The sequence below is a fragment of the Streptomyces sp. NPDC058086 genome, assembly GCF_042885015.1.
In the GTDB taxonomy this organism is placed as follows: Bacteria; Actinomycetota; Actinomycetes; order Streptomycetales; family Streptomycetaceae; genus Streptomyces.
In genome coordinates this window covers 113603-196292 of the sequence record NZ_JBHVST010000008.1, presented here as the reverse complement: position 1 = coordinate 196292, position 82690 = coordinate 113603, and the positions used below count along the sequence as shown (strand labels likewise).

General features: G+C 70.4%; 82 protein-coding genes and 2 pseudogenes (1 of these 84 only partly in view). 48 read left to right on the top strand and 36 right to left on the bottom strand.

Features of this window, described 5'->3' with window-relative positions; all coding sequences use genetic code 11:
* Positions 1–716: 716 nt before the first annotated feature.
* The gene (locus tag ACFVWD_RS09320) at positions 717–2330 is read right to left on the bottom strand and encodes a multicopper oxidase family protein (RefSeq protein ID WP_389594688.1); all 1614 of its coding nucleotides are present in this window, start codon (positions 2328–2330) and stop codon (positions 717–719) included.
* Positions 2331–2405: 75 nt separating this feature from the next.
* A complete protein-coding gene (locus tag ACFVWD_RS09315) occupies positions 2406–2834 on the bottom strand; it encodes a DUF6153 family protein (RefSeq protein ID WP_389594687.1) in 429 nt (142 codons plus the stop codon).
* 181 nt (positions 2835–3015) lie between these two features.
* On the opposite strand from ACFVWD_RS09315, the gene ACFVWD_RS09310 reads away from it, so the two are divergent.
* Positions 3016–3648 carry an Ig-like domain-containing protein gene (locus ACFVWD_RS09310; protein WP_389594686.1) on the top strand — a complete coding sequence of 211 codons (633 nt, stop codon included), beginning with the start codon at positions 3016–3018 and terminating at the stop codon, positions 3646–3648.
* A 73-nt stretch (positions 3649–3721) separates the two neighbouring features.
* Here the strand turns inward: ACFVWD_RS09310 and ACFVWD_RS09305 are convergent, their stop codons facing one another.
* The 3 genes from ACFVWD_RS09305 to ACFVWD_RS09295 form a co-directional block, all read right to left on the bottom strand.
* Complete coding sequence (locus ACFVWD_RS09305; RefSeq protein ID WP_389594685.1) at positions 3722–4477, bottom strand: tRNA-dependent cyclodipeptide synthase; 756 nt, start codon at positions 4475–4477, stop codon at positions 3722–3724.
* A 147-nt stretch (positions 4478–4624) separates the two neighbouring features.
* On the bottom strand, positions 4625–4993 hold the full coding sequence (locus ACFVWD_RS09300) for a hypothetical protein (RefSeq protein WP_389594684.1): 369 nt from the start codon (positions 4991–4993) through the stop codon (positions 4625–4627).
* A 195-nt stretch (positions 4994–5188) separates the two neighbouring features.
* Complete coding sequence (locus ACFVWD_RS09295) at positions 5189–5902, bottom strand: cytochrome c biogenesis CcdA family protein (protein ID WP_389594683.1); 714 nt, start codon at positions 5900–5902, stop codon at positions 5189–5191.
* Between the two features lie 85 nt (positions 5903–5987).
* Between ACFVWD_RS09295 and ACFVWD_RS09290 the strand changes: the two genes are divergently transcribed.
* The 7 genes from ACFVWD_RS09290 to ACFVWD_RS09260 all read left to right on the top strand — a co-directional run bounded on the left by ACFVWD_RS09290 (position 5988) and on the right by ACFVWD_RS09260 (position 11063).
* Positions 5988–6626 carry a class I SAM-dependent methyltransferase gene (locus ACFVWD_RS09290; protein WP_389594682.1) on the top strand — a complete coding sequence of 213 codons (639 nt, stop codon included), beginning with the start codon at positions 5988–5990 and terminating at the stop codon, positions 6624–6626.
* Positions 6627–6674: 48 nt separating this feature from the next.
* Positions 6675–7055: a BlaI/MecI/CopY family transcriptional regulator gene (locus ACFVWD_RS09285; protein ID WP_389594681.1), complete on the top strand. Its 381-nt coding sequence runs from the start codon at positions 6675–6677 to the stop codon at positions 7053–7055.
* The gene (locus tag ACFVWD_RS09280; protein WP_389594680.1) at positions 7052–8029 is read left to right on the top strand and encodes a M56 family metallopeptidase; all 978 of its coding nucleotides are present in this window, start codon (positions 7052–7054) and stop codon (positions 8027–8029) included. Before ACFVWD_RS09285 ends, ACFVWD_RS09280 begins: the two co-directional genes overlap by 4 nt.
* An 89-nt stretch (positions 8030–8118) precedes the next feature.
* A complete protein-coding gene (locus ACFVWD_RS09275) occupies positions 8119–9102 on the top strand; it encodes a cytochrome c biogenesis CcdA family protein (protein WP_389594679.1) in 984 nt (327 codons plus the stop codon).
* A 54-nt stretch (positions 9103–9156) separates the two neighbouring features.
* Positions 9157–9600, top strand: a complete 444-nt coding sequence (locus ACFVWD_RS09270) for a hypothetical protein (protein ID WP_389594678.1) — start codon at positions 9157–9159, stop codon at positions 9598–9600.
* 117 nt (positions 9601–9717) lie between these two features.
* A complete protein-coding gene (locus ACFVWD_RS09265; RefSeq protein WP_389594677.1) occupies positions 9718–10374 on the top strand; it encodes a DUF3105 domain-containing protein in 657 nt (218 codons plus the stop codon).
* Positions 10371–11063 carry a DUF305 domain-containing protein gene (locus ACFVWD_RS09260; protein WP_389594676.1) on the top strand — a complete coding sequence of 231 codons (693 nt, stop codon included), beginning with the start codon at positions 10371–10373 and terminating at the stop codon, positions 11061–11063. The genes ACFVWD_RS09265 and ACFVWD_RS09260 overlap by 4 nt, the downstream gene beginning before the upstream one ends.
* A 380-nt stretch (positions 11064–11443) precedes the next feature.
* Here ACFVWD_RS09260 and ACFVWD_RS09255 read toward each other — a convergent pair whose 3' ends face one another.
* Positions 11444–11635 (bottom strand): PmrA, encoded by a 192-nt coding sequence (locus ACFVWD_RS09255; RefSeq protein ID WP_389594675.1) that lies wholly within the window; start codon positions 11633–11635, stop codon positions 11444–11446.
* Between the two features lie 10 nt (positions 11636–11645).
* Between ACFVWD_RS09255 and ACFVWD_RS09250 the strand changes: the two genes are divergently transcribed.
* The 5 genes and pseudogenes from ACFVWD_RS09250 to ACFVWD_RS09230 form a co-directional block, all read left to right on the top strand.
* Positions 11646–11801 (top strand): hypothetical protein, encoded by a 156-nt coding sequence (locus ACFVWD_RS09250; RefSeq protein ID WP_389594674.1) that lies wholly within the window; start codon positions 11646–11648, stop codon positions 11799–11801.
* Positions 11802–12048: 247 nt separating this feature from the next.
* Positions 12049–12333 carry an SHOCT domain-containing protein gene (locus ACFVWD_RS09245; protein WP_389594673.1) on the top strand — a complete coding sequence of 95 codons (285 nt, stop codon included), beginning with the start codon at positions 12049–12051 and terminating at the stop codon, positions 12331–12333.
* Positions 12330–12548, top strand: coding sequence for a hypothetical protein (locus tag ACFVWD_RS09240; protein ID WP_389594672.1), 219 nt, complete (start codon positions 12330–12332; stop codon positions 12546–12548). Before ACFVWD_RS09245 ends, ACFVWD_RS09240 begins: the two co-directional genes overlap by 4 nt.
* 106 nt (positions 12549–12654) lie before the next feature.
* A complete protein-coding gene (locus tag ACFVWD_RS09235; RefSeq protein WP_389594671.1) occupies positions 12655–13110 on the top strand; it encodes a hypothetical protein in 456 nt (151 codons plus the stop codon).
* Positions 13111–13581: 471 nt separating this feature from the next.
* Positions 13582–13734 (top strand): annotated as a pseudogene (locus ACFVWD_RS09230) (transporter); the annotation flags it as partial.
* Positions 13735–13773: 39 nt separating this feature from the next.
* On the opposite strand, the gene ACFVWD_RS09225 reads toward ACFVWD_RS09230, so the two are convergent.
* Genes ACFVWD_RS09225 through ACFVWD_RS09210 form a run of 4 tightly spaced genes read right to left on the bottom strand, consistent with a single transcriptional unit; the run spans position 13774 to position 16133 of the window.
* Positions 13774–14136 (bottom strand): glutamate ligase domain-containing protein, encoded by a 363-nt coding sequence (locus tag ACFVWD_RS09225; RefSeq protein ID WP_389594670.1) that lies wholly within the window; start codon positions 14134–14136, stop codon positions 13774–13776.
* The gene (locus ACFVWD_RS09220) at positions 14136–14657 is read right to left on the bottom strand and encodes a C39 family peptidase (protein ID WP_389594669.1); all 522 of its coding nucleotides are present in this window, start codon (positions 14655–14657) and stop codon (positions 14136–14138) included. The genes ACFVWD_RS09225 and ACFVWD_RS09220 overlap by 1 nt, the downstream gene beginning before the upstream one ends.
* A 37-nt stretch (positions 14658–14694) precedes the next feature.
* Positions 14695–15786, bottom strand: coding sequence for an ATP-grasp domain-containing protein (locus ACFVWD_RS09215; protein WP_389594668.1), 1092 nt, complete (start codon positions 15784–15786; stop codon positions 14695–14697).
* Positions 15783–16133 carry a hypothetical protein gene (locus ACFVWD_RS09210; RefSeq protein ID WP_389594667.1) on the bottom strand — a complete coding sequence of 117 codons (351 nt, stop codon included), beginning with the start codon at positions 16131–16133 and terminating at the stop codon, positions 15783–15785. Before ACFVWD_RS09210 ends, ACFVWD_RS09215 begins: the two co-directional genes overlap by 4 nt.
* A 285-nt stretch (positions 16134–16418) precedes the next feature.
* Between ACFVWD_RS09210 and ACFVWD_RS09205 the strand changes: the two genes are divergently transcribed.
* The gene (locus ACFVWD_RS09205; protein ID WP_389594666.1) at positions 16419–16961 is read left to right on the top strand and encodes a tyrosine-type recombinase/integrase; all 543 of its coding nucleotides are present in this window, start codon (positions 16419–16421) and stop codon (positions 16959–16961) included.
* 287 nt (positions 16962–17248) lie between these two features.
* Here the strand turns inward: ACFVWD_RS09205 and ACFVWD_RS09200 are convergent, their stop codons facing one another.
* Positions 17249–18406, bottom strand: a complete 1158-nt coding sequence (locus ACFVWD_RS09200; protein ID WP_389594665.1) for a magnesium and cobalt transport protein CorA — start codon at positions 18404–18406, stop codon at positions 17249–17251.
* A gap of 166 nt (positions 18407–18572) precedes the next feature.
* Here ACFVWD_RS09200 and ACFVWD_RS09195 point away from each other — a divergent pair, with 166 nt between their 5' ends.
* Positions 18573–19790 carry a winged helix DNA-binding domain-containing protein gene (locus ACFVWD_RS09195; RefSeq protein WP_389594664.1) on the top strand — a complete coding sequence of 406 codons (1218 nt, stop codon included), beginning with the start codon at positions 18573–18575 and terminating at the stop codon, positions 19788–19790.
* A 9-nt stretch (positions 19791–19799) separates the two neighbouring features.
* On the opposite strand, the gene ACFVWD_RS09190 is transcribed toward ACFVWD_RS09195, so the two are convergent.
* Positions 19800–20447: a LysE family translocator gene (locus ACFVWD_RS09190; protein WP_389594663.1), complete on the bottom strand. Its 648-nt coding sequence runs from the start codon at positions 20445–20447 to the stop codon at positions 19800–19802.
* A 53-nt stretch (positions 20448–20500) separates the two neighbouring features.
* On the opposite strand from ACFVWD_RS09190, the gene ACFVWD_RS09185 reads away from it, so the two are divergent.
* Entirely contained in the window at positions 20501–21367 is an 867-nt protein-coding gene (locus tag ACFVWD_RS09185) for a LysR substrate-binding domain-containing protein (protein ID WP_389594662.1), read from the top strand.
* A 101-nt stretch (positions 21368–21468) separates the two neighbouring features.
* Positions 21469–21654: pseudogene (dmpI, locus tag ACFVWD_RS09180) on the top strand (4-oxalocrotonate tautomerase DmpI); the annotation flags it as partial.
* A gap of 173 nt (positions 21655–21827) precedes the next feature.
* On the opposite strand, the gene ACFVWD_RS09175 reads toward dmpI, so the two are convergent.
* From ACFVWD_RS09175 to ACFVWD_RS09165, 3 genes are all read right to left on the bottom strand, one after another.
* A complete protein-coding gene (locus tag ACFVWD_RS09175; protein WP_389594661.1) occupies positions 21828–22619 on the bottom strand; it encodes a S1 family peptidase in 792 nt (263 codons plus the stop codon).
* Positions 22620–22924: 305 nt separating this feature from the next.
* Positions 22925–25747, bottom strand: a complete 2823-nt coding sequence (locus ACFVWD_RS09170; RefSeq protein WP_389594660.1) for an AAA family ATPase — start codon at positions 25745–25747, stop codon at positions 22925–22927.
* Positions 25748–26012: 265 nt separating this feature from the next.
* The gene (locus ACFVWD_RS09165; RefSeq protein ID WP_168512550.1) at positions 26013–26852 is read right to left on the bottom strand and encodes a response regulator transcription factor; all 840 of its coding nucleotides are present in this window, start codon (positions 26850–26852) and stop codon (positions 26013–26015) included.
* A 101-nt stretch (positions 26853–26953) separates the two neighbouring features.
* Here ACFVWD_RS09165 and ACFVWD_RS09160 point away from each other — a divergent pair, with 101 nt between their 5' ends.
* Entirely contained in the window at positions 26954–28633 is a 1680-nt protein-coding gene (locus ACFVWD_RS09160; RefSeq protein WP_389594659.1) for an AMP-binding protein, read from the top strand.
* On the top strand, positions 28630–30237 hold the full coding sequence (locus ACFVWD_RS09155; protein ID WP_389594658.1) for an AMP-binding protein: 1608 nt from the start codon (positions 28630–28632) through the stop codon (positions 30235–30237). The genes ACFVWD_RS09160 and ACFVWD_RS09155 overlap by 4 nt, the downstream gene beginning before the upstream one ends.
* A 41-nt stretch (positions 30238–30278) precedes the next feature.
* On the opposite strand, the gene ACFVWD_RS09150 is transcribed toward ACFVWD_RS09155, so the two are convergent.
* Positions 30279–31166 (bottom strand): hypothetical protein, encoded by an 888-nt coding sequence (locus ACFVWD_RS09150; protein WP_389594699.1) that lies wholly within the window; start codon positions 31164–31166, stop codon positions 30279–30281.
* A 280-nt stretch (positions 31167–31446) separates the two neighbouring features.
* On the opposite strand from ACFVWD_RS09150, the gene gcl reads away from it, so the two are divergent.
* The gene (gcl, locus tag ACFVWD_RS09145; protein ID WP_389594657.1) at positions 31447–33231 is read left to right on the top strand and encodes a glyoxylate carboligase; all 1785 of its coding nucleotides are present in this window, start codon (positions 31447–31449) and stop codon (positions 33229–33231) included.
* 258 nt (positions 33232–33489) lie between these two features.
* Here gcl and ACFVWD_RS09140 read toward each other — a convergent pair whose 3' ends face one another.
* The 4 genes from ACFVWD_RS09140 to ACFVWD_RS09125 all read right to left on the bottom strand — a co-directional run bounded on the left by ACFVWD_RS09140 (position 33490) and on the right by ACFVWD_RS09125 (position 37631).
* Positions 33490–33726 carry a hypothetical protein gene (locus ACFVWD_RS09140; RefSeq protein ID WP_389594656.1) on the bottom strand — a complete coding sequence of 79 codons (237 nt, stop codon included), beginning with the start codon at positions 33724–33726 and terminating at the stop codon, positions 33490–33492.
* Positions 33727–34041: 315 nt separating this feature from the next.
* A complete protein-coding gene (locus ACFVWD_RS09135) occupies positions 34042–35499 on the bottom strand; it encodes a catalase (RefSeq protein ID WP_382082664.1) in 1458 nt (485 codons plus the stop codon).
* 294 nt (positions 35500–35793) lie between these two features.
* A complete protein-coding gene (locus ACFVWD_RS09130) occupies positions 35794–36729 on the bottom strand; it encodes a 2-hydroxy-3-oxopropionate reductase (RefSeq protein WP_389594655.1) in 936 nt (311 codons plus the stop codon).
* Positions 36730–36773: 44 nt separating this feature from the next.
* A complete protein-coding gene (locus ACFVWD_RS09125) occupies positions 36774–37631 on the bottom strand; it encodes a TIM barrel protein (protein WP_389594654.1) in 858 nt (285 codons plus the stop codon).
* A gap of 170 nt (positions 37632–37801) precedes the next feature.
* On the opposite strand from ACFVWD_RS09125, the gene ACFVWD_RS09120 reads away from it, so the two are divergent.
* The 9 genes from ACFVWD_RS09120 to ACFVWD_RS09080 all read left to right on the top strand — a co-directional run bounded on the left by ACFVWD_RS09120 (position 37802) and on the right by ACFVWD_RS09080 (position 46702).
* A complete protein-coding gene (locus ACFVWD_RS09120; RefSeq protein ID WP_097286782.1) occupies positions 37802–38053 on the top strand; it encodes a hypothetical protein in 252 nt (83 codons plus the stop codon).
* On the top strand, positions 38050–38418 hold the full coding sequence (locus ACFVWD_RS09115) for a helix-turn-helix domain-containing protein (RefSeq protein WP_389594653.1): 369 nt from the start codon (positions 38050–38052) through the stop codon (positions 38416–38418). Before ACFVWD_RS09120 ends, ACFVWD_RS09115 begins: the two co-directional genes overlap by 4 nt.
* 133 nt (positions 38419–38551) lie before the next feature.
* Positions 38552–39067 (top strand): 2-oxo-4-hydroxy-4-carboxy-5-ureidoimidazoline decarboxylase, encoded by a 516-nt coding sequence (gene uraD, locus ACFVWD_RS09110; protein ID WP_389594652.1) that lies wholly within the window; start codon positions 38552–38554, stop codon positions 39065–39067.
* On the top strand, positions 39064–39462 hold the full coding sequence (gene uraH / locus ACFVWD_RS09105) for a hydroxyisourate hydrolase (protein WP_389594651.1): 399 nt from the start codon (positions 39064–39066) through the stop codon (positions 39460–39462). The genes uraD and uraH overlap by 4 nt, the downstream gene beginning before the upstream one ends.
* Before the next feature lie 5 nt (positions 39463–39467).
* Positions 39468–40415 (top strand): factor-independent urate hydroxylase, encoded by a 948-nt coding sequence (gene pucL / locus ACFVWD_RS09100; protein WP_389594650.1) that lies wholly within the window; start codon positions 39468–39470, stop codon positions 40413–40415.
* Positions 40416–40547: 132 nt separating this feature from the next.
* Positions 40548–41936 carry an 8-oxoguanine deaminase gene (locus ACFVWD_RS09095; RefSeq protein ID WP_360276323.1) on the top strand — a complete coding sequence of 463 codons (1389 nt, stop codon included), beginning with the start codon at positions 40548–40550 and terminating at the stop codon, positions 41934–41936.
* Positions 41937–42202: 266 nt separating this feature from the next.
* Positions 42203–43603: a nucleobase:cation symporter-2 family protein gene (locus ACFVWD_RS09090; RefSeq protein WP_389594649.1), complete on the top strand. Its 1401-nt coding sequence runs from the start codon at positions 42203–42205 to the stop codon at positions 43601–43603.
* 178 nt (positions 43604–43781) lie between these two features.
* Positions 43782–44162, top strand: coding sequence for a hypothetical protein (locus tag ACFVWD_RS09085; protein ID WP_389594648.1), 381 nt, complete (start codon positions 43782–43784; stop codon positions 44160–44162).
* A 5-nt stretch (positions 44163–44167) separates the two neighbouring features.
* Positions 44168–46702, top strand: a complete 2535-nt coding sequence (locus tag ACFVWD_RS09080) for a DUF6185 family protein (RefSeq protein ID WP_389594647.1) — start codon at positions 44168–44170, stop codon at positions 46700–46702.
* A 140-nt stretch (positions 46703–46842) separates the two neighbouring features.
* On the opposite strand, the gene ACFVWD_RS09075 is transcribed toward ACFVWD_RS09080, so the two are convergent.
* The gene (locus ACFVWD_RS09075; RefSeq protein ID WP_389594646.1) at positions 46843–47670 is read right to left on the bottom strand and encodes a chitosanase; all 828 of its coding nucleotides are present in this window, start codon (positions 47668–47670) and stop codon (positions 46843–46845) included.
* A 188-nt stretch (positions 47671–47858) separates the two neighbouring features.
* On the opposite strand from ACFVWD_RS09075, the gene ACFVWD_RS09070 reads away from it, so the two are divergent.
* Positions 47859–48467, top strand: a complete 609-nt coding sequence (locus ACFVWD_RS09070) for a TMEM175 family protein (protein ID WP_389594645.1) — start codon at positions 47859–47861, stop codon at positions 48465–48467.
* On the opposite strand, the gene ACFVWD_RS09065 is transcribed toward ACFVWD_RS09070, so the two are convergent.
* Complete coding sequence (locus ACFVWD_RS09065) at positions 48425–49294, bottom strand: helix-turn-helix domain-containing protein (RefSeq protein WP_389594644.1); 870 nt, start codon at positions 49292–49294, stop codon at positions 48425–48427. The genes ACFVWD_RS09070 and ACFVWD_RS09065 overlap by 43 nt on opposite strands.
* Before the next feature lie 95 nt (positions 49295–49389).
* Here ACFVWD_RS09065 and ACFVWD_RS09060 point away from each other — a divergent pair, with 95 nt between their 5' ends.
* On the top strand, positions 49390–50244 hold the full coding sequence (locus ACFVWD_RS09060; RefSeq protein WP_389594643.1) for an SDR family oxidoreductase: 855 nt from the start codon (positions 49390–49392) through the stop codon (positions 50242–50244).
* Here the strand turns inward: ACFVWD_RS09060 and ACFVWD_RS09055 are convergent.
* Positions 50217–51797 (bottom strand): MFS transporter, encoded by a 1581-nt coding sequence (locus ACFVWD_RS09055; protein ID WP_389594642.1) that lies wholly within the window; start codon positions 51795–51797, stop codon positions 50217–50219. The two genes, ACFVWD_RS09060 and ACFVWD_RS09055, sit on opposite strands and share 28 nt — an antisense overlap.
* Before the next feature lie 112 nt (positions 51798–51909).
* Between ACFVWD_RS09055 and ACFVWD_RS09050 the strand changes: the two genes are divergently transcribed.
* Entirely contained in the window at positions 51910–52311 is a 402-nt protein-coding gene (locus tag ACFVWD_RS09050) for a winged helix-turn-helix transcriptional regulator (protein ID WP_389594641.1), read from the top strand.
* A 21-nt stretch (positions 52312–52332) separates the two neighbouring features.
* On the opposite strand, the gene ACFVWD_RS09045 is transcribed toward ACFVWD_RS09050, so the two are convergent.
* The 4 genes from ACFVWD_RS09045 to ACFVWD_RS09030 all read right to left on the bottom strand — a co-directional run bounded on the left by ACFVWD_RS09045 (position 52333) and on the right by ACFVWD_RS09030 (position 55436).
* Positions 52333–52755: a thioesterase family protein gene (locus ACFVWD_RS09045; RefSeq protein WP_212726698.1), complete on the bottom strand. Its 423-nt coding sequence runs from the start codon at positions 52753–52755 to the stop codon at positions 52333–52335.
* An 80-nt stretch (positions 52756–52835) separates the two neighbouring features.
* Complete coding sequence (locus ACFVWD_RS09040) at positions 52836–53465, bottom strand: hypothetical protein (RefSeq protein ID WP_389594640.1); 630 nt, start codon at positions 53463–53465, stop codon at positions 52836–52838.
* A gap of 72 nt (positions 53466–53537) precedes the next feature.
* On the bottom strand, positions 53538–54137 hold the full coding sequence (locus tag ACFVWD_RS09035) for a histidine phosphatase family protein (RefSeq protein ID WP_389594639.1): 600 nt from the start codon (positions 54135–54137) through the stop codon (positions 53538–53540).
* A gap of 90 nt (positions 54138–54227) precedes the next feature.
* On the bottom strand, positions 54228–55436 hold the full coding sequence (locus tag ACFVWD_RS09030; protein WP_067380663.1) for a pyridoxal phosphate-dependent aminotransferase: 1209 nt from the start codon (positions 55434–55436) through the stop codon (positions 54228–54230).
* A gap of 85 nt (positions 55437–55521) precedes the next feature.
* Here ACFVWD_RS09030 and ACFVWD_RS09025 point away from each other — a divergent pair, with 85 nt between their 5' ends.
* Positions 55522–56157, top strand: coding sequence for a winged helix-turn-helix transcriptional regulator (locus ACFVWD_RS09025; RefSeq protein ID WP_389594638.1), 636 nt, complete (start codon positions 55522–55524; stop codon positions 56155–56157).
* A gap of 105 nt (positions 56158–56262) precedes the next feature.
* The gene (locus ACFVWD_RS09020) at positions 56263–56649 is read left to right on the top strand and encodes a hypothetical protein (RefSeq protein ID WP_389594637.1); all 387 of its coding nucleotides are present in this window, start codon (positions 56263–56265) and stop codon (positions 56647–56649) included.
* Positions 56650–56788: 139 nt separating this feature from the next.
* On the opposite strand, the gene ACFVWD_RS09015 is transcribed toward ACFVWD_RS09020, so the two are convergent.
* From ACFVWD_RS09015 to ACFVWD_RS09005, 3 genes are read right to left on the bottom strand one after another with little or no spacing between them, the layout of a single operon-like run.
* Positions 56789–57604, bottom strand: coding sequence for a hypothetical protein (locus ACFVWD_RS09015; protein ID WP_168497116.1), 816 nt, complete (start codon positions 57602–57604; stop codon positions 56789–56791).
* Complete coding sequence (locus ACFVWD_RS09010; protein ID WP_389594636.1) at positions 57604–58869, bottom strand: VWA domain-containing protein; 1266 nt, start codon at positions 58867–58869, stop codon at positions 57604–57606. The genes ACFVWD_RS09015 and ACFVWD_RS09010 overlap by 1 nt, the downstream gene beginning before the upstream one ends.
* Positions 58870–58918: 49 nt before the next feature.
* The gene (locus ACFVWD_RS09005) at positions 58919–60472 is read right to left on the bottom strand and encodes an IucA/IucC family protein (protein ID WP_389594698.1); all 1554 of its coding nucleotides are present in this window, start codon (positions 60470–60472) and stop codon (positions 58919–58921) included.
* A gap of 29 nt (positions 60473–60501) precedes the next feature.
* Here ACFVWD_RS09005 and ACFVWD_RS09000 point away from each other — a divergent pair, with 29 nt between their 5' ends.
* The 5 genes from ACFVWD_RS09000 to ACFVWD_RS08980 all read left to right on the top strand — a co-directional run bounded on the left by ACFVWD_RS09000 (position 60502) and on the right by ACFVWD_RS08980 (position 67778).
* The gene (locus ACFVWD_RS09000; protein WP_389594635.1) at positions 60502–62043 is read left to right on the top strand and encodes an IucA/IucC family protein; all 1542 of its coding nucleotides are present in this window, start codon (positions 60502–60504) and stop codon (positions 62041–62043) included.
* Between the two features lie 398 nt (positions 62044–62441).
* Complete coding sequence (locus ACFVWD_RS08995) at positions 62442–64190, top strand: protein kinase (RefSeq protein ID WP_389594634.1); 1749 nt, start codon at positions 62442–62444, stop codon at positions 64188–64190.
* A gap of 270 nt (positions 64191–64460) precedes the next feature.
* A complete protein-coding gene (locus ACFVWD_RS08990; RefSeq protein ID WP_389594633.1) occupies positions 64461–66401 on the top strand; it encodes an FHA domain-containing protein in 1941 nt (646 codons plus the stop codon).
* Between the two features lie 190 nt (positions 66402–66591).
* Positions 66592–67506: a HipA family kinase gene (locus tag ACFVWD_RS08985; protein WP_389594632.1), complete on the top strand. Its 915-nt coding sequence runs from the start codon at positions 66592–66594 to the stop codon at positions 67504–67506.
* The gene (locus ACFVWD_RS08980) at positions 67503–67778 is read left to right on the top strand and encodes a SelT/SelW/SelH family protein (protein ID WP_054237070.1); all 276 of its coding nucleotides are present in this window, start codon (positions 67503–67505) and stop codon (positions 67776–67778) included. Before ACFVWD_RS08985 ends, ACFVWD_RS08980 begins: the two co-directional genes overlap by 4 nt.
* Before the next feature lie 13 nt (positions 67779–67791).
* On the opposite strand, the gene aceB is transcribed toward ACFVWD_RS08980, so the two are convergent.
* Positions 67792–69426 carry a malate synthase A gene (gene aceB / locus ACFVWD_RS08975; protein ID WP_389594631.1) on the bottom strand — a complete coding sequence of 545 codons (1635 nt, stop codon included), beginning with the start codon at positions 69424–69426 and terminating at the stop codon, positions 67792–67794.
* 187 nt (positions 69427–69613) lie between these two features.
* Positions 69614–70213, bottom strand: a complete 600-nt coding sequence (locus tag ACFVWD_RS08970) for an NTP transferase domain-containing protein (protein WP_389594630.1) — start codon at positions 70211–70213, stop codon at positions 69614–69616.
* A 209-nt stretch (positions 70214–70422) separates the two neighbouring features.
* Between ACFVWD_RS08970 and ACFVWD_RS08965 the strand changes: the two genes are divergently transcribed.
* Positions 70423–70740, top strand: coding sequence for a DUF5955 family protein (locus ACFVWD_RS08965; protein WP_389594629.1), 318 nt, complete (start codon positions 70423–70425; stop codon positions 70738–70740).
* Between the two features lie 42 nt (positions 70741–70782).
* Here the strand turns inward: ACFVWD_RS08965 and ACFVWD_RS08960 are convergent, their stop codons facing one another.
* A complete protein-coding gene (locus ACFVWD_RS08960; protein ID WP_389594628.1) occupies positions 70783–72258 on the bottom strand; it encodes a PLP-dependent aminotransferase family protein in 1476 nt (491 codons plus the stop codon).
* Positions 72259–72361: 103 nt separating this feature from the next.
* Here ACFVWD_RS08960 and ACFVWD_RS08955 point away from each other — a divergent pair, with 103 nt between their 5' ends.
* Positions 72362–72610: a hypothetical protein gene (locus ACFVWD_RS08955; RefSeq protein ID WP_389594627.1), complete on the top strand. Its 249-nt coding sequence runs from the start codon at positions 72362–72364 to the stop codon at positions 72608–72610.
* The gene (locus ACFVWD_RS08950) at positions 72610–73017 is read left to right on the top strand and encodes a universal stress protein (protein ID WP_389594626.1); all 408 of its coding nucleotides are present in this window, start codon (positions 72610–72612) and stop codon (positions 73015–73017) included. The genes ACFVWD_RS08955 and ACFVWD_RS08950 overlap by 1 nt, the downstream gene beginning before the upstream one ends.
* A 362-nt stretch (positions 73018–73379) precedes the next feature.
* Here ACFVWD_RS08950 and ACFVWD_RS08945 read toward each other — a convergent pair whose 3' ends face one another.
* Positions 73380–74183, bottom strand: coding sequence for an IclR family transcriptional regulator (locus ACFVWD_RS08945; protein WP_389594625.1), 804 nt, complete (start codon positions 74181–74183; stop codon positions 73380–73382).
* A 352-nt stretch (positions 74184–74535) separates the two neighbouring features.
* On the opposite strand from ACFVWD_RS08945, the gene allB reads away from it, so the two are divergent.
* Positions 74536–75858, top strand: coding sequence for an allantoinase AllB (allB, locus tag ACFVWD_RS08940; RefSeq protein ID WP_389594697.1), 1323 nt, complete (start codon positions 74536–74538; stop codon positions 75856–75858).
* Positions 75859–75926: 68 nt separating this feature from the next.
* Positions 75927–77042, top strand: a complete 1116-nt coding sequence (gene alc, locus ACFVWD_RS08935) for an allantoicase (protein ID WP_389594624.1) — start codon at positions 75927–75929, stop codon at positions 77040–77042.
* 35 nt (positions 77043–77077) lie between these two features.
* Here the strand turns inward: alc and ACFVWD_RS08930 are convergent, their stop codons facing one another.
* Positions 77078–78085 carry a CorA family divalent cation transporter gene (locus tag ACFVWD_RS08930; protein WP_389594623.1) on the bottom strand — a complete coding sequence of 336 codons (1008 nt, stop codon included), beginning with the start codon at positions 78083–78085 and terminating at the stop codon, positions 77078–77080.
* 198 nt (positions 78086–78283) lie between these two features.
* Here ACFVWD_RS08930 and ACFVWD_RS08925 point away from each other — a divergent pair, with 198 nt between their 5' ends.
* Both ACFVWD_RS08925 and ACFVWD_RS08920 read left to right on the top strand, forming a co-directional pair.
* Positions 78284–78676: a ribonuclease domain-containing protein gene (locus tag ACFVWD_RS08925; RefSeq protein ID WP_389594622.1), complete on the top strand. Its 393-nt coding sequence runs from the start codon at positions 78284–78286 to the stop codon at positions 78674–78676.
* 246 nt (positions 78677–78922) lie between these two features.
* Complete coding sequence (locus tag ACFVWD_RS08920; RefSeq protein ID WP_389594621.1) at positions 78923–80152, top strand: sensor histidine kinase; 1230 nt, start codon at positions 78923–78925, stop codon at positions 80150–80152.
* A gap of 237 nt (positions 80153–80389) precedes the next feature.
* Here ACFVWD_RS08920 and ACFVWD_RS08915 read toward each other — a convergent pair whose 3' ends face one another.
* Entirely contained in the window at positions 80390–81418 is a 1029-nt protein-coding gene (locus tag ACFVWD_RS08915; protein ID WP_389594620.1) for an aldo/keto reductase, read from the bottom strand.
* A 115-nt stretch (positions 81419–81533) separates the two neighbouring features.
* Between ACFVWD_RS08915 and ACFVWD_RS08910 the strand changes: the two genes are divergently transcribed.
* Together ACFVWD_RS08910 and ACFVWD_RS08905 are read left to right on the top strand one after the other, a co-directional pair.
* Positions 81534–82208, top strand: coding sequence for a response regulator (locus tag ACFVWD_RS08910; RefSeq protein ID WP_389594619.1), 675 nt, complete (start codon positions 81534–81536; stop codon positions 82206–82208).
* 41 nt (positions 82209–82249) lie between these two features.
* Positions 82250–82690: the start of a cytochrome P450 gene (locus tag ACFVWD_RS08905; protein ID WP_389594618.1), read on the top strand. It continues 732 nt past the right edge of the window; 441 of the gene's 1173 nt are visible here — the first part of the coding sequence; its start codon is at positions 82250–82252; its stop codon lies off the right edge, out of view.

The window sequence follows — 82690 nt, the reverse complement described above, 5'->3', positions numbered from 1 at the left end:
CCTCGTGGGCGCTCCCGTGCTCTGGGTTCTTCGCTGACATGTACCACACCTCCGTAAGCCTGCCCGGAATGGACGATCTTGCGTCGGCCACCGCATTCCGGACCGGTGTACCGACCCACTCGTTCGGCGGTGACCAAGTTCGCCGGTTCCCGGCTCACACAACTCGCTTCGCGATGAGGACATGCCACAGCCCGCATCCGTGACAGGCCGTGTGCCTTCTGCCTCGCCCAAACGGTCTCGACACCACCCTGCCTCCCGTCGGCGGCAGCCACAATCCGGGAGCCGGCGGCATCGAGACCGCATCGCGCCCTGTCATCGACGGGCATCTAGCGCCGTATCAAGCAGCGTCTGCCCTGTTGTGATCTGACGCGCCGCTCGGGTGCTGGCGCAGGCGGTACGTCACCATGAGTCTGTCCGGGTGGCAGAACGTGTACGGGTTCGTGAGATCGATGACGATGAAGGCCAGAGGTTGCTGCGGATCATCCGCAGAGGCGCCGGCTCGGTCGAGACGTGGCGGCGGGCCATCAGCAACCCGGCGGTGAATGCGAACAGCACGGTCGACCACGTCACCACCGACTCCCTCCGGGGACTCGGCGTCCCAGTATCGGGACCGGGCCCGGCGGCCAGCGGCACGGCCAACCCGTTCCTCGGCAATGCCGAGGAACGGCGGCAGCGACGCGGAACCGGTTGGCCGTCCAGGTGGCACGAGGAGAACGTCAGGCGGTGTAGGCCACGTTCGCCATCATCCCGGCCTCGCCGTGGTAGGCGTTGTGGCAGTGCATCATCCACTGGCCCGGGTTGTCGGCGTCGAGGAACACGGACACCGTCCTCTTGGGCAGCACGATCGCGGTGTCCTTGCGCGGCCCGGAGGTTCCGAGCTGGTACGTGTGGCCGTGCAGGTGCATCGGGTGCCACATCTCGGTCGTGTTGACGAAGTCGAGCCGTACCCGCTGGCCCTCCTCGATGACGATCGGGTGCGCCTCGGGATTCTGCATGTCGAACGGCGTGCCGTTGATGGCCCAGTTGTACTTCATCATGTTGCCGGTCAGCCTGATCTGGTGCGTGACGTCGGTCTTCGAGGACTTGAGACGCACATCGTCGGCGGCCCGCAGCTGGGACGCCGTCATGATCATGCCGTCGAGTTCCTTCGGATGGACGGTCGCTGACGGCTTGTTCCCCGAGCCCGTGCGCATCAGGGCCAGGCCGTTGGCGTTCTTGCCCTCGGCCAGGGCGACGAGCGGGAAGACACCGTCGCCGAGGGTGACGAGGACGTCGTAGCGTTCGCCCATGCCGACCAGCAGGGCGTCCACTTCCTGGTGCTGGACGGGGAAGCCGTCGGTGTGGGTGATGGTCAGTTTGTGGCCGCCGAGGGCGACCCGGTAGGCGGTGTCCGAGCCGGCGTTGATGATGCGCAGTCGTACCTTCTTGCCGGGCTTGCCGGTGTAGACGTCCGGGTCGGTGGCCACGCGGCCGTTGATCAGGTGGTGCGGGTATTTCACGTCACCGGCGTCGCCGCCGAGCAGGCTGCTGGTGGCGCCCATGAGCATGAACTTCTTGGACATGCCGCCGGAGGAGGCGGAGGTCGAGGCGGGGCCGCCCATGTCCATCCCGCCCATGTCACCCATGCTGTCCGAGCTGCTGGGACTCGGGCTGCTGCTCATGTCCATGCCGCTCATGTCGCCCATGCCCAGTTTGAGCTCGGAGAAGACCTCGTTGGGGGTGCCGGTGACGCCATCGACCCAGTCGTCGAGGAGGACGACCCACTCGTCGTCGTACGACAGGGGCTCCTTGGGGTCCTCGACGATCAGCGGGGCGTACAGGCCACGGTCGAGCTGGACGCCGACATGGGGGTGGAAGAAGTACGTGCCCGGGGCGTCGGCGATGAACCTGTAGGTGAAGGTGGATCCGGCCCGGACCGCGGTCTGCGTGGCCGGGGGCACGCCGTCCATGTCGTTGCGCAGGGCGATGCCGTGCCAGTGGATCGACGTGGCCGTCTTGTTCGGGAGCTGGTTGGACAGCTCGGCTATCAGAGTGTCGCCGACGGAGAGGCGTACCTCCTTGCCCGGCGTACGGCCGTCGAAGGCCCAGGTCTTGGGCATGACGCCGCCGCCCAGGTCGATCATCGCGGGTGACGCGGTCAGGGTGAGCTTCCGCTGCCGTCCACTGCTCGTGCGCTTCTTCTCGGCGGCAGCGACCGCCGAGGCGGTCGGGCTGACCAGGGCGCTGCCGGATCCGGTGTTGCCGGAGCCGCCGCTGCAGGCGGCGAGGGCGCCGGTTCCGGCGGCTCCGAGCCCGGCGAGCAGGACGGAGCGGCGGTTGATGCTGTTCATGACGTGGTGTCCTCTGTGTCGTAACTGCCGATGTGGTCGCGGAGGGACGGCACATCGCGCGCCGTCCGGCGCGGCCTAAATGCGCAGTTGAGAGAGGACGGACAGATCGGGCGGAGCTCTGCTCGCCACGGAGCCCGGTGCGCGTCCGGACAAGGCCCTCAGGAGATCGGCCGAGGCGTCGAACGCGCTCTGCCCCGGTATGGCGAGATGCACGGTGGTGATGCTCGCCGAGCTGCAGTGCTGCATGCCTGGCGTGGCGCATCCGCTGTCGTTGAGATTGTGTGTGGATGCGTCCGAGACGGACGACGCCGTGCCGTCCGGCAGCACGTGAGCGTCATGGGCTGCGCCCGGCATGGCCGCGTGGACCGTGGCCGGCATCGGAGCGTCGGTCATCCCGGATATCTCATGGTGGACAAGCACGGCCAGCGCGACGCACAGGGTGAGGAGCACCCCGTACACACAGCGAACGACTGAACCGCCGCTGCGCGCTGTCCGTATCCCCATGAGCTCCACCTTCACCATGCGCATCGGACGCCGGAGTCACCATATTACCCCCCGGGGGTACCTGTCTTCGCGCCGCAGGTGCGGCGTGGACTCGCCCGTAGGGGGCATGTGAAGCAGGGAACCATGAAGGGCCGCCGATCGTCTACGAATGACCTTAGGTCATTAGGAAATGAAGAGTCCCATGCGACAGCGCCCGACACCACGGCCCGGCCGCCGGATTGCGCAGCCGCTCGCGCTCGCCGCGTCCGCCGTCGTCGTCATCGCCGCGTGCAGTACCGGCGGCAAGACGAACGGCGGCACGAACGCGTCAGCAGACGACGGCAAGAACGCCGGACCGGCCGCGATAGCCGTGGACCACGGCGACGAGAACGCCAAGGTGCCGGTCACTCAGAAAGTGACGGTTCGCGCCCGGGGCGGCTTGCTGTCGTCCGTCGAGGTCGGCTCGCCCGGCCCGGGCACACTCTCCGGCACTTGGTCGAAGGACAAGTCCGTGCGGACCTCCACGACCCCGCTCGCCCCCGGAGCCACGTACACAGTGAAGGTCAATGGCAAGACGTCCGGCGGGGCGGCCCTCGACAAGACCGCCTCCTTCACCACCGAGGCGGCGAAGGACACCTTCGTCGGCGAGTACTACCCCGACAAGGGCGCGAAGGTCGGCGTCGCGATGCCGGTGTCGATCACCTTCAACAAGCCGATCCGTGACAAGGCGGCGGTGGAGCGGAAGCTCAAGGTCACCGCTTCACCCGCGGTCGCGATGGCCTTCTCCTCGGTCTTCGTCGTGACCAACAGTCTGCGGCTGCGGTCCTTCAAGTAGGTGTGCAGACACAGAAGTTGATCGAGGCGCCCGGGCGGACAGACCGGGCGCCTCGTACACGCACTACTCCAGGTCATCGTCGCTGCACGGTATCCGGCACATGGACGCCTGGGCGCTGGATTTCCACGGCGCTGTGCAGATGACAGAAGCCCTGTTCGGGGGCCGGGTGCAGGGACAGCCGGTGGTGGTACAGGTCGGCCAGCACCTGCGGGACCTCGTGGTAGCAGAACACCGAGGCGGCCGTGCCTGCGATGCGCGGAGTGTCCAGGAACAGCGGCAGTTCGGCCAGGAAGTACCGCACCGCGCCCCGCAGCTGTTCTTGCGTGGGCTGCCGGCCGGGCGGCAGCCGGCGTTCCAGCACCCAGGCCGAGGCGCTCAGGCACGCCTGGGCAAAGCCTGTGTCCTTGCGGAAGCGCTGCTCCACATGAGCCGTGAGTTCCTCGTAGGCGGGGTTCGAGGCGAGCGCCTGGCCGTCGAGGAGGTAGGGGCCAGGGTCGAGTACGCCGTTGTCGGCCAGGGCTTTGGTGATCTTGTTGCGGACGTATTGGCCCTGGCGGCGGGCCTTCCAGGCGGCCCTCTCCGGCGGATAGCCGAGTGCTTCCAGGGTGTGGGCGGCCGCGGTGTCGGGGACGAAGAAGTGCACGTCCGTGAAGGTGGCCAGCCCCCAGCGGACCAGGCAGGCGATCCGTTGGGCGGAGAAGTGGCTGTTGAACGGGCTGATGCCTAGGCACGCGTGGACGCGGCCCAGGAAGGCGGTCCGACATCGGGCGGTGAGGGGCTCTGCGCGGATCAGGTCGACAGGCTCGGTGGACACGGACTCGGAGGGCATGGCGGACTCCGGTTGGACGATGAGAGGGGCGTGTCGGTGTACGGCCCCGCACTGTGCCGGGCGGGCGTGCCGGCTCGGCTCAGCGGCCGAACTCAGGCACGTGGACGGCGGTGCGCGGGGTGGTGAGACTGAGGCGTGTGCCTCGCTCTACGTACGGATCACGCACAACTCATGGGAGCCCTCGGAGCCCAGGGCACGCTCCCAGCCCGGAGCGGCAGCGGGCGACACGGTCGTGGGCGGCGTCCACAGCGGCAGGTCACAGTCGACGCCAGGCGCAGGGGTGCGCGGGGCGGGCTCGGTGCGGGAGGCAGAGCACCGGTCGAGGTCCGACATGCACGAGTGCTCGCCGGTGGAGGACGTTCCCCCGGGGGACGCGACCATCACTGTGGCCTCGGTCGAACGGCCCGCGCACGGCTCCGTCATGGCTGTTCCGGCGGCGGATCCGACGCCGGAGGCGCAGCCCAGGAGTGCGAGTACCAGCAGCAGTGCGCCGACCGCGCGGGGGGGCGCCCACACGTGCACGGCCGTAGGGAAGTCGCTGCTGGCACATGAGGAAGTGATGCCCCCACTTCGTGGCCCAGCGCCAGAGGCACCGCCGAGAGGTCACCCAGATGGCGGACAGTGCGGCGCGCGGAGGCGCGCAACGTCTCCTTGCCGCGGGATGCCGACTCCGACCCGCGCCGAGGCCCTCCGGCGTCTGCGTTGCGGGGCTCACAGCGCCAGTTGGTAGCCGGCGACCCAGTAGCGCAGCAGCCCGGTCAGGTACGTCCACGTGCCACTCACCTGCAGAACGCCGACGACCACCAGCATCGCGCCGCCGAAGCGCATCACGCCCCGCGCGTTGCGGCGGGCGAAACCGAAGGCACGCAGGGCACGGCGGAAGCCGAGGGCGGCTACGAGAAAGGGCAGGCCCAGGCCGACGCTGTAGACGAAGGCCGGCAGGGCGCCGCGGCCCGCGCTGCCGGTGGTGAAGGACAGGCTCATCACGGCGGCGAGCGTGGGGCCGATGCACGGGGTCCAGCCGAGGCCGAACATCACCCCGAGAAGCGGGGCCCCGGCCAGGCCCGCCCGTGGGTGGTAGCTGATGCGGAAGGTGCGTCCGGCGAAAGGGATGCGCTCGAAGGTGCCCAGGAAGAGCAGGCCCAGCAGGATCGTCAGCGCGCCCATGATCCGAGTGATCAGGTCCTGGTGTGCGAACAGCGTGTTGCCGACATAGCCGAGCGCGGCACCGTAGCTCGCGAAGAGGGCGGAGAAGCCGAGGATGAACAGCGCCGTCCCGGCGACCATCCGACCCCGGCTTTCGCGCCCCGCCTGCACGTCGGCCGCCGACATGCAGGTGGCGTACGAGACGTAGCCGGGCACCAGTGGCAGGCAGCAGGGCGAGAAGAACGAGACCGCGCCCGCGAGGAGCGCGAGCGGCGCCATGTCGGGCTGCCCGAGCGAGCATATTCCTAACCTACTAAGGTGAATCATTGAGGGTGTCCGCTCCGCCATCACCGAGGAGGACATCATGGTCAAGGCGGTGTCTCATCCATTCTTCGCCCGCATCTACCCGCGCATCATCGCCTTCACCGAGGCGCACGGCTCGATCGAGCACCGCCAGGAGCTGCTGGCGGGTGTGCACGGCCGGGTGGTCGAGATCGGGGCCGGGACGGGGGCGAACTTCCGGCACTATCCGCCCGAGGTGACGCAGGTGGTGGCGGTGGAGCCGGAGCCGAGACTCCGGGCTCTCGCGGAGAAAGCCGCGACGGAGGCGCCCGTGCCGGTGGAGGTGGCGGCGGGCCGGGCGGAGAAGCTGCCGTTGGAGGACGACGGTTTCGACGTGGCGGTGTTCTCGCTGGTGCTGTGCACCATCGCGGACGTGCCGGGCGCGCTCGCCGAGGTGAGGCGGGTGCTGAAACCGGGCGGGGAGCTGCGCTTCTACGAGCACGTCGTCTCCGAGCGGTCCGGCTTCCGCCGGGTGCAGAAGGTGCTGGCCCTGCCGTGGCGGCTCATCGGTGGCGGCTGCCACCTCACCCGCGACACCGCACGCGCCATCCAGGAGGCGGGCTTCACCGTCGAGGACATCCGCCGCTTCTACTTCCTGATCAACGGCCGGGCCAACCCGGCCTCCCCGTCGATCATCGGTACCGCCCGCCCGACTACCTAGGCCGCTTAGGATGTCCGGAGAATCTGTTCCGATCGGGGAGGAGGGCCCGTGACGCAGTTCGGCGAGCTGGAAGCCGCGATCATGGACGCGGTGTGGGCCGCGGGCAGACCGTTGCGCGTCCGCGAGGTCCTCGAGCGCCTGGACCGGGACCCGGAGCCCGCGTACAACACCGTCCACACGGTCACCGAGATCCTCTACCGCAAGGGCTGGCTGGCGAAGGAGAAGGACGGCCGGGCCTACCGGTACGGAGCCACCCAGAGTCGCGAGGAGTACGTCGCCGGGCTGATGGGAGAGGCGCTGTCCGTGGCCGACGACCGCACCGCGACGCTGGCCCGTTTCGTGCAGCAGATGCAGCCCGGCGAGGCTGAGGAACTGCACCGGCTGCTCGGGCAGGCCGTGGCACGGGAAGCGGGGGAGACGTCCTCGTGATCGTCGCCGCCGTCCTCTTCGTGTACGCCGTGCTGCTGTGCACCCTGGCACCCCGGCTGCTGCGCGGGGCCGGCTGGGCCGAGCGGGCGCCCCGACTGGGCATCGTGGTCTGGCAGGTGCTGGGCGCCTCGGCGCTCACGTCCGCCGTCCTGGCCGGGCTCGCGCTGACCGTGCCGACCGTCAGGGTCAGCGCCGACCTCGCGGAGCTACTCCAGGCGTGCGTGATGGCGCTGACCGCGCAGTACGCCTCGCCGGGCGGCGCCGCCGCCGGGGCCGCGGGGGCCGTGCTCGCACTCGCGGTGCTGGGGCGGGTGACCTGGTGTGCGGGCACGGCTCTCGTGCGCATCGGCCGGGAGCGTCGGGAGCACCGCGAGGTCCTCGACATGGTCGGTCGCGCCGATCCCGTACGCGGGGTCGTCGTCCTCGACCATGACGAACCCGCCGCCTACTGCCTGCCCGGCCGCCATCGCCGGACCGTGATCACCACCAGCGCTCTGCACACCCTGGACGATGAACAGCTCACCGCCGTCCTGGCCCACGAAGGCGCCCACCAGGCCGAGCGCCACGACGCCGTGCTGGCCTGGACGCAGGCCCTGGCCCGCGCCTTTCCCCGGGTTCCGCTGTTCCGTACCGCCGAGGCGGAGATCGCACGGCTGGTGGAGATGCGCGCCGACGACGTGGCCGCCGCCCGCTCCGGACGGCTGACCACCGCTGCGGCACTGCTCGCGGTCGCGGGCGGCCCCACTCCGGCCGTGGCGCTCGCTGCCGGCGGTTCCACCGCGGCGCGCCGGGTGCGCCGCCTCATCGAAGCGCACCCCCCACTGAGCCGCCTCCGTATCGCGGCGGGTTCGCTGACCGCGGCAGTGGCGCTTGCCGTGCCGCTGCTGATCGTCGGCGGCCCGGCGGCGGCCGCCACGCAGCTCAACTACTGCCCGAACGGCACCCCGGCCGCCCAGGTCACCTCCATGCGCTGACCATCACTGTGCCCCCGGCTGGACACCCCACAACCAATCACCTAATCTCCTAAGGAGTTCAGGTTTCTGGTTGAGGAGGCGTCGTCCACATGGGAGACCTGCTGTTCGGTACGACGCTGCTGGCATCGTTCCTCGGCGGCGTGGTGGCACTGCTCGCGCCCTGCTGTGTGTCCGTGATGCTGCCCGCGTACCTGGCCACCGGCTTCCGGCGCCGCACCGGGATCCTGGCCGCGACGCTGATCTTCGCCGCCGGGGTGGCCACTGTGATCGTGTCGATCGGTCTCGGCGCCACCGTGCTGGTCGCGCTGATCTCCGGCCACCACCTACTGGTGTTCTCGATCGGCGGCGCGGCGATGGCGCTCGGCGGGCTGGCACTGCTGGCCGGGTGGAAGCCGCAGCTGCCGATGATCGCGGGCCGGGCGCCGACCGGGCACGGCTTCGGCTCCGTGTACGGGCTCGGTGTGTTCTCCGGAGCGGCCAGCTCCTGTTGCGCACCGGTGCTCGACGACCAGTCGTACGGCCTGTCCGCCACCCTCGCCGACCCGCGCGGCACCCGCCGAGCCCTGAAGCTCCGTGGCTGCGGCACCGGCTGCTTCTACACCCCGCTCACCTGGCGCAAGGGCACCAGCCACCTCACCCTGACCGCCTCGGCGGGCGAGGAATGGGCGGGCGGCCGTGCGGGCCTGGCCATCACCTGGCCCGCCCGCCCCGACGCCGCCCTGCTCCGCGAGACGGTCGCCGCGATGAAGAGGGCCCCCCGCCTCACCCTGCACGAACTGGTCACCAGCAACACCACGCTCGGCCTCGGCGACCTCAAGCAACTCCCCATCACGGGGAAGGAGTTCCTGGCCGCCGAGCCGTACGGCAGCGGCACCGCACCCGTGATCACCCGGCTGCCGGACGACATCGGCCACCGCCGTCTCGCCCTCGCCTACCCGGCCGAGCACACCCAACTCGACCTCACCCTCGACGAGACCGGCCGCATCTTCCACGAGACCCTGACCGCCCCCAACCACCTGGTCACCCGCACCTTCGTCCACCCGGAGACGGGGGAGGAGGGCCATGAGCACTGAGCACCCGGGCCCGATCGAAAGCGCGTTCACAAGTACCGCTTAACATTCAGCGTGATGAGCAGCCGGACGCAGCACACGGCCCGCGGCGCGTGGCGGACCACGCGTACCGCGGCGCTCTGTCCTGCCCTGGCCGTACTGCTCGCGGCTCTGGTGATATGCCTGGGAGTCGCGGCACATGCCGACAGCGGCGACCACGCCACTTCCACGACCGCTGCCATGACCGGTGTTTCACACGCGCAGATGCAGACAGGCGGCCCGGCCGAGCACCACACAATGCCGGCCGCGCACCCGGGTGGCTGCCCCTCCGGAGACGTGTGCTGCTCACCCGCCGTCCACGGTGCGGCAGCGGTGCTCGCCGCACCCGTGCACCCCCTGCCGGTGCTCCTGCCCCGCATGCCGAGCCTCCCCAGGCGGCAGGCCGATCCCACGCTTCTCGCCAAGCCTCCGCCGGCTTTCAGTGCTCCCGATCTCCACGTCCTCCAGGTGCAGCGGACCTAGACGGATGGCATGGCGCAGTGGCGCTCACGCGTGCCCATGCGCCGAACGACATCCGTCCACCCCCTGCACCCACCGTCGCGGACGACGACACCGCGGCGGGGACAAGGACACCCAGGCATGCCCAACACGAGCAAGAAGCAGGCCGCCGCCGACCGCAAGGCCCGCATAGAGGCGATGCGCCGCGCCGAAAAGGCCCGCGAGCGCCGCAACCGCATCATCACCATCACGCTCAGTACGGTCATCGTCGCCGGACTCATCGGCTGGGGCGCGTACGCCATCAACAACGCCAACGAGAAGAACGACCAGAAGGCCGCCGCCGCAGCGAAGCCGATAAGCGGCGAGAAGACTTGGGATGCGAAGAAGCTCACCCGCAACCACGTCCAGACCAAGGTCAACTACCCGATGAACCCACCCGTCGGCGGCAACCACGCCCCGGTGTGGATGACCTGCAACGGCAACGTCTACACCAAGGCCGTCGCCAACGAGAACGCCGTCCATTCCCTCGAACACGGCGCGGTCTGGGTCACGTACAACGACAAGGCCAGCGCGGCCGACATCAAGACCCTCGCCGGCAAGGTCACCAAGACCCCGTACACGCTGATGAGCCCGGACAAGACCGAGTCCGGGACGATCATGCTGTCGGCCTGGGGCCACCAGCTCAGCGTGAACACGGCCTCCGATCCGCGAGTCGAGCAGTTCCTCACCAAGTACGTCCAGGGCGCGCAGACCCCCGAACCGGGTGCCGCCTGCACGAATGGACTGACCGCCTCATGACGGACCTGACCGCCACCGCACCGGACGAGACCGACCTGGGCGACGTACCCGACCGCAAGCCCGCTCTCACTTGCTGGCTGATCATCGGCGCGGCGGCGCTGGTCGCCGTCGTCCTGGCCCTCTCGTTGCTCGCCCTCACCGACAACGGCAACAACAAGTCAGCCGCCGTCCCCACGACCGACTCCGCCGACGCCGGCTTCGCCCGCGACATGGCCGTCCACCACCAGCAAGCCGTCGAGATGGCCTATATCGTCCGCGACCGCACCACCAACGAGGACGTCCGCCGCCTCGCGTACGACATCGCGCAGACCCAGGCCAACCAGCGGGGCATACTGCTCGGCTGGCTCTCCCTGTGGAACCTGCCAGTGACATCCCCCGAGGGCTATATGACCTGGATGCCCATGGGCCCCATGGGCCACCAGATGAAGGACGGCTCCCTCATGCCGGGCATGGCCACCAACACCGAGTTGAACCAACTCGGCAAGCTCAACGGCAAACAGGCGGAGATCCTCTACCTTCAGCTCATGTACGACCACCACATGGGCGGCATCGACATGGCCCGCGCCTGCGCCCGGCAGTGCACGGTTCCCCAGGAGAAGAAACTCGCCCAGGGCATGGTCGACGCCCAGCAGTCGGAGATGAAGGTCATGGCCGACCTGCTGCGGGAACGCGGATCTGCACCGCGCTGACGTGTACGCCGCCACGGAGGGCCCGGATCGCTTGGTGATCCGGGCTCATCCCATACACCCGGCCACGCCGCAGCAGCCACCGGCGCAGACGCGAGGACGAGGAGAAGCCGGCACGGGGAGGCGGAATAGCAGGCGCAGCGGTGCGGCGAGCCATCAGGCGACACGGGGCGTGGCGCATTCGCCGTACGCAAGCCACAGGCCGGCAGCACTGCGGCCAGCAGGTGAGCGACGAACATGCCGGCGGGGACATGCGGCCCATGTCATGCCCCATGGACTCCGATTCCTCGTCGGCGCCGCCCGAAGTATGAGCACTTCTCGTTGTGCGTGTGCTCCTAGCTCGGACACCAGGGAGTAAGCGATCCGTCGGTAGGTTCCGGGGTTCACCGACGGCGGCGGGCGGCCGGGTCGCGCTCGGCGACATGCTGGGCGACTGCGTCGACACCGGGCCGTGCGTAGCGTTCCAGGGACCGTACCGACGCGTGGCGGGAGCGGGCCAGCAGCATCGGCGTGGACGTGGCGTCCTCCGTGTCGTGTGTCAGCGCACTGTGCCGGAGCCGGTGAAGGGAGGGCACCCAGAACCTGTTGTGCGCCTACCTGGCCACCGCCGTCTTGGCCGGTCTGCTCGCCAACGCGCTGCTCGGCCTGTGGTTGCTCGACCCGGTCGTGGGCCTGTTCGTCGCCGGCCCCGCGGTACGCGAGGGCGGCGAGTCCCGGCGCGGCGAGGAATGCGGCTGCTGACGGTGCCCAGGCAGGCCGGTCACTCCCGCGCCCAAGGCCCCGGCCTGCTCGACAACGGCGGCCGGGGCTGACCTGTATCCCGACCGCGGTCAAAGATTGTGGGCCGGTCGTCGGCGGGGGCGGCCCGAACGGCCCCTTCTCCGGCCCTCTGCCCTGCGGGAGGGTGGTGAGCAGGCAAGGCGCGGCGGCCTCCGGTGAAGCATTCTGGAGGTGAGGCTTTGCCCACCAGTCGAAGAAGGCGATCGGCATGATGTGGTACGACGGTGGCTGGGGCTGGGGCTGGGGCGGCTGGTTCTTCATGGCTATCTTCATGGTGCTGTTCTGGGCACTGGTGATCGCCGGTATCGTCGCGCTCGTCCGCTACCTCACGGGCAGCCGTCACGGCCACCAGGCCGGCCCGCCCTCCTCCTCCGGGGAGCCCGGCTGGGGAAGCAGGCGAGCGGAGGAATTGCTCGCCGAGCGGTTCGCCCGCGGGGAGATCGACGAGGACGAGTACAAACGCCGCCTCGCGCTGCTGCGGGAGCACCGGTGACCGCCAAGCGCCGCCGCAGGGTGTGGCAGACCAACGCCGGGGCGCTGGCAGCCCTGGTCCTGGGCAACGTGACGACGGCAACGCTCGCCGCCACAGGCGCCTTCCACCACACCGCACCAGCGGGCTGGACGACGTCGGGCGACGCCCGCCCTGGAGCAGCTTGCGTCACCTGCGCGCAGGTCGCCCGAATCATCGGTATGCGCATAGAGGTTTGATTCTCCCTGCCCCTCGGGGGCGAATATATCCTGTTTAAGGTGAAATTGGGTGTGTCGTTGGCCATCCAGGAGATCTGTCCGGGTGAACGCCTTGGGGAGGTCTCGCATGTGCAGCGCCGTCAACGCCGGCCGCCACGCGGCCCGCAGTGGCGTGCGCGCTGCGCTTCTGATGGCCTTACTGGCATTCTTGATCACGGCATTCACCCCCAGCTTCGTCAATGCGCCGCCATCCGCTGCCGTCGACTGCGTGGTTGTACACGTTTCGCATGCGTCGCCGCCGACCGACGACGATGACGACGTCTGCGAGACCCTGCAGGCATTCGCGGTGCCGCGTGACGACCTCGGTGTGCGCCGCGACGCACCTCATCACGGCGGAGGCCACCGGGCGGGCATCGTCTCGGCCTGCCACCACCGGTCCCGCCTGGCGGTAGTCGGCTCGCACCAGATCGTGGGCGACGCCCTCGTCTCGATCACCTCCCTTGGTGCCCAAGGACGAGCGCCCGCCTCCGCTCGAGACGCGTCCGGATTCCAACTTCCGCAGAACGTCATCCTGCGCTGCTGACCGGCCCAGCCGCGTCGCTGCGCCGTGCCCGGCTCGGGCGCGGCGCAGCGACGCGACCGTGCTTTCAGCAACCGGCCCACACCGCAGGAGACTCGCCATGCCCTTCGACATCCATGCCGCCATCGCCGCCTTGGTTCGCGCCGAAGCCAGCCGGCGGCCAGTCCCCCCGACGTCCCCGGTCCAGCCGGTCTCTCCGGCCGGCGACGACACCCCAAGCGTGATTGAACCGACCCCCGTAGCAGGCCGGCCGACGCGTCGCTGGCGACCGGTCCGCGTGCTCTACGGCGTGGCATCCGCCTTCCGCCGAAGCGCCGCAGCCGTCGCCGCGGCACGACGCCGGAAGCGCTGACGGCCATTCGCCGGTGTTCGCTCTGGTCACCTGCGGCCGCGACAACTTTCCTGCCCGCAAGGTGATCGAGGCATGCGGTGGCGCCCTCGTAGAGCAGCGGTGCGGCAAGCTGAGTGACTGCCGATCCGAAGGACGTCGACCTTGTGCCCGGCTTCACTCGGAAAGTGACGGGACCCGGCCACCACGGCACGGGGGACCTGGAGGTACAGCTCCGCGTGGAGCAGGACTTGGAGCGTGTCCATGACCTGTTCCGGCTCAGCTACGCCGCCGCGTAGAGGTGAGCGCGGCGGCCGCTTCTCCGGGTCGGCGGCGGCTCACAGCCCGGTGACGGGCTGCCCGGTGAGTGCTTGGGCGATCTGCCAGAGCTGGCCGCCGCGGGACGCCTTCATGAGGACGACGTCGCCGGGGCGGAGGATGGAGGCCAGGTAGGCGGCGGCGGTGTCGTTGTCGCCTACCATCGCGATGTCCGGTACGCCTGCCGCGCCCGCCGCGAGGGCGAGTTGCTTGGCGAGTGTGTCGCCGACCGCCACGATGAGATCGACGCCGTTCTCGGCTGCCATGCGGCCGACCTCGCGGTGAGCTTCCACGGCTTCGTGGCCCAGCTCCAGCATCTCTCCGAGTACGGCGATCCTTCGGCTGCTTGTGGCCTCGGTCGTGTCGCCGTCTGCCTCGGGCATCAAGACTCTCCGTTGTTCAGGGGCGCGAAGGTGACCGCGCGGCCGGCGTAGGAAGGGGACAGGCGACTCAAAGGGACTTGATCGTGCGTTTGGCCCCAGGCCGATGGGTCCCGGATGAAGATTGTCGGGTCGGGACCGTCCTCGAAACCGTGAAGGATGACGAGGTGGCCCCCGGAACGGCCGTCGTCGGGAAACCGCTCGGTGACGGACGCGATGACCGATGCGTCATCGAGGCGGGCGAGCAGGTCTTCCACCCGCACGGGCTCCGCGGTCGCAGGGACGCCGAAGTCGGTAGCCAGGCTCGCGATCCCCGCGTGGAGCGCCCCACGCGGGGTCAGAACCTCGTGCTTGACCGCGAGTTTCAGCAGTTCCGTGACCGTGGGTGCCTCGTGCCCGTAGGCGAGCAGGATCATTCTCAGCGACGCCAGGCCGCACGCCCGGTTGGACCATTCCACCCTGTCCCCGAGTGCCCAGCCTCCGTGCAGATCCCACTCGGCGGGGGCGATGAGCTGTCGGAACATGGGGACATCGTGGACGCGCGACACAGCAGGCGGGCTCCTACGGTGAGACGGCAGCCTCCCGAGGCAGTGTGGTGCTGGAGAACGCGGGAGTGGTCAGGGGAACATCGTATGGCGGGCGGGCCAACGCCTCGTGCACCATCGCCACTACGACATCCGTGCGCGTGAGTCCGACCATCGCGGCGCCCACCACGAAGTTGCTGTCACGGGACATGCCCGGCGTGCTGTTGACCTCCAGCACGTACGGCTCGTCGTCCTCGGAGAGGATGAAGTCGACGCGCGCCGAACCACGCAGCCCGAGCCCGTCCCACAACGTCGTGGCGCACTCGGTGACCCTGGCCGGCACCTCGGGCGACAGCTCGGCGGCCCGTACTGCTACGGCGCCCCTGGAATCCACGTCGAGCTTCGTGTCGGCGTTGTAGAACTCCGCCTCGGTGGCCTCGGTGACCAGCGGGGGGAGCACGACGACGGCTCCTCCGGGCAGCTCCAGCAACCCGACGGTCAGCGGCACGCCAGTCAGGTAGTCCTCGATCAACACGTCCGCGCCCACTTCGCCGGCAGCGTCCGCCAGTGCCCTGGGAAGATCGGCCCTTTCGCGGACCAGGCTCATGCCTACGCTGGAGCCGCCGAAGGGCGGCTTGACCATCGCGGCCCGACCGTTCCAGTGCATCGGGCCCCCGGACCACACCCACCATCCGGGCGTGGGGACGCCGAGACTCAGCATCACCCGCTTGCACAGGATCTTGTCGGCGGCCACCGCGGACGCTGCGACTCCGCTGCCGCAGTACGGCACGCGCAGATAGTCGAGCAGACCCTGCAACCTCCCGTCCCCCCCGTACGGACCGTGAAGGTTCGAGAGAGCCACGTCGTACCCGGCCAACTCCGTGATGAAGTCCGGTTCGTATGGGTTCAGCACTTTCCAATGGGCCCCGATGTCGTCGAGGGCCTCGGATAGGGCCGTCACGGAACGCTGGTTCACGGGGCACTTGGAGTGGTAAAGCCGGTCCTCTGCTGACACCGGCCCGTAGACGAGAGCGACACCGAGCCCCTCGCGGTCACGCTGCCAGTCGCGAAGTGCTTGGACGGCCTCCGGCACCGCGAGGTCAGAGCTGGAACTGAGGAACTGAGTCATGTGAGCACCCCTTCGAAGGTGTTGGTGACCGGCCTGCCGACCCAGTGAATGCGCTTCGGTCGGTCGGGATGTGGCCGAACCGTGAGCGGCTCCCCGGCGCGGTTGTGGACGGTGACGGCACGCGGCGTCACGAGGCCGCGCAGGGTGGCGATGACGACGGCCGCGACGGCTCCGCTCCCGCACGACAGGGTTTCTGCCTCGACGCCGCGCTCGTAGGTGCGGATCTTCAGCGCCTGGCTGCCGGCGGCTTGTACGAAGTTGACGTTCGTCCCGAGCGGGGCAAGGTCCGAGTGGCGGCGGATGAGGCGTCCGACGAGTACCGCGTCGATGGCGTCTACGTCGTCCACGATGGCGACGACGTGTTCGGTGCCGGTGTGGCCTCGGCTCGCTCTCGAACATCTTCGAGACCGCCATCGACGACAAGCGCTTGGCACGCAATCCGATGCGGGCCAAGTCCGTGCGGTGGCCCAAGGCGCCGGAGGACCAGAGGGAAGCCTGGCCCCTGGAGACCGCGCAGCGCGTACGGAACGCGATCAACGTGCGCTACCGCATCGCCGTCGTGCTCGCGCTGGGCTGTGGGCTACGGCAGGGTGAGGTCTTCGGGCTGTCGCCGGAGGACGTCGACTTCGCTCGTGGAGTGCTGCGCATCCGTCGGCAGGTTCAACTCCTTGGCGGGCGCCCTGTACTTCACCCTGCCGAAGGGCGGCAAGACCCGCCTCGTCGACATGCCGCCGTCCGTCGCGGCAGCCTTGGCGCAGTACTTCATGGAGTACCCCGCGGTCGAGGTCGAGCTGCCGTGGGGCGGCCCGGAGCCCGAACGGGAGACGAGGAAGGTCCCGCTCGTCATCACCACGACGTACGGCAACGCCCTTCGCGCGAACATCTTCAACGTCGAGGTGTGGAAGCCTGCCCTGGCCGCCGCTGGCGTCGTCCCCCTGCGGGAGAAGGGCGAGCGGTGGATGGCGTCGCGCAAGGATGGCTTCCATGTGCTCCGGCACACGTACGCCTCGGTCATCCTCGAAGCGGGCGAGTCCGTCGTCACCCTGGCCCGCTGGCTCGGCCATTCGAGCCCGACCGTCACCCTGGACTACTACGCCCACTTCATGCCGGAGGCCGGCGGCAAGGGGCGTGGGGCCATTGACGCTCTGCTCGGCCAGCCTGCACTGGCCGCGTAGGCGTCCGCTCCACATGATTCACGAAACGGATGGGCACAGCGATCTGCTGTGCCCATCCGTTTCGGCGTTCTACAAGGGAAGTTCGCTACTCTCCGTGCTGATCAGTGCTTCCAGGAGGTGCCTGAGGAGCGGGGGCTCCCACAGGTCAACCCACTCGATCGCAGGAGACCGCCCGCATTGGAGCGCGGCTCATTCTCCCCAGATTCTCCCCAGCGGCCTCGGGAGCGTCGTCGGAGCCTGTGATCCGGTCCGCGCCCACTCACGGGAGTGCCTCCCGGGACGGTTACTCAGAGCCAGTCTTTCCGTTTGAAGATGACGTACAAACTGGTGCAGACAACCGCCATCAGGATGATCGCGAAGGGGTACCCGAGCACCCAGTGCAACTCCGGCATGCGGTCGAAGTTCATGCCGTAGATCGTCCCGACGAGCGTCGGAGCGAACAGGATCGCCGCCCATGACGAGATCTTCTTGATCTCCTCGTTCTGTTCGAAGCCCGCCTCCGCCAGTGCGCGCATCTCGGCGTTCTGCTGCTGGGTGACGAGGGTGGCGTTGACGGTGAGGATGTCGGTGAGGGCCTGGCGGAAGCCGTCGACGCGTTCGCTGGTGTGGGTGACGTGGTCGGCGACGTCGCGGAGGTAGCGCTGGAGTTCCTCTTCGGTGCCGTACTTGGCGAAACCCGCCATCAGGCCGTGCAGCATGCCGACCAGGGGGCGGGTGGCGCGCTGGAACTCGACCATTTCGCGGGAGAGTTCGTAGATGCGGCGGGACACCTCGGGGTCGCCGCGGAAGACCTCGGTCTCGATCTCGTCGATGTCGTTCTGGACGCCGGAGACGACGGGGACGTAGCCGTCGACCACGGAGTCGAGGATCGCGTAGAGGACGGCCTCGGGGCCGAGTTTCAGCAGCTCCGGGGAGTCCTCCATGCGGCGGCGCACCGCCGACAGGTCCGGCGCCGCCCCGTGCCGGACGGTGATCACGAAGTCGGGGCCCACGAAGACGTGCAGCTCGCCGAAGTAGACCTCCTCGGCCGCGTCCAGATAGCGGGCCGCGCTCAGGACGACGAAGAGCGTCTCGCCGTAGCGCTCCAGCTTCGGACGCTGGTGTGCCTCCATCGCGTCCTCGACGGCGAGCGGATGCAGGTCGAACTCGGCCGCCAGGGACAGGAGTTCGGCCTCCGTGGGGCGGGCCAGGCCGATCCATGCCATGCCGGACGGCTGTTCGCGCAGCTCTCGGAAGGTGTCGGCGAGGGAGGCGGGGGTCGAGACCCGTACGCCGTCGCGGTACAGGGCCGCCTGTACGACGCTGTCGGTGGCGGGTTCCGGCTCCGGCGGGTCGGCGCGCGGCGCCGGGGGTGTCGCGCCGGTCGCGGCCGGTGGGTTCAGGGCGCGTCGCCAGACGGGCTTTCTGCCGTTCTTGGCGGCCGGACGGGGGCGTCGCTCGGACATTGCGGCTGCCTCCCATGTCGCAGGTACGTCGCTGTGATCACGGAGAAGGATATACGGGTCAAATGTCGCGGGCGGTGGTGGGCGTACTGCCCGGGCGGGCGCTCCGGTGGAGGGCCCCACTGATTGCGGACAGAAGGTGTCCGCAAGCCCCGTTAACGTGCACGGCATGACGACGAAGACGAGCGGCGTGGACGGGAACCAGAACGGGAACCAGAACGTGAACGGGAACGGTGGCGGGAAGTCGGTCGGTGGCGGGAACAGGGCGCGCGCCGTCGGCGGCCACCCCGCACCCGTGCTCGACCCCCGCGCCCTCAACCGCGCGACCCTCGCCCGCCAGCTCCTCCTGCGCCGGCCGGCCGGCCGTAGCGCCGCGGACGCCGTCCGGCACCTCGTGGGTCTTCAGGCGCAGAACGTGAAACCGCCGTACTACGCCCTCGCCGCCCGGCTGGAAGGGTTCCGGCCCGAGGAGCTGTCGACGGCCATGGAGGACCGTGCCGTCGTCCGCATCGTGACCCTGCGCTCCACCATCCACACCCACACCGCCGACGACGCCCTCACCCTGCGACCGCTCGTGCAGGGGGCCCGCGACCGGGAGCTGAACAACTTCCGCAAGGGGCTCGCCGGTGTCGACCTGGACCGGCTCGCCGTGATCGCCCGGGAGCTGGTGGAGGCCGAGCCGCGCACGATGAAACAGCTGCGTGAGGAACTGCTCGTCCACTGGCCGGACGCCGACCCGTTCGCGCTCTCGGTCGCCGCCCGCTGCCGGCTGCCGCTCGTCCAGGTCACCCCACGCGGACTGTGGGGCCGCAGCGGCCAGGTCGCGCTGACCACCGCCGAACACTGGCTGGGCCGTCCCACCGAGCCGTCCCCGGGCCCCGACGCGGCCGTCCTGCGCTACCTCGCCGCGTTCGGGCCCGCCTCCGTCAGGGACATGCAGACCTGGGCGGGGCTGACCAGGCTGCGCGAGGCCTTCGAACGGCTCCGCCCGGGACTGTTCACCTTCCGTGACGAGAACGGCGTCGAACTCTTCGACCTCCCCGACGCGCCCCGCCCCGCCTCCGACACCCCGGCCCCGCCCCGTTTCCTGCCCGAGTTCGACAACCTGCTCCTCTCGCACGCCGACCGCTCCCGGGTGGTGCCCGCCGGTCTCAAAGGGCGTACCTGGGCGGGCAACCAGGCGTACTGCACGCTGCTCGTCGACGGATTCCTGGGGGGCCTGTGGCGACAGGAGGGGGACGTGCTCACCATCGAACCCTTCGGCCGGCTCACGAAGGTCCAGCGGGAGGAGGTGGTGGCGGAGGCCGAGGGGTTGCTCCGGACGCTGTCCGGCGCGTCGGCGTCGTACGACATCCGCTTCGGGACCGTGGCCGTGTACGACACGTAACCGGAGGACTCAGTCCGCGCGACCCGTCACCGCCACCGTCACCCCGAGCCCGATCAGAGTGCAGCCGCCCGCGCCCCCGATCAGCGACAGCCGACGGTCCGAGCCGGCGAACCAGGAGCGGGCCGCGGACGCCGTCAGTCCCCACAGGGTGTCGGTGACCAGCCCGATGGAGATCGGGATCAGACCGAGCACCAGCATCTGTACGGGCACCCGCCCCGCCGAGTGGTCCACGAACTGCGGCAGCACGGCCGCGAAGAAGACCAGACCCTTGGGGTTGGTGAGGCCGACGAGGGCGCCGTCCAGGACGGTCCGCAGATCGCCGCGCGCCGCGGCCACGGGCTCCTGACGCAACGCCGAGGCCTTCATCTCCTTGCGGTGCCGGAACGCCCGCACCCCCAGCAGGACCAGATACGCGGCGCCCGCCAGCTTCACCACCAGGAAGACGGTCAGCGAGCGCTCGACCAGTGAGCCGATCCCGAAGGCGACCGCGACCACCAGCAGATACGAGCCGACGACATTGCCCAGCGCCGTCATCACCGCCGTGCGCCGGCCGTGCGCGAGCGCCCGTCCGATCACGAACAGCACACTCGGCCCGGGAATCACGATCACCAGCAGCGACATCGCCGCGAAGGCCAGGAACCGGTCCGTGGACACCATGCCCATCACCCCCCAACGGCCGCCATTCAAACAGGGGCCCTACAGTCCCGGACATGGAACTGCGGCAACTCGTCTACTTCGTCACGGTCGCCGAGGAACTGCACTTCGGGCGGGCGGCGGAGCACCTGCACATCGTGCAGTCGGCCGTCAGCCAGCAGATACGGCGGCTGGAGCGGGAGCTGGGCGCCGAGCTGTTCGACCGTTCACCGCGGCACGTACGGCTGACGGGGGCGGGGGAGCGGCTGCTGCCCGAGGCGCGGGCGGTGCTCGCCGCCGTGGACCGGGCCCGCGCTGCGGTCGCCGCGGCCGAGGTACTGCGCCTGGGCACCAGTACCGGACTCGGCGCTCACCTGGACCGGGTGCTCGCGGGCTTCGCCGAGCGGAAGCCCGCGGTCCAGGTCGAGCTGGTCTCGCTGCCCGCGCAGGAGCGGCTCGCGCGGGTCCTGGACGGTCGCCTCGACGCCGCGTTCGTACGAGGCGCGGAGCCCCTGCCGGGCGTACGCGTGCTGCCGCTGTGGCCTGATCCGCTGGTGGCCGCGCTGCCCGCCGGGCACCCCTTGGCCGCCCGCGACGGGATCGACCTCGCCGAACTGGCCGCACTTCCGCTGAGCATCACCGCGCGCCGGACCAACCCCACCCTGGTCGACCTGGTCGTCGGGGCCTGTCACGACGCCGGCTTCGAACCACTGCCAGGACCGGTGAGCGGCTCCCTGCAGGACACCCTCGCCAGCATCGGTAGCCGGCCGCTGTGGACGGTCGTCTACGCCTCGCACGCCCGCGTCCTGCACAGCCCACGGGTCGCCTTCGTGCCCTTCCGGGCGCCGGGGCTAGCGCTCACCACGGGACTCGCCGTGCACGGCACGACGCCGACGCCTCACCTGGACGCCCTGCTCGCGGCCTGCGGCGATCACGAGAACTGATCGCTGCGGTCGCGGTCCGCTTCTTGGTCGACGAGCGCCCGCGCGATGAACTGAACCCGTAGCCGGAAGGCGGCCGGAGCCGCCCCAGGAGAAGGAGTTCAGCCATGCCCATCGTCACCATTCAGCAGGGTCCGCGCGAGGTCGAGCTCAAGCGGGACCTCGTCAAGCGCGTCACCGACGCCTTCGTCGACGCGTACAAGATCCCCGCCGAGAGCGTGCACGTCTGGATCCACGAGGTGCCGGCGGACAGTTGGGGCAGCGCGGGGAAGCTGACCGCCGACAAGTAGAGGGGGAGAGCGGGGGAGAGTGGGGGGAGAATGCGGGGGAGGAATGGATAGGGGGCGTTGCGGGCCGCTCGTGGAGGCTCGCAACGCCCCCTGGCTTCACCTGAGGGGTGCTCAGGAGTCTGGGGAGCTGGTCGGCCGTCTGTGACTGACGAACTGTCACCGGCGACTGATGGCTACGAGTTGATCTGCGTCTTCACCAGGTTCGAGAAGGTCGTCAGGCGGGTGTAGACGCCCGGGTAGCCGGCCTCGGCGCAGCCGTTGCCCCAGGAGGTGATGCCCGCGAGGACGCCGCCGATGAGCAGCGGGCCGCCGCTGTCTCCCTGGCAGGTGTCGGTACCGCCGCTGGTGTAACCGGCGCAGACCATGTCGCTGGCCACGAAGTCGGAGCCGTAGGAGCCGGAGCAGCTGGAGTTGGACACGATCGGGACGGTCGCGGTGCGCAGCTGGTTGGCGGAGCTGCCGGTCTCCGAGGTGGTGCCCCAGCCGATGATGCGGGCGGTGGCGCCGGTGGCGTACACGCCGGTGTCCGTGGAGGCGACGTACGACGCCGGGGTGTACGACATCGACGTCGACAGGGTCAGTACGGCCACGTCGTCGCCGTTGGTGGCGTCGGTGTAGTCGGGGTTGATCCAGATCTTGCTGACCTTGCTGACCGTGCCGTTCGTGCCGTTGAGGTACGTTCTGCCGCCGACGACGCGGACGCTGCTCGTGGTCTCGCCGACCATGCAGTGAGCGGCGGTGACGACCTTGTTGGCGGCGACCAGGGTGCCACCGCAGAACTGGTTCTGCGAGGCGTCCGTGATCTGCATCATGAACGGGTACGCGGTGGTGGTCGTCGTCGTGCCGCCGACGATCGGCTGGGGGGCGGCGACGGCGCCGGGTGCGCAAAGGAGAGCGGTCGCGGCGGCGGCAGCCGTCGCCGTACAGAGAGCGGCGGTCTTCTTGGCGCGGTTGAGCCCGAACATGGATCTCCTCAGAAGTTGCCGGTGGGGGGACGCGCGGGTGTGGGGGGTGAGGCACGGCGCCTGTGGGCTGACGCCGTGTGCCCGAGCGAGCGGCACGACGCTCACGCTAGAAGGCGGAACGTTCCGCATCCAAGAGGGGAAGCCCCTAGGCGAGTTGCGGGAGGGAAAACCCTTGCTTGAGAGACACGGGGTTTAGCCACCGTTCTGTCGACTGCGGGTGGGTGGGGGTTGCTCGCGCAGTTCCCCGCGCCCCTTCAGGCGCGTAGCCCCCAAGGACGGGTAGGGGCGGCGGGGGCGAGCAAACTTCACCCGCTCCGGCGCCCCGCAGCCAGCCGAACGATGTCCACCCGCGATCGGATCCCCAGCTTCCGGTACACCCGCGTCAGTGTCGCCTCGACGGTCTTCACGCTGATGAACAGCCGCGCGGCTATCTCCCGATTGGTGGCGCCCTCCATGACCAGCGCCGCGACCTGACGCTCCGTCGCGGCGAGGCTGTCGAGCGCGGCGGGAGCGAGCGGCGTCGTGGCCGAGACCACCGCCGGCCCGGCCGCACTCGCGGACTCCACCTGCCGCAGCCACGGCAGCGCCCGGCAGCGACGGAACAGCCGCGTCGCCTCGTCGTACGAGGTCGGCCCCGGCCGGTGGGTGCGCAGCCCGGCGAGGGCGTACGCCGCCCGGGCCTCCTCCAGGCCGTAGCCCAGCTTGCCCAGCCGATCCTGAGCGGCCGTCAGCTGACGTACCGCGGGCCCCTGTTCACCGCGTGAGGCCCGCACCAACGCCTCCGCCCGGTCGAGCACGGCGAGCACGCTCTCCCGCCCGAGCCGCAGCGCCCGCGCCCGCGTGGCGTCGATGACGTCCTGCGCCTCGACCGGCTCACCGATCCGCACCAGCGCCTCGGCGAGGTCGCCGTGCCAGCGCCCCCGGGCCGGGTCCGTGACCCCGAGCCGCTCCTCCAGCTCCCGTACCCGCCGCAGGGACTGCACCACCGCGAGCGAGTCCCCGGCCACCAGCTGGGCGTGCCCGAGGGCGCCCAGGGCGCGCGAGAGGTACACCAGGTCGCCGTCCTCCTCGGCGCGGTCCACGGCCTCCCGGGCCAGCGCCAGCGCCCGGTCGACGTCGCCGCCCGCGGCCTCGGCGAGCGAGGTGAACATGGCGGTGGCCGCCTCGCCGATCCCCGTGTCGCGGGCCAGCCGCAGGCTCTCCCGGGCCAGGTCGAGCGCCCGCCCGCAGTGCCCGGAGCGCAGCTCGGTCTCGGCGAGCCCGCGCAGGAAGTGCACCTCGCTCTCGACCATCCCGCGCCGCCGCACCTCGCGCAGCAGAGCGGTGATCGTGGTGCGGGCCTCGGCGAGCTGGTCGCCCATGATCAGCCAGCGGAAGCGGGCGGCGCCGGCGCCGTTGTGGTCGCACGCCACCCGGGGGTCCTGCGGTTCGCGCATCGCCCGCTGGATGGTGGCGGGTGCGCCCGGGTGGCCCATCAGGGTCTCCATCTGGGCCTGGAAGCCGAGCGCGAGGAGTTCGGTGGGCCGGTCCCCGGCGCGGGCGGCGAGCTGGGCGGCGATCGCGGCCTCCTCGCGGCCCTTGGCCATCTCACCCTCCACCAGCAGGGCCCGCCAGGCGAGTTGATAGCGCACGAGCGCGAGCAGCCGGGGGTCCTCGCCCGCGTCGGCGAGGGCCTGCGGGAAGACCGCGTCGACCTCGGCCATGGCCTGCCCCGCCGCGTCGATGACGACCATCCAGGCGCGGACGCGCTCCGCCGGCGCGGTGACCCGGCGGAGCGCGTCGCGGGCGATGTCCCGCGCGAGGTCCGACTCCCCGGCGGTCAGCGCGTCCTCGGCGGCCTGCAACCGCCGCTCGTCCGGGCCGGGAACGGTCTCCGGGGGAGTGTGCCGGGCCGCGAGCAGCCCCAGCCCGGCCGCGACCGAGGGCGCGCCCCGGTCCCTGGCCACGGCCGCCGCCTCCCCGAGTCGGGCGGCGACCTGCGGATCGGTACCGGTGGTGGCCAGGGCGAGGTGCCGGGCCCGTTCGATGGGGTCGGAGGCGGCCGTGGAGAGCGCGGCATGGGCGGCGCGGCGTTCCTGGGCGCTCGCCTCCGCGTACAGGGCGGCCGAGATCATCGGATGCGCGAACCGGATGCCCGGTGTCTCGCGCTCGGTAGCCAACAGCCCGAGCGAGGCGGCGTGCGCGGTCTCGGCCTCGGCGTTCTCGCGCCCGGCGGCGTGCAGCAGCGCCAGCGTGGGGCGGGCGCCCGCGCTCGCGACGAGCAGGGTGTGGCGGGCCTCGGCGGAGAGCATCTCCAGACGGCTGAGGACGAGCGCGCGCAACGAGGTCGGCACGGGAAGCGGTTCGCCGGGGCTCGGCCGGGCGGGATTCTCGGCGAGCGCGCGGCCGAGTTCCAGCGCGAAGAGCGGGTTGCCGCCGCTGGTGCGGTGGATGTCGCGGACGGTCGTGCGGGGCAGCCCGGTGTAGCCGCGGTGGCCGAGGAGTTCGGTGACCTGTGCCCGGGAGAGCGGGTTGAGCCGCACGGCGAGGGTGTCCGGCGGGGACGCGCGTAGATGGCGGTCGTGCTCTTGGTCCCGTGGCTCGGTGTCGGTGCGCACCGCGGACAGCATCCGTACGGGCATCTCGCCGAGCCTGCGGGCGGCGAAGCCGAGCAGTTCGGCGCTGGCCGGATCCAGCCACTGGAGGTCGTCGGCGACGATCAGGACCGGACCCTGGGCGGCCAGCGCGCGGAACACGGAGAGGACCGCGAGGCGCAGGGCGAGGCCGTCCCGTTGCAGGGTCGATTCTCCGCGGCCGGTGAGGGCCGATTCGAGGGCGGTGCGCTGCGGGGCGGGCAGCCGGTCGGAGACCTCGTCCACCACCAGACCGAGGAGGTCGGCCAGGGCGAGGAAGGGCAGATGGGATTCGGACTCGGTCGCCGAGCAGCGCAACACGGTGTGTGCCGATTCGGCGCATTCCGCGGCCAGCGCACGCAGGACGGTGGACTTTCCTATTCCCGCGGGGCCGTGCACCAGCACGCTGCCTCCGTCGGAGAGCTGCTGGCGCGCCCCCGCGAAGAGCTCCTCCCGGCCGATGACCAGGTCGGGGCGGGGTCTCGCAGGCTCCTTGAAGTCCCCTCGCACGGTCACCGCTCCCCTCGCATGTCGTGTCCGAGCCAATATTAGGCAACGACTGTTTGAATTTCGGAGTCTCGGGGTGGTGAGGGAAATAACAAGAGTGTTGGCATAACGTATTTCAGGGCGTCGCCGTCTGAATGAAAAGCGCCAGTCGGGGGCCGCGGAGCGGCCGGTGGTGGGGGGTCCGAAGCGGTTATAAGGGGCGGATGGGTGGGAAACCGTCGCGGAGCGGCGGAGAAGAGGCCGCGGAGCGGCCAAGGCCGAGGCAGTCGGAGAGCTACGGCAGCAATCCGGCTCGCCGCGCGGCGACCACCGCCTCCAGCCGGGTGCGCGCACCGAGCTTCCGCATGGCCGAGCGCAGATACCCCTTGACCGTCTCCGGCCGCACCCCCAACCGCTCGGCGGCACCCCCGTTGGTGGCTCCCGCCGCGACGCAGGCGAGGACGTCCACCTCGCGCGGAGCGAGGTCGACGCGAGGCGTCCGGGCGTCGGACGCCGCCGCACCGGCCAGCCGCCCGCACACGTCGAGCAGTTCGGCCCGCAGCGCCGGGTCGACGATGCGCGGCGCCAGTGCGCGCAGCGCCCCGTGCGCCTCGCGGACCTCCTCCCACGCGGGGCTCCCGGCCGCCGGTTCGGGCTCCCGGGCGACGGTCAGCAGTCCCTGCGCCTCGTCCCGTACGACCAGCGCCTGCTCCACGTCCCGGGCCGCCGCCACCGCCGCGCCGAGCGTGCGGTCACCCAGGGGCTGAGCCGTGCGCAGGGCGCCGTACAGCACCCCGCGCACCCGGCGGCGTACGACGACGGGTACGGCGATCACGGAACACAGGCCCTCCGTGGCGACCGCCACGTCGTACTCGTGGCTGATCTGCCGGGAGGCGGAGTAGTCCGTCACCGCGCAGGGCCGGGCCAGCGCGACCGCCTTGCCGCCCAGGCCGTTGCCCGAGGACACGGCGAGGGCGCTGAGCGCGGGCGTCGCCGTACCGCTGAGTTCGCTGATACGTACCTGGGCGCGACCGGGTTCGACGAGGCCGCCGAAGGCGACCGGCAGTCCCGTGGCGCGCCGCAGTCGTACCAGCGCGCCACGCATCTCCACCGCCTCGGCCGTGTCTGCTGCCACGTGTTCGCCCCTTCTTCGCGGCGTACCCCCGTTCGGGGGTGGTGAGACCTCCATCACGGAATACACGATGGTAAGCGGCTGTGCGGCAACGAGGAGGACACATGACGGTGACGAACGGTGCGACGGACGAGTTCCGCGCCGCGCGGGACTTCCTGCTGGCGCACCGCGCGGACTACGCCACGGCGTACGAGGGCTTCGACTGGCCCCGCCCGGAGTCCTTCAACTGGGCGCTCGACTGGTTCGACGTCATCGCACGGGGCAACGACCGCACCGCCCTGCACATCGTCGAGGAGGACGGCGAGCGCGCCCAGTTCTCCTTCGCCGCCCTCTCCGAGCGTTCGAACCGGGTGGCCAACTGGCTGCGCGCGCGGGGTGTACGCGCCGAGGACCGCGTCCTGGTCATGCTCGGCAACCAGGTGGAGCTGTGGGAGACGGCCCTCGCCGCGATGAAGCTGCGCGCCGTCGTCATCCCCGCGACCACCCTGCTGGGCCCCGCCGACCTGCGCGACCGGGTCGAGCGCGGCCACGTCCGGCACGTGATCGCGCGCGCCGAAGAAGCGGAGAAGTTCGACGAAGTGCCCGGCCGCCAGACCCGGATCACGGTGGGTGGAGCGCGGCCCGGCTGGCAGTCCTACGAGGAGGCGTACGCCGCCGACCCGGGCTTCGAGTCCGAGGGGGTCACCCACTCGGACGATCCGCTGATGCTCTACTTCACTTCCGGCACCACCGCCCGCCCCAAGCTCGTCGAGCACACCCACGCCTCCTACCCGATCGGTCATCTGTCGACGATGTACTGGATCGGGCTCAAGCCCGGCGACGTGCATCTGAACATCTCCTCGCCCGGCTGGGCCAAGCACGCCTGGTCCAACCTCTTCGCGCCCTGGAACGCGGAGGCGACCGTCTTCATCCACAACTACACGCGCTTCGACGCGGGCCGGCTGATGGCGGAGATGGACCGGGCGGGCGTCACCACCTTCTGCGCCCCGCCCACGGTGTGGCGGATGCTCATCCAGGCCGACCTGACGCAACTGCGCACCCCGCCGCGTGAGGCCGTCGCCGCCGGTGAGCCGCTGAACCCGGAGGTTATCGAGCAGGTACGGCGCGCCTGGGGCGTCACCATCCGGGATGGCTTCGGGCAGACCGAGACGGCCGTCCAGGTCTCCAACAGCCCCGGGCAGCAGCTCAAGACGGGCTCCATGGGACGGCCGAGTCCCGGCTTCCGCGTCGAACTCCTCGACCCGGTCTCGGGTGCGCCCGGGGCCGAGGAGGGGGAGATCGCGCTCGATCTGTCGGCGCGGCCGGTGGGCGTGATGACCGGCTACCACGGCGCCGCCGACCGTACGGCGGAGGCGATGGCGGGCGGCTACTACCGCACCGGTGACATCGGCGCCCGGGACGCGGACGGATACATCACCTACGTCGGCCGTGCCGACGACGTGTTCAAGGCCTCCGACTACAAGATCTCGCCCTTCGAGCTGGAGAGCGCCCTGCTGGAGCATGAGGCGGTGGCGGAGGCGGCCGTCGTCCCGGCCCCCGACGAGCTGCGGCTCGCCGTCCCGAAGGCGTACATCGTCCTCGCCGCGGGCCATGAACCCGGCCCCGACCTGGCGAAGGTGCTCTTCGAACACTCGCGGACGGTGCTGGCGCCGTACAAGCGCATCCGCCGCCTGGAGTTCGGCGCACTCCCCAAGACCATCTCCGGCAAGATCCGCCGGATCGAGCTGCGCGAGGCCACGGCAGCGGGCTCGGACGCCGAGTACCGCGAGGAGGACTTCCGGTGAGCACACTCTCCTACGCGCACGGGACCAGTGCGACGCCCCTGCTCGGCGACACCATCGGGGCCAACCTGGACCGGGCGGTCACGGCCTGGCCGGACCGGGAGGCGCTCGTCGACGTGCCGTCCGGGCGGCGCTGGACGTACGCCCAGTTCTCCGTGGACGTCGACGAGTTGGCGTACGCGCTGCTGGCCACCGGCATCGCCCGGGGCGACCGGGTGGGCATCTGGGCGGTCAACTGCCCGGAGTGGGTGCTCGTCCAGTACGCCACCGCCCGCATCGGCGCGGTCATGGTGAACATCAACCCGGCCTACCGCACCCACGAGGTCGAGTACGTCCTCCAGCAGGCCGGCATCTCGCTGCTCTTCGCCTCCCTCAGCCACAAGACCAGCGACTACCGGGCGATGGTCGGGCAAGTGCGCGACAGATGCCCGCAGTTGAGGGAGGCCGTCTACATCGGCGACCCGAGCTGGGACGCCCTGATCGGGCGCGGGACCCCCGGTCGGTCCGAGGAACTCCGTTCGCGTACGGGGGAGTTGTCCTGTGACGACCCCATCAACATCCAGTACACCTCGGGCACGACGGGCTTCCCCAAGGGGGCGACCCTCTCCCACCACAACATCCTCAACAACGGCTATTTCGTGGGCGAGTCGATCGCCTACAGCGAGCAGGACCGGATCTGCATCCCCGTGCCCTTCTACCACTGCTTCGGCATGGTGATGGGCAACCTCGCAGCGACCTCGCACGGCGCCTGCATGGTGATCCCCGCGCCCTCCTTCGACCCGGCGGCGACCCTCCGCACGGTCCAGGACGAGCGCTGCACCTCGCTGTACGGCGTACCGACCATGTTCATCGCGGAGTTGAACCTCCCCGGCTTCGCGACGTACGACCGGTCCTCGCTGCGCACCGGCATCATGGCGGGCTCGCCGTGCCCGGTCGAGGTGATGAAGCGGGTGGTCGCCGAGATGCACATGGCGGAGGTCTCCATCTGCTACGGCATGACCGAGACCTCGCCCGTGTCCCTGCAGACCCGTAGGGACGACGACCTGGAGCACCGCACCGGCACCGTCGGCCGGGTGCTCCCGCATCTGGAGGTGAAGGTCGTCGACCCGGCGGAGGGGGTGACGCAGCCGCGCGGCACCGCAGGAGAGCTGTGCACCCGCGGCTACAGCGTGATGCTCGGCTACTGGAACGAGCCCGAGAAGACCGCCGAAGCCGTCGACGCGGGCCGCTGGATGCACACGGGCGACCTCGCGGTGATGCGTGAGGACGGGTACGTCGAGATCGTCGGCCGCATCAAGGACATGATCATCCGCGGTGGCGAGAACATCTACCCGCGCGAGATCGAGGAGTTCCTCTACGCCCATCCGAAGATCGCCGATGTCCAGGTGGTCGGGGTGCCCCACGAGCGCTACGGCGAGGAGGTGCTCGCCTGCGTCATCCCGCTGGACTCGGCCGACCCGTTGACGCTGGAGGAACTGCGCGCCTTCTGTGAGGACCGGTTGGCCCACTACAAGATCCCCAGCCGCCTGGAGGTCCTGGAGTCCTTCCCGATGACGGTGTCGGGGAAGGTCCGCAAGATCGAACTGCGGCAGACGTACGCCGACTAGGGCGCGTTCCCCTGCCGGGGTTCAGACCCGCGTGCCGGGGGTCAGGCGCCGGTGGCGAGGAGTTCGTCGGCGTGGGTGTTCACCGGCTGGGGGGTGCCCGTGAGGTCGAGGACGAAGAGGGGGATCCCGAGGGCGTCGGCGCGACGGTGGGCGTCGTCCGCGTACCCGGCCAGGGAGAAGTAGACGCATCCCGTGGACTCCGACATGGCCGTCAGCCACAGGCACTCCACGTCGCGCAGTGTGGCCGGGCGGACGGTGGGGTCCACCTGCGCCAGGATGCCGCGGGCGGCGAGTCCGATGCCCGTGGGCGGGCGCTGGTCCGCCCTGCGGATGTCGCGGTAGCCGAGCCACCGCAGATACAGCGCGGTCGCCGTCACGGCGTCCCGGGCGGTACGGATGGTCACCGGCTGGAACACCGGGCGTGGTGTCGGGGTGGTGCGGGGCAGCGGGATGTGGTCGGGGATGAGAGGGCTTCCCGGCGTGGCGGGGGCGGGTGACGCCCCTGCGGTACTGGGGGGCGGCGACTCGGCGGTACGGAGAGGCGGCGACCCGGCGGCACCCGGGGGCGGCGACTCGGGAGTGTGCGGTGCCGCCTCCGGTTCCGGTTCCGTCTCCAGGTCCGCGGGGGCGCCGGTGCCCGGCACGACCTCCGCGCGCAGGGGGCGCCGTACCCCTCGTACCGGAATCCGCAGCATGGTTCCGCAGGGGCAGCCCAGTTCCGGCTGGGGCCACTGGTCCGCGCGCCCGCAGGTGTCGCAGGGGACCGTGACCCAGTCCTCGTCCCACGTGCGGTGGGTGACCGGCGCGGGATCGGCGAGGCGGTCGAGCGGGGGCGTGACGGGGGCGCCGCACACGCACGGGTACGACGGCGCGGCAAAGAGATGCTCGCGACGGCAGGCCGGACACCGCACCGGCACGCTCTCGGCCATGGCCCACTCCAGGACGTCACGTCGGGACAGCGTGTCCATCGTCCTCCAGGCGGGGGGCCCGCGGCAGCGAAACGCGTCGACAACCCCCGCCCTTGCCCCCTGCGGATCCAGCCGCGTGCGCGCCCTTGACGCTCTTCGGTACGGCACCTACATTAATTCCAGATAGCAGAAGTTAATTTCCGCAATGTGGAATTTCCGCACTGTGGAATCACCAGGAATCACCAGCTCTCCGCGGGGCGCGACGGGAGCGCGAATCCGACAGCCGAAGCAGGAGTACTCCATGGCTCGTATGACCGCTGCCCGCGCGGCAGTCGAGATCCTCAAGCGCGAGGGCGTCAGTGACGCGTTCGGCGTCCCGGGCGCGGCGATCAACCCCTTCTATGCGGCCCTCAAGGCCTCCGGGGGGATCAGCCACACCCTTGCCCGCCATGTCGAGGGCGCCTCGCACATGGCGGAGGGCTACACCCGCACCCACCCGGGCAACATCGGCGTCTGCATCGGTACGTCGGGACCCGCGGGCACCGACATGATCACCGGCCTCTACTCCGCCATCGGCGACTCGATCCCGATTCTGTGCATCACGGGCCAGGCGCCGACCGCCGTGATCCACAAAGAGGACTTCCAGGCCGTCGACATCGCCTCGATCGCGAAGCCGGTGACCAAGATGGCGGTCACCGTGCTGGAGGCGGCCCAGGTCCCCGGCGTCTTCCAGCAGGCCTTCCACCTCATGCGCTCCGGCCGTCCGGGCCCGGTCCTCATCGACCTGCCCGTCGACGTCCAGCTCACCGAGATCGAGTTCGACCCGGAGACGTACGAGCCTCTCCAGGCGTACAAGCCCGCCGCCAGCCGTGCCCAGATCGAGAAGGCGATCGGGCTGCTGAACGAGTCCGAGCGGCCGCTGATCGTCGCAGGCGGCGGTGTCATCAACGCCGACGCCTGTGAACTCCTCGTGGAATTCGCCGAGTTGACGGGCATCCCGGTCGTCCCGACCCTGATGGGCTGGGGCGTCCTGCCCGACGACCACGAGCTGAACGCCGGCATGGTGGGCCTGCAGACCTCGCACCGCTACGGCAACGCGACCTTCCTGGAGTCCGACTTCGTCCTCGGCATCGGCAACCGCTGGGCCAACCGTCACACCGGCAAGCTGGACGTCTACACGGCGGGCCGCACCTTCGTCCACGTCGACATCGAACCCACGCAGATCGGCAAGATCTTCGCCCCGGACTACGGCATCGCCTCCGACGCGAAGGCCGCGCTCGGACTGTTCGTCCAGGTGGCGAAGGAACTCAGGGCCGAGGGCCGGCTGCCGGACCGCTCCGCGTGGGCCGCCTCCGCCCAGGAGCGCAGGGCGACCCTCCAGCGCCGTACGCACTTCGACGACATCCCGATCAAGCCGCAGCGTGTCTACGAGGAGATGAACAAGGCCTTCGGCCCGGAGACCCGGTACGTCTCCACCATCGGCCTCTCGCAGATCGCCGGCGCCCAGATGCTGCACGTCTACCGGCCACGGCACTGGATCAACTGCGGCCAGGCCGGACCGCTCGGCTGGACGATCCCGGCCGCGCTCGGCGTCGCCAAGGCCGACCCCGAGGCCTCCGTCGTCGCCCTCTCCGGCGATTACGACTTCCAGTTCATGATCGAGGAACTGGCCGTCGGTGCCCAGCACCGGATCCCGTACGTCCATGTCCTGGTCAACAATTCCTACCTGGGCCTGATCCGCCAGGCGCAGCGGGCCTTCGACATCGACTTCCAGGTCAAGCTGGAGTTCGAGAACATCAACTCGCCCGAACTCGGCGTCTACGGCGTCGACCACGTCAAGGTCGTCGAGGGCCTCGGCTGCAAGGCGATCCGCGTCACCGACCCGGCCGAGCTGGGTGCCGCCTTCGAGCAGGCCAAGAAGCTCGCCGCCGAGTACCGGGTGCCGGTCGTCGTCGAGGCGATCCTGGAGCGCGTCACCAACATCTCGATGTCCACGACGAACGACATCGGAAACGTTGTGGAGTTCGAGGAGATCGCGACCGAGCCGGGCCACGCGCCCACGTCCATCAGGACGCTGAAGGTCTGAGGTACGCGTTCCTCGCGTACCGGTCGCGCACGTACCAGGGGCGGTTCACCGTTTGGGTGAGCCGCCCCTCGTGTTGTTCCCCCGTGTTCCCCCGTACCCCCGTTACGAGGCCCGCCGCCCCCGTGTCGGCGGGCCCCGTGTGCCGAGAATGTGCCCATCACCGGGGTGAGTTGAAGCCCCTGGGGTCGTGTTCAGAGCTTGATTTGAGGGTTGCGTAGCCGGCGTACGTCCACTGGCGTACGTGTCCGAGGCGTGTTCTCAGTCGTCCGGGAGCTCGAGCTCCTCGAATCCCGGCCAGTGGTCGGGGCCGCCGCCCTGCCAGTCGATGATGTCGCTCTTGTCGACCTCGATCTCGTCCAGGTCGACCTCGGCCCGCCGCAGGATCTCGATGACGTCGTCGAGGTGGTAGGCGACACCGAGCGTCTCGTCCCCCGTGGTGACCCGTCGCGAGCCGTCCAGTGCCGGGGCGTGCACGACGATGCTGGGATAGTCCATGCTTTCAGGCTGCTGTGCTCCGGCCGACTCCGCACCCCGGGAGCACGCCGAGGCGCCGGGTACGGAGTCCGTACCCGGCGCCTCGCTCGGTGTGTGACGGGGACCGCGGTGGCCGCGACGGAACCGGAGCCTGCCTTCCCTCAGGTCGAGAAGAGGGTCCCGGGACCTTCACCACCGCACTGGCTCGCATCCGCCGCGGTCCTCGTCGTGCCCGCGTGCCGCCGGCGACCACCCCTCATCCGGGTCGCTCGGGTCCTCGCGGGCCGCGCGTCACCGGGCCGACCTCCCGTCTGGCCCGGTGACGCGGTCAGGGGGTCAGTCCTCGCGCAGGGCGTGGACCGCTTCCGCCACGCGCCGGCCGTACTCCGGGTCGGCGGCGTGGAAGTGGGCGAGGTTCTTCTCGACGACGTCGTCGCGGGAGACCTGTGCGAGGCCGCCGGCGATGTTCGCGATCAGCCGGGACCGCTCCTCGGCCGACATCAGGCGGTAGAGCTCGCCCGCCTGGAAGAAGTCGTCGTCCTTGGTGTGGAGGGGAGCCTCGTGGGCGCCGGTCCAGCCGGCGACGGCCAGCGGGGCCGACAGCGGGCGGCCGGTCTCGGCCGGGCCGCCGTAGGAGTTCGGCTCGTAGTTCTTGGCGGCGCGGCCCTGCGCGTTGGACGCCATGAAGCCGTCGCGGCCGTAGTTGTCCGCGGTCGTGGCCTTCGGCGCGTTCACCGCGAGCTGGGTGTGGTTGACACCGAGGCGGTAGCGGTGGGCGTCCGCGTAGGCGAACAGCCGGCCCTGGAGCATCTTGTCGGGGGAGGGGCCGATGCCCGGAACGAAGTTGTTCGGGGAGAACGCGGCCTGCTCGACCTCGGCGAAGACGTTGTCGGGGTTGCGGTCCAGGACCAGCCGGCCCACGCGCTGGAGCGGGAAGTCCTTGTGCGGCCACACCTTGGTGAGGTCGAAGGGGTTGAAGCGGTAGTCCGCCGCCTCGGCCGCGGGCATGATCTGGACGTGGAGAGTCCAGGACGGGCGCACGCCCCGCTCGATCGCCTGGAGCAGGTCCGTCTGGTGGGAGTTCGGGTCCTTGCCCGCGATCTCCTGCGCCTGCTCGGTGGAGAGGCTGCGCACGCCCTGGTTCGTCTTGAAGTGGTACTTGACGAAGAAGGCCTCGCCCTCGGCGTTCGTCCACTGGTAGGTGTGCGAGCCGTAGCCGTTCATGTGCCGGTACGAGGCGGGGATGCCGCGGTCGCCCATCAGCCAGGTCACCTGGTGCGTGGCCTCGGGGGCGTGCGCCCAGAAGTCCCAGACGTTGTCCGGCTCCTGCTTGCCCGTGAACGGGTCGCGCTTCTGGGAGTGGATGAAGTCGGGGAACTTGAGCGGGTCCTTGATGAAGAAGACCGGGGTGTTGTTCCCGACGAGGTCGTAATTCCCCTCCTCCGTGTAGAACTTGACCGCGAAGCCGCGCGGGTCGCGGACCGCGTCCGCGCCGCCCAGGTTGTCGGCGACGGTGGAGAAGCGCAGGAAGACCTCGGTGCGCTTGCCGACCGTGTTCAGGAAGTCGGCGTGGGTGAAGCCGGTGACGTCGTCCGTGACCTCGAAGTGGCCGTACGCGCCGGAGCCGCGGGCGTGCACCACGCGCTCCGGGATGCGCTCGCGGTTGAACCGGGCGAGCTTCTCCAGGAGGTGCTGGTCCTGGAGGAGGAGCGGGCCGCCTGCGCCGGCGGTGGCTGAGTTCTGGTTGTCGGCGACCGGAGCGCCGGACTCGGTCGTAAGCACGCGCTTCGACATCGTGGACCTTCCATGCGAGGGGCAGCGGAAACCGACTTCCGCTTTGTGGAGCCTAGGTTTGGGGCGTTCTGAACGTCAACAGTTTGTTGAAATGGGTTGGGTTCCGGGTGGCGCCGCCGCTTGGGCGCGACAGGACAGGTGTCAGCGACGACACCACCCGGAAGTCTCGGTACCGCCCCGGAGTTCTCGGGGCTGCGCCCGGCATGTCAGGCCGCGCCCGGCGCGTCTGGTCGTGCTCGACGCATCCGGTCGTGCCCGAGGCGCAAGGGCCGCGCCCGGCGTGACCGGGCCGTGTCAGAGTTGTGCGCCCGAGAGGCGCTCCACGGATCGCAGGAGGGCCGAGTGGTCGAGGCCGCCGTCGCCCTGGGCGCGCAGGGAGGCGACGAGCTGGGCGACCACGGAGCCCACCGGCAGCGCGGCGCCGACCGTGCGGGCGGCGTCCGTGACGATGCCCATGTCCTTGTGGTGCAGGTCGATGCGGAAGCCCGGCTTGAAGTCGCGGTTCAGGAAGTTGTCCTTCTTCCGCGTCAGTACGGTGGAGCCGGCGAGCCCGCCGCCCAGGACGTCGAGCGCGGCCTTCAGGTCCACGCCGGACTTCTCCAGGAAGACCACGGCCTCGGCGCACGCCTGGATGTTCACGGCCACGATCAGCTGGTTCGCGGCCTTCACGGTCTGGCCGGAGCCGTGCGGACCGCAGAGCACGATGGTCTTGCCGAGCGCCTCGAAGATCGGCTCGGCCTCGTCGAAGTCGGCCTGCTCGCCGCCGACCATGATCGACAGCACGGCCTCGATCGCCCCGGCCTCGCCACCGGACACGGGAGCGTCCAGAACCCGGATCCCCTTCGCGCCGGCGGCGTTCGCGAGGTTCACGGAGGTCTGCGGGGTGATCGACGACATGTCGATCAGCAGCGCGCCGGACCTCGCGTTCTCCAGGATGCCGTCGGGGCCGTACGCGATGGCCTCGACCTGCGGTGAGGCGGGCACCATCGTGATCACCACGTCGGCGTCCCGCACGGCCTCGGCGATCGAACCGGCGACCGTACCGCCCGCGGCGGCGAGGCGCTCCAGCTTGTCCTGCTCCAGCGTGAACCCGGTGACGTCGTACCCGGCCTTGACCAGGTTCTCCGACATGGGGGAGCCCATGATGCCGAGACCGATCCAGGCGACCGCCGGGCGGGTCGGACGGTTCGGGCGGTTCGGGCGGGAGGAATCTGCAAGGGTGCTGCTCATGAAGGTGCCTCTCTGACTGCTGTGATACGTCGATGAGTTGCCGCTCAGCGGGCGGCTCGGGCCTCGGCCGGCAGCCAGTCGAAGGCCGCCGCGCTCGGAAGGTCGCCCGGCTTGTACTCCAGGCCGACCCAGCCCTCGTAACCCGCCTTCCGCAGCCGGCCGAGCAGGTCCTCCAGGGGCAGGGTCCCGGTGCCCGGGGCGCCGCGGCCGGGGTTGTCGGCGATCTGCACGTGGCCGGTCTTCGCGGCGTACCGCTCGATCACCGACGGCAGGTCCTCGCCGTTCATGGACAGGTGGTACAGGTCCATGAGGAACCTGGCGTTGCCGAGACCGGTCGCCTCGTTGACCCTGTCGACGACGGCGACTCCCGCCGGGGCGCTCACGAGGGGATAGAGCGGTGACTCGGGCTGGTTGAGGGTCTCGATCAGGAGGATCGCGCCGATCCGGTCTGCGGCCCGTGCCGCGAGGACCAGGTTCTCCAGCGCGAGCGCGTCCTGCTCGGCCGCCTCCACGCCCTCGACGCGGTTGCCGTAGAGCGCGTTGAGGGCCTTGCAGTCCAGCGACCGCGCGAAGTCGGCCGCCACGTCGATGTTGGCGCGGAACCTCTCCGACTCCGCGCCGGGGATCGACAGCGCGCCGCGGTCGGGACCGGGCAGCTGTCCGGCGTAGAAGTTCAGCCCCGTGAGCTGGACGCCCGCGTCCTCGATCGCCTTCTTCAGGGCGTCGAGTTCGGACCGCTCGGGGGTGGGGGAGTCGACCCAGGGCCACCACAGCTCGACCGCGGTGAAGCCCGCCGCGGCGGCGGCCGCGGGGCGCTCCAGGAGCGGGAGTTCGGCGAAGAGGATCGACAGGTTGACGTTGAAGCGTTGCTCGGTGGCTGTGCCCCATTCGGAACCCGGCATGTGGCTCGGCGCTCCCTTCCGTGTCGAGACGTTCGGCGGCGAGAGTCGAGACGTCATTGAATTCCGTATTACGGAAGTTAGTTTCTGCTTAATGGAAGACTGCCGTCGGGCGTCGAGGCTTGTCAAGAGGGGGCTGCCGGAAAATCGGCACCGCGCAGTAGGTTGAGCGCGTGCGATTGAGAGTGGAGTTCACGACCGAGCCCTTCGACCTCGACGAGGCGCCCCCGCACGCGCTGGTCGCCCGCGAGGTCATCGAGGCGGCCGAGCTGGACGCCGTGGACGTCGGCCCGTTCGGCAACACCGCCGAGGGGGAGGCGGACGCGGTGCTCACCGCGGTCGACGCGCTGCTGCGCCGGGCTCTGGCGGCCGGCGCCACCAGGGTCTCGCTGCAGGTGAACGCCGTCGGGGAGGGCGATAAGTGACCGGCATCGGAGACGACCCCTTCGTCGCGGCGGTCAAACCGCTGGTCGATGCCATGGGGGGCGAGATGGTGGCGCCCGACGAGGCCGGCCCCGACGATGTCGTGCTCTCCTGGGAGGGTGCGGACGTGGTCGCTGTACGGCTGCCGCAGCTGGCCGACTCGCTCGATCACATCCTGGCCGCCCTGGAGCGCAAACAGGGCAGGCCGCTGGCCGACCTCGACCGCAAGTCCAAGCAGGAGGTCGTACGGGTGCTCGAGGCCCGCGGGGCCTTCTCGGTGCGGCACGGCGTGGAGACGGTGGCGAGCGCGCTGGGTGTCAGCCGCTTCACCGTCTACAACTACCTGAACCGCGAGAAGGAGGCCTGAGCGTCGGGCGTCGGTGGTTGCCTCGCACCGGGCATCGGTTGTTACCTCGATTTTTCAACAAAGTGTTGACGTGGTGTTTCCGAGGGCGTTAGCTAGCCGCAGCCCGTCCAGCACAAGGCCACGGAGGCTTCCCGTGACTTCGAGTACGACACCCGGCGGCCTCGCCCGGTTCAATGCCCTGGAGGAGCACGCGGCCCACACCGCCCTCCAGGAGGCGTGCGCCTCGACGGCCTGGGTGCGCACCCTGCTCGCCCGCCGCCCGTACACCACCCCCGACGACCTCTTCGCCGCGAGCGACGCCGCCACGGCCGAGCTGACCGCCGAGGACCTGGCGGAGGCGATGGCGGGGCATCCGCCGATCGGGCGGCCGAAGCCCGGGGACCCCACCTCCTCCCGGGAGCAGCGCGGTATGGCCGGCGCCTCCGCGGAGCTCAAGGAGGAGATGCTCGAACTGAACCTGGCGTACCAGGAGAGGTTCGGCCATGTCTTCCTGATCTGCGCCACCGGCCGGACCGGCGAGCAGATGCGCGACGCGGTCAAGGAACGGATCGACAACTCGCCCGAGCGGGAGCGCGAGATCGTCCGCTCCGAACTGGGCAAGATCAACCGCATCCGGCTGGCCCGTCTCGTGGAGGAGGAGAACGCATGAGCACCGACACCACCGCATCCGTGTCCACACACATCCTGGACACCAGCGTCGGACGCCCCGCCGAGGGTGTCGCCGTCCGGCTCGCGGCCCGCGTCGGCCGTACGGCGGACTGGCGGGAGCTCGGCGGCTCCGCGACCGACGCGGACGGGCGGTGCAAGGACCTCCCGGCGCTGCCGGAGGGGACGACCCACGTACGGCTCGACTTCGAGGTCGAGGCGTACTTCGAGAAGAAGCAAGCCGATGCGCAGCAGGACGCCCCCGCGAATCGGGACAGCGGTGCGAGCGCAGTGTTCTTCCCCGAGGTGACGATCACCTTCGCCGTCAGGCCGGGCGAGCATTACCACGTACCGCTGCTGCTCAACCCGTTCGGCTACTCCGTTTACCGAGGGAGCTAGCAGAAATGACTGACAATTCCCGCCGCGGCCGCCCTGTGATGCTGGGACAGAACCAGTACGGCAAGGCCGAGAACCGCGTCGTGAAGATCACCCGCGACGGCGCGACGCACCACATCAAGGACCTGAACGTGTCCGTGGCGCTGAGCGGCGACATGGAAGAGGTCCACTACTCGGGCTCCAACGCCAACGTCCTGCCGACGGACACCACCAAGAACACGGTGTACGCCTTCGCCAAGGAGTACGGCATCGAGTCCGCCGAACAGTTCGGCATCCACCTGGCCCGGCACTTCGTGACCTCGCAGGAGCCGATCAAGACGGCGCGCATCCGCATCGAGGAATACGCCTGGGAGCGCATCGAGACCTCCGACGCCAACTCCAGGTTCATCGGCGCCGACGACGTCAAGCACTCGTTCGTACGCAAGGGTCAGGAGACCCGGGTCGCCCAGATCACCTATGACGGCTCGTCGTGGGAAGTCATCTCGGGGCTGAAGGACCTCGTCGTGATGAACTCGACGAACTCCGAGTTCTGGGGCTACGTCAAGGACAAGTACACGACGCTCCCCGAGGCGTACGACCGCATCCTGGCCACCCAGGTCTCCGGCCGCTGGCGCTTCAACTGGACCGGCGACGAGCAGAAGATGCCCAACTGGGAGAAGTCCTACGACCAGGTCAGGAAGCACATGCTCCAGGCCTTCGCGGAGACCTACTCCCTGTCGCTGCAGCAGACCCTGTACCAGATGGGCTCGCGGATCATCGAGAACCGCAGCGAGATCGACGAGGTCCGTTTCTCCCTTCCCAACAAGCACCATTTCCTTGTTGACCTCAAGCCGTTCGGGCTCGAGAACGACAACGAGGTGTACTTCGCGGCCGACCGGCCCTACGGACTGATCGAGGCCACCATCCTGCGCGACGGCTGCGAGCCGCACATCCCGGTGGACCTCACCAACCTCTGAGCCCACTTCTGCACCAACCTCCGAGGCCTTGGCGAAGGCCCCTCCTTCGGCACCCGTGGCGTCGACAGCCGCGGCACTCAAACCTCCTAGGGTCCTGCCGTGCCCACCCCTCGAAACGAAGAAGGACGCACCATGGCAGCATCGGCGGAAGACCGGCGCATCGTCATCGAGAACTGTGCGATCGCGACGGTGGACGCGGGCGACACCGAGTACGCATCGGGCCATGTCGTCGTCGCGGACAACCGCATCGAGTCGCTCGGCGCGGGCAGGGCTCCGGAGGGCCTGGAGAACGTCGTACGCCGTATCGACGCCACGGGCCACCTCGTGACCCCCGGCCTGGTCAACACCCACCACCACTTCTACCAGTGGATCACCCGCGGCCTGGCCACCGACCACAACCTCTTCAACTGGCTCGTCGCGCTCTACCCGACCTGGGCGCGCATCGACGAGCGGATGGTCTCCGCCGCCGCGCAGGGCTCCCTCGCCATGATGGCCCGCGGCGGCGTCACCACCGCCATGGACCACCACTACGTCTTCCCGCAGGGCTCCGGCGACCTGTCCGGCGCCATCATCCGGGCCGCCCGCGAGATGGGCGTCCGCTTCACCCTTGCCCGCGGCTCCATGGACCGCAGCGAGAAGGACGGCGGGCTGCCCCCTGACTTCGCCGTCGAGACCCTCGAAGGCGCCCTCGCCGCCACCGAGGCGACCGTCGACGAGCACCACGACCCCTCCTTCGGCGCCATGACCCAGGTGGCCGTCGCGCCCTGCTCGCCCTTCTCCGTCTCCACCGAACTCATGCGTCAGGGCGCCGAGCTGGCCCGCCGCAAGGGCGTACGACTGCACACGCACGGCTCGGAGACCGTGGAGGAGGAGCAGTTCTGCAAGGAACTGTTCGGCATGGGCCCGACCGAGTACTTCGAGTCCACCGGCTGGCTCGGCGAGGACGTGTGGATGGCGCACTGCGTCCACATGAACGACTCCGACATCGCCGCCTTCGCCCGTACGAAGACCGGTGTCGCCCACTGTCCCTCGTCCAACGCCCGTCTCGCGGCAGGCATCGCCCGCGTCCCCGACATGCTCGCGGCCGGCGTCCCGGTCGGCCTCGGCGTCGACGGCACCGCCTCCAACGAGTCCGGCGAGCTCCACACCGAACTGCGCAACGCCCTCCTCATCAACCGCCTCGGCGCCCATCGGGAAGCCGCCCTGAACGCCCGTCAGGCGCTGCGTCTGGGCACCTACGGCGGCGCCCAGGTCCTGGGCAGGGCGGCGGAGATCGGCTCCCTGGAGCCGGGCAAGCTCGCCGACCTCGTGCTGTGGAAGCTGGACACCCTCGCGCACGCCTCGATCGCCGACCCGGTGACCGCGCTGGTCTTCGGCGCGGCGGCCCCGGTGACGCTCTCGCTGGTGGGCGGCGAGCCGGTGGTGGAGAACGGCCGGCTGCTGCACGTCGACGAGGACGCCATCGCCCGCGCCACGCGGGAGGAGGCGCAGCGCCTCGCGCGGATCGCCGCGGAGGCCTGACCGCCGTACGCAATCTCCTTGGGCCGTAAGGCACTTGGACCCGTCCGGCACTTGATCTCCGGCCGAGGGGGACGGCCCTCGGCCGGTAGCCGTGGACCCGAGCGGGGTCCATGGTGGCCGTCTCCGGGGCGTGCATGGACATGCGCGCCCCGGAACGGTCCCTCTCGCCCTTTTTGAGGCGTTCCGTCCCCCGGTCCCGCACGACCGCGCACCACCTCCTGAAACCCACGTCAGAGCCGACGTGTCACCCGCCCGGAGGAGCCGCCGTGACCGCCCACCCCGTCGACGAGAAACTGCCCGCACTCAAGATGGCCACCACGGGTCTGCAACACGTGGCCGCCATGTACGCCGGAGTCGTCGCCCCACCCCTGATCGTCGGCGCCGCCGTCGGTCTGTCCCCCACCGAGCTGACCTTCCTCACCGGCGCCTGCCTGTTCACCGCGGGCCTCGCCACCTTCCTCCAGACCCTCGGCTTCTGGAAGATCGGAGCGCGGCTGCCGTTCGTCAACGGCGTCACCTTCGCGGGCGTCGCCCCCATGACCGCCGTCGTCGCCTCCACCAAGGACAAGTCGGACGCCCTGCCGGTCATCTTCGGCGCGGTGATGGTCGCGGGCGTCCTGGGCTTCGTGGCGGCCCCCTTCTTCAGCAAGGCCGTCCGCTTCTTCCCGCCCGTCGTCACCGGCACCGTCATCACCCTCATAGGTGTCTCGCTGCTGCCGGTCGCCTTCGGCTGGGCGCAGGGACCCGATCCCGCGGCGCACGACTACGGTTCGCCGACCTACCTGGGCCTCGCGGCGGCCACGCTCGTACTCGTGCTGCTGCTGCGCCGCTTCACCCGCGGTTTCGTCAAGCAGGTCGCCGTGCTGCTCGGCCTGGTCATCGGCACGCTCGTGGCGATCCCGTTCGGTGTCACGGACTTCGGTCCGGTGACCGAAGCGGACGTGGTCGGCTTCCCGACGCCGTTCCACTTCGGCGCCCCGCAGTTCCAGCTCGCCGCGATCCTCTCGCTGTGCGTGGTCATGGTGGTCTCCATGACCGAATCGACCGCGGACATGCTCGCGTTGGGCGAGATCGTCGAGCGTCCCGCCGACGAGCGGACCATCGCGGCGGGCCTGCGTGCGGACACCCTCGGCTCGGCCCTCAGCCCGCTCTTCAACGGCTTCATGTGCAGCGCCTTCGCTCAGAACATCGGGCTGGTCGCGATGACGCGGATCCGCAGCCGGTACGTCGTCGCCACCGGCGGCGGTTTCCTGGTGCTGATGGGCCTGTGCCCGATGGCCGCGTCGCTGATCGCCGTCGTACCGCGCCCGGTCCTCGGCGGGGCAGGCGTCGTCCTGTTCGGCTCGGTCGCGGCCAGCGGCATCCAGACCCTGGTCAGGGCCGGCCTGGAGAAGGACAACAACGTTCTGATCGTCGCCGTGTCGCTGGCCGTCGGGATCATCCCGATCACCGCGCCGGACTTCTACCACGCGTTTCCCCAGACCGCGCGGATCGTCCTGGACTCGGGGATCTCCACGGGGTGCGTGGCGGCCGTCGTGCTCAACCTCGTCTTCAACCACCTGGGCCGAAACCGGGACGACGACGAGGTCACGGCCCCGATGGAGCCGGGCGAGGAGATCGTGGGACAGCGCACGGGCCCCGTCGGCGCCCACGGGGCCAGGCCCTAGGCGCGAGGAGCGCGGGGCGGATCCGGGGATCACGGCATGCAGGTCGAAGATCGCGGTTGGGTCCGTCCGGTGCGGGTCTGCGGGTTCTTCATGTCGGATCCACCTCCGAATTGCGGACGCATGTTCGGTAACTTACGGTGATCGTGATGTTGTGCACCGTGACGTGGAGGAAGTGGTCATGGCCGATCGAGCGAGCATCCGCAAGCAGTCGCTTCCCCGGTTCGAGGACGCCGAGGAGCTCGGACCTCAGGACGCGCAGTTCGTGCAGGACCTGGTTTCCGTGCTGGAGAAGCACGGAAACCTTGACCGCTTCGGACTGTGCCTGTTGCACGAGCACTTCCCGCTGGCGGCGGGCGAGGTCATGGTGGAGAGCTGCGACCCGCGGGCCCGTACCTTGCGGACCCAGGTGGAGAAGGCGGATCGGACCGGGCACGTCAAGGCCTCGCAGTGGCGGTTCCTCGCGGGCGTCGACCCTTCGCGTGCCGCGGAGTTCGAGGGGGGTCCTTACCAGGTGATCATGCTGTGCACCCCTTTCACGGGATGTCCCGCGGGGGAGTGATGCGGATGTCCCGGCCGGCTGTGCGTCCGGAGCGTGGCCGACCGGCCCGGTGGGCGCGGTGTGCCGCACTGGTGCTGCTGGCGCTCATCTGGTGGGGATCATGGCTGACACCGGAGGCGGTGGCCGCGGCCGACGACTGCCATCCGGAGCAGCTCACCCGCGCCACTGTCGACGCCTCGACCCGACTCGACTACCACAAACGGGCCTTGGCCGTCGTGCACGGGACCGTGACGGTCAAGGTTCCGAGGGACTGGAGCCATGCGGATGACCTGCTGTTGAGCGAGAACTCCGAGCCGTACCGGCGGGCGCTGCGCTGCCTCCTGCGTGATCAGGGGAACCGCCTCTACCACCGCAACGACGAATGGCGGGAGAAGCGTCCGCGCACGGCCGCGGAAGGTCCCTGGGTCACTGCGCAGTACGAGACCCTGACCTGGGTCCAGCATCGGGGGCGCGTGCAAACGGGGCCATGGGTCATCGATGTCGGCGCACACGAGTGGACGCTGACCCTCGAACGGCCGCCCGCGCTGGAAAACGCCCAGTGGCAGGGGATCGAGGCGGACGTGGGCGGTCTTGATGTCCTCCAGTTCTCGCCCGTGCCGGAGTCCGTCAGCAACGGGAAGTTGGTGTGGGGGGATCCCGCCGGGCGGCACCCGCCGATCACGATGCGGATCAAGGTGCCGTGGCAGCGAGCCTGGGCGGCGAGCGCGGCGAACGAACCATGGAAGATCGTCAGCGACGTGGGTCTGGCCAGCCTGTGGTTGGGTGCCTCCTTGGTGGTCGTAGTGGCCGCGCTGCGTGCCCGCGGTCACCCGACGGGTGACACGGTCACCGAACTGGAGAAGGGCGCCGCGCGTTGGCTGTTGCGGTGGGGCCTGCTCAGTGGGGCCATCGGCCTGGTCGTGCTGCTGCTCTTCCCGCATTGGGACGGGGGGCGTTGGAAGGGAGTCATCGGGGTGCTTTGCGGCTGGGCGCTGGTATTTTTCGCCCGTCCTCGGCGTTCCGTGGTGCTGGCCGCGTCAGTGGTGGCGGTGGTAGGTGTGCTCCTGGAATCCGTGCCCGCGCTCGTCGGCCTGCCTTGGCGACTTCCCCTGGTGAATCCGCCGTCCGGCTATGGCTTCACCGCGCTCGTACTGGTGGCGGTGGCCGTGCTGTGGCTGTGGCTGGCCGGGCTTGTCGCATGGGCCTGGCGGCTGGCCAGGGAGGGCGGAATGCGCTGGGCTTCCGTGACCCCGTGGCGACTGAGTCGTACAGGAGCGGTGCTGGGCCTGATCGTGGTACTCGTGGTCGGCTGGTACGTGTGGGCCGGCGAACAAGCCTGGAAGCGAGTCACCTGGCTCAGTGACCAGACGTCAGCCGAGTACGAACTGCGGCATCTTTCGGACGTCGGTAGTGGCCTCATCGGATTCCCGCTCCAAATTCCCCTGTGGAGCTACACCCACACTTCGGTGTTGACCGGAATCGGGATCGCGGCACTGCTGCGGGCCAGAGCTCTGGCCCGGCCGGAGCCCTGGATGGGGCCGGTCGGGGTGGGACAGCTGCTGCTCGCCACCTTCTTCGCCGTCGTCGTGATGGCGAGGCAGGTCTCGATCTCGTACGCGGGCAACAACGCGCTGGCCGGCCTATGGCTGGTGCTGGGCATCGTGGCGTTGTACGCCCTGCTGGCGGTGGGGCGGCGGTTGTCGGTGCTGACCCAGCCCCTGGAGGGCGTACCCGTCAGTCCTGCGGTCGGCGAGACCATCACCGAAGCACGTCACAGCGAACTGACGGACCGTGCGCGCCGCTACCGCGAACTGCACACCCAGCTACGCCAACTGGACCAGGGGAAGAATGAGAACGGGCTGACGCGGCACGCCGTGGAGCAGGAGCTCGACCTGCTCCACCGCTGGCGGCCTCCTCGCGGGGCGCCCGGCGTGGAGCGGCCCTGGCTTCCCAGCCAGGTGACCGTTGTGGACGTCGCCCTCAGCTGGGGCCCGCACACCAACTGGTGGGACAACGCCCGGCGCGCCGCGTTCCTGGCGTTCTGCTTCGGCGTTCCCCTCAGCCTGGTCCTCGTCTGGGCGACGGACGTGAATCGGCAGTACTGGTCGATGACGGTGCCGAAAAATCCCACGGGCATGCCGGACCTGCTGTGGGCGTTCATCGGCTGGCAGATCACCTGGGCCGGTGCGGGGCTGGTGCTGGGGGCGCTCTGGCGCCTGCTCCCCGGACGCCGGGGCCCGGTGCGCGCCCTGAGCCTGGTGATCACCTATGGCGTGCTCATCGGTCTCGCCACGTTGGGCAACCACCTCACCGACCAGGAACTCGGCAACGCGGCCACCTACATCCTGACGATGATGCTGGTGCTGACTCTGACGAGTCTGGCGATGGACGCGGACACTTTCCGATGCGAGCGGCACTTCTGGACGAGCCGGGCCAGTCTGCTGCTTTCGATCTATCAATTGCGCGGCTTCTCGACCGTCATCGCCTGGGTGCTTGTGCAGGCGATCGCCGTCGCTACGCTCCTGAACACCTTCCGCAACATCAATCCCAGAGGCCATTGACCGCGGCCCCGCCGGATCGGGCGACCTCGCCGGCCTCCCGTGGTGGAAGGCGGAGCGCGACCACGGTTCGACGATGTGCGTGGGGCCGGCGGCGGCAGCGCCGACGGCCCCCGGGGTATGCCTGGCGAGGGGTCTCGACCTCAGCCGATGTGGTAGCTGTCCCCGTACACCTTCCAGCTCAGTGGCGGATCGAGATTCAGGTTCCGCTTCTGCAGGAACACCCGCTGTTCGGTGTCGACGCGGGTCGTGTCGGAGTGGGCCTCCTCCTGCTTCATCGCCCAGACGCGCGCGTCGAGGAAGGCGTTCAGATACGTCACCTCGTCGCCGCCCTGGGCCGGCGGCTTGGCCTTGGCCAGGGCACGCCTGCGGATGTTGCTGAAGCTGGTGCTGTCGCCGCCGTCGCCGTGCATCACGATGGCGTCGTAGTAGGTGAACTGGCCGAGGACGCCGATGCCGTCGGTCTTGCCCTGGGCGACGGCGGGGTTGAAGTAGACCCGGTCCCGTTCGTCGTTCTGGGCCTGCTGGAACGCGGTGTCCTGGGCGGCCTTGCGCCAGTCGGCGGGGAAGCCGGGGTCCAGGCCCTGGTGCGAGTCGCCGCCGTTCACCTTGCGCAGGGCGGGCAGGTACTTGGCGAGGACGTTGCCCGGCTTGCGCCGGGTGTACAGCTCGACCAGGTCCAGCATGTCGCCGGTGCCCGAACAGAAGCCGATGATGCCGGCCGTGTAGCCGCGCCCGTCACCGATGTCCTCGATGTACTTGTACTGCGCCTTCCAGTCCAGCGAGGAGTTCTCCGCGCTGGAGACCAGCTTCATCGCGATCTCCTTCTTCGCCGGGTCGTCCAGACCGCCGGAGGCGGCGGCCTGGGACCGGGTCGCGAGGAGGGGGCCTGCCACGAGCGAGGCTCCGATCAGGGTGAGCAGTGTGCGCCGTGAGGTGTGGAGCTGGGGATGTATGTGGGGGGTGTGCACGGTACCTCCGATGAGGGGAGTGTTGTGTCCACGTACTGTTAGGAAAGTTTCCTACCAGAGATTCCGGGAGACGTACACCCGCCCGGCGAGGGCGAGTTGACGCTTCCGCCCCGGCTGCCGGGCGCGGCTGGGCTACCGTCTGAGCGCACAGCCCTGGTCGGGGCCGGTCACAAGGGGGAAGGCACGTCATGAACGAGTCGGGCCGGGTGGAGGCGTTCAGTGACGGTGTCTTCGCCATCGCCATCACGCTGCTGATCCTGGAGATCAAGGTCCCCGAGGTCGGCGAGCACGGCGGCCTGTGGCACGCGCTCGGCGCCCAGTGGCCCTCGTACGCCGCCTATGTCGTGAGCTTCCTGGTCATCGGCATCATGTGGATCAACCACCACCAGGTCTTCAGCTACGTCGCCCGGGTCGACCGCACGCTGATGTTCCTGAACCTGCTGGTGCTGATGGTGGTGGCCGCCGTGCCCTGGCCGACCGCGATGCTCGCGGAGTATCTGCGCGAGGACAAGGCGTCGCATGTCGCGGCCGCCGTCTACAGCCTGGTCATGGTCGCGATGGCGCTGACCTTCCAGGCCCTGTGGTGGCACCTCACCCGCACCGGCCATCTCTTCGACGCCCGCGTCGACATCGACGGTGCCCGCCGCACCCGCGTCCGGTTCGCCCTCGGCTCGCTGGCCTACCCCGCCACGGTCGGCCTCGCCTTTGTCTCGGCCCCGCTGACGCTGGCCGCCCACGGCCTGATAGCGGTCTACTACGGCTTCAACCAGGTCCCGGTACCGACCCGCAGCGCCTGACACGGCCGCGCGGCCGGCAGTCGGCCGGTGAAGAACGACGTGGGCGGCACACCCATCAGCGCCCGGAAGTCGGCGGTCATGTGCGACTGGTCGTAGTAGCCGCTGGCGGCAGCCAGTTGGGCCCACGACGTGTGCGGCGCCTGCCGGGCACGGGTGAGGACGTGGCGAACGCGGGCGATACGGGCGTAGTGCTTGGGGGAGAGACCGACACCGTCCGCGAAGAGCTTGCGCAACTGCCGTTCGCTGACCGCCAGCCGCCGCGCCAACTCACCCACCCCCGCAGGCGGTCGACCCGCGTCCGTCGACATCGCCGCCACCGCCGCCCGCAGCAGCCCGGTGCGCGCCCGGTCGGCCGGTGCCAGCCGCCCAGGCAGCGTCTCGGCAAGCCGGGCCACCACCTCGTCCGGCTCCAACGGCAGTAGTTCTACGGCCAATTCCCGCGCGGTGGCCGTCGGGAAGTCCGCGAGCCGCGCCACCCCGCCCACCAGATCGAGCGCCGGCACGCCGAGCAGCGGGCGCGCCGCCCCCGGTCCCAGCCGCAGCTGTACGCAGGACGCCAGCCGCTTGGTCGCGTGGTAGGAGGCACGGGCGCGCGGGCCGACGACCAGCACATCACGGCGGCCGTTCTCCTCGACGCGCACCACCACCTTCGTCGCCGCGTCCGGGACATGCGCGAAGGGCTCGCGCAGATCACCGTCGACGGACGTGAGCCCGATGTCGGCGAACCAGGGGCGCAGTGCGTCGGGGACCGGCACGGCCTCCTCGTGGAGAGCGTTCGCATCGCCGGGCTTCGCCTGCCACGGGCCGTCGTACGAGGTGGTGGTCACGCTCCCACGGTAGACGCGCCGGCGCGCCGACCGGGCCCGGGAACCGTGCCGGAATTTCCTAGAGCCGGGCGGTACCGGCTCGGCACGGTGAGGACATGATCCTAGTGACCGGTGCCACCGGCACCATCGGCAGTGAACTCCTGAGCCAGCTCGCGGCCCGCGGCGCGAAGGTCCGCGCCCTGACCAGGGATCCGTCCCGCGCGCAGCTGCCGCCCGGCGTGGAAGCGGTTCGCGGCGACTTCCGGGAGCCCGCCTCCGTGGCGGCCGCGCTGTCCGGCGCGACCGCCCTCTTCACGGTGGCCGTCCTGGGCCCCGACGACACGGAACGGGACGCGGCGCTGGTCGACTCGGCGCGCGCGGCGGGCGTACGCAGGGTCGTCAAGCTCTCGGCCATCGGCACCGGTGACCCGGCCGTGGGCCCCGCCGGCACCTGGCACCTCGGCGGTGAACAAGCCCTCAGGACAAGCGGGTTGGAGTGGACGATCCTGCGCCCCTCGTCGTTCGCCTCCAACACCCTGAGCTGGGCGGAGGCGATCCGCTCCGGCACCCCGGTGCCCGATACGACCGGCACCGGCGCGCAAGGTGTCGTCGACCCGCGCGATGTCTCCGAGGTCGCGGCCGAGGCCCTGCTCGCGCCCGGTCACACGGGCCGCGTCCACACCCTGACCGGACCCGAACTCCTCACCACCGCCGACCAGGCCGCCATCCTCGCCCAGGTGCTCGGCCGCCCGGTCACCACCGAGGACGTTCCTCCGGCGGAGCTCCGCGAGCGGTTCATCGAGGCGGGGATGTCCGAGGTCTACGCCGACGGTGTGCTGGCGGGCACCGCGTACGTCCGTACCGGCGGGAACGCGGTGGTGACGGACGATGTGCGGGCGGTGCTGGGCCGTGCGCCGCGTACCTTCGAGCAGTGGGCGCGTGATCACGGGGAGGCCTTCGCGCGGACCTGACGACCGGCTTCGGACGCCGGCTTCGCGTCGGCCGCGTGCGCCGCACCGGCAGCCTCCTCCGCGGAGGTCCGCACCGGCTCGGGTGTCTCCTCGGGGGCGGGGGCGGTGGAGACGTGCGGGACGTGTCCCCGTCCCGGTCGCAGGATCGCCGCCGCCAGGACCAGGGCCGCCAGCGTGATCCCCGTGGCCACCGTGAACGCAAGCCGGTATCCGTCCGCCATGGCCGCCACGGCCCCCTCGCCCTCGCCGGTCAGACGCTCCGTACGACTCGCCGCCAACGTGGTCAGCGCGGCCAGCCCCAGCGAACCGCCCACCACCTGCGTGGTGTTGAAGAGCCCGGAGGCCAGTCCCGCGTCCTCCTCCCGGGCGCCCGTCATGGCGAGCCCCGTCACCGCGGGCATCGCGGCCGCGAAACCGGCGGCGAGCAGCAGCATCGCCGGCAGCACGTCGGCGACGTACGAGCCGTCGGCCGGGGCCCGGCTCAGCAGGGCCATGCCCCCGGTGATGAGGACGAGCCCGGCGAGCAGCACCCGGTACGGTCCGAACCGGGCGAGCGTCCGCGCGGACAGGGTCAGCATCAGCACCCCGATCGCGATCGGCGCCGGGAGGAACGCGGTGCCGGTGGCCAACTCGCTGTATCCGAGTACGCGTTGGAGGTAGAGCGCACCGATGTACTGGAAGCCGAACATCCCCGCGACCATCAGGATCTGCACCCCGTTGGCGCCGCTCAGGGCGCGGGAGCGGAAGAGCCGCAGCCGCAGCAGTGGACGGGCGGCCCGCGCCTGACGCAGGACGAAGCCGACGTAGAGACCGAGCGTGACCACGGCCAGGGTGAGCGTGGTCCCCGGATTCCGGTCGCCGGTGCCGACGATCGTGTACACCGTCAGCATCAGCGCGCCCGTGACCAGCGCCGCCCCGGGGTAGTCGGCGCCCTTGCCGAGCCCGACTCCCTGGTCCGGGGCGAGGATCCGGATCGCGGCGAGCCACGCGACCACTCCGATCGGCAGGTTGATCAGAAAGATCCAGTGCCAGCCGACCGTCTGGGTCAGCGCCCCGCCGAGGAACGTGCCGAGTGCCCCGCCCGCCGCGCCGACCGCGCTGAACACCGCGATGGCGCGGGCCTGTTCGCGCGGTTCGGGGAAGAGCGCGACCAGCATGCCGAGGACGACGGCCGAGGTCATCGCCCCGCCGACACCCTGCAGAGCGCGGGCCGCGACCAGCAGGCCCCGGCCGGTGGCGACCCCGCACAGCACGGACGCCGCCGTGAACAGCACGAGCCCGGCGGCGAACATCCGCCTGCGCCCCACGAGGTCACCGAGCCGGCCCACGAGCAGCAACAGCCCGCCGAACGGGATCAGATACGCGTTCACCACCCAGGCGAGCCCCGGCCCCGAGAACCCCAGATCACTCTGGATCGCGGGCATCGCGACGGTGACGATGTTCCCGTCCAGGATCGTCATCAGGGTGCCCGCGCACAGGACCACGAGCGAGGCCCAGCGGGAGTAGGTTCGGGGTACCGGCGGCTCGGACGGTGACTCGGTCCGGAACGGCATGACGACGACCTCCATGTACGCGATCGCGTATGCGACGCGTTTCCATAGGTGCACGACTTGTAACGGGGTACATCGTGAGTGACCATGGAGATCGGTATAAGGAGGCACCTCAATGTCCCAAGGGAACACCGGTGTTACCCCGCAGGTCGTGCACGCGCAGGCGTGCCCGGTCCGCGAGGTTCTTGACAGGGTCGCCGGGAAATGGAGCGTTCAGATCATCGTGGCCGCCGCGCACGGCCCGATCCGCTTCACCGAACTGGAGCGCAGCATCGAGGGCATCAGCCGCCGCATGCTGACCCTCACGCTGCGCAATCTGGAGCGCGACGGACTCCTCACCCGGACCGTCCACCCGACGGTCCCGCCCAAGGTCGAGTACGAACTCACGCCGGTGGCCGCTGAGTTGCACGTCACTCTGCTGTCCCTGACGGACTGGGCGGAGCGGCACCGGGTCACGATCGCCGAGTCGCGCGCCGCCTACGACGCTCAGCACAGCCCGGAGCTGCTGGACGCGTAGACCGCGCGCCGCGGGGTGGGCTCAGAGACCGAAGACGCCCGGATCTGCGGCCAGCGCGCGGAAGTAGACGCGGGGGTCCGCGACGAGCCTGCGCTCCTTGAGGTCCAGCAGCCCACCCACCGCGGTGAATTCGGCGGCCACCGTGCCGTCCGCCTTCCGTATCGTCTGCCCGATCCGGTAGGTCTTGCCCTCACCCCAGGTGAACGCGCAGGTCACTTCGGTCCGGTCCCCCGCACGCAACTCGCGCAGATAGCGGATCGTCGTCTCCAGGGTCACCGGTCCCACACCCTTGGAGATCAGATCGGTCTGGCCTATCCCGGCCGCATCGAGTAAGCACCAGCGGGCGTGTTCGGCGTACTGCAGATACACGCTCTGATTCAGATGACCCTGGACGTCGGTCTCGTACCCGCGGACGGTCACGGGCACGGAAAACGGCTCAGCCACGGCATTCCCTTCTCCGACCGTGCGCACGACGGCCGGAACGGACGCCACTCTACTGAGGGGCGGAAGGGGATCGAGGGACCTCATGCCCGCCGGGGTGAGGCAAGCACATACCGCGCTCCCGTACGCGGCTCCGTGTGCTCGCCGACCTGCCAGCCCGCCTTCTCCAGCGTCGCCGCGCAGGCCCGCAGCGCCTCGACGTCCGGCTCGCGCACGGCGACGGCCTCCGGCTGCGGAGTCGCCCGCACCCGATAGCCGGGGCCTTCCCCCGCCGCCGGGTCGTGCCCGGCGGCCTCCAGGGCGAGCGCGGCGGCCTGCACCAGATGCGTACGCTCCCACCCGCACGGACGGTCCACCGCCCCGTCCCGACTGGTCATCCGCCGCAGCTCCAGCAGCCCCTGCCAGGCACTGTGCACCTCACGTGTGCGCGAGGAACCGCCAACGGCGTTCTCCTCGCCGCCGATCCGCGCGGTGAACACGCCCGAGTCGGAGGTGGCGGCGGGAGGCTCAGGGGCCGCTGCCGGCTCGGGCGTCTCGCGTATCCGGTGCCCGGCGGGCGTCAGAAAGCAGGCGTGCGGCGGCCGCGGATGCCGGAAGGCGAGCCCCCGCTTCACCAACGCGGCGAGCTGCGCGTCCGTCCCCTTCAGCCGCCCGGTCACCGGGTCCGCCGCATCGATGACACGCCGCTGCGCGACGGTCGGCGGTCGTGTCATGACGGCACCCCTTTCCGCAGCCGAAGGATGACGCCCCCGATGGGCCGACCCCGTTCCCGGCCCACTCGAAGACTACGACGGGGGTCTGACATTCCAGCCGGCGACGACATGCCGCCGATGCTCGGTGCTCAGCCGGCTCACCGTCCCGGTGGCGAGCTGGAACAACGCGCCGTCCGAAGCTCGCAGCCCCAGCCGCCGCGCGGTCAGCACCCGCAGAAAGTGCCCGTGCGAGAAGAGGACGACACTGCCCTCCGCCTCGGCGAGTGCCGCGTCCACCTTGGCGAGCATCCGCTCCGCCCGCGCCCCGACCTGCTCCGGGCTCTCCCCGGGATGCTCCGGCGGCCCCGGTGCGACGCCGTCGTCGAACAGGAACCAGTCGGGCCGGGTCCGGTGGATCTCCACGGTCGTGACCCCTTCGTACCCGCCGTAGTCCCACTCGCACAGGTCCGCGTCCACCCGCGCCCCCTCGACCCCGGCCAGCCGCGCCGTCTCCAGGGCCCGCTGCATCGGGCTCACGAACGCCGCCGCGATGTGGTGCGAGGCGACCAGCGGGGCCAGCCGCTTGGCCTGCTCGCGGCCGTTCTCCGTCAGCGGGATGTCGGTCGATCCGGTGTGCCGCCCGGACAGGGACCACTCGGTCTCGCCGTGCCGCACGAGGATCAGGTCACCCATGGCCGACACCCTTCTCCGGTCCTGTCACTCCCTCCGCACGGTGTCATCGCCCCCGGCGGTCCGCAGGTCGGAGTGCGCCATACGGCGGCCCTACTGCCGATACCCGCCCAGGAACCGGCCGATCCGGCTGATCGCCGCGTCGAGGTCGTCGGCGTGCGGCAGGGTGAGGATGCGGAAGTGGTCGGGGCGGGGCCAGTTGAAGCCGGTGCCCTGGACGACCTGGATCTTCTCGCGGAGGAGGAGGTCCAGGACGAACTTCTCGTCGTCGTGGATCTTGTGTACCTCGGGGTCGATGCGCGGGAAGGCGTACAGCGCGCCCTTGGGCTTGACGCAGGAGACGCCCGGGATCTCGTTGAGCTTCTCCCAGACCCGGTTGCGCTGTTCGTGGAGGCGGCCGCCGGGCGCGGTCAGCTCGTGGATGGACTGGCGGCCGCCGAGCGCGGCCTGGATGGCGTACTGGGCGGGCGCGTTGGGGCACAGCCGCATGGAGGCCAGCATGGTCAGGCCTTCCAGATAGTTGCGGGCGTGCTGCTTGGGGCCTGTCACCACCAGCCAGCCCGAGCGGAAGCCCGCCACCCGGTACGTCTTGGACAGGCCGCAGAAGGTGAGGACCACCAGGTCGGGGGCGAGCGCCGCGGCCGAGTGGTGGACGGCGTCGTCGTACAGGATCTGGTCGTAGATCTCGTCCGCGAAGACCATCAGGCCGTGCCGGCGGGCGAGGTCGAGGATGCCCTCGATGATCTCCTGGGGGTAGACCGCACCGGTCGGGTTGTTGGGGTTGATGATGACGACCGCGCGGGTGCGGTCGGTGATCTTCGACTCCATGTCGGCCAGGTCCGGGTACCAGTCCGACTGTTCGTCGCAGAGGTAGTGGACCGCCTTGCCGCCCGCGAGGGTCGTGACGGCCGTCCAGAGGGGGAAGTCCGGCGCGGGGATGAGGACTTCGTCGCCGTCCTCCACCAGCGCCTGGACCGCCATGGAGACCAGTTCGGAGACGCCGTTGCCGAGGAAGACGTCGTCCACGCCGACCTCCAGACCCCGTTCCTGGTAGCGCTGGGCGACCGCGCGGCGGGCGGAGAGGATGCCGCGTGAGTCGGTGTAGCCGTGCGCCTGCGGCAGCATCCGGATCATGTCCTGGAGGATCTCCTCCGGCGCCTCGAAACCGAAGAGCGCGGGGTTTCCGGTGTTGAGGCGCAGCACGCTGTGGCCTGCCGCCTCCAGTGCGTCGGCCTGCTCGATCACCGGGCCGCGGATCTCGTAACAGACCTCGCTGAGCTTGCTCGACTGCCGGAACTCCATGCGCTGTGTCCTCCGGTTCGTGGTGTTGCTTGGTTTTACCAAGTGAGTGCTTGGAAAGTCCAACAACATGTCTAGACTGCGTCGCATGTCACCTCGCCGAAGCTACGACCAGTACTGTTCCGCGGCCCGCGCGCTCGACGCCGTCGGTGACCGCTGGACCCTCCTGATCGTCCGCGAGCTGCTCGGCGGCCCGCGCCGCTACACCGATCTGCACGCGGATCTGCCGGGCGTGAGCACGGACGTGCTCGCCTCCCGGCTCAAGGACATGGAGCGCGACGGACTGACGACCCGGCGCCGACTGCCGCCGCCGGGCGCCGCGTACGTCTACGAACTCACCGGCCGAGGGCGGGAGTTGCTGCCCGTGCTGCAGGCGCTCGGCGAGTGGGGCGCGCCCTCGCTGGGCGAGCGCGGAGCCACGGACGCCGTGCGGGCGCACTGGTTCGCGCTGCCGCTGCTGCGGGGCCTGGCGGGGGAGGGCGCTTCAGGGCTGGTCGAAGTCCGCCTGGAGGAGGGTGAGTTCCATGTGTGGCTGGGCGCCGAGGAGGGGCCCGTGTACGGGGACGGGCCCGCCCCGGAGGAGCCGGACGTCCGGCTCAGCCTCGACACCGGAACCTGCACGGATGTGAGCCGCGGGACCTCGACCGTGGTGGACGCGGTGCGTGACGGACGTATCGAGGTCACAGGGGAGGGCACCCTCGCCAAGGTGCTGCGCGGGGACTGACGCCGGTTCGGGGTCCCGTAGCCGTCCCGTGCCGCTCGCGCCAGACACTTCCAGCGCGTTCGAAATCATTGCGGGCGGCGGGGCGGCGACCACAGGGTGGCTCGCATGCGTATCAAGAAGTCCCTGGCGGTGGTGTTCAGCGCCGCGGCGCTCGCCGTCGGCCTCGGCACCACTGCCGCGCCTTCCGCGTCCGCCGCGAGCAGTTGCTGGTACAGCGGGAGCCACTGGTGGTGCAACAACCGCTCCGGCGCGCCGGTATACGGCTACAAGGACCTGGCACGGTTCTACCCGGACTCCAGCCGTGTCGTCGGCCACATGTACTCGAACCCCAGCTGGTTCGAGTGCCGTTACGACGGCGGCAACCCGGACGAGTACGTGGGCGGCCCGCATCCCTACCGCTGGGAGTGGACCGAGGCCGACAACGGGGAGTACGGCTGGATGAAGGACACCGCCATCGGCAGCGAGACCAACACGCTTCCGGCCTGCTGGTAACGCACCACGCACCACGCACCACGCACAACGCCCCAGCACCTCACCGGACCGGAACCCGGGCGGGGGACGAGGCCCGCCGTGCCGAGGGGGCACGGCGGGCCTTCGCCGTCACGCAGCCGTCACGGACGCCTCCGTGTGCCTAGGCGCCCGGCGGCACCCGGGAAGGCCGCCCGGACCCCCGGGTCAGCGCGTACCCGCCGATGCCCGCGAGCGCCGCGAGGATGCCGCCGATCGCGGTCCACACCCAGCGGTCGGACCACCAACCGGAGGCCCAGCCGTCGTCGGGCTCGATGGACGACAGCGCGGCCGTCGACGAACCGGAGCCGGAGTCGGACTTCTCGGCGCTCGTCGCGATGCCCGGCACCAGCGGCTTCGCCAGCGAACCGTCCACCGCCGCCGACCCGCCGATGTCCTTGGAGTCGACCTTGACCTCGGCCCCGATCGGCAGACCCAGGTCGGAGGCCTGGAGCCCGGTGACGGTCAGCCGGACGTAGTACGTGCCCGGCAGCGGGTCGTTGGCCCAGGTCTCCGACCAGGAACGGACCGTGCGCAGGGTGCAGGCCAGTTCCACGGTGGCCGCGTCCTGTGCCGCAGTGCGTGTCTGTGCCCCGTACTGGCAGGCCTGGCGGCGTCGCAGCCCGTCGTAGACGTCGAGCTGCCAGGTCTGGCCGGCGTGCCGCGTGGAGGCCTCCGGGAGCTTCACCGTCGCCTTCACGGTGGGCCGCTGCCCGGCGTCCGCGGGGAACGACCAGTACAGGTAGTCGCCCGTGGACCCGCTGGCGGTGGCTTGCTGGCCCTGCTTGATCTCGGTCGCCGTACGGAACGACGTGCCGGCCTGGGTCGGCGCGGCGCTGTCGCCCGAGGGGCTCGCGGAGGGCGAGGAGTCGGCCGCGGCGGGCGCCGCGGCGATCCCGAGCAGCAGCAGGGCGGTGCTCAACACTCTTCTGACACGCATCAGTTGGTCCTCCAGACCGCGATCCGCAGGCGCGAGACCCAGCCCCACAGCACACCCGCGAGGAAGCCGGTGAGCACGAGGGCTCCGAGCAGCCACCAGCCGCGGCCGAGGCCGAAGGAGGCCACGTCGCTCGCCTGGTCCGGCCCGTCCACTACGTCGACCGTCAGCTCCACCGGCATGCCCGGCGCGGTCTTCACGCCGCTCGCCGCCGAGAAGGAGTTGGACACCTGAAGACACACGGTCTCGGCGGGGGCGTTCTCGTCGTCGCTCTCGGCCTTGGGATAACGCAGACCGGTGGAGATGGCGTCGGTACGGCCGTTGCCCGCCGCCTCGCCGCGCACGATCTCACGTCCGTGCACGGTGACCGCGCGCAGCAACACCCCGTAGTCCGGGTTGACCTCTCGGTCGGCCGCGACGCTCACCGAGGCGCGCAGCTCCTGGCCCGGCTTGACGTCCACGCGGTAGTAGCGGTGCTGCCCGAACTCCTCGCGGTCCGTGTACAGCCCGGACTTCAGCGTCGGGGCACTCGTGCAGGCGGCGGCGCCCTCCACGGCGACCGGCGTCACCACCGGGTCGGCGGCACGCTTCACCAACTGACCGACGCGGTCGGTGAGTTCTTCCTTGTGCTGGACCGAGGTGTACGTGCCGCCGGTCGCGTCCGCGATGCAGCTGAGCTGGTCGCGGGTCTTGGCATCGGGCACGAGCCCGAGGGTGTCGATGGTGAGCCCGATGCCCTTGGCGGCGATCTCTCGGGCCACCTCGCACGGGTCGAGCGGCTGGCAGGTGTCCTCGCCGTCGCTGATCAGCACGATCCGCCGGGTGCCGTTGCCGCCGTCGAGGTCGTCGGCCGCCTTGAGCAGCGCGGGACCGATCGGCGTCCAGCCGGTGGGCGTGAGGGTCGCGACGGCGGTCTTCGCCTCCGTGCGGTCCAGGGTGCCCACCGGGTACAGCTGGGCGGTGTCCTTGCAGCCCGTCTTGCGGTCGTTGCCGCGGTAGTTGGCGCCGAGGGTCCGTATACCGAGCTGGACCTCCGCGGGTGTCGCGTCGAGCACCTCGTTGAACGCCTGCTTCGCCGCGGACATGCGCGACCCGCCGTCGATGTCGCGCGCCCGCATCGAACCGCTGACGTCCAGCACGAGTTCGACCTTGGGAGCGGCCTGCTCCGCCGTTTCGTCGGCGACCGCTCCGGTCGGGAAGGCGATCCCGGCCGTCAGGGCGGCGAGCAGGGCGCAGACGCCTGCCGCCAGCCGTTGTCTTGTGATCATCGCCGGATCCTATTGATCAAAGGTGCCGGGCTTCAAAACGATCTACGAACTATTGGGTGGCGAACGGGTTGGGAAGCTGCGCCCAACTGTCCCCGGGCGTCTCGGGAGACAGCCGCATCAAGGTCAACGCCTTGGTCGGCAACGGCTCTTCGAGCAGCGCCGTCAGGTCCGGGGTGCGCGGCAGATCCCGTACGACCGTCTCCAGGGCCTCCCGCAGCACCGCCGCGGATCCCGCGGTCGCCCCCAGCGTGCCGCCGATCAGCGAGCCGAACATCTTGCGGCGCAGGGTGGTCACGTCGTCCGTGACGATCCGTCCGGACATCGCCGGCGCCGGGATGCCGTGCCGGGCCAGCCGGGCCGGGCTCACGCGGATGTCGGCCAGATCGCGGTAGACGAGCCGGACCGGGGCGCCGGTGGCGGACAGTACGACCAGGAGGTTCTGGCCGTGCGCCTCCAGGGCCACCCCCAGATCGAGCAGCCGCAGACAGACGGTGAGCGCGAGGCGGGTGAAGTCGGCCAGCCAGGCGGCGGACCGGGGCAGCTCGGTGGTCGCGAGGGCGGCCACCGGCAGGACGCGCTCGCCCGGGTGCGCGTACACGTCCGGGGACTCGCGCAGCACCGCCGCCAGGTCGGGGGAGTGGGCCGTGACGGCGCCCAGGGTCCGGGTGACGTGCAGCAGGCCGTCCGTGCGGGCCGCCATGTCCTCCGCGAACGCCGACACCGTCGCCGACGTCTCGATCGAGTAGACCGAGATGTCCCGCACGGAGGAGGTCAGCCGGGCGCTCAGCGCGGTCTTGATGTGCGGCCCGTCGGGGAGGGCGAGGGTGCGCAGCGACATCAACGGGTGCGCGGGGACGACCTCCTGGGGCACGGTACGCACGACATGCGCCGTCTGCCAGGGATGGACCGGGATCAGGAATCGGTCCTCGTCCCGCAGCCACTTGGGCCACTCGCCCCGGACCAGACAGTCGTCGACGGCCACCAGGCCCAGTTCCACCACCGGCCGGTGCTCCGGACCGTACGCGAGCTGCTCGGCCACGGAGAAGCCGGGACGCGAACGGCAGTTGGGGTGGTACGGGTGTCCGTCGACCACCCGCTGCTCCCACTCCCAGCCGGTCGCGGGCTCCCGGCCAGCGGCGGCCTGGTCGGCGCGCGAGAGGGCCAACGAGGCGGCGCTGTGGTCGAGTTCGGCCGCGAAGGCGGCGGCGTGGGGGACGGCGAGGGCCGTCATGAGCCGCGCCGGGCGGTCGTACGCCGTGTCGTCCAGCCGGACCTCGGTGACGTATGTGGTGGTCGCGTACGGATCCGGGCGCGGGCCGTACAGTCGCCGGCCGTCGGCGAGGTGGAGCGTGAGCCCGTCGGCTCCCGGTTCGCGGCGCGCGATCCACGGCATGGGCTCATACGCCAGCGCACGCCACAGACGGCTCAGCACGGCCGCCCGGGCGCCGGGGAGCCCGGCCGCGTACGGCGCCGAGAGGGCGGGGCGTACGGCGCTCAGCTCGTCGGCGAGCGCTGCCTCGGCGTCGGGCGTGGGGGGACGGTGCACGGTCGGGCTCCTCGGGTACGGGGACTGTGCGTCGCGGTCGCCCGCGCCGACAGACATACTGATCACCAGTGCACCGTATGGAATGAATGGATCGCGTGGATTCCATGCCCCCCAGGTACCGCAGGGACGAGATGGAAGAGGCCGCCGACGCGTACGCCGCCGCGCCGCTGCTCAATTGTCTGCTGCGGGAGGTGGGGGAGCCCGCCGCGGACCCCGGCCGGGTCGCCGGGGGCTCCGGTGTGTTCCGGCTCCGCTCCAGTGGGCGGCTGCTGCGGGTGCGGGGGACGCGCAGGCCCGTGGCGCCCGAGGTGTACGCCGACGGGGCCTGGCACCGGCTCACCCACGCCGAACTGGTCAAACTCACCACCGAGGAACTGCGCGGATTCACCGGTCTGTCCAACCCCGAGCTGCCCGCCGAGATGATCGACAGCCGGGACACGGTGGCCGCGCTGCTCGTCGCCCGCCTGCACGCGACGCCGCCCGCGGACCCGTACATCCGCTCCGAGCAGTCCCTGATCACCGGGCACCCGTACCACCCCGCGCCCAAGGCCCGCGGCGGCGGCCCCGTCACCGGCTGGCTGCCCTACGCGCCCGAGGCGTACGCCCGCTTCCCGCTGGAGCTGCTCGGTGTGCGGGAGGACGCGGTCGTCGAGGAGGGCGACACCTCGGCGCTCGACGGCTTCGGGCCGGCTCCGGAGGGTTACCGGCTGCTTCCGGCCCACCCCTGGCAGCTCGACCTGGTCGGCGCCCGCCCGGAGATCCGGGAGGCCTTCGCGGACGGCCGGCTGATCCGCCTGGGCCGCACCGCGCGCCCGCTGTGGCCGACGGCCGCCATCCGCACGCTCTACGCCCCCGAGGACGACGTCTTCGTCAAGTTCAGCCTCGACGTGCGCATCACCAACGACATCCGCCGGTTGTGGCGCCACGACCTGCTGAAACTGCGCCGCACCGACGAGGCGACAGCCGCCGCGTTCGCGACCACTGGCGCGAGCGCCGCCTGGCTGAGCGACCGCGGCTACCGCACCGCCGACTTCGCCTTCGAAGAACTCGCGGTCCTCGTCCGCGACGGGCTGCGCGAGCACGTCGTCCCAGGCGCGACCCCGCTCCTCGCCGCCGCCCTCGTCGAGCGCTTCGAGGGCAGTCCCCTCGACGGTCTCACCGACCCGTCCGCCTGGTGGACGGCGTACCTGCGCCAGGTCGTACCGCCGGCGCTCGAGGCCTTCGCGCTGCACGGCGTCGTCATCGAGGCGCACCTCCAGAACACGGTGGTGGCCGTGGACGCCGACGGCATCCCCGTGCAGGCGCTGTTCCGGGACGCGGAGGGCGTGAAGCTGCTCACGGACGTGGACCGGGCCGCCGGATGGGAGCGGCTGGTCTACTGCCTGATCGTCAACAACGTGTCGGAACTCGCCGCCCTGCTCGCGGAGGACCACCCGGGCTGGGACCCGTGGCCCGCCGTACGGACCGAGCTGGCCCGGCACGGCCTGCCCGGTATCGCGCACGAGATCGCGGAGCTGCTCGCCGCCCCCACGCTCCCCGGCAAGACGAATCTGCTGCTCCGCTGGACGGGCGCGGACGGCGCGGACGCCCGCTACCTCCCGCTGCCGAATCCGCTGGCGCGCGCCTAGTGCCGGGTTCCCCCTCGGTTGGGTACATGTCCTGGTGGCGGGGGCAGTGACCGGCTCAACTCCCGTACCGGCCAACGGATCTGGGGCAGACCCCACCCAGCACCAACGGGGTCGCCGCCGTCGGCACGCCGACAAGGCGAGACGAACAACAGGGGGACGGCAGATGAACGTGATGACGGAGTGATCCGACCCGGGGGGCGCCGCGCACACGTCGGCACCCGCGTCCGGTGAACGACGGTACGATCACCGTCGGATTAGCCCGTTGGGTCGCCGCGGGTTCCTCCGCCATGGGGGCACTCCGTCCGTGCCCTGCTTTCCGGGCAGGCCAGGTGCATGGTCCAAGTGCGAAGTCCGCGCTCTGACGAGCAGCTTGCGTAGGGAAAGGGAGAATCGCTCCGATGGCCAATGAGGACGCCGAGTCCGAAGAGTCGGGCAGCGAGCGTGTGATTGCCGGCCGCTACAGTCTGCTCTCGCCCCTCGGCGCGGGCGGCATGGGCACCGTGTGGCGCGCCTACGACAAGGTGTTGCAGCGCGAGGTTGCCATCAAGGAGGTCCGGGCGCCTGCCGGACTGGCGGCACCCGACATCGAGCGGATGTACACGCGGCTGGAGCGTGAGGCGTGGGCCGCGGCCCGGGTGGCGCACCGGAACGTGGTGACCGTCTACGACGTGGCCATGGAGGAGGGCCGCCCGTGGATCGTCATGGAGTTGGTCCGGGGGCAGTCGCTGGCCGACCTGCTCAAGGCCGAGGGTCGGCTCTCCCCGCAGCGTGCCGCGTCCATCGGCCTCGAGGTGCTCGCCGCGCTCCACGCCGCCCACGAGACCGGCGTGCTGCACCGCGACGTGAAACCGGCCAACGTGCTGATGGCCAAGGACGGCCGGGTGGTGCTCACCGATTTCGGCATCGCCATGATCGAGGGGGATTCCGCGCTCACCATGACCGGTGAAGTCGTCGGATCGCCCGAATTCCTGGCTCCGGAGCGGGCGCTGGGCCGGCGGTCCGGGCCCGCGTCGGACCTGTGGTCGCTCGGCGTGCTGCTGTACGCGGCCGTCGAGGCACGCTCCCCCTTCCGCCAGAACACCCCGCTCAGCACCCTGCGGGCCATCGTGGACGCGGAGTTGCCGCAGGTCCGCCGGGCCGGCGCCCTCACTCCGGTCATCGAGGGGCTGCTGCGCAAGGATCCGGACGAACGTCTCACTGCCGAGCAGGCGGAACAGGACCTGCGGATCATCTGCCAGGGCGGCGTCCCCGACGCGGGAATCGTGCAGCCGCCTTCTGACTCCCCGACCGTTTCGACGCAGCCCACGACGCGCACGTCTCCCGCGGATCCTGGGGAACAGCCCACGGTCACGCATTCCTTGGCGCAGCCCACGGTCGTTGATCCCTTGACGCAGCCCACGGTCGTTGATTCCCTGGCGCAGGCGACGGTCGCGGATCCCTCGGCGCAGCCCACGGTCACGCATTCCCTGGCGCAGGCGGCGGACGCGGGTCCTGTGGCACAGCCCCCGGTTGCGGATCCCGCAGTGCCGGATCCGCGCGCCGCGGGAACACCCGCCTCCCCCGTCCCCCCGGTTGACGCGCGGCGCAGCCGGCGCAGCATCGCGCTCGTCGCCGCGGGCGTGTCCCTGTGCGTGCTGGCGCTGGCCGGGGTGGGCTATGCGCTCATGAACGACGGAAACGGAAACGGAGATCGGCAGAGCGCCGGCAACGCCACCACAGGCGCGGGTTCGGCCTCGAAAAACGCCGAGAACGCCACCGCCTCGAGCACACAGGGCGACGGCCAAGGCGCCTCCGCCACCCTGGGGGTGCGGGTGACGGTGACGGGTTCGCACACGACGTACTCGGGACAGTGCCCGCCGCCGAGCGAGCAGGCGCCCACCTTTACCGCGACGTTCTCGGTGGACCGGCTCCCGGCCCAGTTCTCCTACCGGTGGGTGTCCAAGGACGGCTCGGTGACCGATCCGCACTGGAGGACGCTGGTGTTCTCGGATGACGGAGGGCTCAGCAAGCAGGACACGGTGAGCCTGAGCACGTGGGCGGAAGCCGGAAAGCTCGAGAGCGAAATCGGCGTGGAGCTCAAGGCGCCCTTGCACGGCAAGTCCAACATGGTGCCTCTGTCGCTGACTTGCGAGGCCGGAACGGGCTGAGGCACGCCGTCCGGGCACCGGCCGACGGCTCGGACCGCGTTGCGGAGCGGGGCGGACCTCGGTCCCGGCCGTCCCGTGCCCGGAGTTCTCCCGCAGCGCGGCGAGGTGTCCGGATCGCGGCCCCGCAACGAGGCGCGGAACGAATTTGTCGCAAGAATCGAACTAAACCAGGTCACGTTCACGTTTGAGTGAAGGCTCCGGTCTCGTGTCGGGTCAGCCGCGTCAAGCGGCCTCTCTTTCGCAGTTGGATGTCGTTCATAAGGAGTATGAGTGCCATCGGTCATCTTGGGGCAAACGGGCCCCTTCACTGGTCAAAGCGTGGTCCTGAGCGCTGCTCCACTGACCTTCGGTCGCAAGAGTGACAACGACGTCGTGATCGTCAGCGTCAACGCCTCCCGTCTGCACGCCGAAATCATCGAAGAGGACGCCGGCTTCGTGGTCTACGACCGCAACAGCCGCAACGGCACCTTCGTCAACGACCAGCGCATCACACGGCACGTACTGCGCTCCGGCGACCGCATCCGAATCGGTGAGGAGACCTTCCTCTTCGAGTCGCAGGACGCCATGGAGACGGTGATGGATCTCTCCCACCTGGACGCACCCCGGGTGAGCGCCTCCGCGGACCCCGGCATCCTCAGGGTCACCATCACCGGCGGTGGCCCGGTGGGCCTCGCCTTCGCGCTGACGCTGGAGAACATGCTGCGCGGGCGGGTCTCGATCACGGTCTACGAAGGGCGGTGGACCAAGAACGGCTCCACCGTCGTCTGGAAGGACGAGACCCAGGGAAACGTCCGTCGCCAGCAGGTCGTGACCATCCAGAGCAGGCAGTACCTCGCTCTGCCCGAGGAGATACGGTCGGCGCTGTTCGAGGACACGGGCGACTATTCGGAGATGTGGCCCGTCGGACCGGACTCCGTGGACGGTCTGCCTCCCCGCAACATCCGGATCGCCTACGTCGAGGACCGCCTGCTGGAACTGGCGAACAAGAACGCCGCGATCCGGCTGGTGGCGGAGCGGTTCGACTCGTCGGAGCATCAGAGCCGGCTCTCGCAGGAACACGTCCTGGCGATCTGCGAAGGCGGACGATCCCGCACGCGGGAGCACTACGCCGACCGCTTCGGCGCGGCCGACGCCTCGATCTACTCCCTCGACGGCGACCATCTGCAGGACGTGGTGCTGGGACTCCGGGTGAAGTCCCCGCTCTCGGACCGGATGAGCGTCCTGCTGACCGTGTCGCAGAACAGGTTTCTTCTCAACTCGCTGCGCGGCGAAGGCTTCTTGAACATGCGGCTCACCCGCGAAGAGGCCCGGAACGTGATCGGCATCGACCCGGTCCGTCAGGTCTTCGAGGAGTGCATCGCCGCTCGCCCCTGCGTCATGAGCCGCGAAGAGGACCACGAGTTCCGCTGTCCCACGCACGGAACCCTCTTCCTGCCCGCCCTGCTGCGCAGTTCGCCCTTGTGGAAGCGGATCCGGGAAGGACTGAAGCTGTTCGGCGTGCCCGAGAACGACCTCACCGCGATCACGTCGTTCCGACTGGACATGGTGCAGCGCCCACGGTTCACGGCGCAGCTGAGCCGCCCGACCTCGACGGGCCCCGGCACGTACGGCTTCCTGCTGGGCGACGCGGCCAACGCCATCCACTTCTGGCCGGGTCGCGGTCTCAACAGCGGTCTCGCCTCCGCCACTTCGCTCGCTCGCTCCCTCAGCCGCACCTGGCAGGGCAAGCCGCTGCGCGACGCCGACTTCATCCGGCACGAGGCGGCCATGTCCATGCTTCAGTACCGGCACAAGAGCCGGGCCTGGAACGCCATGGTCACCACCGACGAACAGGGCGTCACCCGCGCCATCAAGGACATCATCGCCCGCAGCATGGAACCGGAACCCGGCGACGGCTCCGAACCCGAGCACGGGTCCCTCGACGCCCTGCTGGAGCGCATGAGCGCGATACGCGAGCGCCTCGAACCCCGTCTCCCCGGTATGCCCACTGACGAGGAACTGCGCGACCACCTCCTGACGCTGGACCCGGCCACGCTCCGCACGCTCCAGGAAAGCGGTGCGTGGGACACCCTGATCGTCGGCGGGGAGGAAGCCGACATCGACCTCTTCTACCAATCGGACTCCCCCGTCTACGTCCCTCGCCCCACCGACCCGCGAATCGGCCCTCCGGCCCTGGTGCCGCAGGATTCCGTGCCCTCCAACCCGGTCTGAGGCCGGGCGGGACACTCCGCGGCGAGGAGAGCGCGGCTCCTCTTCTTCCCGAAGAAGAGGAGCCGTGCTCTTCGAAGTCGTACAGGGCATGATCATGATGGAGGCGAGCGGTACACGTCGATTACCTTGGTTGCATATGTCCGAGGTTGGTCACGGATTGTAAGGTCAGGAAAATGTACGGCCTGAGAAAATGCTGAACGAGGTCACTGCAACCCGCTATATCGCACCCCTGCGGTCCGGAGGGTCCGTGCCCGGAGTCGTCGAGGCCGACGACCTCGGGACGTACGTCGTGAAGTTCACGGCCTCCGCCCAGGGCCGCAAGGCGCTGGTCGCCGAGGTGATCGTCGGTGAGCTGGCGCGCGCCCTCGGGCTGCGCTTCCCCGAGCTGGTCCTCGTCCACTTCGACCCCGCCGTCGCCGAGCACGAGCCGCACCAGGAGGTCCAGGACCTGCTGCGCGCCAGCGCCGGCCTCAACCTCGGCATGGACTATCTGCCGGGCGCGAAGGACTTCACCCCGGAGATCGCCAAGACATTCCCCGTCGACCCGCTGGAGGCGGGCAAGGTCATCTGGCTGGACGCCCTCACGGTCAATGTGGACCGTACGATGCACAGCTCGAACCTGATGGTCTGGCCGACGTTCGGCATCGCGCCCCCGCGGCTGTGGCTGATCGACCACGGCGCCGCCCTCGTCTTCCACCACCGCTGGGACGCCTCGGCCCCGGAGAAGTCGTACGACTTCCGCAGCCACGCCCTCGGCGGTTACGCCCCGGACACCCGCGCCGCCGACGCGGAACTGGCGCCCAAGGTGACGGAGGAGCTGCTGCGCGAGGTCACCGCCGAGGTGCCGGACGCCTGGCTCGCGGAAGAACCCGGTTTCGCGACCCCGGACGAGGCGCGCGAGGCCTACGTCCGCTATCTCCTCGCCCGCGTGAAGGCCTCCGCGGACTGGCTCCCCACGGACTTCCCGAGCCGCGAACAGCTCGCCGCCGAGGACGCGGACCGCGCGGCGAAAACCCAGCAGGGCCGCCCTAACTGGCTCAAGCGGGTCCCCGACCTGCACGGCAAACCGGCGGCTGAACAGGATTGGTCGGTGCACCTCGGATGACAGACGTCCAGCGCGTCCAGATCGAATACTGCACCCAGTGCCGCTGGCTGCCCCGCGCGGCCTGGCTGGCCCAGGAACTGCTCACCACCTTCGAGACGGAACTCACCGAGCTGTCCCTGAAGCCCGGCACCGGCGGCGTGTTCGTCGTCCGCGTGAACGACGAGGTGGTCTGGGACCGGCGCGAGCAGGGTTTCCCGGAACCGACGGCCGTGAAGAAGCTCGTACGCGACCGAGTGGCCCCGGGAAGGTCCCTGGGCCACTCGGACAAGTGAGCCGCCTCGGAGGTCAGCCCTTGAGCTGCTCGTACGCCGGCAGCGTCAGGAAGTCGGTGTAGTTCTCGTCGAGCGCGACCTCCAGGAGCAGGTCGTGGGCCTGCTGCCAGTGACCGGCGGCGAAGGCCTCCTCGCCGATCTCGGCGCGGATGTTCGCCAGCTCCCGTGCGGCGACCTCGCGGGCCAGCTCCGGGGTGGCCTTCACGCTGTTCCCCGCGTGCTCGAACTCGACGCCCGCGTTGATCCACTGCCAGATCTGCGAGCGGGAGATCTCGGCGGTGGCCGCGTCCTCCATGAGGTTGAAGATGGCGACCGCGCCGAGCCCGCGCAGCCAGGCCTCGATGTAACGGATGCCGACCTGGACGGCGTTGACCAGACCGTCGTACGTCGGCCTGGCGTCGAGGGAGTCGACGGCGATCAGGTCCCCGGCGGCGACGGACACGTCCTCGCGCAGCCGGTCCTTCTGGTTCGGCTTCTCGCCGAGGACGGCGTCGAAGGAGGCCATCGCGATCGGGACCAGGTCCGGGTGGGCCACCCACGAGCCGTCGAAACCGTCGCCCGCCTCGCGGTCCTTGTCGGCCTTGACCTTCTCGAAGGCGACCTTGTTGACCTCCTCGTCGCGCCGGGAGGGGATGAACGCCGCCATGCCGCCGATCGCGTGCGCGCCGCGCTTGTGGCAGGTGCGGACGAGGAGTTCGGTGTAGGCGCGCATGAACGGGGCCGTCATCGTCACCGCGTTGCGGTCCGGCAGCACGAACTTCTGGCCGCCGTCACGGAAGTTCTTGACGATGGAGAAGAGGTAGTCCCAGCGGCCCGCGTTCAACCCGGAGGCGTGGTCGCGGAGTTCGTAGAGGATCTCCTCCATCTCGTACGCCGCCGTGATCGTCTCGATCAGGACGGTCGCGCGGACGGTGCCCTGCGGGATGCCGACATAGTCCTGTGCGAAGACGAAGACGTCGTTCCACAGGCGGGCCTCGAGGTGCGACTCCGTCTTCGGGAGGTAGAAGTAGGGGCCCTTGCCGAGGTCGAGCAGGCGCTGCGCGTTGTGGAAGAAGTAGAGGCCGAAGTCGACGAGCGCGCCCGGGACGGGTGTGCCGTCCGCGTCGACGAGGTGACGCTCGTTCAGGTGCCAGCCGCGCGGACGCATGACGACCGTCGCGAGCTCGTCGTTCGCCTTCAGGGCGTACGACTTCCCGGACTTCGGGTCCGTGAAGTCGATGCCGCGGGTGTACGCGTCGATCAGGTTGAGCTGACCGGTGACCACATTCTCCCAGGTGGGTGCCGAGGCGTCCTCGAAGTCCGCGAGCCACACCTTCGCGCCCGAGTTGAGGGCGTTGATGGTCATCTTGCGGTCGGTGGGGCCGGTGATCTCGACACGGCGGTCGTTCAGGGCGGCCGGGGCGGGGGCCACCTTCCAGGAGTCGTCCGCGCGGATGGCGGCGGTCTCGGGGAGGAAGTCGAGCGTGGAGGTGCGGGCGATCTCGGCGCGGCGCTCCGCGCGGCGGGCGAGGAGCTCGTCACGCCGGGGCGTGAACAGCCGGTGCAGCTCGGCCACGAAGGCGAGGGCCGCGTCCGTGAGGACCTCTTCCTGCCGGGGCAGGGGCTCGGCGTCGACGATGGCCAGCGGGGACGGCGCTGGTGCGGACATGAGCTGTCACTTCCTTCAGCGAGCGTGGCACCGGGTGCCAGGCGACCCGGGTAGGGAGATCAGCGCCTGGAGAGCAGCCCGGCGCTTCTGAACAGTGGATAATAGTTTCCTCATGGTGGAAGTTCAATGGTTTGTTGATGTCGAGATTCTCCAGGTCGAGGCAACGTGGCGCTCAGTGCCACGCCGTTCACTCAAGGTGTCCTAGATCGTCCTCCGTGTCGATGTCGTACGGCTCCGCCACGTCACCGCACTCGACGAGCGTGATCGCCGCCTCGTGCTCCTTCAGATAGGCGCGTGCCCCCCGGTCACCGGTGGCACTCGCCGCGACACCGGCCCAGTGGGCGGCGCCGAAGAGGACGGGGTGGCCGCGCACTCCGTCGTACGCCGCGGAAACCAGCGAGGTGTCGTCCTGGTAGGCGGCGAGCACCCGCGCGACCGCCCGCGGCCCGATGCCGGGCTGGTCGACCAGTGAGACCAGTGCCGCCCGCGCGCCCGTGCCGGCGAGCGAGCCGAGCCCGGCCCGTAGCGACGAACCCATGCCGTGCTCCCACCCCGGGTTGTCCACGAGCACACACCCGTCGAGCCGCGCCCGCTCCCGTACGGCGTCGGCCCGCGCCCCCAGCACCACGTGGACGCGCGTGCACCCGGCCGCGCGCAGCACCCCCACCGCGTACTCCACGAGGGGTCGCCCCCGGTGTTCGAGCAGCGCCTTGGGCCGCCCGCCGAGCCGTCGCCCCCCGCCCGCCGCGAGGAGCAGCCCGGCCACCTGGTCTTCTCTGTGTGTCATACGCCGTCTTCCCTGTGCGTCATACCTCCTGCATACCTGACCCGGCGCCGAGGGCACGGTCTCGCGGGGCTGAATTTCGGTCCGCGCGGTGGCGCCACCGCATCGGGTGGCGTTTACTGGCCCGCGTCCCCCGGCGCCCGACCATCGCCATGGGGTGTGGGACAGACCGGCGAAGGGCGTGCGCACAAGGACGTGCGAGGGGGCGAGCTGTGTTGCGGAGCTTGGGACAGAGGCCAGTGACCGGCAGTGACGAGGATCCGAGGGTGGCGGAACTGCGGACCGCCGTCTCCCGGCTGCGCCGTGAACTCGCCACGCACCCGGCCGAGTTCCCCGACCGGGGCATCGCCGAGGACGAGCTCGCGGCGCTCGCCGCGATGGCCCTCAGCGGTCTGCCCGAGATACCCAGGCTGCGCCGCTCCTTACTGCTGATCGCGGGCGCGATCGGCTCGGTCAGCGCGCTGTCGACCGGCCTCGCGGGAGTACGCAGCGCGGTGGAGCTGTTCGGGGAACCGCCCCGGCGCCCTTGAGGGGGCCGGGGTCCTTCTCCGGGTGCGCTTTCGGCGTACCGCTCACGCCACCCAGTGCGGGCGGCCCGCCTCCGCCCCGGCCGCGGTGAGCCCGCTGTCCAGAGCGGTCGTGAGCCGGCGTACGGCCTCGTCGAGCATGTCGGACGGCAGGGTGTAGGGGAAGCGCAGCCGGTGCTCATGGGTGCCCGGGTCGGCGCCGAAGCGGGAACCGCCCTCGATGCGCAGGCCCTGGGCCAGGGCCGCGCGGGCCAGCGACGAGGCGATCGGGCGGCCCAGGTCGATCCACAAGGTCAGTCCGCCGGGCGGCAACTGCCAGCGCCAGTCCGGGAGATGGCGGGTCAGCGAGTCGGCGAGCGCGTCCCGCTGGGCGCGCAGCCGGGGCAGCCGCTCGCGCAGCACCTCGTCCGTGCGCGCCAGCAGTCCGAGCGCGACCAGCTGGTCCAGGACCGAGCCGCCCATGTCCGTGGGCACCCGTGCGGTCGCCAGCTCCGTGATCAGCCGGGATCCCGCCCGCACCCAACCGAGGCGCAGCCCGCCCCAGTGCGTCTTGCTCAACGACCCCACCGTCACGACCTGTTCGCCCGTCCCGCGCGGCGCGAGCGAGGCGAACGGCGCCGCTCCGGGCACATCCAGCGCGATGTCCGTCATCGTCTCGTCGATCACCAGCCAGGTGCCGGTCGCGCGCACCGACTCCAGTACGGCCAGGCGCTGTTCGAGCGGCATCAGATGCCCGGTCGGATTGTGGAAGTCGGGGATCAGATACGCGAGCCGGGGCGCCGCCTGCCGCAGCGCGCAGTCGATCAGCCCCGGGTCCCAGCCCTCCGCCGTGACAGGCACGGGAGTGGTGCGCAGTCCGGCGCGGCGCATCGCGTCGAGCGCGTTCGGATACGAGGGGTTCTCGACCAGGATCCGGTCACCGGGCCGCCCGAGCAGCCCGAGCGTCAGTGAGAGGGCCTGCTGCGCGCCGTTCGTGATGAGGATCTGGTCCGGCAGCGTAGGCAGCCCGCGCCGGGTGAACCGCTCGGCGACGGCGGCCCTCAACTCCGGGATCCCGTAGGGGTGGTAGCCGGGTGTCGAGGCGCGCCGGGCCAGCAGGACGCCCGCCTCCGCGAAGGCCTCCGCGAGCTCCGCCTCGGGCGCGCCGGGCGCCGCGATGGCCAGGTCGATCACCCCGTCGTCGGCCGGGAAGGAGGCCACATTGGCCGGTCGGTGGCCGTCGGGCAGCTCCGTCCACGTCCCCGCGCCCCGCCGGCTCCGCGCGAACCCGTCCTCCCGCAGCAGGTCGTACGCCGCCGTCACCGTGGCCCGGCTGACCGTGAGCGCGGAGGCCAGCTCGCGCTCGGCGGGCAGCCGGACGTGCAGCGCGATCCGGCCGTCCAAGAGCAGCCTGCGTACACCGTCGGCCAGCGCGCGATACCCGAGGCGGCCGTCGGCGTGGGGCACGGCGGACAGCAGCGCGGCGAGCTGTCGGCTTCCCAGCGTCCTGTCCATTCCGTGGACCACCGGTCCGTTCACCATGCCAACTCCCTTGCATTGGCCCTGTAGGGCAGGCCAATCAGCGTACAGACTTCGGGGACCAGGGGAAATCGTCCCACCGCATTGGCCTGGAAAGGGGAGTGGAGTGACGTCGATCGACGCCGGACACGTCTACGAGAAGGGGAGCATCAGCGCCAAGGGAAGCGTCAGCGCCAAGGGAAGCGACCACTGCCTCACCGATCGCGGGGAGCGGGAGATGCAGCGGCGCCAGGAGGAGCGGATGCCGGGGGTGCCAGTGCGGGAGTGGGCGCGCAGGCTGGTCGCGGGGCGCCGCTTCACGGCCCGTGCCGGTGGGGGGCTCGGGCTGCCGCGGCTGCGCCGGGGTGAGTCCTGATGGCGGCCGCCGGACAGGTGGTCGTCGGCGTCAGCGGCTCGCTCGCCAGTCTCGCCGCGCTGCGGGTCGCCGCCCGTGCCGCCCGCGACAGCGGCCGCGTGCTCGTGGCCGTACTCGCGTGGGAGCCGCCCGAGGGGGAGGTCCTCTACGTCCGCAACCCCGACAGCGCCTGGGCCGCCCGCTGCGCCCGCGATGCCTCTTCGCGGCTCGACCGCGCCTTCGAGGAGGCCTTCGGCGGTACGCCGCCCGAGGTCACCGTCGTCCGCAGGGTGGTCCGGTCCCGTCCCGACCCCTGTGCCAGCTGGCCGCGCACCCGGACGACCTCCTGGTCCTCGGCGCCCGCACGGGGGCTCGTAGGGCCGCGGTCCGCCGCCAGGTGCCGGCGCACGCCCGCTGCCCGGTCCTGACGGTGCCCGCGTCGGCCCTAGTGGCCTGTCCGGCGGATCATGCCGCAGACGCGGGGCTTGGCACGCCCTTCCCCAAGCTCTTCGAGCAGGGGGTGTCCCCAGCGGCGTTGTCGTCGGTTGCCGACTCCCCCGAGCTCTCGGCTTCGCTCGCGCAGGGGGGACCCCCATCGCGTCGACGCCCTCCTCCGCTTTGCAGCTGGACGCACCAAGCCCCGCTCACCAGCGTCGATGAGACCCCGCCCGTTCCCTGCGGCCTGATCCGCCGGACAGGCCCCGGCACGGCGCGAACGCCGAGCTCCGCGCCGGGCCATGGCGCGGGACTTCGCCGACCTCGCCGCCGGGTGATCCCCGGGGCGCGCCGGTCAGGCCCCCGGGCCCGAGCTCGCCAGCGCCTCCGACAGCTCCACCGCGACCTGCTGGAGCACGGGCACGATCATCTCCGTGGCCGCGTCCGTGACCCGGCCCGCGGGACCGGAGATGGAGATGGCGGCGGCCGTGGGGGAGTCGGGGACCGAGACGGCCAGGCAGCGCACGCCGATCTCCTGCTCGTTGTCGTCGACCGCGTAGCCGAGCCGGCGCACCTCCTCCAGCGCGGTGAGGAAGCCGTCCGGGGTGGTGATCGTCTTCTCCGTCGCGGCAGGCATGCCGGTACGGGCGAGCAGTGCGCGCACCTCGTCCGCCGGGGTGTGCGCGAGCAGGGCCTTGCCCACGCCCGTGGAGTGCGGCAGCACCCGGCGTCCCACTTCGGTGAACATGCGCATCGAGTGCTTGGAGGGCACCTGGGCCACGTACACGATCTCGTCCCCGTCGAGCAGCGCCATGTTCGCGGTCTCGCCGGTCTCCTCGACCAGACGGGCGAGGTAGGGGCGTGCCCAGGTGCCGAGCAGCCGGGAGGCGGACTCGCCCAGGCGGATCAGGCGGGGGCCGAGCGCGTAGCGGCGGTTCGGCTGCTGGCGTACGTAACCGCAGGCCACGAGCGTGCGCATGAGGCGGTGGATGGTGGGCAGCGGCAGCCCGCTGCTCACGGAGAGCTCGCTCAGGCCGACCTCCCCGCCGGCGTCGGCCATGCGCTCGAGCAGGTCGAAGGCGCGCTCGAGGGACTGGACACCACCGCTCGGGGCGGATGACTTGGCGTCGTCGGTGGTGCTGGCGCTGGACGCAGGCACGGCGCGGTCCTTTCAAGGCTCAGAATCGAGAGGGGCGGCCCGCAGGGCCTCGAACACGGCGGTGGCGGGTGACGGGCGGGCAGTGATGCAGCCTACCCGGCTGTTGGTTGACTCCTTGGTGGTGCGTAGCTACGTTCTGCCTTGTGGAATTCTAATTCCATTCTGTGGAAACATCCAGAGGGGCGCATTCGGGGGCAGGGTGGAGGGGTGAGCCCTTGACGGCGTGAGGGCTTGAGTGAAGACTCCTTCAACAGAACGTTGAATTCCGTTACGTGGAAGTTAACTGCGGCAGCGGGAGTCGACAGCGGCAGAGAGAGGGGTCCGGGTGTCCGACGTCGGATGGGTCGAACTGATGCTGCGCTCGACGCGCGTCATCACTCCCGAAGGGACGCGCGCCGCCACGGTCGCGGTCGCCGCGGGCAGGATCACGGCCGTGCTCGCGTACGACGCCGAGGTGCCGCCCGGCGTCCGCCTGGAGGACTTCGGCGACGACGTCCTCCTGCCGGGCCTGGTCGACACCCACGTGCACGTCAACGACCCCGGCCGCACGGAGTGGGAGGGCTTCTGGACCGCGACGCGCGCCGCCGCGGCCGGCGGCATCACCACCCTGGTCGACATGCCGCTCAACTCCCTCCCGCCGACGACCACGGTCGACCACCTCCGTACGAAGCAGGACGTCGCCCGCTCCAAGGCGCACATCGACGTCGGCTTCTGGGGCGGTGCCCTCCCCGACAACGTCAAGCACCTGCGCCCGCTGCACGACGCGGGAGTCTTCGGCTTCAAGGCCTTCCTGTCGCCGTCCGGCGTGGACGAGTTCCCCGAGCTGGACCAGGAGCAACTGGCCCGGTCCCTGGCAGAGATCGCCGCGTTCGACGGCCTGCTCATCGTGCACGCCGAGGACCCGCACCACCTCGCCGCCGCCCCTCAGAAGGGCGGCCGGAGGTACGCCGACTTCCTGGCCTCGCGTCCGCGCGACGCCGAGGACACCGCCATCGGCAACCTCATCGCGCAGGCCGAACGCCTCCACGCGCGTGTGCACGTGCTGCACCTGTCGTCCTCCGACGCGCTGCCCCTGATCGCCGAGGCCAAGCGTGCGGGCGTGCGGATCACGGTGGAGACCTGCCCCCACTACCTGACCCTGACGGCCGAGGAAGTCCCCGACGGGGCCAGCGAGTTCAAGTGCTGCCCGCCCATCCGCGAGGCCGCCAACCAGGACCTGCTGTGGCAGGCGCTGGCCGACGGCACGATCGACTGCGTCGTCACCGACCACTCGCCGTCCACGGCCGACCTGAAGACGGACGACTTCGCGACCGCCTGGGGCGGCATCTCCGGGCTTCAGCTGAGCCTGTCGGCGGTCTGGACGGAGGCCCGCAAGCGCGGTCACAGTCTGGAGGACGTGGTCCGCTGGATGTCCACGCGCACGGCCCGACTGGTCGGCCTGGACTCCCGCAAGGGCGCCATCGCGGTGGGCCTTGACGCCGACTTCGCCGTCCTCGCCCCCGACGAGACCTTCACCGTGGATCCCGCCGCGCTGCAGCACCGCAACCGGGTCACGGCGTACGCCGGCCGAACGCTCAGCGGGGTCGTGAAGTCCACCTGGCTGCGAGGCGAGCGCATCGTGGCCGACGGCGAGTTCGGCGCCCCCGGCGGCGAACTCCTGACGCGCACCCCGTAGCCCTCGAACGCACCCGCACCCGCACCCGCATCCGTAGCGGCCGACCTCGAAAGGCAGACCTGATCAACGTGACGGCGATTCCTCACTTCACCGGCGACGCGAACCCCTACGGAGGCGGCGACCCGTACGCGGACCACCGCACCGCCGACTTCCCCTTCACCCAGTACGCCAACCTCGCCGACCGGCAGCTCGGCGCCGGGGTCATCGCCGCCAACGACGAGTTCTTCGCCCAGCGCGAGAATCTCCTGCTGCCCGGGCGCGCCGAGTTCGACCCCGAGCACTTCGGGCACAAGGGCAAGATCATGGACGGCTGGGAGACGCGGCGGCGCCGCGGCGCCTCGGCCGAGCACCCGTGGCCGACGGCCGAGGACCACGACTGGGCGCTCGTCCGGCTCGGCGCACCCGGTGTCGTACGCGGGGTGGTGGTCGACACGGCCCACTTCCGCGGCAACTACCCCCAGGCGGTGTCGGTCGAGGGCGCCTCGGTCCCCGGCTCCCCGTCACCGGAGGAACTCCTCGCGGACGACGTGAAGTGGACGACGCTCGTACCGCGCACGGCGGTCGGCGGCCACGCCGCCAACGGCTTCGCCGTCTTGGTCGAGCAGCGCTTCACCCACCTCCGCGTCAACCAGCACCCCGACGGCGGCATCGCCCGGCTGCGTGTGTACGGCGAGGTCGTGGCCGACCCGGAGTGGCTCTGCGCGCTCGGCACCTTCGACGTCCTCGCCCTGGAGAACGGCGGCCGGGTCGAGGACGCGTCCAACCTCTTCTACTCGCCCGCCACGAACACCATCCAGCCGGGGCGCTCCCGCAAGATGGACGACGGATGGGAGACCCGCCGCCGCCGCGACCAGGGCAACGACTGGATCCGCTACCAGCTGGTCGCCCAGTCCGAGATCCGCGCCCTGGAGATCGACACGGCGTACCTGAAGGGCAACAGCGCCGGCTGGGCGTCGGTGTCGGTGAAGGACGGCGACGACGGCGACTGGACGGAGATCCTCCCCCGTACCCGCCTCCAGCCCGACACCAACCACCGCTTCGTCCTCGCCGCGCCGGTGAGCGGGACCCACGCGCGCGTGGACATCTTTCCCGACGGAGGCATCTCCCGCCTGCGTCTGTTCGGCTCCCTCACGGAGGAGGGCGCCACGGCCCTGACGGCCAGGTACCAGGAGCTCGGCGGCTGAGGCCGCGCTGCCGCGCGGGTCCCGGCGGGCCGTGATCAGGGCTGGTCGTCGGCGGCGTCGCGGGCACGGCTGTCGCGCAGCTGCCGCCAGTGCGTGCGGTACAGCACGTAGTACAGGGCGACGATCACGGCACCCACCTGCAGACCCACGCCGAACTCCAGGAAGGAGTCCTCGCTCATCAGCCGGTTGGTGAGGTAGGCGAAGTTCATGCCGAAGAAGCCGGTCAGGAACGACAGCGGCAAGAAGACCATCGAGACGATGGTGAGCCTGTTGATCACGACGTTCTGCTGATCGGCGACGAGTGACGCGTAGCTGGTCGCGGCCCGCCGGGCCGCGTCCCGCAGCGCCTCGATCTCCACGAGGACCAGCTGCACGGTGTGCTCGTGCAGCCGGTTCATCGCCTGCCGCTCCTCCGAGAGGTGGTGATCCGCCATCCTGCGGCGCACCAGGATCTCCTGGGCGACCGCGGCGTACGGCAGGAACGCGCGATGCAGATGGGCCGCGCGCCGTCGCAGCTGGGCCAGCCGTTGGACGTGCTCCGGCTGCCGCCGCTCGAACATCGCCTCCTCCAGGTCCTCGACCTCCAGATGGGCCTGCGTGACGGCTCGGCGAAAGGTCTCCAGGACCCCTTGCAGGAACAGGAACAGCGTCGTCACCGCGTCGGGGGGCAGGTCCTGCGGCAGTTGGTCGAGGAAGGCCTCGATCAGTTCGACGGGCCCGTGGTGCACCGTGATGAAGCGGCGCTCGTCGGTAAGGACATGGATATGGGTGACCTCGTTTCCGCTGACCACCGGAACGACGCCGATCGCAGTCCCGTCGTGGTACTCGGCCCGGACGTGCTCGTCCGCTCTGCCGAGCCACTCCCCGGCCGCGTCGTCCAGTCCGAGCCGACGGGAGAGCGGCGCGTCGTCGAGTGGGGGTTCGTCTCCCAGGTCGATGTCCACGATCACGAAGCCGGAGGGCGCCGCGAGGCGCTCCCGGGCCTGTGTCAGACCGGTGCGAACGACGACGCCCTCCGGCATCGACACCACCGAAACGATCATCGCCCCTCACCGTGGATGGCGTCGTGTGCACACTGCACCGTCCCTCGGCACACTACCGCCGAAGGTCCCGCGAGCAGCTGACCGCGCCCGGCGTCGTGTCGGGCTTCGTTAACTCCCGGAAAATTCATCGGACTTGGTGGGAGAAATCCTCTGCCTTGACATTGACATGCCAGGGTCTACGCGCGTCATCCTAGAGTCATGAGATTCCCCCCACGAATCACTCGTATCGGCGCCCTGGTCGCCTTCACGTCCGCGCTGCTCATCGGCGGCACCACCGTGGTCCCCGCCAATGCGGCGGCCACCGCCGTGGGCAGCATCTGCTACGGCAAGCTGCCGTCGCAGGCGTACGACACGCTGGACCTGATCGCGTCCGGCGGTCCCTTCCCGTACTCGCAGGACGGGGTCGTCTTCCAGAACCGGGAGGGTGTCCTGCCCTCCCAGTCCACCGGGTACTACCACGAGTACACCGTCATCACGCCGGGCTCCTCGACGCGCGGCGCCAAGCGCATCGTGACCGGCAAGAAGACGCAGGAGGACTACTACACCTCGGACCACTACGTCACGTTCAAGCTGATCAACTTCGGCTGCTGAGCCGAGGGCTGCGCGTACGACTGGTTTGACCGCGCCATCCGCTTCAACCGGTTTGACTGTTTTGACCGCTTTGCGGAAGATCCTCGCCCCGCGGTTCCCCCCACGTTCATGGGCCGCGGGGCGAGGTACGTCCGGACGAAAGTATGCGGCGCCGCTACTTTGGTCGACGATCGCCGCCGCGGGGGAGGTGGCTGCGGCGCGGGCCTCGTAGATTTGTCGACCGTGAGTGGTGACAATCCGGTGCCGATGGCACCCGTTCTGCCTGGGCGGCGCTGGCTGCTGCCGTCGGCCGTGGTCGCGGAACTCGGCCCCGAGCGGACGGGGCGGGGCGGACGGCCCCGGCGTACCGCGCGTGACTGGGTGGTCGACTTCGGCTGCTTTCTGCTGGCCGTCGTCATCGGGGTGATGGCCGCGCACACGCTGACCCGCGACCCGGACACCCCGCACGCCCTCGCCGTCGTCGACCAGTGGATCGGCGGACTCGCCTGCCTCGCCGTGTGGTCGCGCCGTCGGTGGCCGCTGGGGCTGGCCGTGGCGATGATCCCCGTCGGACTGCTCTCCAACACCGCGGGCGGCACAGGCCTGGTCGCCCTCTTCACGCTCGCCGTGCACCGGCCCCTCAAGTACGTGGGCTGGGTCGCAGGTCTCCAGCTCGCCCTGCTTCCGGTCTACTTCTGGCTGCGCCCCGATCCCGATCTGTCCTACGCCGCCGCCATCGCCGTCACCGCGCTGCTGACGCTGGCGGTCGTCGGCTGGGGCATGTTCGTACGGTCCAAGCGGCAGCTCATGCTGAGTCTGCGGGACCGGGCGCGGCGGGCCGAGACGGAGGCCGCGCTACGGGCCGAGCAGGCGCAGCGGCTGGCGCGCGAGGCGATCGCGCGCGAGATGCACGATGTGCTCGCGCACCGGCTGACACTGTTGAGCGTGCACGCGGGGGCGTTGGAGTTCCGGCCGGACGCGCCTCGCGAGGAGGTCGCGCGGGCCGCCGGGGTGATCCGGGAGAGCGCGCACGAGGCCCTGCAGGATCTGCGGGAGATCATCGGGGTGCTGCGGGCGGGTGACTCCGACGACGCGGGGCGGCCGCAGCCGACGCTCGGCGCGTTGGACGCGCTGGTCTCCGAGTCGCGTGAGGCGGGGATGAAGGTGGCCCTCGATCTGCGGGTCACCGATGCCGCGGCTGTGCCCGCGTCCGTCGGGCGGACCGTGTATCGCATCGCCCAGGAAGGACTGACGAACGCTCGTAAGCACGCTCCGGGAGCCGAGGTCACGGTTGATGTCTCGGGTGCTCCGGGTGACGGTCTGAGTGTGTCCGTGCGAAATCCGGCCCCTCCGGGGGAGGTGCCGCATGTGCCGGGTTCCGGGCAGGGGCTGATCGGGCTGACGGAGCGGGCCACTCTGGCCGGGGGGCGTCTGGAGCACGGGTCCGACGGGGGTGGGGGCTTCTTGGTGCGGGCGTGGCTGCCGTGGGGTGGGTGAGCGTGGGGTGCGGCTGCGTGGGTGAGCGTGCGGTGCGCCCGCGGGTGCGTGGGTGAGTGTGCGGTGCGCCCGCGGTTGCGAGTTGGGGCGGGGCCGCGGCGGTGCGTCGAGCCCGTCGCCGCTGGATCAGACGTGGGCCGGGCAAGGGAGCCGCTGCTCGATCCGAACGTAGGCGACGGGCTTGCGACGCACCGCCACGGCCCCTCGCGTCGCATTGCGGCTGCGGCTGCGGGTGTGTCAGGGGGTGCGGGGGATTACCCGGTGGCCTGCGGTGCCGTATACCCAGCTCGCTGTTTCGTTGATGAAGTCGGTCGGGAAGCCTGTGCGGAAGGCCGTGGCCTCCTCCAGGCTGGTCAGAATGTGGTCGGGGAGGGTGAGTTCCCTCGCGCCCAGGTTGTCGGTGAGCTGGGTGACGTGGCGGGCGCCGATGATGGGGTGGACGGTGGGGGAGTGGGCCATGGTCCAGGCGATGGCCACTTGGGCGGGGGAGGCGCCTAGTTCGTCGGCCGCCGACTGGACCGCTTCGGCCACCGTCCGTTCGAGTTCCCCGATCGCCTCGGGGGAGAGGCGGGTCGCCGTGCCGGGGGCCACGCCGCCCGGACGTGTGTACTTGCCCGACAGAACGCCGTTCTGCAGCGGGCTCCACGCGGCCACCGACATGCCGAGGGTCTCCGCCATGGGGAGGAGCTCGCGCTCCGCGTCGCGGCTGAGCAGGCTGTAGGGCACCTGGAGTGCGGTGAAGGGGGACCAACCCCGCCACTCGGCAAGGGTGTTGGCCCGTGAGACCACCCAGGCGGGCGCGTCCGAGATGCCCACGTACAAGACCTTGCCGGACCTTACGGCGTCGTCCAGGGCGCGCATGGTCTCCTCGACCGGTGTGTTCCGGTCCCAGATGTGCACCCAGTAGACGTCGATGTAGTCCGTGTCGAGGCGCCGCAGGCTCGTCTCCAGGGAGAGGGCGAGGTTCTTGCGGTGGTTCCCGGCGGCGTTCGGGTCGGTGCCGTCACGGGAGACGGTGTACTTGGTGGAGACGACGAAACGGTCGCGTCGGCCCTTGAGTAACTCCCCCACGATCTCCTCGCTGGCGCCGCCCCGGTAGTTGACGGCCGTGTCCACCACGTTGCCGCCCGCCTCCGCGTACGCGTCGAGGATCCGCGCGCACTCCTCTTTCGGCGCTCCCACCCCGCCCTGCTCCCCGAACGTCATGGCACCGAGGAACAACTCCGAGACGCGCAGGCCGGTCCTGCCCAAGAGCCGATAGCGCACTGAACTCCTCACTCCTGGGAGAGACCCCGTCGATACTGTCCTGTCGGCCGACGGTAGTCGTTCGTCACGGTCGAAGCGTGGGTAATGCTCCGGCGGGCAACCTACGGTAGGCACCATGAATGCGATCCGGCTGCTTCTCGTCGACGACGATCCGCTGGTCAGGGCCGGCCTGTCCTTCATGATGGGCGGCGCCGACGACATCGAGATCGTCGGCGAGGCCGCGGACGGCAGTGAGGTCGAGGCGCTCGTCGACCGCACCCGCCCGGACGTCGTCCTGATGGACATCCGGATGCCGGTGGTCGACGGACTCACGGCCACCGAACGGCTGCGAGGGCGCGAGGACGCGCCGCAGATCGTGGTCCTCACCACGTTTCACGCCGACGATCAGGTGCTGCGGGCGCTGCGCGCGGGTGCCGCCGGGTTCGTTCTCAAGGACACGCCGCCTGTGGAGATCCTCGACGCGGTACGCCGGGTCGCGGCCGGTGATCCCGTGCTCTCGCCCGCCGTCACCCGCCAGTTGATGGAGCACGCGGCCGGTGGGGCGCCGGGTGGGCGGCGCACCGGCGCCCGGGACCGGATCGGCGCGCTCAACGACCGCGAACGCGAGGTCGCCGTGGCCGTCGGCCGGGGTTCCTCCAACGCCGAGATCGCCGCCGAGCTGTACATGAGCGTCGCCACCGTCAAGACCCATGTCTCACGGGTCCTCGCCAAGCTCGGCCTCAACAACCGTGTTCAGATAGCCCTGTTGACGTACGACGCGGGACTTCTGGAGGGAGACGACGGGCACTGAGCGCGGGGCCCGCGCGTTGGAAGGACAACGGGAGGGGGACCATGATCGATCTGGGGGAGTACGGCGCGGGGTTCACGAGGGACCCGTATCCGGTGTATGCGGCGCTGCGCGAGCGCGGCCCCGTCCACTGGGTGCGGACGCCGCAGCCGGGTGCGTACGAGGGCTGGCTCGTCGTCGGGTACGAGGAGGCGCGGGCCGCCCTCGCCGACCCGAGGCTCTCCAAGGACACGAGGAGAGGGGGGTGGAGCTCGCTCGAAGAGGAGCTGATGGGCCGGTATGTGCTGATCGCCGACCCGCCGGAGCACACCCGGCTGCGCTCCCTCGTCACGGGCGCGTTCACCATGCGGCGGGTGGAGGCGATGCGCCCGCGCGTCCAGCAGATCACCGACGAACTGCTGGACGAGATGCTGCCGAAGAGGGGCGCCGACCTCGTCGACTCGTTCGCCTATCCGCTGCCGATCACCGTCATCTGCGAGCTGCTC

Excerpts from the sequence above, each read along its gene's own strand:
- ACFVWD_RS09085 (WP_389594648.1), top strand. The coding sequence starts at position 43,782 with ATGGCCGATCGAGCGAGCATCCGCAAGCAGTCGCTTCCCCGGTTCGAG.
- allB (WP_389594697.1), top strand. The coding sequence starts at position 74,536 with ATGCTGCGCTCGACGCGCGTCATCACTCCCGAAGGGACGCGCGCCGCC.
- ACFVWD_RS09160 (WP_389594659.1), top strand. The coding sequence starts at position 26,954 with ATGACGGTGACGAACGGTGCGACGGACGAGTTCCGCGCCGCGCGGGAC.
- ACFVWD_RS09095 (WP_360276323.1), top strand. The coding sequence starts at position 40,548 with ATGGCAGCATCGGCGGAAGACCGGCGCATCGTCATCGAGAACTGTGCG.
- ACFVWD_RS08985 (WP_389594632.1), top strand. The coding sequence starts at position 66,592 with ATGCTGAACGAGGTCACTGCAACCCGCTATATCGCACCCCTGCGGTCC.
- ACFVWD_RS09295 (WP_389594683.1), bottom strand. The coding sequence starts at position 5,902 with ATGGCGCCGCTCGCGCTCCTCGCGGGCGCGGTCTCGTTCTTCTCGCCC.
- ACFVWD_RS09000 (WP_389594635.1), top strand. The coding sequence starts at position 60,502 with ATGGATCGCGTGGATTCCATGCCCCCCAGGTACCGCAGGGACGAGATG.
- ACFVWD_RS09320 (WP_389594688.1), bottom strand. The coding sequence starts at position 2,330 with ATGAACAGCATCAACCGCCGCTCCGTCCTGCTCGCCGGGCTCGGAGCC.
- ACFVWD_RS09150 (WP_389594699.1), bottom strand. The coding sequence starts at position 31,166 with ATGGCCGAGAGCGTGCCGGTGCGGTGTCCGGCCTGCCGTCGCGAGCAT.
- ACFVWD_RS09140 (WP_389594656.1), bottom strand. The coding sequence starts at position 33,726 with ATGGACTATCCCAGCATCGTCGTGCACGCCCCGGCACTGGACGGCTCG.
- ACFVWD_RS09010 (WP_389594636.1), bottom strand. The coding sequence starts at position 58,869 with ATGATCACAAGACAACGGCTGGCGGCAGGCGTCTGCGCCCTGCTCGCC.
- ACFVWD_RS09030 (WP_067380663.1), bottom strand. The coding sequence starts at position 55,436 with ATGGAGTTCCGGCAGTCGAGCAAGCTCAGCGAGGTCTGTTACGAGATC.
- gcl (WP_389594657.1), top strand. The coding sequence starts at position 31,447 with ATGGCTCGTATGACCGCTGCCCGCGCGGCAGTCGAGATCCTCAAGCGC.
- ACFVWD_RS08960 (WP_389594628.1), bottom strand. The coding sequence starts at position 72,258 with ATGGTGAACGGACCGGTGGTCCACGGAATGGACAGGACGCTGGGAAGC.
- ACFVWD_RS09200 (WP_389594665.1), bottom strand. The coding sequence starts at position 18,406 with ATGTCCGAGCGACGCCCCCGTCCGGCCGCCAAGAACGGCAGAAAGCCC.
- ACFVWD_RS09270 (WP_389594678.1), top strand. The coding sequence starts at position 9,157 with ATGAGCAGCCGGACGCAGCACACGGCCCGCGGCGCGTGGCGGACCACG.
- ACFVWD_RS09185 (WP_389594662.1), top strand. The coding sequence starts at position 20,501 with ATGGAACTGCGGCAACTCGTCTACTTCGTCACGGTCGCCGAGGAACTG.
- uraH (WP_389594651.1), top strand. The coding sequence starts at position 39,064 with ATGAGCACCGACACCACCGCATCCGTGTCCACACACATCCTGGACACC.
- ACFVWD_RS08950 (WP_389594626.1), top strand. The coding sequence starts at position 72,610 with ATGGCGGCCGCCGGACAGGTGGTCGTCGGCGTCAGCGGCTCGCTCGCC.
- pucL (WP_389594650.1), top strand. The coding sequence starts at position 39,468 with ATGACTGACAATTCCCGCCGCGGCCGCCCTGTGATGCTGGGACAGAAC.
- ACFVWD_RS09020 (WP_389594637.1), top strand. The coding sequence starts at position 56,263 with ATGCGTATCAAGAAGTCCCTGGCGGTGGTGTTCAGCGCCGCGGCGCTC.
- ACFVWD_RS09235 (WP_389594671.1), top strand. The coding sequence starts at position 12,655 with ATGTGCAGCGCCGTCAACGCCGGCCGCCACGCGGCCCGCAGTGGCGTG.
- ACFVWD_RS09130 (WP_389594655.1), bottom strand. The coding sequence starts at position 36,729 with ATGAGCAGCACCCTTGCAGATTCCTCCCGCCCGAACCGCCCGAACCGT.
- ACFVWD_RS09060 (WP_389594643.1), top strand. The coding sequence starts at position 49,390 with ATGATCCTAGTGACCGGTGCCACCGGCACCATCGGCAGTGAACTCCTG.
- ACFVWD_RS09275 (WP_389594679.1), top strand. The coding sequence starts at position 8,119 with ATGGGAGACCTGCTGTTCGGTACGACGCTGCTGGCATCGTTCCTCGGC.
- ACFVWD_RS08925 (WP_389594622.1), top strand. The coding sequence starts at position 78,284 with ATGAGATTCCCCCCACGAATCACTCGTATCGGCGCCCTGGTCGCCTTC.
- ACFVWD_RS09310 (WP_389594686.1), top strand. The coding sequence starts at position 3,016 with ATGCGACAGCGCCCGACACCACGGCCCGGCCGCCGGATTGCGCAGCCG.
- ACFVWD_RS09080 (WP_389594647.1), top strand. The coding sequence starts at position 44,168 with ATGTCCCGGCCGGCTGTGCGTCCGGAGCGTGGCCGACCGGCCCGGTGG.
- ACFVWD_RS09035 (WP_389594639.1), bottom strand. The coding sequence starts at position 54,137 with ATGGGTGACCTGATCCTCGTGCGGCACGGCGAGACCGAGTGGTCCCTG.
- ACFVWD_RS08970 (WP_389594630.1), bottom strand. The coding sequence starts at position 70,213 with ATGACACACAGAGAAGACCAGGTGGCCGGGCTGCTCCTCGCGGCGGGC.
- ACFVWD_RS09315 (WP_389594687.1), bottom strand. The coding sequence starts at position 2,834 with ATGGGGATACGGACAGCGCGCAGCGGCGGTTCAGTCGTTCGCTGTGTG.
- ACFVWD_RS09055 (WP_389594642.1), bottom strand. The coding sequence starts at position 51,797 with ATGCCGTTCCGGACCGAGTCACCGTCCGAGCCGCCGGTACCCCGAACC.
- ACFVWD_RS08980 (WP_054237070.1), top strand. The coding sequence starts at position 67,503 with ATGACAGACGTCCAGCGCGTCCAGATCGAATACTGCACCCAGTGCCGC.
- ACFVWD_RS09005 (WP_389594698.1), bottom strand. The coding sequence starts at position 60,472 with ATGTCTGTCGGCGCGGGCGACCGCGACGCACAGTCCCCGTACCCGAGG.
- ACFVWD_RS09245 (WP_389594673.1), top strand. The coding sequence starts at position 12,049 with ATGATGTGGTACGACGGTGGCTGGGGCTGGGGCTGGGGCGGCTGGTTC.
- ACFVWD_RS09070 (WP_389594645.1), top strand. The coding sequence starts at position 47,859 with ATGAACGAGTCGGGCCGGGTGGAGGCGTTCAGTGACGGTGTCTTCGCC.
- ACFVWD_RS08995 (WP_389594634.1), top strand. The coding sequence starts at position 62,442 with ATGGCCAATGAGGACGCCGAGTCCGAAGAGTCGGGCAGCGAGCGTGTG.
- ACFVWD_RS09305 (WP_389594685.1), bottom strand. The coding sequence starts at position 4,477 with ATGCCCTCCGAGTCCGTGTCCACCGAGCCTGTCGACCTGATCCGCGCA.
- ACFVWD_RS09220 (WP_389594669.1), bottom strand. The coding sequence starts at position 14,657 with ATGTTCCGACAGCTCATCGCCCCCGCCGAGTGGGATCTGCACGGAGGC.
- aceB (WP_389594631.1), bottom strand. The coding sequence starts at position 69,426 with ATGTCCGCACCAGCGCCGTCCCCGCTGGCCATCGTCGACGCCGAGCCC.
- ACFVWD_RS09135 (WP_382082664.1), bottom strand. The coding sequence starts at position 35,499 with ATGTCGAAGCGCGTGCTTACGACCGAGTCCGGCGCTCCGGTCGCCGAC.
- ACFVWD_RS09025 (WP_389594638.1), top strand. The coding sequence starts at position 55,522 with ATGTCACCTCGCCGAAGCTACGACCAGTACTGTTCCGCGGCCCGCGCG.
- ACFVWD_RS09040 (WP_389594640.1), bottom strand. The coding sequence starts at position 53,465 with ATGACACGACCGCCGACCGTCGCGCAGCGGCGTGTCATCGATGCGGCG.
- ACFVWD_RS09050 (WP_389594641.1), top strand. The coding sequence starts at position 51,910 with ATGTCCCAAGGGAACACCGGTGTTACCCCGCAGGTCGTGCACGCGCAG.
- ACFVWD_RS09290 (WP_389594682.1), top strand. The coding sequence starts at position 5,988 with ATGGTCAAGGCGGTGTCTCATCCATTCTTCGCCCGCATCTACCCGCGC.
- ACFVWD_RS09265 (WP_389594677.1), top strand. The coding sequence starts at position 9,718 with ATGCCCAACACGAGCAAGAAGCAGGCCGCCGCCGACCGCAAGGCCCGC.
- ACFVWD_RS09015 (WP_168497116.1), bottom strand. The coding sequence starts at position 57,604 with ATGCGTGTCAGAAGAGTGTTGAGCACCGCCCTGCTGCTGCTCGGGATC.
- ACFVWD_RS09195 (WP_389594664.1), top strand. The coding sequence starts at position 18,573 with ATGACGACGAAGACGAGCGGCGTGGACGGGAACCAGAACGGGAACCAG.
- ACFVWD_RS09125 (WP_389594654.1), bottom strand. The coding sequence starts at position 37,631 with ATGCCGGGTTCCGAATGGGGCACAGCCACCGAGCAACGCTTCAACGTC.
- ACFVWD_RS08930 (WP_389594623.1), bottom strand. The coding sequence starts at position 78,085 with ATGATCGTTTCGGTGGTGTCGATGCCGGAGGGCGTCGTCGTTCGCACC.
- ACFVWD_RS09225 (WP_389594670.1), bottom strand. The coding sequence starts at position 14,136 with ATGCCCGAGGCAGACGGCGACACGACCGAGGCCACAAGCAGCCGAAGG.
- ACFVWD_RS08910 (WP_389594619.1), top strand. The coding sequence starts at position 81,534 with ATGAATGCGATCCGGCTGCTTCTCGTCGACGACGATCCGCTGGTCAGG.
- ACFVWD_RS08920 (WP_389594621.1), top strand. The coding sequence starts at position 78,923 with ATGGCACCCGTTCTGCCTGGGCGGCGCTGGCTGCTGCCGTCGGCCGTG.
- ACFVWD_RS09260 (WP_389594676.1), top strand. The coding sequence starts at position 10,371 with ATGACGGACCTGACCGCCACCGCACCGGACGAGACCGACCTGGGCGAC.
- ACFVWD_RS09190 (WP_389594663.1), bottom strand. The coding sequence starts at position 20,447 with ATGGTGTCCACGGACCGGTTCCTGGCCTTCGCGGCGATGTCGCTGCTG.
- ACFVWD_RS09175 (WP_389594661.1), bottom strand. The coding sequence starts at position 22,619 with ATGTTCGGGCTCAACCGCGCCAAGAAGACCGCCGCTCTCTGTACGGCG.
- ACFVWD_RS09215 (WP_389594668.1), bottom strand. The coding sequence starts at position 15,786 with ATGACTCAGTTCCTCAGTTCCAGCTCTGACCTCGCGGTGCCGGAGGCC.